The sequence below is a fragment of the Pedobacter sp. genome, assembly GCF_039594775.1.
Lineage (GTDB): Bacteria > Bacteroidota > Bacteroidia > Sphingobacteriales > Sphingobacteriaceae > Pedobacter.
This window is the reverse complement of the sequence record NZ_JBCNMT010000009.1, coordinates 1-115,343: the sequence shown is the minus strand read 5'-3', so window position 1 is coordinate 115,343 and position 115,343 is coordinate 1. Positions and strand designations below refer to the sequence as shown.

Annotated in this window: 99 protein-coding genes and 3 tRNA genes (1 of these 102 running past the window's edge); 68 read left to right on the top strand and 34 right to left on the bottom strand. The window is 39.0% G+C overall.

Annotated elements, in window-relative coordinates:
• The 3 genes in view from ABDV71_RS18000 to ABDV71_RS17990 are tightly spaced (at most 4 nt apart) and all read right to left on the bottom strand, a layout consistent with a single transcriptional unit that may run on beyond the window.
• Positions 1-383, bottom strand: partial view of an SRPBCC family protein gene (locus ABDV71_RS18000; protein ID WP_343535045.1) — the 5' portion only. 73 nt of this gene lie to the left of the window's left edge; the window shows 383 of its 456 coding nt (coding positions 1-383); the start codon lies at positions 381-383; the stop codon falls past the left edge of the window.
• A gap of 4 nt (positions 384-387) precedes the next feature.
• Positions 388-1,254, bottom strand: coding sequence for a patatin-like phospholipase family protein (locus ABDV71_RS17995; RefSeq protein WP_343535043.1), 867 nt, complete (start codon positions 1,252-1,254; stop codon positions 388-390).
• Position 1,255: 1 nt separating this feature from the next.
• Positions 1,256-2,233, bottom strand: coding sequence for an alpha/beta fold hydrolase (locus ABDV71_RS17990; protein ID WP_343535041.1), 978 nt, complete (start codon positions 2,231-2,233; stop codon positions 1,256-1,258).
• Between the two features lie 69 nt (positions 2,234-2,302).
• On the opposite strand from ABDV71_RS17990, the gene ABDV71_RS17985 reads away from it, so the two are divergent.
• Positions 2,303-3,274 carry a polyprenyl synthetase family protein gene (locus ABDV71_RS17985; RefSeq protein ID WP_343535039.1) on the top strand — a complete coding sequence of 324 codons (972 nt, stop codon included), beginning with the start codon at positions 2,303-2,305 and terminating at the stop codon, positions 3,272-3,274.
• Positions 3,274-4,329 (top strand): TerC family protein, encoded by a 1,056-nt coding sequence (locus ABDV71_RS17980; RefSeq protein ID WP_343535037.1) that lies wholly within the window; start codon positions 3,274-3,276, stop codon positions 4,327-4,329. The genes ABDV71_RS17985 and ABDV71_RS17980 overlap by 1 nt, the downstream gene beginning before the upstream one ends.
• 45 nt (positions 4,330-4,374) lie before the next feature.
• Here the strand turns inward: ABDV71_RS17980 and ruvC are convergent, their stop codons facing one another.
• Positions 4,375-4,938, bottom strand: coding sequence for a crossover junction endodeoxyribonuclease RuvC (gene ruvC / locus ABDV71_RS17975; RefSeq protein WP_343535035.1), 564 nt, complete (start codon positions 4,936-4,938; stop codon positions 4,375-4,377).
• 42 nt (positions 4,939-4,980) lie between these two features.
• Between ruvC and ABDV71_RS17970 the strand changes: the two genes are divergently transcribed.
• The 5 genes from ABDV71_RS17970 to ABDV71_RS17950 all read left to right on the top strand — a co-directional run bounded on the left by ABDV71_RS17970 (position 4,981) and on the right by ABDV71_RS17950 (position 10,448).
• The gene (locus ABDV71_RS17970) at positions 4,981-5,958 is read left to right on the top strand and encodes a hypothetical protein (RefSeq protein WP_343535033.1); all 978 of its coding nucleotides are present in this window, start codon (positions 4,981-4,983) and stop codon (positions 5,956-5,958) included.
• Complete coding sequence (locus ABDV71_RS17965; RefSeq protein ID WP_343535031.1) at positions 5,936-7,072, top strand: glycosyltransferase; 1,137 nt, start codon at positions 5,936-5,938, stop codon at positions 7,070-7,072. Before ABDV71_RS17970 ends, ABDV71_RS17965 begins: the two co-directional genes overlap by 23 nt.
• Position 7,073: 1 nt before the next feature.
• On the top strand, positions 7,074-8,162 hold the full coding sequence (locus ABDV71_RS17960) for an ABC transporter permease (protein WP_343535029.1): 1,089 nt from the start codon (positions 7,074-7,076) through the stop codon (positions 8,160-8,162).
• A 482-nt stretch (positions 8,163-8,644) separates the two neighbouring features.
• Positions 8,645-9,244 carry a ribonuclease HII gene (locus ABDV71_RS17955; RefSeq protein WP_343535027.1) on the top strand — a complete coding sequence of 200 codons (600 nt, stop codon included), beginning with the start codon at positions 8,645-8,647 and terminating at the stop codon, positions 9,242-9,244.
• Between the two features lies 1 nt (position 9,245).
• A complete protein-coding gene (locus tag ABDV71_RS17950) occupies positions 9,246-10,448 on the top strand; it encodes a glycosyltransferase family 4 protein (RefSeq protein ID WP_343535025.1) in 1,203 nt (400 codons plus the stop codon).
• Positions 10,449-10,798: 350 nt separating this feature from the next.
• On the opposite strand, the gene ABDV71_RS17945 is transcribed toward ABDV71_RS17950, so the two are convergent.
• Entirely contained in the window at positions 10,799-11,236 is a 438-nt protein-coding gene (locus ABDV71_RS17945; RefSeq protein WP_343535023.1) for a carboxymuconolactone decarboxylase family protein, read from the bottom strand.
• 132 nt (positions 11,237-11,368) lie between these two features.
• The gene (locus ABDV71_RS17940; protein WP_343535021.1) at positions 11,369-11,947 is read right to left on the bottom strand and encodes a Crp/Fnr family transcriptional regulator; all 579 of its coding nucleotides are present in this window, start codon (positions 11,945-11,947) and stop codon (positions 11,369-11,371) included.
• A gap of 215 nt (positions 11,948-12,162) precedes the next feature.
• Between ABDV71_RS17940 and ABDV71_RS17935 the strand changes: the two genes are divergently transcribed.
• From ABDV71_RS17935 to ABDV71_RS17920, 4 genes are all read left to right on the top strand, one after another.
• Positions 12,163-13,449 (top strand): DASH family cryptochrome, encoded by a 1,287-nt coding sequence (locus ABDV71_RS17935; protein ID WP_343535019.1) that lies wholly within the window; start codon positions 12,163-12,165, stop codon positions 13,447-13,449.
• Between the two features lie 115 nt (positions 13,450-13,564).
• Positions 13,565-16,360 carry a 2-oxoglutarate dehydrogenase E1 component gene (locus tag ABDV71_RS17930; RefSeq protein WP_343535017.1) on the top strand — a complete coding sequence of 932 codons (2,796 nt, stop codon included), beginning with the start codon at positions 13,565-13,567 and terminating at the stop codon, positions 16,358-16,360.
• Between the two features lie 94 nt (positions 16,361-16,454).
• On the top strand, positions 16,455-17,687 hold the full coding sequence (odhB, locus tag ABDV71_RS17925) for a 2-oxoglutarate dehydrogenase complex dihydrolipoyllysine-residue succinyltransferase (RefSeq protein ID WP_343535016.1): 1,233 nt from the start codon (positions 16,455-16,457) through the stop codon (positions 17,685-17,687).
• A gap of 518 nt (positions 17,688-18,205) precedes the next feature.
• Positions 18,206-18,940 carry a DUF2490 domain-containing protein gene (locus ABDV71_RS17920; protein WP_343535015.1) on the top strand — a complete coding sequence of 245 codons (735 nt, stop codon included), beginning with the start codon at positions 18,206-18,208 and terminating at the stop codon, positions 18,938-18,940.
• A gap of 62 nt (positions 18,941-19,002) precedes the next feature.
• Here ABDV71_RS17920 and ABDV71_RS17915 read toward each other — a convergent pair whose 3' ends face one another.
• The 8 genes from ABDV71_RS17915 to ABDV71_RS17880 all read right to left on the bottom strand — a co-directional run bounded on the left by ABDV71_RS17915 (position 19,003) and on the right by ABDV71_RS17880 (position 26,931).
• Positions 19,003-19,752 (bottom strand): head GIN domain-containing protein, encoded by a 750-nt coding sequence (locus ABDV71_RS17915; RefSeq protein WP_343535014.1) that lies wholly within the window; start codon positions 19,750-19,752, stop codon positions 19,003-19,005.
• A gap of 109 nt (positions 19,753-19,861) precedes the next feature.
• Positions 19,862-20,992 carry a transglutaminase-like domain-containing protein gene (locus ABDV71_RS17910; RefSeq protein WP_343535013.1) on the bottom strand — a complete coding sequence of 377 codons (1,131 nt, stop codon included), beginning with the start codon at positions 20,990-20,992 and terminating at the stop codon, positions 19,862-19,864.
• A 91-nt stretch (positions 20,993-21,083) separates the two neighbouring features.
• The gene (locus tag ABDV71_RS17905) at positions 21,084-22,739 is read right to left on the bottom strand and encodes a M1 family metallopeptidase (RefSeq protein WP_343535011.1); all 1,656 of its coding nucleotides are present in this window, start codon (positions 22,737-22,739) and stop codon (positions 21,084-21,086) included.
• A 66-nt stretch (positions 22,740-22,805) separates the two neighbouring features.
• Positions 22,806-24,683 (bottom strand): CocE/NonD family hydrolase, encoded by a 1,878-nt coding sequence (locus ABDV71_RS17900; protein ID WP_343535009.1) that lies wholly within the window; start codon positions 24,681-24,683, stop codon positions 22,806-22,808.
• Between the two features lie 30 nt (positions 24,684-24,713).
• A complete protein-coding gene (locus tag ABDV71_RS17895) occupies positions 24,714-25,205 on the bottom strand; it encodes a hypothetical protein (RefSeq protein ID WP_343535007.1) in 492 nt (163 codons plus the stop codon).
• 181 nt (positions 25,206-25,386) lie between these two features.
• Positions 25,387-25,560 carry a hypothetical protein gene (locus ABDV71_RS17890; RefSeq protein WP_343535005.1) on the bottom strand — a complete coding sequence of 58 codons (174 nt, stop codon included), beginning with the start codon at positions 25,558-25,560 and terminating at the stop codon, positions 25,387-25,389.
• A gap of 219 nt (positions 25,561-25,779) precedes the next feature.
• Entirely contained in the window at positions 25,780-26,280 is a 501-nt protein-coding gene (locus ABDV71_RS17885; RefSeq protein ID WP_343535003.1) for a hypothetical protein, read from the bottom strand.
• A gap of 201 nt (positions 26,281-26,481) precedes the next feature.
• Positions 26,482-26,931, bottom strand: coding sequence for a DUF4262 domain-containing protein (locus ABDV71_RS17880; protein ID WP_343535001.1), 450 nt, complete (start codon positions 26,929-26,931; stop codon positions 26,482-26,484).
• Positions 26,932-27,335: 404 nt separating this feature from the next.
• On the opposite strand from ABDV71_RS17880, the gene lpdA reads away from it, so the two are divergent.
• The 3 genes from lpdA to ABDV71_RS17865 all read left to right on the top strand — a co-directional run bounded on the left by lpdA (position 27,336) and on the right by ABDV71_RS17865 (position 32,740).
• A complete protein-coding gene (lpdA, locus tag ABDV71_RS17875; RefSeq protein ID WP_343534999.1) occupies positions 27,336-28,742 on the top strand; it encodes a dihydrolipoyl dehydrogenase in 1,407 nt (468 codons plus the stop codon).
• Positions 28,743-29,045: 303 nt separating this feature from the next.
• The gene (locus tag ABDV71_RS17870) at positions 29,046-31,433 is read left to right on the top strand and encodes a T9SS type A sorting domain-containing protein (RefSeq protein WP_343534997.1); all 2,388 of its coding nucleotides are present in this window, start codon (positions 29,046-29,048) and stop codon (positions 31,431-31,433) included.
• Positions 31,434-31,558: 125 nt separating this feature from the next.
• Positions 31,559-32,740, top strand: coding sequence for a serine hydrolase (locus ABDV71_RS17865; protein ID WP_343534995.1), 1,182 nt, complete (start codon positions 31,559-31,561; stop codon positions 32,738-32,740).
• A 148-nt stretch (positions 32,741-32,888) separates the two neighbouring features.
• On the opposite strand, the gene ABDV71_RS17860 is transcribed toward ABDV71_RS17865, so the two are convergent.
• Positions 32,889-33,956 (bottom strand): SGNH/GDSL hydrolase family protein, encoded by a 1,068-nt coding sequence (locus tag ABDV71_RS17860; RefSeq protein WP_343534993.1) that lies wholly within the window; start codon positions 33,954-33,956, stop codon positions 32,889-32,891.
• 5 nt (positions 33,957-33,961) lie between these two features.
• Entirely contained in the window at positions 33,962-34,825 is an 864-nt protein-coding gene (locus ABDV71_RS17855) for an AraC family transcriptional regulator (RefSeq protein ID WP_343534991.1), read from the bottom strand.
• Between the two features lie 229 nt (positions 34,826-35,054).
• Between ABDV71_RS17855 and ABDV71_RS17850 the strand changes: the two genes are divergently transcribed.
• Genes ABDV71_RS17850 through ABDV71_RS17820 form a run of 7 tightly spaced genes read left to right on the top strand, consistent with a single transcriptional unit; the run spans position 35,055 to position 46,349 of the window.
• The gene (locus tag ABDV71_RS17850) at positions 35,055-38,228 is read left to right on the top strand and encodes a TonB-dependent receptor (RefSeq protein ID WP_343534989.1); all 3,174 of its coding nucleotides are present in this window, start codon (positions 35,055-35,057) and stop codon (positions 38,226-38,228) included.
• 11 nt (positions 38,229-38,239) lie between these two features.
• Entirely contained in the window at positions 38,240-39,892 is a 1,653-nt protein-coding gene (locus tag ABDV71_RS17845; protein ID WP_343534987.1) for a RagB/SusD family nutrient uptake outer membrane protein, read from the top strand.
• Between the two features lie 28 nt (positions 39,893-39,920).
• The gene (locus ABDV71_RS17840) at positions 39,921-40,940 is read left to right on the top strand and encodes an IPT/TIG domain-containing protein (RefSeq protein ID WP_343534986.1); all 1,020 of its coding nucleotides are present in this window, start codon (positions 39,921-39,923) and stop codon (positions 40,938-40,940) included.
• A gap of 13 nt (positions 40,941-40,953) precedes the next feature.
• A complete protein-coding gene (locus ABDV71_RS17835) occupies positions 40,954-42,090 on the top strand; it encodes a glycosyl hydrolase (protein WP_343534985.1) in 1,137 nt (378 codons plus the stop codon).
• 8 nt (positions 42,091-42,098) lie between these two features.
• Positions 42,099-43,925, top strand: a complete 1,827-nt coding sequence (locus ABDV71_RS17830) for a sodium:solute symporter family protein (protein ID WP_343534984.1) — start codon at positions 42,099-42,101, stop codon at positions 43,923-43,925.
• Positions 43,926-43,929: 4 nt separating this feature from the next.
• Entirely contained in the window at positions 43,930-45,150 is a 1,221-nt protein-coding gene (locus tag ABDV71_RS17825) for a glycosidase (RefSeq protein ID WP_343534983.1), read from the top strand.
• Positions 45,151-45,152: 2 nt separating this feature from the next.
• On the top strand, positions 45,153-46,349 hold the full coding sequence (locus ABDV71_RS17820) for an AGE family epimerase/isomerase (RefSeq protein ID WP_343534981.1): 1,197 nt from the start codon (positions 45,153-45,155) through the stop codon (positions 46,347-46,349).
• A gap of 2 nt (positions 46,350-46,351) precedes the next feature.
• Here ABDV71_RS17820 and ABDV71_RS17815 read toward each other — a convergent pair whose 3' ends face one another.
• A complete protein-coding gene (locus ABDV71_RS17815) occupies positions 46,352-47,305 on the bottom strand; it encodes a helix-turn-helix domain-containing protein (protein ID WP_343534979.1) in 954 nt (317 codons plus the stop codon).
• A 211-nt stretch (positions 47,306-47,516) separates the two neighbouring features.
• On the opposite strand from ABDV71_RS17815, the gene ABDV71_RS17810 reads away from it, so the two are divergent.
• The 3 genes from ABDV71_RS17810 (at position 47,517) to ABDV71_RS17800 (ending at position 50,355) form a co-directional block, all read left to right on the top strand.
• On the top strand, positions 47,517-48,437 hold the full coding sequence (locus tag ABDV71_RS17810) for a hypothetical protein (protein ID WP_343534977.1): 921 nt from the start codon (positions 47,517-47,519) through the stop codon (positions 48,435-48,437).
• 45 nt (positions 48,438-48,482) lie between these two features.
• Positions 48,483-49,067, top strand: coding sequence for a hypothetical protein (locus tag ABDV71_RS17805; protein ID WP_343534975.1), 585 nt, complete (start codon positions 48,483-48,485; stop codon positions 49,065-49,067).
• A 103-nt stretch (positions 49,068-49,170) separates the two neighbouring features.
• Complete coding sequence (locus ABDV71_RS17800) at positions 49,171-50,355, top strand: MFS transporter (RefSeq protein ID WP_343534974.1); 1,185 nt, start codon at positions 49,171-49,173, stop codon at positions 50,353-50,355.
• An 84-nt stretch (positions 50,356-50,439) separates the two neighbouring features.
• Here the strand turns inward: ABDV71_RS17800 and ABDV71_RS17795 are convergent, their stop codons facing one another.
• On the bottom strand, positions 50,440-50,847 hold the full coding sequence (locus ABDV71_RS17795) for an MmpS family transport accessory protein (protein WP_343534973.1): 408 nt from the start codon (positions 50,845-50,847) through the stop codon (positions 50,440-50,442).
• 162 nt (positions 50,848-51,009) lie between these two features.
• Between ABDV71_RS17795 and ABDV71_RS17790 the strand changes: the two genes are divergently transcribed.
• Both ABDV71_RS17790 and ABDV71_RS17785 read left to right on the top strand, forming a co-directional pair.
• Positions 51,010-53,028, top strand: coding sequence for a sensor histidine kinase (locus ABDV71_RS17790; RefSeq protein ID WP_343534971.1), 2,019 nt, complete (start codon positions 51,010-51,012; stop codon positions 53,026-53,028).
• Positions 53,012-53,653, top strand: coding sequence for a response regulator transcription factor (locus tag ABDV71_RS17785; RefSeq protein WP_343534969.1), 642 nt, complete (start codon positions 53,012-53,014; stop codon positions 53,651-53,653). The genes ABDV71_RS17790 and ABDV71_RS17785 overlap by 17 nt, the downstream gene beginning before the upstream one ends.
• A 65-nt stretch (positions 53,654-53,718) precedes the next feature.
• Here the strand turns inward: ABDV71_RS17785 and ABDV71_RS17780 are convergent, their stop codons facing one another.
• From ABDV71_RS17780 to ABDV71_RS17765, 4 genes are all read right to left on the bottom strand, one after another.
• Positions 53,719-56,889 carry an efflux RND transporter permease subunit gene (locus ABDV71_RS17780; RefSeq protein WP_343534967.1) on the bottom strand — a complete coding sequence of 1,057 codons (3,171 nt, stop codon included), beginning with the start codon at positions 56,887-56,889 and terminating at the stop codon, positions 53,719-53,721.
• A gap of 150 nt (positions 56,890-57,039) precedes the next feature.
• The gene (locus ABDV71_RS17775; protein WP_343534965.1) at positions 57,040-58,104 is read right to left on the bottom strand and encodes an efflux RND transporter periplasmic adaptor subunit; all 1,065 of its coding nucleotides are present in this window, start codon (positions 58,102-58,104) and stop codon (positions 57,040-57,042) included.
• Positions 58,105-58,135: 31 nt separating this feature from the next.
• Complete coding sequence (locus tag ABDV71_RS17770) at positions 58,136-59,476, bottom strand: TolC family protein (RefSeq protein ID WP_343534963.1); 1,341 nt, start codon at positions 59,474-59,476, stop codon at positions 58,136-58,138.
• A 40-nt stretch (positions 59,477-59,516) separates the two neighbouring features.
• Complete coding sequence (locus tag ABDV71_RS17765) at positions 59,517-60,155, bottom strand: helix-turn-helix domain-containing protein (RefSeq protein ID WP_343534962.1); 639 nt, start codon at positions 60,153-60,155, stop codon at positions 59,517-59,519.
• Between the two features lie 198 nt (positions 60,156-60,353).
• Here ABDV71_RS17765 and murB point away from each other — a divergent pair, with 198 nt between their 5' ends.
• From murB to ABDV71_RS17745, 4 genes are all read left to right on the top strand, one after another.
• On the top strand, positions 60,354-61,367 hold the full coding sequence (murB, locus tag ABDV71_RS17760) for a UDP-N-acetylmuramate dehydrogenase (RefSeq protein WP_343534961.1): 1,014 nt from the start codon (positions 60,354-60,356) through the stop codon (positions 61,365-61,367).
• A 154-nt stretch (positions 61,368-61,521) separates the two neighbouring features.
• The gene (locus ABDV71_RS17755) at positions 61,522-62,037 is read left to right on the top strand and encodes an RNA polymerase sigma factor (RefSeq protein ID WP_343534960.1); all 516 of its coding nucleotides are present in this window, start codon (positions 61,522-61,524) and stop codon (positions 62,035-62,037) included.
• Positions 62,038-62,582: 545 nt separating this feature from the next.
• Positions 62,583-63,263 carry a lycopene cyclase domain-containing protein gene (locus ABDV71_RS17750; protein WP_343534959.1) on the top strand — a complete coding sequence of 227 codons (681 nt, stop codon included), beginning with the start codon at positions 62,583-62,585 and terminating at the stop codon, positions 63,261-63,263.
• Positions 63,263-63,496: a cytochrome b5 domain-containing protein gene (locus ABDV71_RS17745; protein WP_343534957.1), complete on the top strand. Its 234-nt coding sequence runs from the start codon at positions 63,263-63,265 to the stop codon at positions 63,494-63,496. Before ABDV71_RS17750 ends, ABDV71_RS17745 begins: the two co-directional genes overlap by 1 nt.
• Before the next feature lies 1 nt (position 63,497).
• On the opposite strand, the gene ABDV71_RS17740 is transcribed toward ABDV71_RS17745, so the two are convergent.
• Positions 63,498-64,244 carry an AAA family ATPase gene (locus tag ABDV71_RS17740; RefSeq protein WP_343534956.1) on the bottom strand — a complete coding sequence of 249 codons (747 nt, stop codon included), beginning with the start codon at positions 64,242-64,244 and terminating at the stop codon, positions 63,498-63,500.
• Between the two features lie 153 nt (positions 64,245-64,397).
• Entirely contained in the window at positions 64,398-65,321 is a 924-nt protein-coding gene (locus ABDV71_RS17735; RefSeq protein WP_343534955.1) for a PfkB family carbohydrate kinase, read from the bottom strand.
• A 142-nt stretch (positions 65,322-65,463) separates the two neighbouring features.
• Here ABDV71_RS17735 and ABDV71_RS17730 point away from each other — a divergent pair.
• The 3 genes from ABDV71_RS17730 to ABDV71_RS17720 all read left to right on the top strand — a co-directional run bounded on the left by ABDV71_RS17730 (position 65,464) and on the right by ABDV71_RS17720 (position 66,058).
• Positions 65,464-65,537, top strand: a tRNA-Asn gene (locus ABDV71_RS17730).
• Positions 65,538-65,612: 75 nt separating this feature from the next.
• Positions 65,613-65,686: transfer RNA gene (locus tag ABDV71_RS17725), tRNA-Asn, on the top strand.
• Positions 65,687-65,863: 177 nt separating this feature from the next.
• The gene (locus tag ABDV71_RS17720) at positions 65,864-66,058 is read left to right on the top strand and encodes a hypothetical protein (protein WP_343534953.1); all 195 of its coding nucleotides are present in this window, start codon (positions 65,864-65,866) and stop codon (positions 66,056-66,058) included.
• Positions 66,059-66,104: 46 nt separating this feature from the next.
• Here ABDV71_RS17720 and ABDV71_RS17715 read toward each other — a convergent pair whose 3' ends face one another.
• The 3 genes from ABDV71_RS17715 to ABDV71_RS17705 form a co-directional block, all read right to left on the bottom strand.
• A complete protein-coding gene (locus tag ABDV71_RS17715) occupies positions 66,105-66,482 on the bottom strand; it encodes a hypothetical protein (RefSeq protein WP_343534951.1) in 378 nt (125 codons plus the stop codon).
• Positions 66,483-66,630: 148 nt separating this feature from the next.
• On the bottom strand, positions 66,631-68,553 hold the full coding sequence (locus ABDV71_RS17710) for an LTA synthase family protein (RefSeq protein WP_343534949.1): 1,923 nt from the start codon (positions 68,551-68,553) through the stop codon (positions 66,631-66,633).
• 214 nt (positions 68,554-68,767) lie between these two features.
• On the bottom strand, positions 68,768-69,403 hold the full coding sequence (locus ABDV71_RS17705; RefSeq protein WP_343534947.1) for a LysE family translocator: 636 nt from the start codon (positions 69,401-69,403) through the stop codon (positions 68,768-68,770).
• A 198-nt stretch (positions 69,404-69,601) separates the two neighbouring features.
• On the opposite strand from ABDV71_RS17705, the gene ABDV71_RS17700 reads away from it, so the two are divergent.
• On the top strand, positions 69,602-70,159 hold the full coding sequence (locus ABDV71_RS17700; RefSeq protein ID WP_343534945.1) for a helix-turn-helix domain-containing protein: 558 nt from the start codon (positions 69,602-69,604) through the stop codon (positions 70,157-70,159).
• A gap of 105 nt (positions 70,160-70,264) precedes the next feature.
• The gene (locus tag ABDV71_RS17695; protein WP_343534943.1) at positions 70,265-71,419 is read left to right on the top strand and encodes a serine hydrolase domain-containing protein; all 1,155 of its coding nucleotides are present in this window, start codon (positions 70,265-70,267) and stop codon (positions 71,417-71,419) included.
• Positions 71,420-71,546: 127 nt separating this feature from the next.
• Here the strand turns inward: ABDV71_RS17695 and ABDV71_RS17690 are convergent, their stop codons facing one another.
• Positions 71,547-73,970, bottom strand: coding sequence for an outer membrane beta-barrel protein (locus tag ABDV71_RS17690; protein ID WP_343534941.1), 2,424 nt, complete (start codon positions 73,968-73,970; stop codon positions 71,547-71,549).
• Between the two features lie 194 nt (positions 73,971-74,164).
• Between ABDV71_RS17690 and ABDV71_RS17685 the strand changes: the two genes are divergently transcribed.
• From ABDV71_RS17685 to ABDV71_RS17660, 6 genes are all read left to right on the top strand, one after another.
• Positions 74,165-74,680: a hypothetical protein gene (locus tag ABDV71_RS17685; RefSeq protein WP_343534939.1), complete on the top strand. Its 516-nt coding sequence runs from the start codon at positions 74,165-74,167 to the stop codon at positions 74,678-74,680.
• Positions 74,681-74,829: 149 nt separating this feature from the next.
• On the top strand, positions 74,830-75,060 hold the full coding sequence (locus ABDV71_RS17680) for a hypothetical protein (protein WP_343534937.1): 231 nt from the start codon (positions 74,830-74,832) through the stop codon (positions 75,058-75,060).
• Positions 75,061-75,320: 260 nt separating this feature from the next.
• A complete protein-coding gene (locus tag ABDV71_RS17675) occupies positions 75,321-75,938 on the top strand; it encodes an RNA polymerase sigma-70 factor (RefSeq protein ID WP_343534935.1) in 618 nt (205 codons plus the stop codon).
• 55 nt (positions 75,939-75,993) lie between these two features.
• A complete protein-coding gene (locus ABDV71_RS17670) occupies positions 75,994-77,016 on the top strand; it encodes a FecR domain-containing protein (protein ID WP_343534933.1) in 1,023 nt (340 codons plus the stop codon).
• A 3-nt stretch (positions 77,017-77,019) separates the two neighbouring features.
• Positions 77,020-79,707: an outer membrane beta-barrel family protein gene (locus ABDV71_RS17665; protein ID WP_343534931.1), complete on the top strand. Its 2,688-nt coding sequence runs from the start codon at positions 77,020-77,022 to the stop codon at positions 79,705-79,707.
• 378 nt (positions 79,708-80,085) lie between these two features.
• Positions 80,086-81,321, top strand: coding sequence for a S41 family peptidase (locus ABDV71_RS17660; protein WP_343534929.1), 1,236 nt, complete (start codon positions 80,086-80,088; stop codon positions 81,319-81,321).
• Between the two features lie 68 nt (positions 81,322-81,389).
• Here ABDV71_RS17660 and ABDV71_RS17655 read toward each other — a convergent pair whose 3' ends face one another.
• Positions 81,390-82,832 (bottom strand): serine hydrolase, encoded by a 1,443-nt coding sequence (locus ABDV71_RS17655; RefSeq protein ID WP_343534927.1) that lies wholly within the window; start codon positions 82,830-82,832, stop codon positions 81,390-81,392.
• Between the two features lie 216 nt (positions 82,833-83,048).
• Between ABDV71_RS17655 and ABDV71_RS17650 the strand changes: the two genes are divergently transcribed.
• From ABDV71_RS17650 to ABDV71_RS17635, 4 genes are all read left to right on the top strand, one after another.
• The gene (locus ABDV71_RS17650) at positions 83,049-83,759 is read left to right on the top strand and encodes an RNA ligase family protein (RefSeq protein WP_343534925.1); all 711 of its coding nucleotides are present in this window, start codon (positions 83,049-83,051) and stop codon (positions 83,757-83,759) included.
• Complete coding sequence (locus ABDV71_RS17645; protein ID WP_343534924.1) at positions 83,743-84,849, top strand: AAA family ATPase; 1,107 nt, start codon at positions 83,743-83,745, stop codon at positions 84,847-84,849. The genes ABDV71_RS17650 and ABDV71_RS17645 overlap by 17 nt, the downstream gene beginning before the upstream one ends.
• Positions 84,850-85,134: 285 nt before the next feature.
• Positions 85,135-86,403 carry an Hsp70 family protein gene (locus ABDV71_RS17640; RefSeq protein WP_343534922.1) on the top strand — a complete coding sequence of 423 codons (1,269 nt, stop codon included), beginning with the start codon at positions 85,135-85,137 and terminating at the stop codon, positions 86,401-86,403.
• A gap of 124 nt (positions 86,404-86,527) precedes the next feature.
• Positions 86,528-87,646 carry a tetratricopeptide repeat protein gene (locus ABDV71_RS17635; protein ID WP_343534920.1) on the top strand — a complete coding sequence of 373 codons (1,119 nt, stop codon included), beginning with the start codon at positions 86,528-86,530 and terminating at the stop codon, positions 87,644-87,646.
• 91 nt (positions 87,647-87,737) lie between these two features.
• Here the strand turns inward: ABDV71_RS17635 and ABDV71_RS17630 are convergent, their stop codons facing one another.
• The 4 genes from ABDV71_RS17630 to ABDV71_RS17615 all read right to left on the bottom strand — a co-directional run bounded on the left by ABDV71_RS17630 (position 87,738) and on the right by ABDV71_RS17615 (position 92,566).
• Positions 87,738-90,890, bottom strand: a complete 3,153-nt coding sequence (locus ABDV71_RS17630; protein ID WP_343534918.1) for a M1 family aminopeptidase — start codon at positions 90,888-90,890, stop codon at positions 87,738-87,740.
• The gene (locus tag ABDV71_RS17625; protein ID WP_343534916.1) at positions 90,887-91,768 is read right to left on the bottom strand and encodes an ABC transporter ATP-binding protein; all 882 of its coding nucleotides are present in this window, start codon (positions 91,766-91,768) and stop codon (positions 90,887-90,889) included. Before ABDV71_RS17625 ends, ABDV71_RS17630 begins: the two co-directional genes overlap by 4 nt.
• 71 nt (positions 91,769-91,839) lie before the next feature.
• A complete protein-coding gene (locus ABDV71_RS17620) occupies positions 91,840-92,046 on the bottom strand; it encodes a helix-turn-helix transcriptional regulator (RefSeq protein WP_343534914.1) in 207 nt (68 codons plus the stop codon).
• Positions 92,047-92,050: 4 nt separating this feature from the next.
• Complete coding sequence (locus ABDV71_RS17615; RefSeq protein ID WP_343534912.1) at positions 92,051-92,566, bottom strand: hypothetical protein; 516 nt, start codon at positions 92,564-92,566, stop codon at positions 92,051-92,053.
• A gap of 194 nt (positions 92,567-92,760) precedes the next feature.
• Between ABDV71_RS17615 and ABDV71_RS17610 the strand changes: the two genes are divergently transcribed.
• The 20 genes from ABDV71_RS17610 (at position 92,761) to ABDV71_RS17515 (ending at position 110,896) form a co-directional block, all read left to right on the top strand.
• On the top strand, positions 92,761-93,345 hold the full coding sequence (locus ABDV71_RS17610) for a hypothetical protein (protein ID WP_343534910.1): 585 nt from the start codon (positions 92,761-92,763) through the stop codon (positions 93,343-93,345).
• Between the two features lie 43 nt (positions 93,346-93,388).
• The gene (locus ABDV71_RS17605) at positions 93,389-93,742 is read left to right on the top strand and encodes a DUF2200 domain-containing protein (RefSeq protein ID WP_343534908.1); all 354 of its coding nucleotides are present in this window, start codon (positions 93,389-93,391) and stop codon (positions 93,740-93,742) included.
• A gap of 32 nt (positions 93,743-93,774) precedes the next feature.
• The gene (locus tag ABDV71_RS17600; RefSeq protein WP_343534906.1) at positions 93,775-94,575 is read left to right on the top strand and encodes a helix-turn-helix domain-containing protein; all 801 of its coding nucleotides are present in this window, start codon (positions 93,775-93,777) and stop codon (positions 94,573-94,575) included.
• A 72-nt stretch (positions 94,576-94,647) separates the two neighbouring features.
• Positions 94,648-96,048, top strand: a complete 1,401-nt coding sequence (locus tag ABDV71_RS17595; RefSeq protein WP_343534904.1) for a S41 family peptidase — start codon at positions 94,648-94,650, stop codon at positions 96,046-96,048.
• A gap of 284 nt (positions 96,049-96,332) precedes the next feature.
• On the top strand, positions 96,333-98,063 hold the full coding sequence (locus ABDV71_RS17590) for an amidohydrolase (protein ID WP_343534902.1): 1,731 nt from the start codon (positions 96,333-96,335) through the stop codon (positions 98,061-98,063).
• 7 nt (positions 98,064-98,070) lie between these two features.
• Positions 98,071-99,024, top strand: coding sequence for a transporter (locus ABDV71_RS17585; RefSeq protein ID WP_343534900.1), 954 nt, complete (start codon positions 98,071-98,073; stop codon positions 99,022-99,024).
• 302 nt (positions 99,025-99,326) lie between these two features.
• Positions 99,327-100,121, top strand: a complete 795-nt coding sequence (locus ABDV71_RS17580) for an acyltransferase family protein (protein ID WP_343534898.1) — start codon at positions 99,327-99,329, stop codon at positions 100,119-100,121.
• Positions 100,122-100,801: 680 nt separating this feature from the next.
• Positions 100,802-101,617, top strand: coding sequence for an oxidoreductase (locus tag ABDV71_RS17575; RefSeq protein ID WP_343534896.1), 816 nt, complete (start codon positions 100,802-100,804; stop codon positions 101,615-101,617).
• A gap of 33 nt (positions 101,618-101,650) precedes the next feature.
• The gene (locus tag ABDV71_RS17570) at positions 101,651-102,088 is read left to right on the top strand and encodes a DUF2147 domain-containing protein (RefSeq protein ID WP_343534894.1); all 438 of its coding nucleotides are present in this window, start codon (positions 101,651-101,653) and stop codon (positions 102,086-102,088) included.
• 72 nt (positions 102,089-102,160) lie between these two features.
• On the top strand, positions 102,161-102,664 hold the full coding sequence (locus tag ABDV71_RS17565; RefSeq protein WP_343534892.1) for a hypothetical protein: 504 nt from the start codon (positions 102,161-102,163) through the stop codon (positions 102,662-102,664).
• A gap of 17 nt (positions 102,665-102,681) precedes the next feature.
• On the top strand, positions 102,682-103,590 hold the full coding sequence (locus ABDV71_RS17560; RefSeq protein WP_343534890.1) for a helix-turn-helix transcriptional regulator: 909 nt from the start codon (positions 102,682-102,684) through the stop codon (positions 103,588-103,590).
• 807 nt (positions 103,591-104,397) lie between these two features.
• The gene (locus ABDV71_RS17555; RefSeq protein WP_343534888.1) at positions 104,398-105,954 is read left to right on the top strand and encodes a type VI secretion system amidase effector protein Tae4; all 1,557 of its coding nucleotides are present in this window, start codon (positions 104,398-104,400) and stop codon (positions 105,952-105,954) included.
• Positions 105,939-106,370 carry a hypothetical protein gene (locus tag ABDV71_RS17550; RefSeq protein ID WP_343534886.1) on the top strand — a complete coding sequence of 144 codons (432 nt, stop codon included), beginning with the start codon at positions 105,939-105,941 and terminating at the stop codon, positions 106,368-106,370. The genes ABDV71_RS17555 and ABDV71_RS17550 overlap by 16 nt, the downstream gene beginning before the upstream one ends.
• A gap of 41 nt (positions 106,371-106,411) precedes the next feature.
• Entirely contained in the window at positions 106,412-107,086 is a 675-nt protein-coding gene (locus ABDV71_RS17545) for a hypothetical protein (protein ID WP_343534884.1), read from the top strand.
• A gap of 348 nt (positions 107,087-107,434) precedes the next feature.
• A complete protein-coding gene (locus ABDV71_RS17540) occupies positions 107,435-107,641 on the top strand; it encodes a hypothetical protein (protein WP_343534882.1) in 207 nt (68 codons plus the stop codon).
• Between the two features lie 4 nt (positions 107,642-107,645).
• A complete protein-coding gene (locus tag ABDV71_RS17535) occupies positions 107,646-108,233 on the top strand; it encodes a hypothetical protein (RefSeq protein WP_343534880.1) in 588 nt (195 codons plus the stop codon).
• Between the two features lie 263 nt (positions 108,234-108,496).
• On the top strand, positions 108,497-108,775 hold the full coding sequence (locus ABDV71_RS17530) for a hypothetical protein (protein WP_343534878.1): 279 nt from the start codon (positions 108,497-108,499) through the stop codon (positions 108,773-108,775).
• A gap of 120 nt (positions 108,776-108,895) precedes the next feature.
• Complete coding sequence (locus tag ABDV71_RS17525) at positions 108,896-109,657, top strand: hypothetical protein (protein ID WP_343534876.1); 762 nt, start codon at positions 108,896-108,898, stop codon at positions 109,655-109,657.
• 49 nt (positions 109,658-109,706) lie between these two features.
• Positions 109,707-110,423 (top strand): DUF1629 domain-containing protein, encoded by a 717-nt coding sequence (locus ABDV71_RS17520; RefSeq protein WP_343534873.1) that lies wholly within the window; start codon positions 109,707-109,709, stop codon positions 110,421-110,423.
• Positions 110,424-110,434: 11 nt separating this feature from the next.
• Positions 110,435-110,896, top strand: coding sequence for a hypothetical protein (locus tag ABDV71_RS17515; protein WP_343534871.1), 462 nt, complete (start codon positions 110,435-110,437; stop codon positions 110,894-110,896).
• A 510-nt stretch (positions 110,897-111,406) separates the two neighbouring features.
• Here ABDV71_RS17515 and ABDV71_RS17510 read toward each other — a convergent pair.
• Positions 111,407-111,480, bottom strand: a tRNA-Met gene (locus tag ABDV71_RS17510).
• Between the two features lie 240 nt (positions 111,481-111,720).
• Here ABDV71_RS17510 and ABDV71_RS17505 point away from each other — a divergent pair.
• The 3 genes from ABDV71_RS17505 to ABDV71_RS17495 all read left to right on the top strand — a co-directional run bounded on the left by ABDV71_RS17505 (position 111,721) and on the right by ABDV71_RS17495 (position 115,015).
• Entirely contained in the window at positions 111,721-112,101 is a 381-nt protein-coding gene (locus ABDV71_RS17505) for an START-like domain-containing protein (protein ID WP_113663903.1), read from the top strand.
• A 98-nt stretch (positions 112,102-112,199) separates the two neighbouring features.
• Positions 112,200-113,642, top strand: coding sequence for an LptF/LptG family permease (locus tag ABDV71_RS17500; RefSeq protein WP_343534868.1), 1,443 nt, complete (start codon positions 112,200-112,202; stop codon positions 113,640-113,642).
• A gap of 161 nt (positions 113,643-113,803) precedes the next feature.
• Entirely contained in the window at positions 113,804-115,015 is a 1,212-nt protein-coding gene (locus ABDV71_RS17495; RefSeq protein WP_343534866.1) for a bifunctional 3,4-dihydroxy-2-butanone-4-phosphate synthase/GTP cyclohydrolase II, read from the top strand.
• Positions 115,016-115,343: the final 328 nt, after the last annotated feature.

The following is a 115,343-nucleotide window of genomic DNA, read 5'->3' as shown; positions in this document are numbered from 1 at the left end:
AAAACAGTGGTAAATCCGCCAGTAGAGTCTTTGATTACTGCAATTAGGTCATCGCCGGTTTCGTGGAAGCCATAATTTTTAATGACTACATAGGTGTTCTGTTTGTCAATAGCTGTAAAGTTAAAATCGATGGTGGTGGCTGGATTGCCCCACTCGGCAACAATTCTTTCGTGAGGTATAATTTCCTTAACCAATACATCGGCAGATACACCATACATTTCCCAATGCCAAGTAATGGTTTTTCCTGTTTCAAGCTTTCCGCTAGATTTTGTAAACCAAAAATTGGTGGTTAGCGCTGGGTCAATAAAAGCATTGAACACTTCAACGGCAGGTTTTCTGATCAACATTTGAGTTTCTACACAAGGACTATTTTTTGTTTCCATCTTTTTAAGAAGCTTTTTGCAGGGAATTTTGTTTGAGTTGTTTGGCTTTTTCGTAAGCCTTTTCCCCAAGCTCGATCAACTGCGTAGATTTATGAAAATCAAAAGTCCCACAGGCATTTCTAGGGATTTCTATCACTAAATCGGGTTGATAATGCTCGATGGTTAGTTGCACCAAACGGTCTTGGGTAAAATCGTACGAGGTATTCATAAGGTCGAAGAAAGATATTTTAGGACTGTTGTTTTTGTTGCTGTTATTCCAATATCGCTGTAGCCAGTTTCTGCTTTTTTGTTTTGTCTCTTCCTGCTGTGCAAGAGGTTCGTTACGCCCATTAATGTTAACGGCAACCATGGCACAATCCTCTCTTCTTTTAACGGCGCTGATAGGAAGGGGGTTAAGCACGCCGCCATCTACCAACACTGTATTATGGTCAATTACGGGTGTAAATACACCAGGGATAGAAATCGTGGAACGTAGGGCGGTAAACAAATCGCCTGATTGATAATGCACTTCCTGCATGTTGAGCATATCTGTCGCCACTGCCGTAAAAGGGATTTTGAGGTTTTCAATCTGTTGGTTGCCTGTAATTTTAGAAATTTGCGTCCATATTTTTTCGCCACGTACAAAACCTCGGCTATTAAAAGTAAAATCCACCAAACTAAACACATTGCTTCTGCTCAAAGTAGACAACCAATTTTTGTATTCTCCTAAAAAGCCAGCACAATAAAGCCCACCAACTACAGCCCCCATAGAGCAGCCGACTACTTCGCAAATTTCATATCCATCGCGTTCTAGGCTTTCAATTACGCCTATATGGGCTAAGCCTCTAGCACCCCCGCTACCTAAAACCAATTGTATCTTTTTTTTGGACATGTTATTGAATGATGTGTTTTGATGCAAATTTTCCAATTGCTTTTTCTACTCCCGGGACATCTTTGGAGGTAATGGATGAGCCGATGACATGATTTCCCGCATTAGGCAAAGCTTGCTTCTCTTTTTTGGTACTGCCCAACTCATCAAACATTTTGAGCATGGCCGGTACGATTACTACAGGGTCCTGTTCCTTTTCATTCTTATAATAATAAAGTAGTAAGGTTGGCTGTTTCACTTTTTCAAAAATAGCTTTGGTCATACTCGTTTTAACTAACTCTTGTAATTGCATCACAGATTCTAAACGATAGTGAGTGTACCAATATTTCTTGTAAAGAGGATTTCTGTCATCTACCCTACGTTCTTTACCTCCAGTAAACAAACGGCCAATTTGTAATCCCCAAGGATGACTTAAAACCCATACTTTGTCGTCGTTAATAGCAATGTTTGGCGACATTAATATGATACTGTGGATTTCTGGATAGGTTGCCGCTAATTGCAAGGCCAGCGTACCACCAGTAGAAGTGCCCACCAATATTACCTTTTTACCTAAGGCTTTGCCAATAATTAAGGCTTGTTTAGCGCTTTCCCAAAGTCTGTCAGCGGTGAAATACTGCATTGGCGCAATAGTATCTATACCATGGTCGGCCAAGCGGCTTAAATAGAGATTGGCATGGATAGATTTGGCAAAATTACGATGTACCGGTTCACCTTCTTCTTTGGATGCCGAAAAACCGTGCAGGTAAACTACCGCGTATTCCGTTTGTTGCTGTGCGCTGTCTGCCCAAATAATTTCAGCTTGGTTATCAGGCTTCAATCGGTGTTGTTTCTCTAGACGATTAACGTAGCTGGATACCGAATCAATAGCAATAGGGTTTGGTAGGGCGATGTCATATACAGATTCAGGTACTTTTGGACCCAGCAAATAAACAATTCCAAGAGAGGCGATGATAATGAGGAAGGTTCTAAAAAAAGTCTTCATGCGAATAGTTTCATTAAAAATACGCTTTTAATAGAAATTCAACTAAGTTTGCAAACACATTTTTGCCAGATGCCCGGAATAGATCAAATTAAGCAGCCTATTGCAGCAGAAATTGATGCCTTTGAGGTAAAATTCAAGGAATCGATGCATAGTAATGCGCCGCTGCTCAATAGAATAACCCATTATATCGTTAAACGAAAAGGGAAGCAGATGCGCCCTATGTTTGTGTTTTTTGCAGCCAAACTTTGCGGTGGTATTGTTGAGTCTACCCATAGGGGAGCGGCTTTGGTAGAGCTGCTGCACACGGCTACTTTGGTACATGATGACGTGGTAGATAACGCTTACGAGCGTAGAGGTTTTTTTTCCATTAATGCACTCTGGAAAAATAAAATAGCGGTTTTGGTGGGTGATTATCTTTTGTCTAAAGGATTGCTGCTTTCTGTAAACAACAATGACTTTCATTTGTTGAAGATTGTATCTGAAGCGGTGGAACAGATGAGTGAGGGCGAATTGTTGCAGATTGAGAAAGTGCGCAGGATGGATATTAGCGAGGAACTATACTTTAACGTTATCCGTCAAAAAACAGCTTCTTTAATTGCTTCATGTTGTGCCTGTGGTGCCGCTTCAACCGGTGCCTCGGAGGAGCTAATTGAAAAAATGCGACTGTTTGGAGAGCTGGTGGGTATAGCTTTTCAAATTAAGGACGATACTTTTGATTTCGGTACGGATGATGTAGGCAAGCCCTTGGGCATTGATATCAAAGAAAAAAAAGTAACCTTGCCCTTGATTTATGCACTAAACAGGGTTGATAAAACAGAACGTAAGCGTATTATCAATTTAGTGAAAAGCCATAATGATGACCCGAAGAAAATTCAAGAAATTATTGATTTTGTGAATGCCAACGAGGGCGTACACTACGCCAACCAAAAAATGTTAGAATACCAAAATAAGGCTTTTGAAATTTTGCATACCTTCCCTGAAGGAGATGCTAGAACTGGCCTTGAGCAATTGGTTAGATATACCACTGAACGTAAAAAATAATGTCGCACGAGCTGTTATTTATTGGCGGATTTTTACTCTTTATCGTATTTATTCTTGCCCTTGATTTAGGCCTTTTCAGTAGAAGAGAGCATGTAGTAAGTTTAAAACAAGCTGGCATCATGAGCTTCGTGATGGTGATTTTAGCACTTAGTTTTTATCTGCTACTTATTTTAAAAGGTGATTATCTGCATGGCATTGACAGTATGGCCAAGTTGGAGCAGGTTATTAAAGCACATAAACATCCCATTAGCATTATTCCCGATAATTTTGAGGCGAGCTTACAGCTTTACAGACAGAATTTGGGGATTGAGTTTTTAACGGGCTATGTGGTTGAATACGCCTTGTCCGTAGATAATATCTTCGTAATCGTATTGATTTTTTCAGCTTTTGCAGTACCCGAAAAATATTACCACCGTGTGTTGTTCTGGGGTATTTTGGGGGCCATCATCATGAGGTTCATTTTCATTTTTGTTGGTGCTGCTTTAATCAATCAATTTGAATGGATTTTGTATGTGTTTGGGGCTTTCTTGGTATTTACCGGAATACGGATGTTCTTCTCTAAAGAAGAAGATGATAAAATCGACCCCGAAAATCACCCTGTAGTGAAGTTTGCCTCCCGTTTCTTTAAGATTCATCCTAAATACGAAGGCAAAAAATTCTTTCATAAAATCAATGGGAAGAGGTTTGTAACGCCTTTATTCTTGGTGTTATTGATTGTAGAATTCACCGATTTGATTTTTGCAGTGGATTCTATTCCAGCCATTTTTGCAGTGACCAAAGATGCTTATATCGTCTTTTTCTCTAACATTTTTGCCATTATGGGCTTACGTTCCATGTTCTTCCTTTTGGTGAACATTATTCATAAGTTCCACTATTTAAAAACGGGCTTGGCGGTATTGTTGACCTTTATTGGGGTAAAAATGCTAGGCCATGGCTACTTGAAAGCTTGGGGCTTTACCACCGAACATTCGTTGATTATTATTGTAGGTATTTTAGCTTTGAGTATCATTGCTTCGTTAGCATTTCCAAAGAAGAAAGAAGTGAATAAAGCATAACTAAATGTACTAAGGTGTCTTAGGTGATAATACTAATCGAGTAAATTACTTCACCCGTTTCTTATTATCACTTACAAAAGCCTCCCAGCCAGAATAAGTTTTACTTTTCCCAGAGGTTGATATCTTTTGAAAAGAATGGCAAACCGCTACGGCCAAACCATCGGTAGCATCTAAAAACTCGGGAGTTTCGTTAAAGTTGAGCAAACGCTGTAGCATGGCGGCTACTTGTTCCTTGCTTGCCGTACCTTTACCAGTGATAGATTGTTTGATTTTTCGCGGCGCATATTCTGTTACTGCAATATTTCTAGATAGAGCAGCGGCCATGGTTACACCTTGAGCTCTGCCCAGTTTCAACATTACCTGTACGTTTTTGCCATAAAAGGGAGCCTCTATGGCTAAGGCATCGGGTTTGTAATTGTCAATAAGACCAATGGTTTTTTCGAAAATGCGCTGAAGCTTTAGGAAATGGTCATCCAAATGGTCAAGACGGATGACTCCAAGGCTCAATAGTTCCATTTTACTCCCCTTTTCCAAAATTACCCCGTAGCCCATAATTGCAGTTCCTGGATCTACCCCTAAAATAACACGTTCCTTTTTTTCAACCAACATACGACAATATTAAGCATATTTGCACACACAAAAAGCATTAGTTTGACATCCAGTTATAAAAAAATACTATCCAACCTCATCAAAATAGCCGTAGTGGCTCTTGCTTTTTGGTTCATTTATAAAAAAATAGCCAATCATCACGACTTAAAGGAGTTTGTTGCTTTATTGCGCAATATTCCAACTTTGCAGATTTGCTTGGTGCTTGGTAGCGTGTTCGTATTAATGCTTTTTAACTGGGGGCTGGAAGCCATAAAATGGAAGCATTTAATTGAAAGAGTAGAACAAATTAGCTTATGGAGAGCCATAGAATCAGTGTTTTGTGGTTTAACCTGGGCTGTTTTTACACCCAATAGACTAGGCGAATACGGAGGTAGGGTTTTCTTTTTGTCGCCTAAGCGACGGATAGTTGGCGTAGTGGTCATGACCATTGGAAATATTGGCCAATTGGTGCTTACCAATGTTTTTGGAGCCATTGCCGCCTGTATTTTCGTCTATCGGTTTATTCCAATTGAACCTATTCTTTTTGCGGCCATATGTGGGCTTTCTTTCGTATTTGCCCTATTTTTTTTGGTTTTTTATTTCAATATCAAATGGCTTAACGGAATTTTGCTGTCGATAAAATTCACTCGTAAATACGCTAAATTCTATGCTGTTTTAGGACGTTATCAAAAAAAAGAACTACTTCAAATTTTGCTGTTCTGTTTGGCCAGATATGCCGTTTTTACCACGCAGTATTTAATCATGTTTCTTTGGCTCATTCCAGATTTGAGCCTGCTTGAGGTGTTGATGTTGATACCTATCCTGTTTTTTGTACAATCTACCTTACCATCGTTGGATTTGTTGGATATTGGTATTAGAAGTGTAACGGCTTTGTTCTTCTTTAAATATATTACCGATCAAAATATAGTGGTAGTCGCTTGTATTGCCAGTATTTGGCTCATCAATATTATAATTCCTGCTATCTTAGGTTCCTATTTCGTATTTAAACTCAACATCTTTGGAAATACTAGACGCGATTAACTACTTCTCGGCATTTTTAACACTTATTTATGTGTTTGTGGTGGCTACTTTCATTGTGGGGTGGAAAAGAATTAAATCCTATCAAAAAAACATGGCATTACCTCAAACTTTGGTGTCTATTATCATTGCAGCCCGTAACGAAGAAGATAAAATTGCCAAAACCATTGATGATGTGTTGGCACAACAATACCCTCGAGAACTGTTTGAATTGATTGTAATTGATGACCACTCTACCGACAGCACGGCGCAAATAGTAACCAGTTATGAAGCTGAGGGGGTGACGCTGATTCGTTTGAATGAAGATAAAGCTCTTAACTCTTATAAGAAAAAAGCGATACAAACCGCTATCGATGGCGCAAAAGGAACCTTGATTATTACCACCGATGCCGATTGTAGAATGGGCCCACAATGGTTGCCCACCATTGTAAGTTGCTATGAAACGATGGGTTATAAAATGATTTCATCACCCGTGGCCTATTTTGAGGAAAAAAGTATTTTCGAAGATTTACAATCGTTGGAGTTCAGTTATTTGATTGGTCTTGGCGCTTCAACCATAGGAAATAAAAATCCCAGCACCTGCAACGGTGCCAACTTGGCCTATGAGAAACAGGCATTTATTGAAGTGGGCGGTTTTAAAGGGATTGACGATTTGGCCTCGGGAGACGATGAGCTTTTGCTGCATAAAATTGCTGCTATTTACGGAGATAAAATAGGCTTTCTGAAAAATAGAGACGCTGTAGTTTATACCCATGCTAAACCAACCCTTGGTGAGTTTATCCAACAACGTAGGCGCTGGGCTTCGAAAAGTACCCGCTATAAAGATAAATCGGTAATTATTTTGGGCGTAAGCATTTGGCTGTTTAACGTGAGTATTGTGGTCAATGCTTTGTTGAGTATTTTCTTTGCGGCCTCACTTCCGTTCTTGATTTTTCAGTTAGCGGCAAAAATGTTGATAGAGCTCATTTTCCTAGCTCAAATGACAAATTTCTTTAAAAGAAGGGCACTGCTTTGGTGGTTGCCTGCACTCAATATTTTACATGTCATCTACTTTATTTATATTGGCATTGCCGGAAATTCAGGAAAATATAATTGGAAAGGCCGAATGGTAAAATAACATGGCAGATACTACTCAATCCACTAAGGTTTGGAAAAAATTCAGACGTAATACACTTGCATTAACCGGCCTTATTTTTATTTGCTTTATGGTGGTGGTTGGCATTTTGGGCTATTTAATTACGCCCGACCAAACACCCTACGCCAATACCATGCACCTGCAGCTCACTAATAAAAAGCCAGGGCGCACTTTTCAATTCCTTGTTGTTAGTAGAAACGAAAACATTAAGCAAGTAGGGCTTTTCGAAAAAATGCTTTTTGGACAGGAAGCCAATATCAAAAGTATTCCTATTACCTCTTACCGTGTAGCAGGCAACAAAGTTTATGCCCGCGAATATATTGGAGATGATGAACAAGCCGAAGAAGAGGCTTATCCACTTGTTTCTGGTCAAAACACCTATCAAAACACCTATTATCTGGGAACCGATATTTACGGTAGAGATTTGTTGAGCCGTTTGATTCTTGGCGTTCGCGTGTCGCTTTCGGTAGGTTTAATGGCTGTACTTATCTCCATGGTTATTGGCGTAGGTTTAGGCGCTATTGCAGGTTATTTTGGAGGGAAAGTAGATGCTGCTATTAGCTGGTTCATGAACGTCATTTGGTCGTTGCCGTCGTTGTTGTTGGTGATTGCTATTTCCTTTGCTTTAGGTAAAGGTTTTTGGCAAATTTTTATTGCCGTAGGACTTTCTACTTGGGTTGATGTGGCCCGTTTAGTGCGTGGACAGGTAATGGCTTTAAAGCAAGTGGAATTTGTTGAAGCGGCGAAAGCCTTAGGTTTCTCTAACGGCCGAATCATTGTTAAACACATATTGCCCAACATTGCTGGCCCTATTTTGGTGGTCGGCTCGGCCAATTTTGCCTCTGCTATTTTATTGGAAACAGGGTTGAGTTTTCTAGGTTTTGGTGCGCAGCCACCCATGCCAAGCTGGGGAACTATGATCAAGGAACATTACGGTTATATCATTATGGATGCTGCATATTTGGCGGTATTGCCAGGTTTGGCCATTATGCTCACCGTTTACGCTTTCAATTTAATTGCCATTGGCTTGCGTGATGCCTTTGATGTAAAAGGCCAAAATACCAGTGTTTAAATTTTTTCGAAAAGCAAGTTCAGTATATCTTTTTAAAAGATAGACCCGCACTTCGTTCCAAGTCCTCGTTCACTCTTGCCTGCGGCAAGGCTCACTGTGGGCTTTCCACTTCGGTCGGGTTTATTTGGCAATAGCAGCGGGTTTTGGGGAGTAGGTTTCTGCTTAACCAAATATTCATTGCCAGTAGGAGGGATAAAACTTTGTCAATCTTATTTTATGGTGCTTTGCAAGATTGACAAAGTTACTAGCGCCAATAGGCAGAATGGTTAACCCGCACAACCTTAACCTAGCTAAACCTGGGTGAAGTGGAAAGCCCGCAAGCGAGTGCTAGTGCGTAGCAGTTAGCGAGTGCGGACTTGAAACAGAACACAGGACTTGCTTTAATTGTGGCATTTAAGAGGCTTTTCAAAAAAAGAATCAATAAAATACAGCTCTGCGATTTAAATGCTAAAAACTCTCTTTTTAAGTGTTATTTTTGTGATATGCTGCTAAACTGTTATCAAATAGAATTAATTGAGGCTGGCTGCGATGAGGCTGGACGTGGTTGTTTGGCTGGCCCTGTGGTGGCGGCTGCGGTAATTTTGCCCAAAGATTTCTATTTAGAGGGTTTAACTGACTCGAAACAGCTGTCGCACAAACAGCGGGATGAGCTTCGCCCGATCATTGAAGAAAAGGCATTGGCATGGGCGGTAGCTATGGTTGACCATGAAGAAATTGACCGCATCAATATTTTAAATGCTTCTTTTTTGGCCATGCACCGTGCTTTGGACCAGCTGGTGTTAAGGCCCGAATATTTGGTGATTGACGGCAACCGCTTTAAGGCTTATCAGGAAATTAAACATTCGTGCATTGTAAAAGGCGATGGTAAGTACCTGAACATTGCGGCGGCTTCTATTTTAGCAAAAACGCATAGAGATGAGTATATGGCTGCCTTGGATGTAGATTATCCGCAGTATGATTGGAAAAAGAACAAAGGATATCCAACTATTGCCCATCGCAATGCGGTGATTAATATGGGCCCATCTCCCTACCACCGAAAAACTTTTAATGTTACCAGTCCACAACTTACAATAGAATTTTAACTTGAAAGTACTTCTGCTATGTCATAGAGTCCCTTTTCCGCCAAACAGCGGTTATCCTATTGTGGTTTACAACACCATAAAGGGGCTGCTTGAACTTGGGGTAGAACTGACCTTGTTTAGTCTCAACAACTCTAAGCAGTATGTGGATGTGGATGATATTTATGATCCCGTTTTTGAAAAAATCAACTTTCATTCGTTTACGGTAGATATCGAGGTGAACGTTTGGGATGCTTTTGTGAATATTTTCTCCAATCAATCCTACAACGTTTCCCGTTACCATGACCATGATGCAGAAAAGGTTTTGGAGAATGTTTTGCGTGAACAGGAGTTTGATGTGGTGCAATTTGAAGGACTTTTTGTGGTGCCTTATTTGGATGTAGTGAAGGCTCATAGCAAGGCTAAACTTGTTTATAGGGCGCACCATATTGAGCATGATGTGTGGGAGCGTTTGGCCTTAAGGGAGCGTTTTACTCCTCGAAGAACTTATTTAGAGTTTTTGTCGCGTCGGTTAAAGGCCTATGAAACGGAGCAGATAAACCGTTTTCATCAGGTATTTGCCATTAGTAATCCTGATAGGCAAAAGTTGTTGTTAATGGGTTGCCAAACCCGATTGGATGTTTTTCCAGTAGCTTTAGATTTCACGAAATATAAAATAGATACCAGTAAAACGAGTTTTCCGACCTTGTTCCATTTGGGAGCAATGGATTGGCGACCAAATAAAGAAGGTTTAGAGTGGTTTTTAGATGAGATTTGGCCTGACATTGAAGAGCTGAGTGGCGAGCTCCGTTTTTACATTGCAGGGAAAAATATGCAAAAGCAGTTTTTCGAATACGATTCGGATAATCTGATTGTGGAAGGGGAGGTGTTTGATGCGGTGGATTTTATCAACAGTAAAGCCATCATGATTGTGCCTTTGCTTTCGGGCAGCGGTATGCGGGTGAAGATTATTGAAGGAATGGCTATGCAGAAGTGTATTATTGCCACTACCATGGCGGCCGAAGGTATTGACTGTAAGCATGGAAAAGATATTTTGATTGCCGACACTGCCGACGAGTTTTATCGCTCGATCTTGAAGTGCATTACCCAGCCCAATAAGTGGCAGGAAATTGGTAAAAATGCTAGAAAGACTGCCGAAAAGCATCATGAAATTAATGCTAATGCTAAACGCATGTTCGATATTTATCAGGAGTTAATGGCGCTTTAAATGCTCACTGTTTTTCTTTTTCCGTCATTTCGAACGCAGAGGGAAATCTAGCAATTTGTTCTTAAGAGATTAGACCTGTATTTCATGTCATTAGATTTCTCCTCCTTCGGTCGTCGAAATGACGGGGGAGCCACTGAAAGACTTACGAAGTTTAACTTTGTTTGCCCGCAGTTTTACAGGTAAAGTTGAGGGCTTGGCCGTTTTAAAACTTCGTAAGTCTAATACATCTTCGCAATTACGAAAATAGGAGCGTCATTTCGAACGCAGAGAGAAATCTAGCAATTTTTCTCATAAAGCTAGATTTCTTCGTCGCTGCGCTTCCCTCAAAATGACGGATGGATTAGAAATTCTTACTTCGCAACATCCTTGTGCGTACTAATTGCAATCCTGTTCCAACCGTTAATTGCCACAATGGCCATGATAATTTGAGCTAGGTAGTTTTCTCCAAAAGTATTTACTGCTTTTTCATAAAGCTCATCGCTCACACCACCTTGGTGAATAAGGGTGATTTTTTCGGTTAGTTCTAAAAGCGTTTTTTCCTCGTCGGTAAATAAACTAGTTTCACGCCAAGCGTTCAATAAAAAGATACGCTGTTGCGTTTCGCCAATTTTCAGAGCATCTTTGGTGTGCATGTCCAAGCAAAAAGCACAACCGTTAATTTGGGAAGCTCTAATTTTAATCAGTTCGTAGTGAGATTTTTGTAATGAGGTGTTTTGTAGGTAGCTTTCTAGTCCAAACATTGCTTTGTAAGCATTAGGCTCCAGGCTTAATAAATCTATTCTTTTCATTGTATCAAGTGTTAAAAATTATTCGTGTTGATTAACGATACAAAGTTAAAGGGTGCTATTGGCAAGAAACTTAAACTGGTTTAAGAAAGCAAAATTGGCATACTATCAAATTATCTCATCATCACATTTTGTTTACTTCCCAAATTGCTTTTTCTTGATTTCGCTAAGATACTCGGGAGTAAAGCCAAGATAAGAGGCTAATAAGTATTGTGGGATACGCATCATAAACCCGGGTTGACTATTGGCAAAGTGAAAGTAAAGTTCTTCGCTAGAATAGTCATTGATATATTTGATTCTCAATTGCGCAGCTGCAAATGATTTTTCAAATACTCTCCTGAAATACCTTTCCATTTGGGGGAATTGGTCCAGCATTTTTTCCTGAGCTTCATAGCTAATAGTCAAAATTTCCGACTGTTCAATGGCCTGTATGCTAAACGCACTAGATTTTTGTTCTAAAAAGCTCAAGTTGTCGGTCATCCACCAACTTTCAATGGCAAATTGGGTAGTTTGTTCAACACCTGTTTCCTTCACATAAAAAAGCCTTAGGCAACCCTTGAGCACAAAAAAGTGTTTCCTGCAAATTTGGCCTTCGCTTAACAAAATTTCTTTCTTTTTGGCTGAAATAGGTTCAAAGAAAGTTAAAATGTTTGCAAAATCGCTTTCGCTTATCTCGGCAAATTTTTGGATATGTTTAAAAAGCAAATTGGACATTGGTGCTAAGATAGCTTTTTTGCCATATGGTTAGCGCTTTGTTAAAATGTTGGAACCAATTTGTAAGGGGAATGAACATTAGGCAGAAAGCTTTGCAACACAAACTTTACGTAAAACCGCCCTGTGTTATAAATATGTCAAATTGAAGCGGCTTTTAAGTCATTTGGGCTAAAATTTCGCAAATTGCAGACTCTTAAGTTTGAATGGCTAGGGATATGGGCAAAAAAATTTTAGTTTGGTTTAGAAATGACCTTCGCTTGCACGATAATGAAATGCTGGTTGAAGCTGTTTCCAAGGCTGATGAAATTTTACCGGTTTATATATTCGACCCCCGCCATTTTGAGCGAACTCACTATCATTCTTTTAAGACCGGTGCTACCAGGGCAAAATTCCTGATTGAAAGTGTATCGTCGCTGCAACAAGTCTTAGTACAAATGGGTGGGAACCTTTTGGTGTTACAGGGGCATCCTGAAGAAATACTGCCAGGGCTGGTTGAAAAGTATGAACTGACTGAAGTTTATCACCATAGGGAGGTAGCTAGCGAAGAAACTGCGGTAAGTGTAAAAGTTGAAGATGCCCTTTGGAAGCTGAAAGTGAACCTTAAGCATTTTATTGGCCATACACTTTACAACAAAGAAGATTTGCCTTTCCCTATTAAGGATATTCCTGATGTTTTTACCCAGTTTAAAAAGAAAACAGAGCGTGATGCGGTGGTAAAACCATGTTTCACTACACCTACAGCCATTACTTTTGTGGATTTGGAAAACTGGGGCGAAATTCCGGGACTTGCCGAGCTGCTGCAAAACCCAGCTGCTGCCATGTTGAAAATCAAAACTGATTTTAAAGGTGGAGAACAGGAGGCCTTGGCACATTTACATGATTATTTGCATGCTGGCGAAGGAATGATGCTGGCAAATGCTACGCTTAAAAAGCACGAGATTGTTTCTAAGCTTTCTGCTTGGTTGGCATTGGGCTGTCTCTCGCCACGAGAGGTATATTGGAAAATGAAAGAAGCCGAAACCAATTATGGCGTGAAGCCTTACTTCAATCAAATTGTGTTGGGCATACTTTGGAGAGATTACTATCGCTTTATGTTCAAAAAGTATGGTAATACTTTCTTTAAGCCTCAAGGCTTCAAAAAAGACGGTTTTTCATTGCGCTTAGAGAATACAGCAGCACTGCAAAATTGGAAAGATGGACAAACCGGTCAACCTTTGGTTGATGCGTGTATGCAAGAGTTAAATACCACTGGTTACATCAATCAAATAGCAAGGCAATTAGTAGCCACTTATCTCGTTAAAGAACTAGGCCTAAATTGGGTGTTGGGAGCTGCTTATTTTGAGGAGCAACTGATAGACTATTGTCCTGCAAGTAATTGGGGGAACTGGGCTGCGGTAGCGGGTGTTGGGAATGACCAAAAATTGTCAAATAGCTTTGATTTTGAGAAGCTGTTGAAATTTTTAGACCCAAAAGGTACGTTCGCACAGGTCGTTCGAGCCTAAAAAACCGTCTATATTTTAGTTACACTTTTTAAATTTATTTAAATGTGATTTTATTGCCTTTTCTAAAGGTAAAATCCTAATTTTGCAATACTTATCGTAATAGTTAAAAATACCAATGGATAATTTATCTTATCTCAACGGCACCAACGCCGAATATGTAGAATCCCTATACCAGAGTTATAAAGAAGACCCTAGTTCTGTAGAGTTTGGATGGCAGAAGTTTTTTGAAGGTTTTGATTTCGGAAGGGGCGCAGATGCTGCTAATGTAAGTGGAGAAGAAGCTCCGGAGCATTTTTTGAAAGAAATCAACGTTTTGAACTTGATCAACGGTTACCGTCAGCGAGGCCACTTGTTTACCAAAACCAATCCTGTTAGAGAACGTCGTAAACACCTACCAACCCTAAATATTGAAAATTTTGGCCTAAGCACTACTGATTTAGAAACGGTTTTTAATTCGAGTGTTGAGCTTGGCATTGGCCCAGCAAAGCTGAAAGATATTGTTGCCTTTTTAGAGCAAACCTACTGCGGTCCTATTGGTGTAGAGTACAAATATTTGCGTACTCCAGAAGTATTGCAATGGTTAGAAAGTAAAATGGAGGGTGAACGTAACACCCCAAAACTATCTAACGATGAGAAAATGAGGGTAGTTAAAAAGTTGAACGAAGCGGTTGTTTTCGAAAACTTTTTGGGTACTAAGTTCTTGGGTCAAAAGCGTTTCTCGCTTGAAGGTGCCGAAGCTTTGATTCCTGCATTAGATGCGGTAATTGAAAAAGGTGCTGATTTAGGTATTGAAGAATTTGTGCTGGGTATGGCTCATCGCGGTCGTTTGAACGTGTTGGCCAACATCATGCAAAAAAGCTATAAAGATATTTTTACCGAGTTTGAAGGAAGAAGCTATAACCCAGAAACTCCTTTCGGTGGCGACGTAAAATACCACTTAGGTTATTCAACCGATGTAACCACCAATAAAGGTAAAAACGTACACTTAAGCCTTTGTCCAAATCCATCGCACCTAGAAACGGTAGACGGTATTGTAGAAGGAATGAGCCGTTCGAAAATCGATTTCAAATACAACGGTGATAATGGTCGCTTAGCGCCAATATTGATCCATGGCGATGCTTCTGTAGCAGGTCAGGGCATTGTGTATGAGGTCATCCAAATGGCTGGCTTAGATGGTTACAAAACCGGGGGGACCATCCACTTAGTGATCAACAACCAAATTGGTTTTACAACCAACTACAAAGATGCCCGTTCTAGTACTTACTGTACAGATATTGCAAAAGTAACTTTGTCGCCAGTTTTCCACGTAAATGGTGATGATGCGGAAGCATTGGTTTACGCAATTAACTTAGCGATGGAATACCGTCAGAAATACAGAAATGACGTATTCATTGACATTCTTTGCTATCGCAGATTTGGCCACAACGAGTCGGATGAGCCTAAATTTACCCAGCCGTTATTGTATAAAGCCATCGAAAAGCATGATAATCCATTGAAAATCTATGTTGCTGAATTGATAAAAGAAGGCAAGCTAGATGCAGATGGGGCGAAGGAAATGGAGAAAGAGTTTAAAGCTCATTTACAAACTTCATTAAACGAAGCGAAAGAATATAACGCAGCGTTGGCTGAAGTTAAATTTGGAGGTGCTTGGGCAGATATGCGTCTAGCTACTGAAAAAGACTTTGAAACCTCTCCAGAAACTGGCGTTAAAAAGAATACATTATTGGAAGTAGCTAAGCGAATTAGCACTTTGCCAAAAGATAAAAAGTTCTTCAAAAAAATTGAGAAATTATTTGAAGAGCGCTTGAAAATGGCTACAGAAACCCACGTGTTCGATTGGGCAATGGGCGAGCAATTGGCTTATGGTACTTTATTGGCCGAAGGCAAAAGAGTTCGTTTGAGTGGTCAGGATGTAAAACGTGGTACTTTCTCTCATCGTCATGCGGTATTAACCCTTGAAGATTCAGAAGAGGAGTACACTCCGCTTTTAAACATTTCTGAGCAACAAGCCATGTTTGACATCTATAACTCGCACTTATCTGAGTATGGTGTTTTAGGTTTCGAATACGGTTATGCGATGGCAAACCCTAATGCATTAACTATTTGGGAAGCACAGTTTGGAGATTTCTTTAACGGAGCACAAATTGTAATTGACCAATACATTGCCAGTGCTGAAACAAAATGGCAAAGAGCAAATGGCTTGGTGATGTTGTTGCCTCATGGTTACGAAGGCCAAGGTCCTGAGCACTCTTCTGCACGTATTGAGCGTTTCTTAGAGTTGTGTGCTGAGTACAATATGCAAGTAACCAACTGTACTACGCCCGCAAACTTCTTCCACGCTTTGCGTCGTCAGTTCAAACGCGATTTCCGTAAGCCTTTGGTGAACTTTAGTCCAAAAAGTTTATTGCGTCATCCACTTTGTGTAAGCCCATTAGAAGATTTTACTTCTGGAGGCTTTAAAGAAGTAATAGATGATGTAAACGTAAAAGTGGCTGATGTAAAGAGAGTAGTGTTTTGCTCTGGTAAAGTTTACTACGATTTGTTAGACGCTCAGAAAAACAACGATGGTAAGGATGTGGCAATTGTTCGTGTAGAACAATTATATCCAACTCCTGTTGACCAAATGGAAGCTATTGTAGCGAAATATAAAAACGCCGAAGATGTACTTTGGGTACAAGAGGAGCCAGAAAATCAAGGTGCTTGGCCATACTTGCTACGTAGATTGAGAAAAACTAAATTGAGTAACATTGATGTGATCTCAAGAAAAGAAAGCAGCAGCCCTGCAACTGGTTATGCTAAACAGCACACTAATCAACAAGCTTATATTGTAGCCAAAACTTTTGAAATTTCAGTGGCAGCGGCAAAGGAACCCGTTAAAAAACAACAGAAACACGTTATTAAAGCAGATTAATTAGATTTGAGAACTGAGATGTGAGATTTGAGATTTTGTTCACTCGCAACATTTCAACTTTAGAACATTTCAACCTTACAACATACATAAAAATATGAGTTTAGAAATCAAAGTTCCGCCAGTAGGCGAATCGATTACCGAGGTAGTATTGTCTCGTTGGGTTAAAAACGATGGTGATTTTGTAGAAATGGACGAAATTATTGCTGAGTTAGAATCAGACAAAGCAACTTTTGAACTTACTGCAGAGCAATCAGGAACTTTAAAAGTAGTAGCTAGTGAAGGCGATACACTAGAAATTGGTGCCGTAGTTTGTACCATTGAAGAAGGTGGCGCGGCACCAGCGAAAGAGACAAAAGCAGAAGCCCCTAAAGCTGAAGCTCCAGCAGCAGATAAAGCTGCGGCTCCAGTGGCTGAAAAATCTTCTAGCGAAAGCTACGCAACAGGTACTCCTTCACCTGCAGCAGCTAAAATTTTAGCTGAAAAAGGTGTTGATGCTGCTAGCGTAAAAGGTAGTGGTGTTGATGGAAGAATTACCAAAGAAGATGCAAATAATGCACAAGCAGGTAAACCAGCTGCTAAGGCAGAAGCTCCAAAAGCTGCTCCTGTTGCTGCATCAGTTGCTGGCTCAAGAAATGAGCGTGCTGAAAAAATGTCGCCATTGCGTAAAACGGTAGCTAAACGCTTGGTTGCGGTTAAAAATGAAACGGCTATGTTGACTACTTTCAATGAAGTTAATATGAAGCCAATTATGGATTTACGTGCTAAATATAAAGACCAATTTAAAGAGAAACATGGTGTTGGCTTAGGCTTCATGAGTTTCTTCACTAAAGCGGTATGTGAGGCGGCTAAAGATTTTCCTGCGGTAAATGCTCGTATTGAAGGTGATCAAATCATCTACAATGATTTCGTGGATGTATCCATCGCGGTATCTGCACCTAAAGGTTTGGTAGTGCCAATCATTAGAAATGCGGAGAGCATGAGCTTGGCTCAAATTGAAAAAACAGTAATTGAGTTGGCTACTAAAGCTAGAGATAGCAAATTGACCATTGAAGAAATGACCGGTGGTACCTTTACCATTACCAATGGTGGTGTTTTTGGTTCAATGATGTCAACGCCAATCATCAATGCCCCTCAATCTGCAATTTTGGGAATGCACAACATTATTGAGCGTCCAATTGCTGAGAATAAAGAAGTGGTAATCCGCCCGATGATGTACATTGCATTATCTTACGATCACAGAATTATCGATGGACGTGAGTCGGTAGGTTTCTTGGTGCGTGTTAAGCAATTATTGGAAGACCCAGCTAGATTGTTGTTAGGCGTTTAATTAGAAGCTCCTTCACTCTGAACTTGTTTCAGAGTCTGTAAAAATAATAAAGAAAGATGCTGAAATAAATTTGCTTTGCAGCTACTTCGTGGTCAGCATAACGGCATCAGATAAAAGCCTTGTTCATGAAAATGGACAAGGCTTTTTTTATGTACTTTACCTAGCTACCTTGTCATCCCCGCATAGGCGGTAACCACGAAGTGCTCAGCGAAGCTAAGCTTAAAGCGATTCGTCATTGCGAGGCATAGCCAGTCCCGACTTTTCTGGAAAGCAATCTCGTAACCTGAAGTCGATAATTTTTTTGAAAATACTACCCTGGTTGCGTTTAGTTTAAGCTCGCGTCATGCTGAATTTATTTCAGCATCTTTTTAGCATGAAAGACCCTGAAATAAATTCAGGGTGACGACCTGCACAGCTCAAAGAATCATTCAGACCTATAACTTTGTCTACTTTCTGTTACGTTTTCCCCATTGTTCAGTTATTTTAATATTTTCGTTTATCACACAAATTAAGACCAAATGAGAAAAATTACACTCGTCGCTTTATTTAGCATTTTCAGCACAATGCTCTGTGCGCAAACCAATCAGCAAAATACCGGTTGGTTCTTGTTTTTAAATAGCACCAAGTTTAATGATAAATGGGGTATGCATTTTGATTTTCAGTTACGCTCTGCGGATAATTGGGATATGGTAAGAAATGTGCTGGTTAGACCGGGCGTTACCTATTATATCAATAAAAACTCGAACGCCACTGTAGGTTATTTATTTACGCAAACTTATTTCCCAAAAATGGATGCCGTAACTATAGGCGGATTTGATGCTGTTGTTCCAAAAAATACCTTTACAGAACATCGTATTTGGCAACAGTACATTTATAACCACCAACCTTGGAAAGGAGCGGCTTTAAGTCATAGATTCAGATTAGAGCAACGTTTTATCGAGCGTCAAACAGATGATTTATTTTCTCAACGATTCCGTTATTTTTTTAGGTTGGTGCAACCCTTACAAAAACAAGCCGGTGCTTTTGAAAAAGGAATGTTTGTGGCCTTACAAAATGAATTTTTCTTAAACCTGCAAAACAAGGACGAACTAAATGGAAGTACTTTCGACCAAAATAGAGCTTATTTAGCGGTAGGCTATCGTGTTTCAAAAGCATTTGATATTGAAGCTGGTTACTTAAACCAAGCGGTAAAAGGGGCTTCGGTAAATACCATGAATAATTCCGTTCAGTTGGCATTATATACGAGATTTTAAAATGTCTTTTCATAAAAAAAGCGTCCCGATTTTCGGGACGCTTTTTTTATTGATTTATAGTTTTAATTGGCCTTTCTTACTTTTCCAGAACCTAAACTTTTTTGGCTAACATCGGCGTTGCCCGTATAGTATACACTTCCCGATCCGCTAATTAGGGCACTGATTTCTCCGTCGGTATGAACATAAGCTGTTCCCGATCCACTAATGCGTGCCGAGAGATTAGCTACTTTCAAAGCACCTTTTTTGCTCAATAAACCAGAACCGCTAATGGTTACATTGGTGTCACCTGCTTCACCCGCAATGTTCAGTTTTCCTGAACCACTAACCACAGCATTATACTCTTGCACGGCTATAGTAGCATTGATTGTGCCAGAGCCACTTAGGGTTGTGGTTAAAGAATTTTGGTTAATGGTACCTTTTACCGTAAGAGAACCATCGCCGCTCATGGTTAGGGCTTTAATGGTTTTGGCGTTTACATGAGCCGTTATCTTCTTGTCTTTGTATTTGTGCGACCAGCTTGTCCAGCTCATTTGAGGACGAATAATCAGTGTGTTGCCTTTTACCTCAGCTATAAGTGAAGAAATGGCTTCTTCATCGCCTTCAAATCTAACACCTTCGGTAGAACCTAGTGTTACGATGACTTGTAAAGGGCCACCTGCGGCCACGGCATTAAAATTTTTAACTTCAACATCTCGGTTTTTCAGCTTTGATTTTGATACGCCGATGTTAATTGGCAATTCAGATTGTGCAGGATGTGCTGCAGCAATCACTGCAGCCAGCATAAAGCCAATGGAAATATATTTTTTGCTCATGGTTTTTTTCTTAAGAGACGCCGTTTGGTTTAAAAACGTTGCATCGATTAGAAACTCATTTTTAGCATTAATATGCTAACGTAAATTTACGGTAGTTTCTTTTAATTATTTAGGGTTTTGTCCAAAATAAATTTGGGTTATTGGTTTTGTAAAAGGTAATGGTTACCCCTGTCTTTTGATTAGTTGATTCGCTTTTTTGAGGTGTTTGCTCTAAACCGTCTAAAGGAAGAAGTTCTATATAAGTTATTTTTTTACCACTTATTGAAGTTTCAGTATTGTATTCACTTATTTGTTGGCTTTGAAGACGATAAAGATTTTTGGCCATATATTTTTCTAAATATTCTTCCTTAGTTTGCAAGTTGGACCTGTTCCAATTGGCATCTGCATTCAATACCAAAGGTAAACCATTAACAAGTCGCTCACGCACTTCTTGAATGCCCAGTAAATTTCCTTTTTCATCCATCACATAAGCATCAAAGGTAGGGTCCATCCAAATCCATTTGTTCAGGTCTTTTGAATAAACCATGTTGATGACATGACAATCATCGAATTTTGTTTCTTTAGGCATGCAGGTCACATATCTGGAAGTAATTCCCATGGCTAAATAACATTCGTTAAGAATAGTTGCCAGCATTCGGCAATTCACGCCACGATTTTCTTCTTTACATACCCTGATTAGATCAATTGCATTTTTTAAAGTAGGATTATTACTGCTGCCGTCATGTCTGATTAAGTTGTGCACCCAATGCATCAGATTGAAAATTTGTGATAACTCATTTCCTTTTCCGGCAATGGAATCAAGTTTCAAGTCTTTTCTTACGCGTTGTAAATTGGTATCTTCTTTGGGCTGATAACTAAATTTTGGGATAAAGCGGTTATCGGCATAATTATACTTTCCTGCTTTTTTTAGTTGCCCCAATCTACTTTCCTGATATTTGATTTGTGTCCTGGCGGTATCTTTGCCATTTAATAGAATGATAAAATCATACTGCCCAACTTTAGGGTCAATTTTGAAAGAGATAGAATCGATGTCCGTGTAAAAGGTAACCTTTTTCCCAGAAGTCACATAAACATCCAGTTTCTCTTCTGGAACAATACGCCAAGCATTTTTATTTAGTTTACGGTCATCTCTAATATCAACTTGTGTAGAGGTAGCCTTAATAATGGGCGTTCTTTTTTGTGCAAAAGCAATGTGTGCAGCAAATAAAATGAAAAGGGTAAAAATTGAGGTTGTCTTCATGTTTGGTATAAAATGATTAACGGGTGCAGGTACTTCCTGCACCCGTTAAAGAAGACGCTTTTATTACGAAAAGGTTGCATCAAATGACAACTTATTTTAAGTGTTTAAGATTTACATAAAAATTTGGTTCTACCTTAAAGTTTTCAGGAGTAATTGAAGGATTTATTTTTATAGATTGCCAATTGTTGCTTGGCTTGATCAAAGTGTATTCTCCTGCGTTTAGGCTTACTTTTACAGGCATATCAAAACCAGTTACATCACTTAGCCATTTGTATTGTAGTGTACCGTTTTCTATCTTATATTCCAATGTTGGGATGTTGGCATAACGCAGGTATTGGTCAAATACTTTGTCGAGTTTTAAACCGCTTTGTTTGATGATATAGGCTTCTACCGCGGCGGAAGTGGTGGTAGAATGATAAAAGGTTTTATTCAAGCCCCTTAATATTTGCCTGAATTTTTCATCGTTATTGATCAGCTGACGGATAGTATGGATAAGATTGGCTCCTTTGTAATACATGTCGCCACTACCTTCGGTGTTGGTATTATATTTGCCAATCATTGGGCTTTTGTTTTCGATGTTTTTACGCAATCCGATAAGGTAATCGCTCGCAGCGGTTTTTCCCTGTGTGCTTTCGGTAAATAACACTTCTGAATAAGTCGTGAAACCTTCATGTACCCACATGTCGGCAATATCTTTAGTCGTGATATTATTGCCGAACCATTCGTGTCCAGTTTCATGAATGGTAATGAAGTCCCATTTTAAACCAACTCCGGTGCCAGATAAATCACGGCCCAAATATCCTTTTTTGTATTGATTGCCGTATGCTACGGCACTTTGGTGCTCCATGCCCAAGTGAGGTGCTTGTACCAATTTATAGCCGTCTTTATACCATGGATAGGGGCCGAACCAGTATTCAAAAGATTTTAGCATCGGTTTTACATCAGCGTCCCAATGTGGACGAGCTTTGGCGCTGTCTTCTTTCAAGGGATAAAAGTCCAAGCTAAGTTTACCGTCTTCGCCATCGTATGAATCGCTCCAATGTGCATATTTGCCAATGTAGAAAGCAACGTTGTAATTGTTGATGGGATTGCCCACAAACCAGTTGTGCTTGGTATAGCCATCATTGCTTTGGGTTTTGCCTCTGTAACGACCGTTGGCAATGCAATCTAATTCTTTTGGGGCGCTTATGCTGATTAACATGCTGTCGACTTCATCACTCTGATGGTCTTTATTTGGCCACCAAACACTGGCACCCAAACCTTGGCAAGCTACGGATGCGAATGGATTACCAGATTTATCTTTCCTGAAAATAAAGCCTCCATCCCAGGGTGGCATTTTTGCTACTCTTGGATTGCCGCTATAATAAACGGTAAAGCGTTCTTTACTTCCTTTTTTTATCTTCGGGAATTTTACAAAGACAGCCGCAAACTCTCTGGTAAATGGAAGTTCTTTTCCTTTGAAAACAACCTTTTCTACTTTTAAATTTTCGAACAAATCAAATTGTAGGTTTTCAAAATCTTTGGTGGCGGTAAAAGCAAATTCGTTGCTACCGCTTACCGACTTGTTATCGATGTCGATTTTCACATCTAGGTGGTAGTAATTGATGTCGTAGCAGGTCCTTAAATCTGTTAAAGCGCCCCTCAAAAATTTTGCTCTTTCTTCTTTCTCGTTACTGCCAAGCATGTTTTGTGCAAAGGCAGCTGATGAAATGCTGGCGAAAGCTAAAGCAATTAGTGTTTTCTTCATTGGTTTATATTTTTGACCATATAGACACATAGGTCATTTAAAGCCTATGTGTCTATGTGGTTGATTTTATGGTTTAAGTACAGGTAAAGATAAAAAAGAGCTGTTGGTTTGCTCATGATAAATTCTGTGCGTAGCCTTTTGGAAGTCGCTAGGTTGTGCTTCGTAAATGTTCATGAATTTTTGAGGGTTCCTGTCGGCCAATGGAAACCAAGAGTGTTGTATTTGTACCATAATGCGGTGGCCTTTTTTGAAGGTGTGGCCCACATCAGGCAAAGCATATTTTACTTGGGTGGCTTGGTTAGGCACAAAGGCTTCGGGTTTTTCGAAACTGTTTCTGTATTTGCCCCTTAATATTTCGCCTCTTACCATCATCTGGTAGCCGGCCATCATTTTATCTTTATCGGCTGGCGAAACTTCTTTGGTGTCTTCTGGATATACATCGATTAATTTCACTACATAGTCGGCGTCAGTGCCTGTAGTGCTTACCATTAAATTGGCCAGTACGGGGCCAGTTAAGGTAATGTCTTCCGTTAACACATCTGTTTGGTAGGTTTTCACATCAGGTCGTCTAGAAGCAAAACGCTGGTCATCTATCATGTATTCTCTGGTTCGGTTGGCTTGTACGCCATCTTGGTAAGGCACGGGAGCATTAGGGTCGCTCACGTACTCGTCAAAGCTGTTGTTGCCGTTCGGTTTGGTAAATGATAACTTGCCATTTGGATGGAAATACAACGATTTCAGTTCTACATCTTGCGGTGGCCAAGTATTGAATTTTTTCCATTGATTGCTACCTGTTAAGAAGATATTTGCTTCGGCACCGTTAAAGCTGCCTTCTCCCTTGAGGTAATATTTGAAGAATGGTAACTCCAAGTTTTCTTGGTAGTAAGTACTTGTGGGGGTGCCAAAATTGATGTCGCCAAAACTATCGCCCTTACCACGTACCCAGCCGCCATGGAACCATGGGCCTGCTACCAAAATATTGTTGGCTTTGGGGTTCTGTGCTTCAATGGCTTTGTAGGTTTCAAAGGCGCCATAGGCATCTTCGGCATCAAAAAAACCACCTACCACCATTACTGCGGGTTTTACATCTTTTAAATGTCTTACAATCTGACGTGCTTGCCAAAAGGTATCCAGGTTAGGGTGTTTAAATAAGTTGTTCCAAAACTTGATGCTGTCGCCCATATATTTATCCTTTAGGTTTTTTACCGAGCCAGCTTCTAAATAAAAACGATAGTTATCTTTTATAGGAAATTGGAAAGGCTTAGGCCCTTTGTCAGGGGTAATTGGTTTTGGACGGGGAACCCCGAAAGAAGTCATGAATTTAAAGGCATCCATTAAGAACAATGCACCACCGTGGTGGAAATCATCGCCAATAAACCAATCAGTAACGGGTGCTTGCGGCGAAACTGCTTTTAATGCCGCATGCGATTTTACTAAAGAAACGGTAGAATAAAAGCCAGGATAGGAAATGCCATACATACCCGCTTTGCCATTGTTGTTTTGGATATTCTTCACTAACCAGTCGATGGTGTCGTAGGTATCGGTGCTTTCATCAATATCCTTTTTGCCTTTTTTAAGGTTGGTTGGCCTAATGTCTTCAAACTCCCCTTCGCTCATCCAACGGCCGCGTACATCTTGATAAACAAAAATAAAACCGTCACGCATTACCGCAGGGTAGCCGCCCAAGCTGGTTTTGTATTCGTTTTCGCCGTATGGTCTCACGGTGTATGGGGTACGGTTAATTAAAAACGGATATTTTTTGCTGGCAGAAATATCCTTAGGAATGTAAATAGCGGTAAATAGTTTTACGCCATCTCGCATGGGAATAAGACGTTCTATTTTGGTGTAATGGTTACGTACGTAGGCAGAATCTGTTTCTTGCGCCAAAGTGATTTGGGCGAAAAAGCAAGAAAGGAGAAGAAGGGTTAGGGTAATACGTTTCATTAAATTTGGTTTAGTTAAGTATGTGTTTGGCTAATTGACCTTTTCTAATAATCGATAGTAGACAACATTTCCAGAACCGTCATCTAAACTCATGATGAGGTTCCCTTTTTTTAAAAGCTCGTTGACATCTATGGCAAATAGGTTTACGCCCCATAGTTCCTGATAATCTTTAACTTCTTTATTATCGATGGTAAGGAATAGACCATTTAACTTAAAATCTGGTGTTTTATTGGCTGGTAAAAGGTCGAAGAGTTCTTTTAGTTCTTTGGAAGAGTAGTTGTAGTCTTTGTCCGACATCATGGAATACACTTTTCCATTTTCATAAAAGGCAAACCATTGATATTTTTGCGGCCAAGGGTTTACTTTGTTGATTTTTTCTTCGTCGGGAATATTTTTCTTTTTCCAGAAACCAATAAGCTCTGATAATTTAGGAGGCCCTCCAGCTTCAGGTCCTTTTTCTTGGGCATAAGTAGTGGTTGTAAAAAAACTTAAGATTAGTAAAAGAATGTTGATGGGCTTCACTTGGTTTGGTTTAGGGTGCTGAAAAGCAGAAAGCTTAAGGCTGAAAGCTCTTGATAGAAAAGAATAAATAATACCGTCATTTCGAACGGAGTAAAACGAAGCAGAGAAATCTTTGGACAGTTTTGGTCAATTCAAAGATTTCTCCGTTACGCCATGCTTCAGTCGAAATGACGGCAAAATGCTAGTGGCCGCCGTCGGCCGTATCAACAGGTTTGCGAAAGGCAAAGCCCAAAATAAAATAGATTAGGGCAATGACGTACCATGGAGTAGGGCAATCATTTCTAAATGCCAATACACCTAAAAGCAAAGCAGATAGGCCTACCACAAAAAATGGGATGTTTCTTAAGTTTATCATACTCAAATATAAGGGGTATATTTTTTTAGCGGAAAATTAAATGAAAGTTTTGGATGAGGTTTTAAACCAACCATAGGTTGAAATACTTTTTGTTTGTCACGCTGAGCCTGTCGAAGCGTTTTGCTAAGATAATCCATCAGCTAAGGATGTAAGGACAAACTTTATTAGGTCCTGAGCGGTGTGGTGATAATACCAACCACAGGTTGAACAGTATTTTTATTACATGAATTCGATTTCTTTTGTTCTCATGTTAAATTGATATTTTCTTGTATTTCTTTCGTAAAAGGTTCCAAATCCTATAATATAATTCTTTTTCCAGTCATGAAAGTAATTCTTTATCTGACTTTTCGTACGCTTACTAAAATCTAAAAGATTAATCAATATAATAGAGTCTCCAGCATGATTAATGTAACCAACAAATTGTCTATTGACCTTCGACGAAGCAATGGATTCCCTTCTTGATGGGCTCTTTTTTCCAAAAAACTTCTCATTTGTTTCCTCATATTTAAAAAGTAAGGTTGAGTCGGCAAGTTTGGCTTGGGAGATTGTAGGAGTAAACCTATTAGTCAGTTTTTCTTCGCCTAAGAAAAAACCAAGTTGATATGACTTTGGAAATATTACAGACTCATAAAATTTATTGCTGTAAATAATGTTCTCTTGCGCAAGGAGATTCCCAAAGGCCAATAGTAAAAGGAAAGTGAGAGTTGGCTGAGCTTTCATAGTGATTACCGCTGACTATCAAATATAGATAATCATTTTGTGAATAAACGCATAGCCTTTTGTAAGCTAAACGGGACTTCAGCGGCAATACTTTTTTTCTTGTCATTCTGAGCGTTAGCGAAGAATCTGTATGTGTTTTGCTAAGATAATCCTTCGACAGGCTCAAGATGACAGGTATGGACTATAGTGGCATTCCCTCATTTATAATAAAGAGCCAAAGATTTCTTGGTCATAGTCGTAGCCAGACTCTTCAGGGAATTTTCCTGCTAGGTCAGGGAAAATTATTTGAACAGATTCGAATTCTTTATCTTCATAGAACCTGAACGAGGTTAATATTTTTTTGCTAAGAACATCGTTTTTTACAGCAATAATATATGTTGGGAAACGGTCGATTAGGTCGCTTAGTTTTTCATTTAATGGTACTTTTTTGTTTTTGAAGATTTGAGCATAATTGTTTATCAAAGTATTGGTGAGCCCATTAGGTAAGCCCGAAACAAAAGCCTCTGGAATTCCGAAATTTTTATACAGTCCAGTTGAATATCCAAATGGAGTACAGTCTTTTTCTTCGAGAACATATGTTATATGAAATCCATATTCCTTAATATTATTTTCGACCATTTCAAAGTATGCTCTTCTTTTTTCTTCGTTCATAGTGTTTTTGTTTTTTATTGTTTTTCAAGGTTTTTTAATGTAACATTTATTAGGTTTTTACAGATGACTATAAATATACGGATTTGACTAAATGCGCCCATCTTTTGTTCCATAAACGGGATTGCAGTGGAAATACTTTTTGTTGCATTTCCTGATAGCAGACCCCATAGGTTTTTAAAACCTATGGGGTTTAAGCACTAACGTTCGCAAAAAGATTGTAGCGTAAAGCCCGGCTAACGGAAGCGATGAAATACAGGTACAGCTTTTCAAAAAAAATAACCTTTAAACTCCTTTTGCCTCCAAAACGGGGAACATGAGCAAGTTTTTACAACATTAAAACATTGTAACTTTTGGGGTTTAGGTGGTAAAGTGTACATTTGCCTAACAAAAATTCTTAAAAGATTATGCAATACGACGTAGTTGTTATAGGCTCGGGTCCGGGCGGTTATGTAGGTGCCATCCGTTGTGCACAATTAGGTTTAAAAACAGCGGTAGTAGAAAAATATAAAACTTATGGCGGTACTTGCTTAAATGTTGGCTGTATCCCGTCTAAGGCCTTGTTAGATTCTTCGGAGCACTACCATAACGCGGCTCATACTTTTACTACTCACGGTATTAACCTAAAAGATTTGAAGGTTGATATGAAGCAAATGATTGCCCGTAAGGACGATGTAGTTGCTCAAAACACTGCTGGTATTACTTATCTGTTTAAGAAAAATAAAATCGATGCTTTTGAAGGTGTAGCTTCTTTTGAAGATAAAAACACCATTGTGGTGACCAAAGCGGATGGCAGTACCGAAAAATTAACCACTAAAAATGTGATTATTGCTACAGGTTCTAAACCTACGGCTTTGCCATTTTTGCCAGTTGATAAAAAACGTATCATTACTTCTACCGAGGCTTTAACTTTGAAAGAAGTGCCCAAAACCATGGTAGTAATTGGTGGTGGTGTAATTGGTTTGGAGTTAGGTTCGGTTTATGCTCGTTTGGGTACTAAAGTTACGGTTGTAGAATTTGCACCATCAATTATCAGCACCATGGATGCTGGTTTGGGCAAAGAGTTGCAACGTGTATTGAAAAAATCGTTGGGCATGGAGTTTTTAACCAGCCACAAAGTAACTGGTGCATCGGTTAAAGGCAAAGTGGTAACGGTAACCGCTGACAATGCTAAAGGTGAGGCGGTGAAATTGGAAGCTGACTACTGTATTGTAGCGGTTGGTAGAACGGCTTATACCCAAGGTTTAGGGTTAGAAAAAATTGGCATCACGCCTGAAGAGAGAGGTAATAAAATTCCTGTTAACGACCATTTAGAAACTGCTGTTAAAGGTGTTTATGCGATTGGTGACGTGATTAAGGGAGCCATGTTGGCGCACAAAGCGGAAGATGAAGGGATTTATGTAGCAGAAACTATTGCTGGACAAAAACCTCATATCAACTATAACTTAATTCCTGGGGTAGTTTACACTTGGCCAGAGGTGGCTTCTGTAGGTCAAACTGAGGAGCAATTGAAAGCCGCTGGTGTAAAATATAAAGCGGGTTCTTTCCCTTTCAAAGCGAGTGGACGTGCTAAAGCGAGTATGGATACCGATGGTTTTGTAAAGGTGTTGGCTGATGAAAAAACAGACGAAATTTTAGGTGTTCATATGATTGGCCCTCGTGCTGCGGATATGATTGCTGAGGCGGTTGTTGCGATGGAATTCCGTGCTTCGGCAGAGGATGTAGCTAGAATTTGCCATGCACACCCAACTTATACTGAAGCTTTAAAAGAGGCTGCTTTGGCTGCTACTGAAAATAGAGCAATACATATTTAGTGGCTAGGGATCAGTTAACAGTGGTTAGTTGAATCCTGCTAAACATGATATAAATCCTGCGGCTGTTGCCGTGGGATTTTTTATATCTATGAAAAGATAGAACATGGTTTCTATCCTAATATACTAATCAAAACAATTTAAAGCCTATCAGTTAAGTAATTGTCAATATAAAAGCATACTTGCATTTATCATTTTTAGTAGCGAGTTTAGCGAACAAAAAATGGCTCAATAACGGAATGTTGATATTCTATTAGAAGGCATACCCCGTCTTTGGTGATGCATTAACTAAATTAATCTCTTTAAATGAAAAAACTTATACTTTCTTTTTTACTTACGTTTTTATTTTTTTACGGTTTTGCACAAACTACTAGGTATGTAGTAGAAGGTGGCTCGAATACTAAAAGTGGCACCAGTTGGGCTAATGCAAGTGACGATATTCAAGCAATGATTAATGCTTCTTCTGCTGGAGATCAGATTTTTGTTGCTATTGGAACTTATAAGCCCAATCGTAGGGCTGATGCTGTAAATACAATTACGGTTGGAGATAGAGCTAACGCATTCGTAGTGAAAAATGGTGTAAGGCTTTATGGGGGATTTGATCCCGCTAACGGCATAGATGATTTATTGGACGTTAGGATTGTGCCTTCTAAAAGTGGTGTGCCAGAAAGTGGAGGTTCAATTCTTAGTGGAGATTTTAATGGTGATGATATAATTATTGGAAGCGGGCCTACATTGTCTATTACTGGTAATAGCGAAAATGCGCATCATATAATTATTGCCGTTAATACTACTGTAAGTTCAAATTTAGATGGTTTTATTATTACGGGAGGCAATGCTGACAACAATAATGAGAATATTAGTCTAAATGGACATTCTTTTTTGGGGGGCTCTGGAGGTGGAATATACAGTTGGGCATCTACGACTTCTTCATCAGTAACGTTAACAAATTGCGAGGTTTTTGGAAATTCAGCTAACATAGGAGGAGGAATTTTCTGTTGGGCTTCTTATTATCCAAACACTGCGACGGTTAATGTAACTAATAGTAGCTTTAATAGAAATAAGTCTGTAACAGGTGCTAGTATCTACGTAAGTAGTGCTTATGCAGTAGCTAATGTTTTAAATTGTAATATTTTTGGAGGTTCAGCAACAAATGGCGGAGGTATTTATATTAGTTCTATTTTATCTTCAAATATAACTATCAACAATAGTAGTGTTAGGGGCAACTTCGCTGCTTCTACTAGCGGAGGTGTTGGTTCTTATGTTTCTAATTCTACCTCGACACCGTTGTCTAATGCAATAACAATAAGCGGGAGTGATGTTAGTGAAAATTCTGCCAATATTGGTGCTGGCGTCTATTCTTATTGCTCTAATTATTCCAATTCTTCTTCAACTGTTAATTTAAGAAATAGCACTATTAGTGGAAATTCTGCATCTTTCAATGGAGGTGGGATATATTCTTGGGCTTCATCCTCGACTGTTAATTCTTCTATTTCTAATGTTTCGGTAGCTGGAAGCAAGATTGTTGGGAATGTTGCTGCTCAATTTGGGGGTGGAATTTATTCTGCAGCTTCTACCTCAACTCCTGCCGCTGTTACAACTAATTCTTTTGTTTATGTATTGGGTAGTAGTATAAGCTCAAACTCTAGTAATAATGGTAGTGGGATTTTTTCTTCAACTACTAATTCTTCAAATGATATCTCATTGTACAATGTTACATTTTTGGAAAATACTGGCCTAAACCATATTCATTTTTTAGGTAATGGAACTAAAAAAATCACCAGCAGAAATAGTATTGTTTTTGGTAATAAGACCGAGAGTGGCACGCCTAGTAATATAGTTAATGGTAGTATTAATAAAGATATTCAATATAGCTTAATACAGGGCGATGCTGGTGGTGAAGGTAATTTAGATGGAAACTCTAGTATTTATACTATGGCTAGTTTATTCGCCAATGCTACTAGTAATGATTATAGACTTGGCTCGGGTAGTCCATTAATTAATCTGGGAAAAAATAGTTTTTATGAAGCAGCTGATGGAGATATAAACAATAATAGCTTGGGCACAGATAAAGATTTATCGGGAAACCCAAGAGTGTACAACTATTTGAATGGTGGTATTGTTGATATCGGTGCGTACGAGTTCCAAGGGGAAGTAACACTTCCTGTTAAACTTACTGGCTTTACCGCGAGTTTAGAGGGGCATAGGGTAAGATTGCAGTGGAATACTTCGTCTGAGAATAATAATAAAGAGTTTATTATTAGTTCATCAACAGATGGGGATAATTTTAAAGAATTGGTAAAGGTGCGTGGCGCATTGTCTGCTCAAACACCGAATAGCTATATTCAATATGATAGCCAGCCAAAAATTGGCAATAATTATTATAAGCTTGAGCAGGTAGACCAAGACGGGAAAACTGTGAAAATTGGTGAGGTGGTTATTAAAGTGTTTCTTAATCGAGATGCCCTGACCGTATACCCAAACCCCACAAAAGATTTAGTGGTGCTGAGCTTAGGAAATAGTATTTATTCGCATGCTTCGCTTTTAGATTTATCGGGTCGAGAAATTTATAAAAAGAAAATTCGGCAAGAGCAAAATCAAGTGTCTTTTGATTTTTCTAGTTTGGCCGCTGGAACTTATGTTGTGAGGTTGATTGGTGAGATTCCAATGAGTGTTAAGGTGGTAAAACAATAACTGCTTTTTAGTATTTAGGTTTAGATTTGTGCGCTCTATTGGTAACTAATGTACACTGCTTGCATTTTACGTAAATATTTTAATGCACAATGTATGCTTAACAACACTTTCGTATTTTAGCAACAATGAGAATTACCTTTTCCTTAGCTGCAATTTTACTTTTTCTTGCTGCCTGTGTGCCTTTAAGGTCTATTAAATATTTAATTCCCGATACGGGCGATAGTGCCAAGTTTGAAAATGTGACCATCCAAAAATCGGCTACGCCGTTTTATTTTAAAAATAATTACCCAAATAAGGCTTATGAAAAGCTAAAACTGCATCTGGATACTTCCTTGAAAAATACCAAGACCAATGTCTTTTTGGTGATAAAAAACGACAGTATCATTTATCAATACCTTTCTGAAGATAAAGCGCTGACTACTAAACAGCCTAGTTTTTCGGTCGCTAAATCATTTGTGAGCACTTTGGTGGGTATTGCCATTGACAAAGGTGAGATTAAATCGATCAGTGAATTGGTGATTAAATATTTGCCAGAACTGGCTAAAAACGATGAACGCTTTAGCCGTTTGACCATACAGCATGTGCTGGATATGCGTAGCGGATTTAATTTTTCGGAAAGGTCGTTCAATCCATTTTCGAAAATTGTGCGCAGCTATTATGGTGCCGATTTAAAAAAAATGGTAGGTAAATTGAAGATGAAGAACGAGCCTGGTAAAGTATTCGAATATCAAAGTATCAATACACAGGTACTGGCCTTTATTTTAGAGCGGGCGGTAGGAAAAAGTATACAAGTGCAAATGCAGGAGCGTTTATGGCAACCCATTGGCGCGGAAAGCAATGCGCTTTGGAGTATGGATGATGACGGGAATATTAAAGCTTTTTGTTGCTTAAATGCCACAGCGCTCGATTTTGCTAAAATTGGTAGACTTTATTTGAATGGTGGTAATTGGGAAGGGAAACAGGTTGTTTCCAAAAAATGGGTAGACATTACCACTAATCCAGATTCGTTGACCAAGCTGCGCTATAAGAACCAGTTTTGGGCCACTAGGGATTTCAAATTTTTCAAAGATTCTGTAAGTGCGGTAAATTCCTTAGGTAAGGAAGGGTTGGATTATCCGATAGAGAGAAATCCCGATGGAAGGTATTTTTATGCCAAAAAAGTTTACGACTACAAAGCACAGGGCATGTTCCACCAGTCGGTTTATGTTAACCCACAAAATAAAGTCATCATTGTACGTTTGGGCGATAGGCAAAAGAAACTGAACTTCCATAGTTTTGTGCAGCAGGTAGGAAGGTCCATTCGTTGATTAAGGTGAGTTTGGGCTAAGGAAATATTTTTTAACCTAAGTTCGATTATTGAATTTGTCAAAATAGTCTGTAAAGCTGATGCTGAAATAACAGTCGAACTCTCAGGTTTTTTAAACGCCTATCTTGGATCCACGTTAATATCTAACTTTACCAGTTCATTTCTTTTTTGAGGAAGGCGCTGAGTTCGTTGGCAATTTGCTGATGTTCTGCTAGTGATGGATGTTTTCCGCAGCCGCCATTGGCCCTAATCTCGAAAAAGTAACTGGAAATATTGTTCTCTCCACCTTGGTTAAGCATTGTTTTTACAGCACTGATATATTTTACCAAAGCTGTTTTAAGTTGTGGACTGGCCATTGGGCTGGTTAACATCACCAACTTTGCTTTGGGGTAATAGCCTCGTAACTGTTTCATGAAATTGATATAGGCAGTAGTAAACTTTACTGAATCTTGTATACCGTCGTTTTGCCCTAAGCAGATGGTTACCACATCAGGTTGGTATTTGGAAAAGTCCCAAGCGAGGGTGTCTCGGGCAGGATTGATTTTGTCGTACACTGGAGGCATGATGATTTTTTTGCCACAACAACTGTGCATGAGCCCAATGCCCGATACGGAAGTAAGATGCCATTGAGCATTCAGGTTTCTGGCAGTGCTGGGGCCGTAGGCAAAGTAGGCGTTGTGTTGGTCGTGCCATGAGGAACCTTTGGTTTCGCATTTAATTTCGCTTTCATCGCTTCCTGCTCCGCAGGTAATAGAGTCACCAATAAACTCCATTTTCCTTTTTTGAGGGGCTGTTGGAGGGAGTAGCTTTTCGCAATCAAAACCTGTGAATGAAATGTAACCATTTTCAGATTCCGAGTTTTTACAGATTAATATCGTATGATTTCCTTTGGGAAGATTTTTGACCAATTCCAATTTGTTTTCCTTGGCAGTTAACCGTAGGCGATAAGCGGGTTGGTTATCGATTTTTACTTCCAAGTAGTTCAATATATTTCCCCATAGCATTTCATCGTTTAGGTGTGCCGTGAATGAACTTCCGCTAAAACGGATAACGACATAAGCTCCCGATGCCCAAAATTTTGGTTGTAACGGATTAGAAAAATCGCCGCGACCTATGTATTGGATACTTTGATGGTTGGCTGGGTAGAAGGTTGTTTTAGCTGCCCAGACTTGTAAATGGATAAGTGCTACGAAAAGCAATACAATTCTATATTTCATATGATTTAAACAAAAATACGATGGCCAGAAAGGTTGTCCCTAAATTCGGTAGGCGTACAGCCTTTCTTCTTTTTAAAAATCCGATTAAAGTTAGAAATGTTGTTGAAGCCACAGTTGTAGGCAACTTCCGAAATAGTTTCGGAGGTGTCAATCAATTTGCGGGAGGCATGGCCCAAGCGTATTTCAATCAAGCTGTCGATAAAGCTTGCCCCAGTTCTGTTCTTAAAAAAGCGGCTAAAAGAAACCTCTGTCATGTTGGCTATTTTGGCCACCTCCGAAAGCGATATCTGTTTGTCGAAATTATGGTTAATATACTCCATGACCTTTTCTACCCTACGACTGGTATAGGAAAACTCGGCCTGGCTAAAGGTCGAATCGGAAAGGGTACGCATATTTCGGGAGGTAGACAGGTCGTGCAAAATAGACATCAGTTCAAGCACCGAATCAAAGCCGTGTTGTTTGTTGAGCTTGATCAGGCGAGGACCGATGGCTTTTGCTGTGTCGCTAGAAAATAAAATACCACATTTCGCCTTTTCAAACATATCCCTGATTACCCGTAATTGGTTTCTGCGCAAAAATTTTTCATCAAATAAGTCTTTGTGAAATTGGATGGTTACCTCGTGTATTTCCTGTCCATGTAATTTATGTGTTTCCCACACATGTGGCAGGTTAGAGCCGACCAATACCAATTCGATATCGCCAATTTCCTCAATATGGTCACCAACTACTCGACGGGCACCGTTGGCATTCGAAATAAAATTAAGCTCCATTTCCTCGTGGTAATGTAGTGGGAAGTCGAAATCCTTTTTCCTTCTCTCAAAAATGGTGAAGCAATCGCCGGTGGTGAGGGGGGTAATTTCTTTTATCATATGGCTAAAAGATAAATAAAGACAAATCAAATGGATAAAATAATATCATGTTTGATGGCAATAGATATAATAATATATTTATGATTAATGATTTGTATTGCAGTGCAATAAACCATATTTTTTTGCTTTAAAACAATCTTTAGAGATAAAAATACTATAAATGGATAATAAAGTATTATTAATAGGCTATGAAGGGTGCTACTTTTGAAATAACCAAATATGACTATTTATGCGTAATCAACTAACCACCTATTTATTAGCAGTACTTATATGTGTGTTGTTTGTTGCCGAAGCGTTTGCGCAGGACAAGAAATTGTCCGGAAAGGTAATGGATGAAAATGGGCTTCCACTTGCGGGAGTTTCAGTAGCCATAAAAGGTGCTAAAATTTCAACCACCACTAATGAGAATGGTAGTTTCGTTATTAATGCCCCCTCAACTGCACAAACTATTACCTTTTCTTATTTAGGGATGGTGCAGCAAGAAATTCCCATTGGAAGCATTACCAATTTTAACGTTAGGCTCCAAGTAGCCAGTACCACCCTTTCAGATGTGGTGATTATTGGCTATGGCACCGTCAAAAAATCGGATCTGACAGGTTCGGTAGCCAGAATTGATCGAGAAGACTTGACCCGAGATGTACCTACCAACGTACTACAGGCCATGCAAGGCAAAGTTGCTGGTGTGAATGTGACGCAAAACGATGGTGCTCCCGGTGCAGGGCTAAGTATTAGAGTGCGTGGCTCCAATTCTTTTTTGGGAGGTACAGAGCCTTTATATGTGATAGATGGCGTACCCTTTAACAACTCCAGCAGTGGGGCAACCCCCATGTCGTTAGGAGAAGATGAAAAGCAAACGCTTAACGCGATGTCCTTCCTTAATCCGGATGATGTTGAGAGCATCGATATTTTGAAAGATGCTTCGGCTACAGCTATTTATGGTTCAAGGGGAGCCAATGGGGTAGTGCTCATTACCACCAGAAAAGGTAAAAGCGGTAAAGACAAGTTGGAGGCCAATTTCAATACGGGTATCGCATCGGTATCGAAAAAACTTGATGTGCTTAACGCCTCGGAATATGCCGCTTATCAAAATTTAGCTTATTTAAACTCTAACAAATACACAGGCACCAATTATGCCATTCCGTTTCCAGGAGCTAATGTGCCCGATCCTGCAAATCCGGGGAATACCTATTATTCAAAAGGTCCGCAGGATTATGTAGGCGATACCAATAATTGGCAAGACCGCATCTTTAGAAATGGCCTGTACCAAAAATATTCGTTGAACCTTTCTGGGGGTACCGAAGCCGGAACACATAGTGTTACCTTTAATTATTTAGACCAGGAGGGAACGGTGCTCAATTCTAAATACAACCGATTGGGCCTAGGTCTAAATTTGAACAGGAATATTAGTAAAACCTTTAAAATAGGTACCAGTACTTCCATTGCGAGCACTCGAACCAATGGGGTAAAAACAGGAACAGATAAATCGGACGCGGCAAGTGCTGGGGTGATTAGGTCGGCCTTAACCTTCCCTTCTACCATTTCTGACCCTATTGCATACGACGGTGTGGGCGATGCTTTCATCACCAATCCATATATCTACGTAAACGATATTTTGAATACCGTAAAAGGCTTGAATATCTTTTCGTCTAACTACGTAGAGGCTACATTTTTGAAAGATTTTAAATTTAGACAGAATGTAGGTTTCAACTATTCGAGTAGCAACAGAGATCAATATTATCCTCGTACGGTTTACGAAGGCTTTTCAATGAAAGGCTGGGGCTTAAAGGCCGACAACATTTGGAACAGCGGCGTGGCCGAAAGTATTTTGACCTATAACAAGACCATCAATAAGCATAGCTTAAATGTAATGGCTGCGGGAACTTATGAGCGCACCAACGGACAAAGCAAAAGAGCTGAAGCCAAAACTTTTCCTAATGATGCTTTGCAAAACGAAAACTTAGCCGCAGGTGAGGTGGTGATGCCAGTGGTAACTTCGAGATACCAATCGACCCTGATTTCATTTTTGGGAAGAGCCAATTATAGTTATGATGATCGCTATCTATTGACAGTCTCTTATCGTCAAGACGGTTCCAGTAAATTTGGTAAGGACAATAAATGGGCTGGTTTCCCGTCGGCAGCACTGGCTTGGAAAGTATCGAGCGAAGAATTTATGAAAAACCTGAAGTTTGTGAATGACCTGAAGCTGCGCTTTAGCTACGGACAAACAGGTAACCAGGGGATTGGTTCCTACGCCTCTCTTTCAAAGCTAAGTGTATATAACTACGTTTTTGGTGGCGCTATTCAAACAGGCTTGGCCAATGATCTGTTCTCTGGTCCGGCCAATGAGAAACTGAAATGGGAAACCACTAGCGCCTATAACTTGGGGCTTGATGTTGCCATGTTCAATAACCGTTTGAACTTTCAGGTAGAGGTGTATAAGAAAATTACCGATGATCTGTTGCAGAACTTGGTGATTCCATCGTCAACAGGCTTTGAAACCAAATTGGTGAACTCGGGCTCTATACAAAATAAAGGTTTAGAGGTTACGCTCGGTGGAACAGTACTAAAAAACAAAGATTTTGAATGGAAGTCGAACTTTAACATCGCCTTTAACCGAAACAAGATTTTAAGCCTAAGTGCCGACGTTACTGAGCAATATGCTCGTAACATTTCTACTGGCGATGCGCCATTTATCCAAACGGTGGGTAAGCCCATTGGTGCTTTGTATGGTTTTGTAGAAGATGGTTACTATGATAATGAAGCTGAAGTAAGGAATGATCCTGTTTATACCAATCAAGGCTCTTCCATTATTTTAAGGACCATTGGCGAAATCAAGTATAAAAATTTGGATAATGATCCAACCGCCATTACGCAAAGCGATAGAACTTTTATTGGCGATGTAAATCCTGATTATACTTTCGGTTTTACCAATAATTTTAAATACAAACGTTTTGATCTGAGTGTGTTCATTAACGGGTCGCAAGGAAACGATATTATTAATATGAACACCCGCTTTAATGCCAATTTGGGTAGCAATAAAAATATCACCCGAGAAATGGCTGATGGGGCTTGGGCCGCCGGACAAGACAATAGCAATGCAACGGGGCCAAAAATAATGCGCCAATTTTTTAGGACCATTTTGTTCTCTAGAAGATTTATTGAGGATGGAAGTTTTGTGAGGGTGAAAAATGTCACCTTGGGATATAATGTGCCTTTAAAGTCTAAAACCATATCGGGCATGAGGGTGTCTGTAGGCGTCAACAATCTGTTTACGTTCACTAATTACTCAGGGTATGATCCAGAGATCAATAGTTATGGCGATAACCCAGCGTTGTTTGGGGTAGACTTGGGTGGTTATCCCAACTCCAGAACTTACAATCTATCATTACGTTGCAACTTTTAAACCTTAACCACATGAAAACGATTTCAAAATATTTAACGGTATCGGTAATTGGTTTGGCTTTGTTAAGCACCATTTCATGCAAAAAGGCATTGGAAGAAAAACCATACTCATTTTATTCGCCAGAAAACTTTTATAAAAACGAAAGCGATGCAAAAGCGGCCATTAATGGTGTGTATGCGGCTTTATATACTTGGGAAATGTACTTGCAGCCATTTTGGAACATGACCATTTTGGATGATGACCACGTTTCGGGAGCCGATTGGTACTTGGGTACTACAGGAGCAGGTAACCCGCAATCATACTGGGGTGTTGATGGGCCTTGGGTAGGTTGCTATACCATTATTTCGAGAGCAAATTCGGTATTGGAAAATGTGGTGAACATTACCGATATAGATCCTGATGTTAAGAAAAGAATTTTAGGTGAAGCCTATTTTTTAAGAGGCTGGGCATATTTCCAACTGGTACAACTATACGGTGGAGTTCCCATTCACTTGAAAACCATTTCTGCCGAAAACCCAGAAACAAATGTGCCTAGAGCTACGGTAAAAGCTACTTATGATGTAGTCATTGCAGACTTTAAATCAGCAGAGGCCAATTTGTTTCCTTTAGGACATGCCAAAGCAGGAGAAGTAGGTCGTGTAAACCAAGGGGTAGCTAAAGCATTTTTGGCAAAAACCTATTTGACCATTGGTTCTGGAGCTGCAACTGGAAATGTAACCGTAAGGGGAGGAACTGATAATGGCTATTACACTTATGCCAAAACGGTAGTGGCGGGACTGGAAGGTGTTGATTCGAAAGCTTACTTCCTACTTGCTAGAGATAAAGCTGCTGAATTGTTGCCCGGCGGTGGGCAATATGCACTTACACCTAACTGGAAAGATTTATGGAGCATTGCTGGAAGAAACAACAAAGAGCACATGTGGGAACTGCAATCGCTATCAGGTACCAGCTTTATCAACGAAATTGGCAACTACTTTTCTGCACGCTCGACCTTTGGACAGGGAGCCGTTTTTACCACCAATAACCATTATAAGGATTACGATGAAGCTGATACGAGAGTGTTGGATGGCATTACCCATAACTATACCACCTTGCAAGGAACAAATATCTTTTATCCTTCATGGCAGTCGGCAAAGTACAAAGTGGTTAACGGCGTAACCTATAATAATACAGGCTCTACCACGGCAGAGCGTGCTTATACCATTAAATACAGCGTAACGGAGCCAACGGTGGTAAAAAGTGACGCTTTTGTCCCCTTATTGCGCTATGCAGAAGTTTATTTGATGTATGCCGAGGCCGAAAATGAAGTAAATGGCGCAACTACCTTAGCTTATAATGCCTTGAATGAAGTAAGATTAAGAGCGTATCTGAAAACAGGTACACCTGCTACCCCAGTACCAGAAGCCTATGCGCCTGCTGGCATGACACCTGAGCAATTTAGAAGCTTTGTATTGGCCGAAAGAGCTAGAGAATTTAACCTAGAAGGCATTAGGCGTTTTGATTTGATGCGTTGGGGTATTTATTTGCAGGTGATGAATAAAATTGGGACGGGACAAAACAATATCTCTAAGCTAAGGGCAAATAAAAACCTATTGTATCCTATTCCATTAGGCGAACTAAATTCAAATACAGCCCTTAAACGAATCAACAATCCGGGCTGGTAAATTAATACATGACTAAATAGTTGAACATATGAAGACTATAGCAAAATATTTTGGAGCTTCCCTCATCGCCGTAGCCATGTTGGTGCTACTTGGCTGCAAAAAAGATAAGGAAGAAAACACTGCACCACCAACCCTTACGGCAGTCACCAATTTAACCAATAGAAGTACTGAGCTACAAGCGGTTGATTATGGGGATTGGATCATGATCAAGGGAGCTAACCTGAAAACCACTCAAAAGGTTGATTTTAATGGTACGCTTGCCGCTGATTCACTTACCTATGCCGAGGATAATAGCATTACGGTAAAAATTCCGGCAAACTTAACCGATCCTATCAATAACCCAATTACTGTGACTACTAAATATGGTACGGCAACACTTAATTTTAAAATTAGACAGCCCTCTCCATTGGTTGAAGATTTTTCGCCAGGCGCAGGAGTGCCCGATGATGAAATCACCATTGCCGGAAATTATTTCAAAGGTGTAAGCGCAGTAACTATTAATGGTATAAATGCTACCATTGTTTCCAGTACCCAAACGCAAATTAAAGTGAAAGTGCCAACAGGTGTAACTTATGGTCCAGTAGTAGTCACTACTCCTGTAGGTTCGATAACGGCTACCAAAACCTTTGGTTTAAAGCATGTTATTTTTGATGATGCGCTAAGAAATTCGTGGACCAATACTTCTTATTCGAGCACGCTCAATTTGGCCAGTACCGAAAATAATAGACGGGGTACAGCAGCGATTAAGGCAACTTATGTAGGATTTGGTGCGGTAAGATTTAGGTTGGTGTCTAAATTCAATACCACAGGTTATAGCATGGTGAAAATATCCATTTTTGGTGGCGCAGGAACACAGGGTAAGAAAATAAGGATTTCGGTAACGCCTGCTGCAAGTACCTATGAGTTGATTTTAAATGAAGGAAAATGGACAGATTATCAAGTGCCTTTAATTAATATCGGTAACCCTGCAACCATTGAATATATCACCTTCCAAGAATTCAGCAATTTAGCTTCGCAGGTATACATTGATGACATTGGCTTCTATTAATCCCTAATTATTTATGCTCAAAAAAATAACCCTGCTCCACTTGCTGCTTGCTTTAATAGGCTTGCAAAAGGCGGCAGCCCAAAAGCTAAGTCATCCCAATCCTACCAAGGAAACCAAGGCTTTATACCAAAACTTATATGCTTTAAGCAAAAAGTATATTTTGTTTGGGCATCAGGATGATTTGGCTTACGGTGTAGATTGGAAATACCAAGAGGGAAGAAGTGATGTAAAAGAAACGGCGGGAGATTATCCAGCCGTGTATGGATGGGATATTGGGAGGATTGAGCATGGCTCTGCAAATAACATTGATGGCGTGCCTTTTGAAAAAATGAAGGCCTACATCAAAGCAGGTTACGAACGAGGAGCAGTCATTACCATCAGCTGGCATTTCGATAATCCGTTAACAGGAGGTTCGTCATGGGACACCACTCGTAACACCGTAAAGGCAATTTTGCCCGGAGGCGATAAACATCAACTGTACAAACAATGGTTGGATAGGGCCGCAGATTTTCTGCTCAGCTTAAAAGGAAACAAGGGCGAATATATTCCGGTATTGTTCAGACCCTTTCATGAACTTACGGGACATTGGTTCTGGTGGGGCAGTAATACCACTACGCCAGCAGAAATGAAGGAGATATGGCGATTTACTGCTGATTATTTGAGGAAGACCAAAAAAATCGACCACCTCATTATGGTTTACAATACCAACGATTTTAAAACCAAGGAAGACTTTTTACGCAGTTATCCGGGCGATGAATATGTGGATGTGTTAAGCTTTGATACCTATCAGTTTGACCTTAACAAGAAAGAGAACTTTATCAGGGAAATTAAAAGGCAATCTGAAATAGTCACCAAGCTCGCAGCCGAAAAAAATAAGTTGGCGGCCTTTGCCGAAACAGGCTTCGAAAACGTACCCGATCCAAATTGGTGGACAGGTACATTGTGGCCGGCCATTAAAGATTATCCGCTTTCATATGTGCTTGTATGGCGCAATGCAGGTTACATGCCCTCTTCCAAAAAAATGCATTACTATGCGCCATACAAAGGGGGCAACTCTGCCGAAGATTTTAAACGCTTCTCCCAAAAACCAAAAGTGTTGTTAGAGAAAAAACTGCGTAGCAAAAAGATATACCAAAACCAAACAAACTAACCAAACTAATGAAGTTACAATTCATCGACATCGCTATCCTCATCATTTATCTCGCCACCATGGTGCTGATTGGTTTTTATATGAAGAATAAAGCCAAGCAGGACAAAGAAAGCTATCTCATGGGAGGTAAAAAGCTGCCTTGGTACATGTTGGGGCTTAGCGATGCCAGTGATATGTTCGACATCAGCGGCACCATGTGGATGGTGGCATTATGTTTTGTTTACGGTTTCAAAAGCATCTGGATTCCTTGGTTGTGGCCAGTGTTCAATCAAGTGTTTATGATGATGTTTTTGTCCAAATGGTTGCGACGTTCCAATGCAACTACTGGCGCTGAATGGTTGAAAACACGATTTGGCTTGGCTGGAAAAGGAGTAAACGGTTCGCATGCCATTGTTATTGCCTTTGCACTTATTAGCTGCCTCGGTTTTTTGGCCTATGGTTTTGTAGGCTTGGGCAAGTTTATTCAGGTTTTTGTGCCGTGGGACTATATTAAGGATTATGTGCCTTTTCATGTTGCCGACAAGTATGTGCCGCATTTTTACGGCATCGTATTTACCCTTTTTGCCATGTTCTATTCCATTTTGGGAGGGATGCACAGCATTGTTTTGGGCGATGCCATTAAATACATCATCATGACCATGGCCTGTTTGGCTATTGGTGTCATTGCCGTGCAGCATTTAGCTACTCAAAGCTTAAATGTGCCGCATGGTTGGAACGACCCTTTCTTTGGCTGGAAACTCGATCTCGACTGGAGCAAGATTGCGGCCGAAGCCAATCAGAAAATTGCGGATGACGGTTTTAGCCTGTTTGGTCTTTTCTTTATGATGATGCTCTTGAAAGGTGTTTTTGCGTCCTTGGCGGGGCCAGCACCTAATTACGATATGCAAAAAATACTGAGTACTCGAAGTCCGAAGGAAGCTAGTAAAATGACGGGCTTTGTGAGCATTATTTTGCTACCTATCCGATACACCATGGTAACGGGCTTAACCGTGTTAGCACTTCTCTATTACAACCAAATCTATCTTAAGGATGCCAATGGTATTACCGATTTTGAAAAGATCTTACCTGCAACCATTAATAATTTTTTGCCAGTTGGTGTGCTTGGTTTAGTGTTAACAGGTTTGCTGGGCGCTTTTATGGGAACCTTTAGTGGAACCTTAAATGCTGCACAGGCCTATATTGTGAATGATATTTACTTGAAATACATTAACCCAGCGGCCCCTACCAAAAAAATCATTTCTATGAACTACATCGTAGGTGTGTTGGTGGTAGTGGCGGGCGTGTTTTTTGGTTTCTTGGCCAAAGATGTAAATGATATTCTGCAATGGATAGTAGGTGGTTTGTACGGCGGTTACGTAGCGGCCAACTGTTTAAAGTGGTACTGGTGGCGCTTTAATGCCAATGGTTTTTTCTGGGGAATGGCGGTAGGTATTGGTGCAGCTTTGTTAATGCCCTACGTAACCACTGGATTGCCTTTGTTTTGGTGGCCAGCACTTTTCGTGCTTTCGCTCATTGGTTGTGTAATCGGTACTTATGCCGCTCCACCTACAGATATGGCGGTTTTAAAATCATTTTATAAAAATGTAAAACCTTGGGGGTTTTGGCAGCCCATCCATGAACTGGTGGTAGCCGAAGAACCTGCCTTCAAAGCCAACAAAAATTTTAAGCTAGACATGTTCAACGTGGCTTTGGGAATTGTAGCCCAGCTCTGCCTCACCATATTTCCTATGTATCTCATTACGGGAATGTATCCTCAGCTGGCAGTGAATTTGGCTGTTTTAGCCGTTATCGTAGTTATTTTAAAAAGAACCTGGTGGAATAGATTAGAAGATTAAAAAGATGAAGACAAATTTCGAAGAGCGTATTTTACAGATGACAAAAGCTCATCAACAATTGATACAAAAGCCAAATGAAAAGCTAGCCACGGAGAATGGTATTTACCATAGGTATCAAAATCCGGTATTAACAGCTCAACATATTCCACTAAATTGGAGATTCGATCTGAATCCATCAACCAATCCGTTTTTGATTGAACGGTTTGGAGTGAATGCCGTACTGAATGCGGGAGCAATTAAATTCGAAGGAAAATATATCCTCATGGCAAGGGTAGAAGGTAATGACCGTAAATCTTTTTTTGCCATTGCCGAAAGCCCTAATGGCATAGATCGCTTTAAATTTTGGGATAAGCCTGTGGTGATGCCCGAAACAGAAAATCCTGATACGAATGTTTACGACATCAGGTTGGTGGCTCACGAAGACGGTTGGATCTATGGTTTGTTTTGTACAGAGAGGAGAGACCCCAAGGCCAGTAAAGGCGACCAATCGGCGGCAATAGCACAATGTGGCATTGCCCGTACCAAGGACCTTGAAAATTGGGAACGTTTAGCTGATTTAAAAACCAATTCGGCACAACAGCGAAATGTGGTGTTACACCCCGAGTTTGTAAATGGGAAATACGCATTTTACACCCGTCCACAAGATAGTTTCATTGAAGCTGGAAATGGTGGTGGCATTGGTTTTGGCCTATCTGACACCATTGAAAATGCCGAAGTAAAGGAAGAAAAAGTAATTGACCAAAAGCAGTATCACACCGTTTACGAAGCTAAAAATGGTCAAGGTCCGGCACCAATAAAAACTGAGAAAGGCTGGTTGCATTTGGCACATGGCGTACGAAATACCGCTGCGGGATTGAGATATGTGCTGTATATGTTCATGACCGATTTAAATGACCTAACTAAAGTAACACATAAGCCAGCGGGTTACTTTATTGCACCAGAAGGTGAGGAAAGGGTGGGCGACGTGTCCAATGTGGTTTTTTCAAATGGTTGGATATTGGATAATGATGGAACGGTGTACATTTATTACGCCTCTTCAGATACCAGAATGCATGTGGCCACTACAAGTATAGCACAGTTGTTGGATTATGTAACTCACAATCCCGAGGATGGTTTAAGGTCTGCCACTTCCGTTCAAACTATCATCAATATCATCGACAACAATAAAAAAATCGACGAAGAAAAAAATATGCTGGTAAATTTGAATGGAAAGGTAAGTTTGTAGGCATGGGGTCCCTCACCATTGAACAATATCAACAAGAATTAACCACAGAATTAAATCACTTATTGCAATGGTGGTCTGCTTATACCGTCGATGAACAGCAGGGTGGTTTTTATGGGCAGGTCAACTATTTGAACCAAGCTGAATCTGCTGCTAAAGGTTTGGTATTAAATGCCCGCATCCTTTATACTTTTTCGTCAGCCTATCTGCTAACCCAACAAAAGCAATATTTGGCGATGGCGCAACGAGCCTATCGTTACCTGCTCGATTTTTTTCATGATGAACCCAATGGAGGTTTTTATTGGTCGTTAAACCCTGATGGCACTTTGTTGGATGGTAAAAAACAGGTTTATGGACAAGCTTTTGCGATTTATGCTTTAAGTGAATATTATAAAGCTACTCAAAATCAACAGGCCCTTGAGTTAGCAAAAGTTACTTATCAATTGCTTGAAAAATATAGCTATGATGAAGTGTATACGGGCTACATTGAGGCGCATGACCAAGCTTGGGGACTTATTGCCGATTTGCGTTTGAGCGAGAAGGACCAAAACGAGAAAAAATCGATGAACACGCATTTGCATGTGATAGAAGCTTATGCCAATTTGTATAGTGTTTGGCCTAATGGAGCGTTGAAAAATGCCATTGTCCAACTTTTGAACAATTTCCGTGAGCATATTGTAGATTCTAAAACCTCCCATTTGCAACTATTTTTTACGGAGAACTGGCAAGTTAAATCATCCTTGGTTTCTTTCGGACACGATATTGAGGCCGCTTGGTTGTTATGTGAGGCTGCGGAAATTATCAACGACCAAACGCGAATGGCCTATTTTAAACAATTGGCTTTAAAAATGGCTGATGTCGCTGCTAAAGGTTTGGCCGAAAACGGTGGGTTGTTGTATGAATATGATGCCACAACAAATCATTGGATAAAAGAATATCATTGGTGGCCGCAAGCTGAAGCCATGGTGGGTTTTTTCAACGCTTGGCAATTATCTGCAAAGGAGCAATACCTTCAGCAATCTCTAAATACTTGGAGTTTTGTAAAGAGCTGCCTCAAGGATAAAGTAAATGGTGAATGGTTTTGGGGTGTTGACGAAAATCTTAACCCCATGGACGAAGTGAAAGCAGGTTTCTGGAAATGCCCTTACCATAACGGCAGGGCCTGTATTGAACTGATTAAACGAATTTCACGAATCAACTAAACTCAAGCCCTGTTAATTTCATCTATCAGTTTGTCGCATTCGGCAAAAGCCTGATAAAGGTATTTGTTCCGATGTTTTTCGCCCTGTCCGCTAAAAGCAACCGATTTGTTGATGAGTCCTTTGATCCAATCTTTGGTTTGCAGGCAAAAGGTTTGGTCTTCCGTTTTTAGGTAATTGTAAGTGTTAAATCTATTATAGCAAAGCATCGATTGTTCAAGGTCGACCAAGTAGGTAATGCCGCCCAATACATCACAGTGGTACCAGTTAAAAGAGTGCGTAGTGTCAATGGTTTTTTTACTGCCAATGGCGTACATGCTAATATCGGTAAGGCAGTATCGTAACTGTTCCACAATGGCCACAGCATCGGCTTTATTGGCAATGTGGCCTGCTTCAAAACTATATCTTATTTGTTCAATGGTGCCATGTATGGTGTCTTTTGCCCAAATTTCAGTGCTCGGAATCTCTAGGTAAACTTGATGAAGTTCCAAGGCAATGTCTAAAATGCTGCTGGGTAATTTCTCTAGGTCAAATTGCTGCATGCTAGGGTTGTTTGCCCAGTAAAACAATTTGAAAGCCGTTAGTGTAGGATATTTGAAGAAGTGAAAAATAGGCACGTCATCACTGGTTACCGTGATGTGTTTTTGCTTACTTTTTTGAATCTGTTTCATGGTGGCCAGCATTTCCTTTAGGTATTCCGTCATGTGCTCGGCTTGGTCGCTGTGGCTTACATAATTAAAGGTAACCGTAGGTAATTGGCTGGGCTGGTATTGGAAAGGTACGCCAAAACCATCAGACAGTTTGGTGATTTGGCTGATGTTCAAAAGACTGGTGCCCCGTATCTTTTTATATGCTTCGTTAGTGCTGATTCCTAAAATATCGGCTACGCTTTGTGCCAAATTTTGATAGCTAGGTAAGGTTTGCTTTATACGTTCGAAGAAATTAGCTTGCTCGTTCATCGTTAAAAGATTATTCTATAAGTAAATATAGTGGTAAAAGAATAATTTTTGGCTATAAAAACAAATTGTATGTATCTTTTAGGTTTGCTGTTTAGTTGAAATGACTTGATGATTATCTTAAAAGATTTATTTGAGTGATATATTGTGTCTTTTTAAGATTATTTAACGGATTTGTGTCTTATAATTTTGAGGTACACTAATCATCCATAAAATGAAAAAAGTCATATTAATTGTCGTGAGTGTGATGTTAATTGCATTTGCGGCCTTTGCTCAAAATGAAAATCAATTGTTCAGTAGGCTTCAGGGAATTTATAGCAGTGGAACTGATTTTTTTAATGTAGACGGGATAGAAATCAACAGTCAAACCAAAGCCGAGGAATTCAGTAAGAAAAACATCTTAAAACATTTTTCTAAGTTAAAAATTAAGGAGAAGGATTTAATGCAAGGTGACAGTACTCTAGGGTTTCGCAATTTTTATGTAGTTAAAAAATACGAAGAACCAAAAGGTGTGCTTAATAGTGTGTCCTTCTATTTTGTTGAAAACAAGAACAATCAAATATTGGCGGTCACTTTTGCTTCTTTGATGGCCACTAACCAAGCTTTGGAAAGGCAACTTGTTCCTCTCCTTAGAGATGGAGCAATACCACCTCGTGTTTTCAATTCCTTTGGTGCCGATAGCATTAATTTCGCAGGAAGAAGGATTAAGATAGGACGGAACTGTGCTTGGCGAGGAGTGAATAATATGCAATGTCCATCCTATGGGCAAATGAGTTGGAGTGTTCATGCAACTTCGGAAAGTGCTCAGCAGGATATTGACACTCAGGTGGCCAGAATTTTTAACCAGAAAAAAGGTAAGACGGTTTTAGATACCACTGCTACGGTGATTTTTGAAGGGGTGGAAGTTCCCGCTCGAAAAATTGTTTATGATTTTACTGGAATCACTTCTCTATTGCTGACCATGGAAGGTGGAAAAAGGCTCAATATTTATTTTGTGGTGGCGCCAGTTCGTAATAATTATGTCAGCTGCGTAATGAGTTTTTGGGATACCGACCAAATCAACAAAAGCGGACTGCCTCCTTTAATAGAACGGGTGATGAGCTTGAAAAGTAATTCATCAAACCCTACTCATTAAGGCAGAAATCACTGCTATCATTTTAATCAATTAAAAACTAAACAGATGAAGACAATAATCATTTCATTAGGAGTGCTAATGTGCTCTTTTTTTAACGTTTTTGCACAAAAAAATAAGGACTTGAGCTTTGATAATCTATACTTTTTTGTGCAGGCGGGTCATATTGACGATTATAGAACATTTATTTTAGGGGGTGCCTATTTGCAAATGGAACATCATTATTTCCGGCTTAGCGCAGGCGGTGGGTATGACCCAAAAAGTGAAGAGCAAAAGCAGCGACATAAATCTTGTAGTAGCGAATGTAAATGTAATGTTGATGTAAGAGGCATAAGTACCGTCAATGTGGAGTATGGGAAGATTTATAAGTTCTTCAGAAGGCAGCAAATCAGCTTCTCTTCTGGTTTTTCAATAGTAACCAAAACAGACCCCGATGTCATTTTTAATCAGAATAAAGAACCCTGGGAGGATGAAAAGTTTAAAAAGAGAACCACCGTTGGGCTACCTTATGAATTAAGATATAGCTTGATGATCAATAGAGGCATAGGCATAGGTTGTTCTTATTATGGAAATATGAACGCGAGGAAAAGCTTTAATGCGTTATCTGTTGGGTTAGCACTGGGATTGTTTTAGACAAAGTAATTTCAATGTTAAAAAGCAAAAGAATGGGGTATTCATAGGGCTGTTGTCTGTGCTTTTGCAGACCTTTGCGGAAAATAATATCCCCCCTTCTTCCATGTCAACAATTGCCGATAATTCTGATTTGTCCGTTAAAGAAACTAGTAGGTATAGTAAAAAGACCATTCGTTTAGCCGTATCGCTATTCTACTTTGGCCAGGGGCTGGTATTTGCCAGTTGGGCCAGTCGTATCCCCGATTTAAAAACCGCTTTAAATCTTTCAGATGCTGCTTTGGGCAGTATCTTATTGGCACTTCCCATTGGTCAGTTAATTACTATGCCGCTTTCGGGGCGATTGGTTGCAATTTTTGGGAGTAAGAAAATTTTAACCATGGCTACGCCACTTTATGCGCTTTGTTTGACCAATTTGGCACTGGCTACGCATGGTTGGCAGTTGGCGTTGTTTTTATTGTTGTTTGGCATTTCTGGTAATCTATGTAACATTGCGTTAAACACGCAAGCGGTTACTGCCGAGGGGCATTATGGTAAACCAATCATGTCTTCTTTTCATGGCTCTTGGAGTTTGGGGCTTTTTACGGGTGCCTTGGTTGGTTTGTTGATGATGAACCTGCATTTAACGACTGCAGTTCATTTTTGGATCATAGCTGGCATAGGCTGGACACATATTTTTATCAACCATCGGTTTTTGTTGATTGGTAAAGCAGTACAAAAGGAAAAACCGAAGTTTTTAATGAAGCCACAAGGTGTTTTGGTACAGTTGGGCATTATAGCTTTTTGTAGTATGGCTACCGAAGGGGCAATGATGGACTGGAGTGGTGTTTATTTTAAGGAAATTGTGCACGCACCAGTAAAGTGGATCATATTAGGATATGCTTCTTATTCCGCCATGATGACCATCGGTCGTTTTATTGGTGATAAATTTATTGCTTCTTATGGCAGAAAGACCATGTTGCAGATTTGTGGAGTGGTGATTTCTACCGGAATGTTTTTGTCGGTAGCTTTCCCGAATTTGATTGTGGCAACTATTGGTTTTATGATGGTGGGGATAGGCGTTTCGGTGATTATTCCAATGACTTATACTATTGCCGGTAACAACGATAAAATTCCATCCAGTTTGGCCATTGCCATGGTGTCAAGTATCGGTTACTTTGGTTTTTTAATGGGGCCACCGCTAATTGGTTACATTTCAGAACTGTTCAGCTTGCGCTATTCTTTCGCGGTGGTAGGCTGTTTTGGTATTTTAATTAGCTTGCTGGTAAGGAAAATTACGGCCATTAGATAAATGTAGTTCCCAATGATTTGGTGAAAAAGGGTCCTGCCTACTTTGTGTTCGATGCAGACAGGCCCTAATATATTTGTTAACCAATTATTGATTCCAAACATAAATGGTCGATTCTGTAAAAGCATTGGCAGTGTTTACAGAAGCTGTTTTGCTATCAACAACTTTGCCGTCTATCAATAGTTCTACTTTGATCGAGCCTGGACCAGTTGCAAGAAATCCAGCAAGAACAGCATCATTGGCGTTTACTTTACGGGTTATTTTTTTGCTATAAGGTAATGTGCTATTTCTTATATCCTCTGTTCCGCCATTTTCGTTGGTATAGCTAAGCTCAATACCTGTTGGATTACCAGAAAGAAGTGTATAGCGATATTCTATCGAGGCGTTTTTAGGGTAGCTGTTGTTGTCTGGACCTTTCTTATCTTTTTTACAGGCAGATAATAACAAAATTGTAGAGCAGATTAAAAATGATAGCAGAAGTGTGGTCTTTTTCATGATATGACATTAAAGGGTTAATAAATATTCAATTGACTTCTACAAATGTAGAACCGTATAATTCACCTATCAATCACATTAAAACAGTATTTTAATCTACTGGTATTCCAGTATTTTTATGCTTGTATTTGTTTCAAACTCACCTTAGTTGCATCTTTAATTATGATAAAATTTCTTTTGGGTAGATATGTATGGTTAGGGATTGTTGTATTTGTTTGCTTATGTATCTGCCAACTTAAAATACAGGCACAAGGACCAATTGATATTAAGCATGATTTAGATAGTCTCTTGTCGGTAATAAAAACGGCAAAAAATGATAGCTTAAGAACAGAACTGAAATTTAAGGCTTTTACATTGTTAATGAGGAGCAATGATACGACAAAGGCAAAATCTTATCTGAATGATTCAAAGTCCCTAGCCAAAAGCCCTTATGAAAAAGCCCTATCTCAGTATATGCAAGCTATCTATTATCATCATACCAATCATGAGCCACTGGCTAAAGAAGCCTATTTGAAGGCCGAAAAAATGTACAGCTCATTTAAGCATAAAAGAGCTTATCAAATGCGGGCAACCATTTGGCAGAACTATGGGCTCATTGCTCAAGAGGAAGATAATGAAGCCGGTTATCTTAAGGTTTTATTAGAAAAAGCAGTGCCAATGGCCCAGTTGTCCGGTGATAAAGGATTGCTGGGCAGTTTTTATCGGAGTATAGGCTTGGTATTCAGGAATAGTAAAGAACTTCCAAAGGCCGAGACATACTTTTTGAAGGCGATTCATACTCTCGAAAAATCAGATGATATTCCCGAACTGGTATCTGCCTATCTTCAAGCAGCAGATGTTTATATTTTGACGGAAAAACCTGTAAAGGCGAAAGCCCTGTTGGATAAGGCATATAAATTTCTAAAAGCAAGTCCATCATCTTCTTACATGATCAGTTATTATCATAGTTTAGGTAATTACTATAAAATTACAAAGAATTACAGCCAGGCCGTTGTTGAGCTGGATCACGGGATAGTACTGGCGAAAAAATTGGGAAAAAGGTATGAAGAGTATTGGCTCATGTATAAAAAGTATCTTGCACTTAAAGCCGGCAAAGCTTATGCTTTGGCTAAAAAAATACTATTGAAGGTTAAAGAAAGTGAAGAATTCAACCAGTTTGCGAAAAATAGGTTGTTGGTCATCTTTGAAATGGGCGAGATCAATAATCTGTTAAATAATTTAAGGGAAGCCTATAAATGGAAAGATTTATATGCTGATATGAATGATAGCTTAAATACAAGTCGTTTAAAGAAAGAACTTCATGTACTAGAAATCAAATACCAACGAGCAGAGCAACAACGTCAAATTGTACACTTAGAAGCTCAAAAACAAAAAGCATTGCTAACAGCCAAAACAGCCAAAATCAATGCTTGGCTTTTTGCCAGTTTATCCTTGTTGTTAGCGTTGTCCATTATATTTTCTATCAGTTATTATCGCAACCGCAAAAACCTTGCAGAGCAAAAGCAATTGGTTTATATGGAAAAACTCAATGTGCTAGAACAACAGCAGAAACTGGATTTGGCACAGGCGATGTTAGTGGGCGAGGAAAGAGAACGTAAACGAGTGGCTGCAGATCTTCATGATGGATTGGGGGGGATGCTTTCCGGGATAAAAATGCGTTTTTCCAATTGGATGGAAGAACATCATAAAAGCGACGATGGTTTTTTGAGCACATTGGTTAGGCAATTAGATACAGCTTTGACCGATTTACGCCAAATTGCACGAAATTTAATGCCCGAAACTTTACTTAAGTTGGGGATATCGGAAGCGCTAGCTGACCTTTGTGATTCCCTGAATACGGAGAAAACAGCCATAGAATTTCAGGCTATTGGACTAGATAAAAACTTGCCTATGGCATTTCAACTGGGCATCTATAGAATTGTGCAGGAAGCAATCGCCAATGCCCTAAAGCATGCAGATGCTAAGCATATATTGGTACAGTGTAGCCAAAACCAAAATATCTTTTTGGTTACGGTAGAAGATGATGGTAGGGGCTTTGATGTGAATGTGCAAAAAGGAAAAGGATTGGGCTTAACCAATTTGAAAAATAGGGTAGAAGCGTTGAAAGGAGCATTGGATATTCAGCCATCTCCAAATAAAGGGACTACTATAAACATAGAATTTAATGTCGAAGGAAAATAAAATATCAGTAGTATTGGTAGACGATCATCCAGTGGTGATCGAAGGACTACAAATGTTGCTAGCTAAACATGAAGACATTGAGGTTATTGCTAGCTTAACAGATGGTACATCGTTAATTGATTATTTGCAAACCAATAGACCAGATGTTGTTTTGTTGGACCTAACGCTTCCAGATATTGATGGGATTGAATTAAGTGCCATCATTACCCAAAAATTCCCACCGTGTAGGGTTCTGATATTGAGTAACCATAATGAACGTGGTTTGATCATGCAGGCTCTAAAAAACGGTGCCAGTGGTTATCTTTTAAAAAATGTTTCCGCTACAGAGCTTGCACAGGCCATAGAAGAAGTTATGGCAGGCGATATTGTTTTAAGTAGAGAAATCAGGACTATGGTTATTCGTGCAATGGCCACACCTGTTGATACGCCTTCTCTAACAAAACGAGAAAAGGAGGTGTTACAGCTCATCGCCAATGGGCAAACCACCGTAATGATTGCCGACCAGTTAAATGTTAGTCCATTAACCATTGAAACACACCGACGTAATCTGTTGCAGAAACTAGGCGCAAAAAATGCTCCCGAGCTTTTAATGCAGGCGGTAAAATTGGGATTTTTATCCTCATAAAAAAGCCCCTTTAATCCTAAGACTAAAGGGGCTGGTTTTATTGCGTGTTGGGAAAAATTTTAAATCTAGTGGTGTTGCTCCCACTCATTAACATCCTTGTGTTCATAAGGTTCAACCATCATTTCGTCAATGGTTTTTCCTTTCTTATCGAAACCGAATTTATGAAGTATGTTATCAAAAATCTGATACATTACGGGTACAACTACCAAGGTTAAGAAGAGCGAACTCGTTAAACCTCCAATAATTACCCAGGCCAAACCATTTTTCCAGTCGGCACCTGCACCACTTGCTAGGGCAATAGGCAACATACCAATTACCATCGCAATCGTTGTCATCAAAATTGGACGTAAACGAGCATGATTCGCTAAAATTAACGCTTCGTGGGTAGATTTGCCTTGCGCTTTCATTTGGTTGGTAAAGTCAACCAGGATAATCGCATTCTTAGCTACCAGACCCATTAGCATAATGAAACCAAGGATGGTGAAAATACCCAAAGCGTTGTTGGTTAATGCTAATGCTAGTAAGGCTCCAATTAACGCTAATGGTAGCGAAAACATTACCACAAAAGGATAAACGAAACTATCATAAAGGGCTACCATAATCAAGTAAACCAAAATAATCGCTGCTAATAAGGCAATACCTAAGGTACCAAAACCTTCGCTCTGATTTTCTTGGTCACCAGCCCAGTAGAAGCTAATGCCAGCAGGTTTTTGCATTTTGTCTAAAGCAGCTTGGAAATCTGCCACTACAGAGCCTGTCGGCCTACCTACGGTTTGCGCTTTGACAGTTACCGAGGTCGATTTGTTCAAGCGCTCTAGCAAACTTGGTCCAGAACCTTCTTTGATGTCTGCAAATTGCGAAAGCTTGATCTGTTGGCCAGCTGGATTTACGAAGATCAAATTACGTACATCGTCGATATCCTTACGGTCAAAATCTTGGTATTGGATATTGATGTCGTACTCGTATTCCCCTTGACGGAATTTACCATCAGTGTTACCGGCAAAAGCAGTTTGCATGGTGGTACCTACGGTTGATAGATTTAAACCAAGCGCCGACATTTTATCACGGTCTACTTTTACGTTGATTTCAGGCGTTCCTTTTTCTACCGAAAGTTTAATTTGCGTAGCACCAGGGATTTTTGCCATTACTTTTTCGGCTTTCTGGGCAAAGGCCAAAACGCTATCTAGTTCAGAACCCATCACCACAAATTGGATTGGAGCTTCATCAGCTGTACCCAAAATACCAATAGGAACTGTTTTAATTTTGGCACCTACCAATATTTTCTCTAATTCACGGGTATAAGTGGTCGAAATAATATCAGAAGCCACGTTGTTACGCTCTGGTTTTTCTACCAACTTCACGTTGATTTCAGATTTGTAAGCTGTAGCTGTAGTACCGCCCATACCTTCGCTCGATTGTCCAACAGTGGTGATCATTTGAACCACCTCTTTTTGTTTGCTCAAATAGTTTTCAGCTTTTTGGGTATAGAAGTTGGTTTGTTCTAATGATACGTCTTTAGGCATTTCTATTTGTAATAAGAACTCACCTTTATCAGATTTAGGGAAGAACTCACCGCCTATAAAACCTCCTATTACTAAATATAATGAACTGCAAAACATTAAGAACACTATCAAGATCGTCCATCTTTTGTGACTTAATGACCACTCTAATAATTTAGTTATCCACTGTGTAAATCTATGTAGCTGTTTTTCAAACCAAAGAATGAATTTACCGAAGATGTTTTTACCTTCAATACGTTCCAATTTACCAAAACGAGAGAAGATTAAAGGTACGATGGTAAACGACGCTACTAGGGATAATAAGGTAGAGATAATTACTACCACACAGAACTGACGTAAAATGTTGGCTACCATACCCGTACTTACGGCGATAGGGAAGAACACTACCACGATTACGAATGTAATGGAAACTACAGTAAAACCGATTTCGCGGGTTGCATCAGCGGCGGCACGTACTTTGTTTTTGCCCATCTCCATATGGCGCTGGATATTTTCCAAAACCACAATCGCGTCATCCACCAAGATACCTACTACTAGGGATAGACCCAATAATGACATCAAGTTTAAGGTATAGCCAAAAAGAGAGATACCAATAAACGTGGCAATTAACGATGCAGGAATGGAAATCATTACAATTACTGCGTTACGCAAGCTATGTAAGAAGAAAAGCATTACTACGGCTACCAATACCACCGCCAACATTAAATCGTGGATCACGGCATCTGCAGATTGCAAGGTATAAACTGAACTGTCGTTTACAATTTTGATATCAAGGTTGATGTTTTTGTAATCTTCTTTAAGCTTTGCAATGATGGCTTTAGTGCCTTCACTTACCGTTACCGCATTCGCATCACTTTGTTTGATGATCTGCAAAGCGATAGAGTTAGCTCTGTTGATACGGGCAATCTTCTCCGTTTCCTTTTGCGTATCCTGAACGTCAGCAATATCGCCTAAACGAACTTGTGCGCCATCTTTGCTGGTGCTTACTACCAAGTTGCGCATTTCCTCTACGCTGGCATATTTACCTGATAAACGCACTAAAATGTCTTGCGCTTTGGTTTTTACGCTACCAGTAGGGAAGTCTAGGTTAGAAGCGAGGATGGCCTGTTGTACTGCAGGTACAGATAAGCCGTAACCTTGCATGGCTTTAGCATCTAAAGCTACTTTAATTTCACGCTCAGAACCACCAATTAGGTTTACTTGGGCTACACCGGATACACGAGAGATGATTGGTGCAATACGTTTGTCCATCAAATCGTAGAACGAAATGTCGTCCATTTTAGCGGATGCCGACATGGTGATTACTGGGAAATCATCCAAAGAGAATTTACTCAACGATGGTTGCTTCACATCATCAGGTAAGTCAGCTAAAATGGCATTTACTTTTCTTTGTGCATCATTTAGGGCAATATCAATCACCGCTTTATCGGTAAGGGTAATAATTACCACCGATAAGCCTTCGTAGGAGTTGGCATTAATTTTCTTGATGTTTTCCATCGAAGAAACAGCATCCTCAATTTTTTTGGTTACGGTACTTTCTACCTCGTTTGGCGAAGCACCAGGGTAGATGGTAGAGATAGATACTACATTGGGAGAGAACTTCGGTAAAAGCTCATACCCCAAAGAGAAATAACTCAAGAGTCCCATCAGGGTAAGTGCGGTAAACACCACAATTACCAGCGAGGGCCTTTTTATGGATATGTCAGTAATTTTCATCGTATTACTTTGTTTTTTAGTGGTGACGAAGCTCATTCCGTTTTTATCGGATTGGTTTCGTCTTTTTAGTGTTGCGTTTTAGTATTCAGACTAGGTTTAGCCAGTTCTACTCCTGTATCCTAAACTTTATACTTCTTTACTTTTAACTGGTTACTTGATTACCGTAACTGGAGCACCTTCGGTAAGGTTAATTTGTCCACTTGTAATCACTGTTTCTCCTTCTTTGAGGCCATCTAAAATTTCTACAGACTCTCCTAAAATACGACCAGAAACTACCTTGCGTAGTTCAGCTATGTTCTTAGAAGTGTTTAAAACATATACTTCGTTACTGCTAACACTGCCCACAAAAGAAGTACGTGGAACCAAAATTGCTGGTGCTTGCTTAGGGAATTTGAACAAAGCAGTGCCATACATACCGGCTCTTAAGCTGTTTTTAACATTGTTGGTTACCTCAACCTCAATAGGGAAGTTTAAAGTTTGATCTGCTTTTGCAGCAATAAATGTTACTTTGCCCGAAAAACTTTCATTAGGGAAAACTGAAGATTGAATTTGAACAGCATCACCAATTTTTAGATTGGCTACTTGACTTTCGTTTACATTCACTTTCAATTTTAACTTAGAAACATCAACCAATTCAAATAATTGCGTACCGGGAGATACTACCGCACCTACCTCAATCATTTTCTTGTTTACCACACCGTTGATCGATGAACGGATATTGGCATCGCTAAGTTTACGTTGTTGCTGTTGCAGATGCAATTTGGCATTTTCTGCCGCAAGTCTCGCTTGGTCCAGCTGTTGTTGGGTTACACCGCCTGTTTTGAAAGAACTTTCATAGCGAGCTAGATCTTTCACTGCATTTTGATAAGTTGCTTCTGCAGTTTCTCTATCTGTATTTAAAATTTCAGCATCAATTCTAGCCAAAACGGTTCCTTTGCTTACGCGGCTACCCTCCTGAACATAAATTTTGCTTACGCGACCGGAGTTCTCTGCGCTAAAATTCAACTCTTGATTTGGAGCAAAAGTTCCATTTGCAGTAAAGTCTAAATTAATTTCTTTACGCTCAACATTAGCCACTTTTACAGCAACGGCACCACTGCCTTTGGCAATAAAATCGGTAGTTTCCTGTGCTTTCTTTTTGTTGTTGTTTAATACATAGGCTATAGCACCCAGTACCACAACTAATATGACAATAATGGTTATTACTCTTTTCATTTTATCTGATATTATTTCTTCTGTATTTGGTTTATTGTGCTAAAGTTTTAATATCTCCTTTAGCTTTAATTAATTGTATCTCGGCAATTTTATAATTCAATAACGCCTGTGTATAGCTGTTTTGGGCTTGCGTTAGTGCGTTTTCAGTATCCAAAAGATCCGTTAACGATGCAAGACCATTATTATAGTTGTTTTGCGTGCTTACATAAATCTCCCTTGCCAATTCAGCATTTTTCTTTTGCGCATTAATCGTGTTAATACTGTTTCTTATCTGAATCTTGGCATTGTCATAAGCTAAGTTTAATGAATTGGTAGTTTGTCTACGGTCTTCCTCAAACTGCTTGATTTCCACATCGGCTTGACGTACTTTCGAACGGGTTAAGAAACCATTGAAAATAGGGATACGTAATGTTAAGCCAATTGCCGAAGCATCAAAACCGATAGCATTACGGTTTGATTTCAAGAAATCGAAACTGTTCGACTGACTATTGTAATTATAGTTGGCATTTAGTGAAAGATTCGGGTAGTACTCGGAAACATAAGCTTTGCGTTGCAAGTTTAAAAGATTTCTTTGCACATCCATTAATTTCATCTCTGTTCTGCCTCCTAGGTTAATGGTATCAGCTAAGGCTGGGTTTTGGTTAACTTCTGTAAGCTCAGACGATGGAAGCGTAATAGGTGTATTTACCGGCATCCCCATCGAAAACTTTAATTGGTTTTCCAACATGGTAATGGCATTGGCAACTTCAGCTCGTTGAGTGTTCAAATTGGTAAGGTTAACATTGATACGGTCAACATCGATTTTTTTAGCCAAACCATTTTGATATTGGTTAGAAATGATCTTCTCAACCACCTTTACATTTTTTATATTGGTGTCAATTACATTCAACTGCTGTCTGTTTACCAAAACTTGGTAGTAATTATTTGCCACTTGTTCTATAACCTGTTCTTGGGTAAGCTGCGCATTTAATCTGTAATAAGCTTCACTAGCTTTTGCGGCTTGTAGACCAGTAAAAACCTGTTGGTTAAACAGTTGTTGCGATAACTGAACGCCGGCAACCGAATTCCAAGCTTGGCCCATTTTAAATGACTGTGTTTGGCCACCAATATCTGCCACCAATTGACCAATAATAGCGTTGTAAGTAAGTCCAGCGTTTCCGGTAATTTGTGGTAAAGCTTGTGCTCTTACTTCTTGAGTCTTGAATTTGCCTTTGTCAATATCAAGGACTGCTTTTTTAGCCGCTGTGTTATTTTCCAAGGCATATTTTAAAGCCTCTTTCAATGTTATTGGCTGTTGTGCAACAGTTAATGCTGGCAAACCGAAACTGGCTGCGAGCAGCAACATCAGTTTTACCGTTTTTATTCTTAACATAGTTGATTATTTATTAATTTTTGGGTGAATTCTGTATTAATTAAATGGTTCTTTCTATTTCTTTCTTGTCCATTTGTTCTTTGTCGTATTTATGGATGAGTTTAAGCCCCTCATTGTTACAAATTCCGTATAAAAAATGACGGGTTATTTCAACCATGATGTTGGCAAGGCTGTGTTTTTTGGTGTCGTAGTGTCCGTTTTGCGTAAAAACTACATCTACTTGGTCCAATCTCATTCTGGTAATAATTTCCAGATTAAGGTCTTTGCGGTATAAACCTTCGGCAATACCACGTTCCAGATTTTCCATTACCTTTTTGCCAATTTCTTTTTCCTTAAAGGCCATAAAGTTCAACCAAGCTTCCTGATGATATTTTTGCAGATCATAAAAAAGCATGGGATTCATTGTCTCCAAGAAAAAATCCATATCCTGCATGGCAAAGAAAACCTCTTCAACTGCATTCTCCGATTCTTGAGAACACTTGTTCATTTGCAGGTCTTGATTAACTATTCTATCATGGATAAGAATATTGATCAATTCGTTTTTGTCTTTAAAGTTCTGATAAATGGTTTTTTTTGAGATGGCCAAATGTTTGGCAATATCGTCCATGGTTACACTTTTGAAACCATATTGACAAAAAAGTTTATCAGCCCCGTTAATAATATAATCTTTTACTTCCAATTTAAACTCCCTTTCAAAATCCGCTGCAAAACTATGGAAACTTTTTTTAATCTTAAAGTTTCCTGTAGGATTTTTTTTACAATTGTCCGAAGTTACATTTGCGAGACAAATGATCTCGTTCAGTGTGAGTTATGGCCAAATCGCAAATCACAAATCTTAAATTGTAAATCATTGCTACATTTGCAATAAAAATACTTTATGCCTTTTATCAGCAACTACTCCCTTAAAAACCTCAACACTTTTGGAATTGATGTAAATGCGAAGCTGTACGTAGATGTTTCAACGGAAGCAGATTTAAAAGACGTTTTTGCCAGTCCATTAGTAAAGGAAAACAAACTGTTGGTTTTGGGAGGTGGTAGCAACATGCTTTTTACCAAGGACTATGATGGACTTGTGCTTAAGGTAAATATTAAAGGCATTAATGTTATCCAGCAAGGTGATGATGTTCTGGTAACCGCTGGAGCAGGAGAGGTTTGGGATATCTTGGTGAAATATTGTGTGGCACATGGATATGCCGGATTGGAAAACCTAACCTTGATTCCAGGGACGGTAGGAGCATCGCCCATACAAAACATAGGTGCTTATGGCGTAGAAATTAAAGATGTTTTGGAAAGTTGCACTGCATTTGAAATCGCTACAGGCGAAATTAAAACGTTTAGCAAAGCCGACTGTGAATTTGGCTATCGCGAAAGTATTTTCAAAGGAAAGTTAAAAGGAAAATACATCATTACTTCGGTAACTTATCGTTTATCAAAAATACCTAATCTGCAAACTCATTATGGGGCAATCAACACAGAGCTCGAAAGGAGAGGCATTGCTAATCCTACCATTGCCGATGTTTCAAATGTTGTGGCTGCCATTAGGGTAAGTAAATTGCCCGATCCTTCAACCATTGGTAATGCGGGAAGTTTTTTTAAAAACCCGGTAATAGATCAACAATCGTTTGATAAACTACTGTCGAATTTTCCAGACATACCTCACTATCCAGCTCCAAATGGACGTGTAAAGTTGGCCGCGGGCTGGTTGATTGAACAATGTGGTTTTAAGGGAATGATTGACGGCCACACCGGAACCTGGAAAAATCAAGCGCTCGTACTTGTTAATCATGGAGGGGCAACTGGACAGGAGGTGTACAGATTTTCGGAAAAAATAATTGAAACTGTACGGCAAAAATTTGGTGTTCTGTTAGAAAGAGAAGTAAATATTTTTTAATCTAGTGCTTTTGGGAGTACATTTTTCATTTTTTTAAATTTTAGTCGATAGTTTTTGTTGTTTTTGGTATCATAGTTGTAAGGTGTTACACAACTATGACAGTTGCAACCCCATCTCGCATCTGTTCTTTTTTATTAACTAAAAACTAAAGAATATGACACAGCTGCAATTTAACGAACAACTAAACGACTACTCTACCTCATTGAAATCATTTGCCTTGAATTTTACCAAAGACCTGGAAGACGCGAATGATTTGGTGCAGGATACGATGCTCAAAGCTGTAACATATTATAGTAAATTTAAAGAAGGTACCAATTTAAAAGGTTGGCTTTTCACCATCATGCGCAATACTTTCATTAACAATTATAGACGCTTGGTAAAAACTAACGCCTTGATTACGCAAAGCGATGACATTACTTATGCCAACTTGCATTACAGCGCAACCAACAATGCGGTTGAAAGCAAATTTGTACTGAAAGACATCAACAAAGCTTTAGAGTCATTGGCTCCTGAGTATTATATTCCTTTCATTAAATATTTTGAAGGATTTAAATACCATGAAATAGCCGAAGAACTTAACATTCCAATTGGTACGGTAAAAACCAGAATACACGTAGCTAGAGGACAGCTAAAAAAATACCTTAAAAACTACTCTGTTGACAGAGGATAATCATACAGGAGCCCCGATAAACTCGGGGCTTTTTTTATTGTATTGATTGTTGTTTGAAAAGATATTTCATTGCTATTCATGTGCTGTAGCCCCGCCTGCCTACCGCAGGCAGGCTTTTCATTCCAAGTCCGCACTCGCAGCTCGTTTACGGGCTTTCCATTTCAATCGGGTTTAGGTGGCAATTTTAGTGCTTTGCACTACGTCAAAATTGGTAGACTATTAACCTCAGTTCGATTGTTAAAATTTGAGAAATAGCCCTTAAAACTGATGCTTACCTGTAGCGAAGCGGAAAGCTACGTAGTAAAATGAATCAGCATGACGAACCGCTCAATCTGACGTCATCCTGACCTGTAGCGGAGTGGAAAGCTATGCAATAAATTTATTTCAGGGTCAGCAAAAAAAAGTGGTATCATTTCATTAAAAATCAACTAATAATGATCGAAATCAGGTTATTAAATCCAGTTTAAATATCCAAAAATCCAAACAACTAAACAACCACTTCTCAACCAATATAAAATCATACTTTTGGGGAATAATACCACAATATGATGAAGTTTGTTTTTCTAATTTTAGCGCTGGCTCCCCTTTTACTTCCATTGATCTTTCAAATCGATAAGCAAATCTTTAAAGATGGCTTTCTAAAGGCATCGTTTGGTGCCAGTTTGGTGGCCACTATTCTGTTCTCGGCCATTAACGTAGTGCTATACCTACTCGGTTTGGTTAGTTATGATACTAAAAATACGCTGTCAATCAGTTTTAAGGAGATTCCTTTGGAGCAGTATCTGCTTCATTTTAGTTTGAGCTTTGCCGCAATCTCTGTTTATCAATACCTCACTTTACGTTTCCCTAAAAACGATTTGCAGAAATACAGCTTGGCCTTTAGCAATTTGTTACTGGGGCTTTGTGTGGCTTTTTTGTTCTTCGGTTATACCAAGTGGTATACGATGTTGACTTTTGCTACACTTCTATTAACGTTATTGCTGATTGAGTACGTAGGTAAATTACGATTTATGTATAGGGCCTATCGTGCTTTTGCAGGTATGTTGCTGCCATTGCTTATCGTTTATGCTATTTTGGCTTGGAACGGTATTGTTATGGTTGCCGAAAATGGCGTTTCGGGATTGCATATTGCAAAAGTTCCGGTAGAAACCATATTTATGTTTCTTTCCGCTTTGCTGGTGAGCATTTACATGTTCGAATTTTTTAAAAGCAAGAGAGCCGCTTAATGGAATTGCTATCTTATACTAAACAGCAACTGGCTTTACGCAACGGGCAAGATAAGCCGCAAATATGGGTAGCCTACAAAGGCATTATCTACGATGTTACCGAAAGCCGTTTATGGAGAAACGGTAAACATTATGAACATTGGGCAGGGCAGGATCTTACCGATGAATTGGCCGATGCGCCGCATACTGAAGCGGTTTTTGAGAAGCTGGAAAAGGTAGGGGTGTTGACTTAATTTAATCTTCGCTGAACAGATGCCGTAAATAGACCTCGGGGTTTTCTAAGAAATTTTTTGTTAATTGATAGTGTTCTGTTTGGGCATAATTCACTTCCTGTATTCCTTCATTGTCAAAGTTATAAATAGTTGCTTCTGGATAGCAAAGTAAGATGGGAGAATGTGTGGCAATGATGAATTGGGCTCGCCTACTCTGTTCAAGTTTGTGTATAATGCTCATGAAACTTAAAATTCTGGCAGGAGATAGGGCAGCCTCTGGCTCATCTAGGAGGTAAATTCCGGCCTCAAATTGGTTGTTGAATAAGGCAAGGAAAGATTCTCCATGCGATTGGTGATGTAAGGATTTGCCCCCATAGGCTTGGTAAAATTTACTTGGATCTCGTTCTTCTTTCGCAATTTCATCGATAAGGTTTGCGAAATTGAAAAAACTTTCTGCTCGCATAAAAAAGCCATTGTTTATTCTACGAGGTGTCCAAGTTAATTGAATGGGTTGTGTTAATGGACTTTCATATCCGTCGAAATTTACACCTGTATTTAGGTTATGGTTTCGATTGCCCCCTCTTAAATTAAAACCTATTTTCTCCGCTATGGCTTCCAGCAAGGTTGATTTACCTGAGCCATTCTCTCCAACAAAAAAAGTAACATTGTTTTTTAAGGGCAGATGGATACCGTATTTAAAAGAAGGTATATTAAATGGGAATGAATGTCCATTAGGTATATGGCAGTCGATATTACTTAGATAAGGCATGCTTAAAAATAGCGATACCTTTTATATAGAGGAAGGGAAAAGGTTATTTTTTGTAGGTTACTAACAAAAATAGCCCCGCTTGTACGGTACCTTAGGTACAGCGTAAAACGGGACTATTTTTATATCGTAGCAGGACTATTGCACTGCTAAAAACTAATTTTGAGTAATTTCGAAGCTGCTCAAGTTCACAAATTGTTGCAAACGGTTGGCAATTTCTTCTTGGCTTAGCGATAATAATTTCTCGGTACCAAATTTCTCTACGCAGAAGGAAGCCAATGCTGATCCGTATATCAAGGCATTTTTCATGTTGTTGAAGTTGATGGTTCCTACTTTGGCCAAGTAACCAATAAAGCCACCTGCAAAAGTATCGCCAGCACCAGTTGGGTCAAACACATCGGCCAAAGGTAATGCTGGTGCAGAGAAGATTTTGTCTTCGTGGAATAGCAAGGCACCGTGCTCGCCTTTTTTGATGATTAAATATTTAGGTCCCATGGTTAAAATTTTGTTGGCCGCTTTTACCAATGAGTATTCGCCGGATAATTGACGGGCTTCCGAATCGTTAATGGTCAATACGTCCACCATTTTAATGGTTTCTAGCAGGTCGTCCATCATAATGTCCATCCAAAAGTTCATGGTATCAAGTACAATTAGTTTCGGACGGTTTTTTAGCCTTTTAATTACAGTTTGTTGTATTTGAGGGGTAAGGTTGCCCAGCATCAGGTACTCGCAATCTTGGTAGCTTTCAGGAATAATGGGGTCAAAGTTTTCTAATACGTTTAATTCTGTAATTAAAGTATCGCGGCTGTTCATATCGTTATGGTATTTTCCGCTCCAGAAAAAAGATTTTTCTCCTTCTTTGATCTGCAAACCTTCGGTATCAATACCATGTTGGTTTAACTTGTTAATGTCTTCTTTTTTGAAATCATCGCCAACAACAGCAACAATTTTTGTACGATTATAGAAGTAAGAAGCAGCCAAACTAGCGAAAGTAGCAGCTCCGCCTACAATTTTATCTGTTTTTCCGAAGGGAGTTTCAATGGCATCGAAGGCCACAGTACCTATGATTATCAGGCTCATACGTTGTAACTTGTAATTTTTGTCTTTTTTTTCGCTACAAATATTGCATAAATAATTTAAAAGCCCTAATATTGCATTCCCAAAACGAACGAGGGTGTTCAAATTAAAAAGAGCATTTGAAAGCGTTTTGAGCAACCAGCACTCCTTCTTAGCTCAGCTGGTTAGAGCATCTGACTGTTAATCAGAGGGTCGCTGGTTCGAGCCCAGCAGAGGGAGCAAATGCCTTACTTATGTAGGGCTTTTTAATTGAAAAGTTGAATAACCAGATATTTTCCCTTGAGGAAAAAATATTCCTTCTTAGCTCAGCTGGTTAGAGCATCTGACTGTTAATCAGAGGGTCGCTGGTTCGAGCCCAGCAGAGGGAGCTTAAAAGCCGTAACATATGTTGCGGCTTTTTTTGTTTGTAATCGCATAAAGTTGACCTTGCTAATGCTATTATTCATTAGCCATTTTTCTTTTGGACAAGGTGCCTTCAAAAAGATCGATTCGATTATAAAAGATAGTTATCAGAAAAAATCTTCTATAAAGATGCAAAAAGAGAGATGGGATTAGGTACAAATATTATAACCGATGACCAAAATACCCTTTATGTAAAAACAGGAGATTCCATGGGGCAATCTTCAATCATTTGCTACAATAGGGCTAAAAATTGGGGAATCATTATTTTGCTAGACCAAAGAAATTCCAAAATGAGGCAAAACTTGTTGAATGAAATTACAACAACTGTTTTGAAGTAAATAAGAAAGCCGCAACATTTGTTGCGGCTTTTTATGACTGTGAAAACTACGGTTGTTTAGGCGGCTTAGGCGGCTTTGGTTGGTCCAAGGCCTCTTGTAATTTAGCTGTAAGCTCCTTAAATAAGGCAATTTGATGGCTTGTGGCTTTCTTCTTATCAAGGTTAGCTTCAAAACGGTTGGACGAAAGCTTGCTGCTATAGGCAGTGGTATTCCATTCACTTTCGCTTGCTGATGATTTGCTACTTTCTCCCAACATACCTTCTAAAATAGAGCGCAGACGCTCAACCCGTTCGGCAGGAAACGAAGATCTCACGCTGTAATCCGTATCACTATCACGAACACTGAATTTGATTTTCTCGGTTGTTTGGGCAAAGGCTGCCGAGCCGTACCAAATCGTAAAAAGGATTAAAATGTATCTTTTCATATATTTTTTTGATCAAAGATAGCTTGATGAGTTGTGTACAGCGGTTAATGAAGTGTTAATGGAAGGTTAATGCCAATAACTAGCCACAAGTTGAACCTGCTATTGTCATTGCGAAGAATCTCTTTATGCGGTTCCTACTTCTGAAACACTAAAACTGATAACCTCTACTGGTATATAAATAAGAAGCCAATTGATAATAAGCAATGGCTTCATTGCTTAACCATTCTTCCGAACCGATCGGTTTGGAAGCCCCTGTTTTAAAATCGGGTATAAATGTACCGAGCTTTTTATTAGGATCAAGGATCACAAGCTTATTGTTTTTAATATAACCCAAGCTCTGATAAGTACTGATAAATACCCTTTGTTGTTCCTCCTTCATCATGAAAATATTTCGCCCAAAAAACTTACTTTGATAGCTGAAGTTTAGCAAACCCAGTATAGAAGGACCCACATCAATTTGTGCGGTGAGCTTTTCAAATTTACCAGGTTTAATAAGTGTTGGTGCATACATGATCATCGGTATATGATATTTGTCTACGGGTAATTCCACCTTTCCAGCACTCGATGCGCAATGATCCGCTACGATTACAAATAAGGTGTTATTGAACCAAGGCTTAAGTTTTGCTTCCCTTATAAACTTTCCAATGGCATAATCCGTGTATTTAACAGCACCCTCTCTTCCAGTATGCGATGGGATGTCAATGCGCCCCTCAGGGTAAGTATAAGGTCTGTGATTAGATACGGTCATGATATGGGCAAAAAATGGCTTTTTGTTTTCATAATCCTCGTCTAATTCCCGAAGCGAAAGCGTAAAAAGATCTTCATCAGCCACGCCCCAGGTATTTTCGTAATGGATTTCCTTGGCACTCAAAGCATTTCGGTCGGTCACCTCGTATCCATTTTGGGAGAAAAACTCGGTCATGTTATCGAAATAACCATAGCCTCCGTAAATAAACCTGCTATGATAGCCTTTGGATTGAAATACGTTACCCAATGTAAAGAGGTTGCTATTGTTTTGGCGTTTCACAATAGACTGTCCCGGTGTTGGAGGGATGCAGAGCGATAAAGCTTCCAGTCCGCGAACCGTTCTGGTACCCGAAGCATATAAGTTGGTGAACAGTAAACCCTGTTTGGCAAGCGTATCCAAGTTGGGGGTAATGCCATGGGTATTGCCATAACTGCCCAAAAAATTGGCACTTAAACTCTCTACACTGATCAGTACCACATTCATCTTTTTCTCTGGAGAATCTGCTTTGACCCATCTACTGGTATTTTGGTCTTTTGGGTTATGAGGTATAAAATCAAGGTCTTTTCTGATGATGTTCAATGCTTTTTCCATGGGAATGGTTTTGTAAAAAGTATTGTAGTCTAATTGGTTATGCCAAAAGGCAAAGCCAAAATCGTACATGCCATTTCCAGAAAGTTCATTGGCGTATTGGTTGCTGCTATGGCTCTTCCATTGATGGCTCACCAAAAAGTAAGTGGTTAAGGGCATTAGTAACCAAATGAACATCCATTTGCTACGCTTGCCAAACCGCATGGGAATGGTGGCCGATTGCCAAATTTTATTCCTTAAAGCATAAGTGATTACTGCCGAAACACCCAAAAGAATGGTTAATAGGGTATTTACGGGGTACGACTGGCGGATATTGCCAATCACTTCGGTAGTGTAAACCAAATAATCTACCGCAATAAAATTGTAGCGTACCGAAAACTCCTCCCAAAAGATATATTCCGACACCGCATTAAAAATGAGTGTAAACACCACCACAAAAAAATAAACGATCAGCAATATCCTGTTCAGTTTTTTGCCATACCATTTGCTTGGAAAAAGCCATAGGTAAATTATCAATGGTATAATGGCGTAAGATGCCGCTGCCAGATCATATATTGATCCAATGAAAAAAACTTTAATAAGATTGAAAAAGCTCCAGTCAAATGCTCTGAAAGCATAAATAAGCAATATGATCCGAGTGAGCAGCGAAGCTGCACAAAGGAGTAATATGGCAATGAGTATAGGTCCAAACCTATATTGGAAGCTATTGTTTAATTTCTTGAAACTATTGTTCATTATTCTTTTTTGGTCGAAGGACCAAAACTACTTTCCAATTCTGAAGAAAGTCTGAATTTTTGAAGCTTGGTAGGGGATGGGACTGGCCAATTTTAGCAAATCTAGTCCATTTGCTATAGTTACTATCCGTTCGGTTTTGTCATCCAGAGCACCAGCGAAGAATCTTTTTGGTGCAGTTCCTATCTTTGGTTGGGGTGGTCTATTGGAACAGAGCTTACTTTGCTTTTGACAGCGCCATTTTAACTGCCAAAAAAGCAAGCACACTGGCCATAAACCATTTCTGTACTTTAACCCAAAGCGGATTATTGGCAAAGAAGGTGGCGGCTTTGGCAGCACTTAATACAATGAGGAAATTAATGCTAAAACTTACCACAACCTGGGTAAGTCCAAGCGTTAAGCTTTGGGTAAAGATGGAACCGTAGGCAGGCTTAATAAACTGCGGGAAAAAGGATAAATAAAATACGGCAACTTTGGGGTTCAGTACATTGGTGAGAAAGCCAACGGTGAATAATTTACGGGGCTGATCAATCTTAATGTTTTGGTCTACCTCGAAAATGTTTTTGCTATTAGGTTTAATGGCTTGGTAGGCTAAATACAGAAGGTAGATAACACCCAACGTTTTTAAAACAGTGTAAGCAAAAGGTACCGCAAATAAAATGGCGGTAAGTCCAAACGATACCATGAGGATATGGAATAGAAATCCACAAATAACACCTGCAAGAGAGGTTAGTCCCGCTTTTCTGCCTTGGGTTATGGTTCTGGATATTAAATAGATCATGTTTGGCCCTGGACTAATGACCAATACCAAAGCAGCTAATGCAAAAAATAGGAGTTCGTGAATGGGAATCATGGCTTGAGGAATATGTACTCAAAGCTACCAAATAATTTGTTGTAATTTTACTGTTAAGGCAGTTTAATGGTACGGTGATAACATCAACTACAGGCTAATCTCTAATGAAAAGCAGAGATTCTTCGCTAACGCTCAGAATGAAAAAGCCAAACCCCGTGACATATTTGGGCTGATAAATCGCAATATCTATATTTGTGTATGTCCACATCCAAGTTAGCCATCTATCGTCGTAAAAGAGGATTAAGTCAAGAGCAGCTATCTGCCCTTTCTGGGGTAAGTGCCAGAACCATCCAACGAATTGAAAAAGGTACTGTAGAGGCCCACTTGGCTACCCTTAAACTATTGGCCGACTGCCTAGATGTAGACACAGAACTACTTTTGGAAAAAGAGCCCATAATTGCTCCGGCAGCAACTGCCGAAAAAGCCCACAAACTAACACCGCTGTTTCATGCCTCCGCTTTAGTAGGCATGTTTTTCCCTATTTTCAATATCATTATACCAGGCTTTTTGTGGTTTTTGAAAAAAGACGAATCACCCGAGTATGATCGTCAAGGTAAGCAGGTCATCAACTTTCAGCTCACCATGTCCTTTGCCTTTGTGCCGGCCATTTTCCTATTGGTATTCTATTTTCCGGTAGGGTTTCCCTTGGCCATATTGGTTTACTTTTACACCATGGCCATGTGTTTGGTCAACCTGTTTAGAGCCATCAATCACAAGCCCGTTCATTACCCATTGTCCTACGCTTTTTTAAAATAAGTGTCATGTAGGCTCCAAAAAGGGCAAAGTGACGTAAAGGTGTCGGGCATTTGTCGTTAAAACAAACAAGCTACTGCCCTAAATTTGTCTTAAACAATTTGAAAGATGAAAAACCTATTTACGCTAGTCTTTGCACTTTACTTTTTTCCAGCATTTGCACAAAATGTTACCAAGATAAAACAGCTTAACGGTCAATCGATAAGTGCCGAGGTCCTGCAAAAAAGGATAACACATTTGGTAGACAGTGCTAAAATTGCCGGACTGCAGGTTGCCATTGTCAACCACAATAAAACTGTATGGACTTCGAGCTTTGGATGTAAGGATATGGAGAACCAAATGCCCTTAAATGATAGTACGGTCATGTACGCCGCCTCCCTTACCAAACCAGTAAGCGCCTACCTATTCCTGCGTTTGGTTGATCGTGGAATATTCAAGCTAGACCAGCCCATACGTTCGTATTTGAAAAAGCCCATTGGCCAATACCCCAAATGGAAAGACTTGGCAGAGGATACCATATCATTCAATCGCATTACTCCTCGAATGTTGTTGGCCCATAGTTCTGGTTTGCCCGTATTGCGCCAGTTATACGGTAATAAGACCAATCTAATTGCCAAGCCGGGCGAAAAATTCTATTATTCTAACGAAGGCATCAACCTATTGGGCTTTATGGTTGAAGAATACACCGGAAAAACACTCGAAGTAATTGCCAAAGAAGAAGTTTTTGGTTCATTACAAATGCAACGGACCAGCATGGTTTGGGAAAAATCTTTCGAAAATAACTTCTCCTATGCCTATTTTAAAGATGGTAAGAAATACGGCTCCGAAAGAAGGCAAAGCAGTCGGGCCGCAGGCTCTATGACCACCACCGCTACCGATTATGCCCGTTTCTACATCCAATTAATGACGGGTAAAGGTTTGCGTAAAGCTAGCCTGCAACAAATGTTGGCCCCGCAAATAGCCGTAACCAGTAAACGTGGCTTTGGTAGTTTAAAAGACAGTTTAACACATGAAAATGATGCCATGCAATTAGCTTGGGGCCTAGGTATAGGTCTGTTCCAATCGCCTTATGGAAAAGGTTTTTTCCATACCGGACATGGCGAAGCTAACCAGAATTATGCGGTAGCCTTTCCAGAAAAAGGAATAGCGGTGGTGTTACTGAGCAATAGCGAAAACTTTGAACGTGTGAGCGCACAAATTGTAAAAGCATGTATTGGCGACACCTATTCGCCATTTAAATGGTTGGGCCATTTGGATGATTAATTAAACTTGCCTAATAAAAACCTCGCAGGCTTTAAAAACTTGTGAGGTTAGGTCTATACTATCCGTAGTCTATTCTCGTCCAGTACATTTAAAAGTCAAGAATGAAATTGGCAATTCCGTTAAACCTTTAATTAACCAAATCATCATTTTTTACCCCTCTTTTTTTCGAAAGATTTTCCTTCAACTTACCAAAGTTATAGGTAAAACCTATATAGGTTACCCTAAAAGGAGTTTGTGTGTGGACGCGGGTACTAAAGTTGCTATCTTCGGTAAAAGAGTAGTTGTTTCGCCATTTGTTAAAGAAATTATTAAAATTGACCGTAGCATTCAGTTTGTCTTTAAAAAATTTACCGCCAAAGTTAATTTGATAATAATGGATAGCTTTTTGACTATTCACCAAGGTGTAAGGAGGTCGGTTAATACCGCCACTACCGCTAATGGAGAAACTTTTGTAGAGCATTAAATAGAAGAACGTACCCAAATTTCCGCTAATGCCTTCTTGGTGCTGACTGGATATTAAGGTATTCTCTATTTTATTGTAGCGAAGGGTGAGATTAAAACCGCCTCTCAGTTTTTTAATGGAAGAAGAGAAAGAGATTAAAGAGGCGAATTCCCTGTTTCGTCCTACATTGTCATATTGCGTGGTGCTCACACCCGAAGTTTCATTAAATGTAGTGTATTGAGTGATCATGTTTCCTGAATAGGAAGCATTAAGTGCAAAAGAGAAAAAGTTTACACCTTTTAAGATCCTGTTTTGCCAAGATAGGGTGTGGATTGTTTGTGCACCCAATTCTGGATTACCAAAAGAGAGGTTCAGTGGGTCGTTATTGTTAACGAAAGGATTAAGCGTGTTGATATAAGGACGTTGTAGGCGTTTGGTATAACCAAATACCATGGTGTAACTTTTGCTAAGCTGGGTATTCATCGAAAAATCGGGGATCAATGTAGTATAGCTTTGCTTAACTTTGGTATTGGTATTAAAAAATTCACCATCCACTTCGGTATGCTCCGCACGAAGTCCAGTCCTAAAGTTTAGCTTATTTAAAGAAAAAGCTAATGAGCCATAGCCGCTATAAACCTGCTGTTTGTAGGCAAAACTATCTGAGTTGGATTCATCAGGTTCAAAAGGCTGGTCTTCGGCAGTGCGGCTCAAACTGAGGTAATCAGAATTTGCATCCCTGAAGATAAATTTGGTGCCTGTTTCAAGTTTCAGATCGGGATTAAAAGGCTGTACAAAATCTGTTTGAAAAGTATACTCCTTATTTTTTGAATAACTGTCGTTTTGCCTAAAAAGATCATCATTTGCCCTGTCCATTAAACTGCCGTAGAGCCCATCATTTTTACTGAAAAGGCCATTAAACCTAAAGCTTAACTCCTTATCGGGATTGCTTTTAAATTTCTTGATAAAATCGCTACCAATACCGTAGGTAGGAAAACTATTGCGGATGTTTTGCGTAAAAAAGTCAAGTTGTGGATCTGCATTGGTCAGATCGGTGGTAATATGTTGGGCCAACCTGCTTTTGTTATGGCCTCCACTCACGTTTCCATAAAGTACAATGGTCTGCAGTGTGTCAATATTATAGCTCATTTCAAGATTGCCATTGTTTAAAAAACGATTGGCTACTTGATTGCCTTCCAAAAATCGTCTTTGGTAGAACGAAGGCTGTAGAGGTAGGGTTTCGCTGGATACCTTTGATTTATTGTTGTGGTTACCGCTTAAAAAATAGGTTCCTGTGACGGCGAATTTACCAGAGCGGACACTGAAATTGGTGCTTGTTTGATAATTGATGTTCGAATAATAGGCGTTTACAAAACCATTATAGCCAAAAATGGCTTTTTTGGTAATGATGTTGATCAGGCCGCCAATGCCCTCTGCATCATATTTTGCCGAAGGAGAAGTGATGACTTCAATTTTAGCTACTACTGCTCCGGGGAAGCCTCTCAATGCATCCTTGGTGTTTTGGGCAAACATGGCGGTTTCGCGTCCGTTTAGTAGTACTTTATAGTTGGTTTGTCCATTCAGTTGTACATTTCCTTCGCCATCTACGCTTAACATGGGTATGCGTCGCATTACATCGCTAATGTTCTCACCTTTGGCCGCTTCGTCCTGTTCCACATCATAAACCAATTTATCTTTTTGTTGGCTAATTAATGGCTTTTTGCCAATAACATTAACCTGTTTGAGCTGATTGGCAGCAGGTTGAAGCCAAAAGTTTTGAATGCCTATTGTTGTCGCTGAAATTTTGAGCTTTTTGATCAATTGGTTATAGCCAACAAGTTGTATAGAAATCTGGTAAATTCCAGTATCTAAACTTAGGGTAAACAATCCCGTAGTATCAGAAGCGGTATGGATAGCGGGTTTGTTGAGCTGGTCGGTTTTTTGAAAGCTTGCCCTGGCATAGGGAAGTAGTTGGTGGTTGATGCTGTCTTTAACCAATCCCTGGAACCTGATTTTTTCTTGGGCGTGTGCCGCTTGAGCAGCAAAACATATTAAAAACAATGCGGTGGTTTGGATGATAAGTGAAATACGTTGTAGAAAATTTTGATCCATAAAGGTTGGTTTCTACAAAAGACACGACGGTTTTTATTTTCGTTGCACCAATGGGGCAACTATGTACGAGTTTTTTCGTACATGTGTGTTTTTTGTTCAATTATCATCATTTCTATTTGTTAAATTTTATTTTTAGTTTGCTTGTGTTTGGATCAGTACTGATATAGTTTAGACCTAACTACAGATTAAATAGTATGACTAACAAATTATACGGCGCTAAGTCGATCATAAAAGGTAGCGGTTTTATCAACCTTGATGCTGATTTTATTGCAAGTGGGGGCGAATTATTGTTTATAGACAAAGATTGCTTTCTGACAGGTTTAAATGGCTCGCCTTCGACGTTGTTTATCGTGCCAGATTTTAATTTTGAAAGACTGCCAGCCAAACTATCTCAGGAAATTTATAAGGTCAAAAAAATAATTTTACAAGAAAGCTTTTCAGTTAGCCTTAAACAAGATCATTTTTATGCTGTCCCAGATTGGTTGCCGAATTTTAAAGAAATTGAATATGTTGATTTGCGTGGGGCATGTTTGGATAATCTTGACATTCTAGCAATGTTACCGATAAAACATTTCGCTTTTAGCAATACCGCACACACTAATATTGAAAAGTTAGTTGAAGTATTCGTGGCTTTTAAGAACTTGGTAGATGTTAATTGTGATGAATTGCTTTACAAGGACCTGATGGATGGGTTTGAAAAAAATCTTTGAAAATAGAGATTAGAATGATACAAGAACAAGAGTAATTATTCTAGCTTGTCCTTTATTTATAACAAACCACAGGTTAAGTGATACTGGTCTGGGTAGTGAATATAATAAATTAAAGAAGCGAGGCGATAGAGGTCAATAAGGAAATAATTATGGTAATAGAATTTGTTTATTTGTTATGGCATGTTCATGAAGATAAAGATTTAGAACATGGACAAGATATTAAATTAATTGGAGTTTACACATCCAATGAAAAAGCAGAAAAGGCCCTTTTTAGAGCAAAAAGATTAGATGGCTTTAAAGATCATCAAGATGGTTTTGAGATCTCAGAATATAAATTAGATAGAGATGAATGGACTTCTGGATTTGTTACCGAAAAATAATACCCCAGCTTTGGTGCAAGTTTTGTGTGTGGTTTATTGTGGGAAGACTTGTGACTATTTATTGGCAATTGCTTAATATTGTCTATGGTGTATTAGACATTTGATAGGCAGATGAGATGTTACTTCCTTTCTTCAGTATTATCATCACATCCCCTAACTACAAGCCAACCCATTAAATTTTATCTTTGGATAAGTATATCTTCCTATTTTGGTGTCATTAACCATAATACCGAATGTTTTAAGCCCGAAATTTGAATTTAATGCCAGACACAGAGATCGTACAGTTGTTCAAGGAAATCCAACGTGGAGACAAAGCGGCATTTGATGAACTTTTCAAACACTACTATCACAAACTGGTAGCCTTTGCAAGGCAATACACCAAACAACAGGAAAGTGCTGAGGAAATTACTTCCGAGCTTTTTGTAAAGCTCTGGCTAAAACGCAATGCACTTTCCAAAGTACTCAACCCCGAAGTTTACCTTTATATCTCTGTAAAAAACGCTTGTCTTAACTTAATTAGGTCTGATAAAAGACGGACAACGCTATTTGTCCAAAATGAAGAAGATGAGGGTTTCGAAGTGCTTTCAAATGGACACACCACACTATTGGAAGATAAGGAACTACGTAAACTGCTCGACTCGGCAGTAGCATCCCTACCCGAGCAGCGTAAAATGGTATTTAAGCTCATCAAAGAAGATGGACTTAAAACCGCTGCGGTGGCGCAAATATTGGGCATATCCAAACGCACTGTTGAAAACCAGCTATACAAAGCCATTAAAACATTGGCCGAAGCCCTGAGCGTTTATCTGGGCTACCATCCACAATCAAAAGCAGCTAAAAAACAACAGTTGCGCGATCTATCTTTATTATTTTTTTAAGGGGCAGTAAGTAAATCCCTCAAAACAGTTGTCCTTAAGGTATAAGCACCAAATCATGGAAAGAGATACCTTCATCGCACTGCTCAGTAAAAAGCTCTCTCAGGAAATTGCTGAGGCCGACCAAGCACTTTTGAATGATGCGCTTCAGAACAACGAAGAATATCAACAACTGGCCACTCAGCTAGAACACTACTTTAACCAGCGAACGAAAAGAAATACACCCGCTAAATCACTTGAGCAAGTTTGGGCCGCCATTGGCGAAGCAGAGAAGGGAACGCCTATCGATCAGTTTAACTACAGTGCAACAAAGCAATCGGTACTTTCCGTTACATGGTTAAAAATAGCGGCCATGTTGGTCCTCGTTTTAGGGCTGGGCTTTTTAAGCTACTATTGGTTAAACCGCAGCAATAAAAACTTTGAAGCCCTAGCCGCAACCAACCAAAAGGTTTTTAAGGTACTGGCCGACGGTACCCGTGTTTGGTTGAACAAGCAAACCACCATTACCTATAACCATGATTTTGGTAAACGCCAACGGGAGATATTTCTTGATGGAGAAGCCTATTTTGATGTGGTTAAAAATTCAGAAGTTCCGCTGTTTATTCATGCGGGCGATATAGACATTGAGGTAAAAGGAACAGCGTTTAATGTGAATGCCTACCATGGAACCCATCAGGTACAGGTAGCCTTGGTTAGAGGGGCAATAGCCGTAACCGATAGACAAAATGCTGGCCATAGCGTACTGCTTAAACCCAATGAAAAGCTCGTATTCGTTCCTAAAACCATTACACAAAGCGAAAGTAATTTTAAGGTGATGGCCATTAAGCCCAACCTATTGAACCGGGAAATTAGCTGGACTACAGACACCATTACCTTTAATAAGGAAAAACTGAAAGATTTGGCCCTGCGTTTGGAAAAGAAATACGACGTGAAAATTGACATCAAAAGCGAAGTGCTAAAAGAAAAACGTTTTAGCGGAACATTTACCAACCAAACCCTGCAGCAAGCTTTAGATGCCCTTAAACTTTCCTATCCGTTCACCTACACCATCAACAACCGATGGGTAACGATCAAGGATTAAGGAATGAAGAAAGCCACACTATTTGCATTTACGTGTTTTATTGGCCTTTCTGTATTTGGGCAAGACCGAAAATTGAATTTACGTCAGCAAAATATTCCCCTGCCTTTGCTGTTCAAAAAAATTCAGGAACAGTGCGCCTATACCTTCGTTTATAGCGACGAAGTGGTTTCCGATACCATAACCGTTTCTGTAAATGCAGAACGTACACCCGTTTCCAAGGTGCTGGAAAATATTCTTCCGGCCAAAAAGCTCTTTTATCAGATGCTTTCTGAAAATATGATCGTGATCGGGAGCGAAAATCTGCTGAATAAACAGGGAGATGTCAGCAAAGCTTCCATGCTAACCGGCGAGGTAATAGATCAGGAAGGCCAAGTGATGCCTTTTGCTACCGTCATGCTTTTTGAGGGTACCAAACAAGTAAACGGCGTCATAGCCAATGATCACGGAGCATTCCAGTTTCATCACCTTTTAAAAACAGGAAATCTGTATGTGCTCAAAGTATCTTCCATGGGCTACGAAACCACCCAGCTTAGTTTTTCGGTTGCAGAAAATTTGCCCAAAGCCTTTGGAAAGATCAAGCTCAAGCAAAGTGCCAAAATGCTTAAAGAAGTAAATGTAAGTGGGAGCCAAAAAATTATAGAAATGGACGGCAGTAACCTTATTTTTAATGTGTCCAAAAGTATTAGTGCACAAGGCACCAACGCACTCGAGCTACTGGGTAGGGCACCGGGGGTAAGCGTGGGCACCGACAACAGTATTTCGCTGAATGGAAAAGCAGGGGCAGCGGTGCTTATTGATGGCAAGCAAACTTATCTCTCCAACAGGGAAGTGGCAGAATTGTTGAAATCCATGTCGGCCTCAGAAATCAAATCTATAGAAATCATCAGCAGCCCAAGCGCAAAGTACGATGCTTCGGGCACTGCGGGCATTATTAACGTACGAACCCAAAAATCCAACGTGCAAGGTTTTAATGCCGCATTAACAACAGGATTGAGTTATGGCGTGTATCTCAGAAATAATCAGGATCTGGCCCTAAGTTTCAGAAAAAACAAACTGAGCATCTTTGGAAATTATAGCCACTTTCTGGGTTATTATTCCTATTTGTATGGTGGCGATCGAATCCAGGAAGGTAAATTTTATAACAGCTTTACCGACGATATTGACAAGCGCAAGAAAATGGGTTCGAGGTTGGGTGCCGATTATGCCATTGATAAAAACCATACCGTAGGCATACTGCTGAACGGAAACTTTTTGTTTGGTGGCGGCATTACCGATACCAGAACAGATATTGGGCAGGCGCAAAGTACCATCATTGACCAAACACTAACCGCCATTAACGATTATTACCATCAACAAACCCAACGTTACAACGTTAATTTGAACTACAAGTACGAAGATACTTTGGGGACCATTGTAAACTTTGATGCCGACTATGGCGATTTTACCAAAGGTGCGGGCAACTTGCAGTCCAATAAGTACACGGCTAGCGACCAAACGGTCATTAGCGATAACCTGTACCGTTCATTAAATGCGATAGATATTGGTTTAAGGGCCGTAAAAGCCGATTATACCACCAAGCTTTGGAAAGGGAAATTGGAAACCGGATTGAAATACTCTTCCGTATCGGCCGATAATGATTCAAAGTTTCTGGAAATTAAGCCGGATGGCGAGTTCATTGACCCCAACAGGTCAAACAGGTTTGTTTATCGCGAAGAAATTGCGAACGCCTATGTCAACTATCAGAAAACCTTTGGCAAATGGCAGCTGCAGGGAGGTTTAAGGGTAGAGCGTACCGCCTCCAAGGGCAAGTTGGATGAAGCCTCTTCGGTGTTCGGCAATATTAAGGTAACCGAGCGGAACTATACCAATTGGTTTCCCTTCTTTTCCGCTGCGGTAAAACCTAGTGCTTCCCATAACTTTTCGTTGAGCTATTCCCGCCGAATTGATCGACCGGCCTATCAAAACCTTAATCCATTTATTTACCTGCTGGATGAACTTTCTTTTTGGCAGGGAAATCCCTTTTTGGAACCGCAGCTCAGTCATCGGGTACTATTACAATATGCCTATAAAAACGCTACCATATTAGGGCTTAGCTATACTTATACCGATAAGTTTAGCGTAGAGGTAACCGATGCTGTAGACGATACCAAAATAGTAATGGTTCCCCGTAACCTGGGCATACAGCAACATTTGGCACTAACCTTAACCCAAACCCTACAACCCTACAAGTGGTGGAACATTACCTTTAACGGAACGCTTTTCGGACTTCATAATGATATTGACTTTGGCGGTGGACGAAAACTCAATTTAAAGCAATTAGCAGGTAGGCTAAACTTGCAGCAAAACTTTAAACTGCCTTACCAGTTAACGGCAGAGGTTATGGGTATCTATAATTCGAAAAAGTTAGCGGGAGCCAACCAGTTCCCCAATGCCACCAGTCAAATTGATTTGGGTTTGCAACGTAATTTTATGGATAACAAAGCTACCCTACGACTCATTTTCAGCGATATCTACAAAGGAACCAAGGCCAGCTCCACTCAACAGGTGCAGGGGCTTTACATCCATAATTACAGCTATTTCGAAACCAGACAGGTGAGACTTAATTTCAGCTACAGATTCAGTAGTGGAAACTCCAAAGGTCCGCGGAACAGAAGTTCGGCCTTAGAGAACGAGCAGGGTAGGATTAAATAGCAAAGTAAGACTTACGAAGTTTTCAAACGGCGAAGCCCTCAACTTTGCCTTTGAAAACCATAAGCAATTAAAATTAAACTTTGTAAGTCTCCTCTAAGATTAAAGTACAAACTTCTCTAGCAGTTCTCTCTCCCTTTGAGGGAGAGCCGAAGCATAGCGAGCTCATTGATACCAAAACATAATAAACTAACTATTAATAGATGCCGAAGGACAGAGAGAGTTTATTCCGGCAGCTTTTCTATCCTTTCGTACCGATTATTTGTCATTTCGTCCGGATTTCTTTTCCTATTGACTAATAAAAAGGGAGCTTTATCACATGATAGGTGACTATTAAGAAGTTAATTGGTCTGTTTTGACATAAAATTAAACAAGGGAATCATGAAAAATGAAACTGTAAAAAAAGCAAGTATCCTGTTGCTCGCTTTTCTGATCCATGCCGTTGGCTGTGCACAGAATATCAGCGATGTCTATATTAAAGATATTCCCACAGCAGCAGATTATACTGCTGATTTTGAAAAAGTGTCCAAGGTGGTAGATGAAAAATATACGCATCTTAAAGCTAAAGGATTAGATGGTACCTCGTTTCGGGAAAAGTATATGGTATTGGTGAAAGATGCTAAAACCAATCTAGAATATGGAGATATTCTGCTTCGTTATTTTGCAGAATTAAAAAACAGCCACTCCAATGCAATCTTTAAGAAGTATTATAAAAACTGTATGGCATCGCTAATAGAGGGCCGAATATTCCTTTCCTATTTAGGTGATAGTCTTTTCATTAAGCAAGGAATTAAAGAAAAGGATGAGATTCTAAAAATCAATCATATTCCTGTATTGACTTATATTCAGAACCAAGCCGAATACACCTCGGCATCAACCGATTTACATAGAGAATATTTAACAGTGAGCGGTCTTTTTTCTAGCTATTATGAAGGGAATAGGACCTATACCTTTAGCACATCCTCAGGTGAAAAAGAGGTAACAGTTCACTTTGATGAGGCCCCTATAAAGGAAATGAGTAAATCGGTAAAACCGCCACTTAAAGTAGAACACAAAATATTAAATGATAGTGTTGCCTATATTGCGATATTAAGTATGACCGGAAATGTAGTGGAAGAGTTTGCTGCTGCATTTGATACTTTGTCGAAAAAGCAGTTTCTCATCATTGATTTGAGAAGGAACCAAGGCGGAAATTCTGGTTACTCAGAAAAAATTGCTGAATATCTGATCAAAAAGGGACAAAAGGCTTGTGTAAGCAATCGTTGGTTAAGTCCGAAAGGCAATTCCTATAAGGGGAAACTCTTTTTGCTTACAAGCCCATATACCGTTTCCGCCGGTGAAAGCTTTGCACTCGACTTGTTGGAAAGTGGAAATGCTACCATAGTGGGTATGCCAACAGCTGGCGATACTGGTAATCAACCTCAATTTTATCATAGCAAATTAGGTTATAGCTATTGGTTCCCTTCCCGAAATAAAGCTCAGGTATCACCAAAAGGTTTTCCGATGGAAGGAACAAGTATTCAACCGCATTATACAGTATTTAAAACAATCACTGATTTTTTAGCAAATAAGGATACCGTATTGAACTATGTTTTAAACATCATTAGTAAAAAATGAAATTCGAGTAATTTTCTTCGAGTCTGTATGATACTTAAAACCTGCAAGGTTTAGTTTCTATAAACGGACTACGGCTTCAACAAACCCTCCAATACCTTTTTGCCATGTTCATTATCAGGACTTAAGGCAATGGATTTTTGATACATGGCAATAGCTTCCGTTTTCTTGCCCAATTTCAATAGCGCTTCACCATAGCTATCAAAAGCATTTCCACTTTGAGGAAAAAGATGGGTGTTTAGCTTAAGGATTTCCAAAGCATCTTTTAAGTTGCCGTTAGCCATCATTCGATAACCCCATTCGTTGATTTCAAACTCATTAGGGATAAACAATGGATTGGTCTTTTTCTGTTCTTCAGCAAAAGGAATGGCTTTGTCAAACCCAATTTTTCTTAAGGAAATCTTCATTAAAGTAATTGGCGAGGCTTTGGGAATATCTGTATTATAACATCCCGCCAGTTCTTCCAAGAAATCTTCTGGATAGCTTCCGCCCAGATTAGTGAGTACAATTACAGCTAAATCATCGTCTGGATAAACCAAAAAGGCAGCTCTTCCACCACCAGACATGCCTACAGCTTTGTGTTTTGCCCTAAATCTGTTTAGGCCCCAGCCCAAGGTCCAAGGTGTGCCTGTGCCATTGTTAAATTGCCCTTGCGACCACATGGTGTCTATACTGGATTTGGATTTTAGGAGTTTTCCATCCTGCAAAGCGATGATCCATTTGGCCATATCTTCAGCGGTACTGTTAAGCCCCGAAGCCGTTCTCCTGAAGTAGGGAAATTCGTAGTAGTTGTTAATGAGTTTAGGTGTGGCCAATTGTTGCCCGTCAATATTGCTTCTGTAAAAATAGGTGGGTGCAAAATGTGGGATCACATCACGGGAATCTCCAAATACAGTGTTCTTCAAAGCTGCGGGTTGAAATTGTTGCTGTTCAAATACTTCTTGGAAAGTCTTTGAAGAAAATTTATCAATCAGTTTTGCTAATAAATAAGCATTGGTTTGGTTATAGTTAAATCTTTCGCCAGGAATAGAAAGCATGGGCATCGTTTTCAACTTCTCCCAAAAAGCAGCCTCGGTGCTATTGGTCAAACCTCCTGTCCTTGAGTCCAATAAACCTAATCCATCAGGCAAACCAGAGGTGTGGGTAAGTAATTGTTTAATGGTTACCACAGGCCATATAGTAGGTAAATCGTTCAGATAAGTGGAAACAGGTTTCGAAAGATTGATTTTTCCCCGTTCAACCAATTGCATAATCGCCACGGCAGTAAAAACCTTAGTACAGGAGTTGATGGCAAAAATAGATTGGTCGGTTACAGGAACATTGTCTTGAACATTGGCAATCCCATAAGATTTACTCAGCACTATTTTTCCTTTGCTCACAATGGCCACCTGTAATCCTGGGATTTTTCTTTCCATCATTTCTCTTTTGATGATGGTATCAACGGCAGTATTAGTTTGGGCAAATAAGTTTGAAGTCGTAATTAATAGGACTAGAAACAGGAAGGTTTTTCTCATTGTTTACGTTTTTCATTAGACACCAAAAAGGAGTAAATGTTGCATAGGACCTATCATCTTTCCTCCTCATCAAGAAGAATCGAAAACTATTTTTTACCTTTGCCAATCAATCGCAAAGAAATTGAGTCATGTAATTGCTAACACATAACCTATTAATGGTCTTTCCCGCTCGGGAAGGAGGCAATTTTCTATTTTTTTAATTTAAAATATTGATACATGGCTATATCACAAAAATATGGTCGTACCTATCACTATCCTTTTTCGCCAGGGACCACTAGCGATGATAGAATAGCGCACGACTATTGGGAAAAAATTCAACGCATTCCCAATTTAATTCATACCGAGAAATTGGATGGCGAAAATAATTGCTTATCCAAATATGGAGTGTTTGCACGTTCGCATGCAGCACCAACAACTTCTCCATGGACAGCAAGCATTAGACGTTACTGGCAAAGCATCAAAAATGATTTGGGTAATTTGGAGATTTTTGGAGAGAACTTATATGCGATTCATTCCATCGAATATCGTCAACTAGAACATCATTTCTATGTTTTTGCTATTCGAGAATTTGACCATTGGTTAAGTTGGGAAGAAACACAATTTTATGCTGGACTGCTCGATTTACCTACTGTTCCGGTACTCAAGAGGGAAAAAACTCCTCAAGATCAACCGCTGTTTCAGCAGGAAATATTATCGCTGGTAGAAGGGCGTGGCAGCTTTGAACCTTATGATGTAATGGATGAGCAACCAGCAACCATCGAAGGAATTGTTAGTAGAAATGAAGAGGCTTACTTGGTAGATGATTTTACTGACAACCTATTTAAATATGTTCGTAAGGGACATGTAAAAACAAATGAACATTGGACACGACAATGGAAAAGAGCACCATTGTTAAATGAAGGAGGTAGGTATGTGGACCATTTATAATAGCAAAAATTGGAGCGATTTAGCGCAGCGGTTTGATTGGGTAAAACGCATGAACGAGGTTCCTCAGGATTCTCGTTATCATGCAGAGGGAAATGTAGCTGTACATACGCAAATGGTATTAGATGCATTACAGGTACAAGACGATTTCCTTCAACTAGAAGAACAAGAACAAGAATTGTTGTGGGCGGCAGCTTTATTGCACGATGTAGAGAAATATAGCACTACGGTTGAAGAGGCTGATGGAAGCATCACTTCTCATGGACATGCCCGTAAAGGAGCGCAGTTTGCAAGGAAATTGCTATACAAAGAACTGCCAACGCCGTTTGAATTTCGAGAACAGATAGTGGGTTTGGTACGTTATCACGGTTTGCCAATTTGGTTGTTTGAAAAGCCAGACCCTTTGAAAACTTTGATAAGGGTGAGTATGGAAGTAAATACTAAATGGCTTGCTTTGTTGGCTAGAGCTGATATGTTAGGTCGAATTTGTGAAGATCAAGAAGAGATGTTGTATAGGGTAGCATGTTTTGAAGAATTTTGCAAGGAGAATAATTGTTGGGGACAAGCACGGAACTTTGTATCGGCTGATGCAAAAATGTATTACCTCCAAAATGAAGAAGCTTATGTAGATTACGTTCCTTTTGAGCCCGCTAAATTTGAAGTGATAATGTTAAGTGGTTTACCTGGTGCAGGAAAAGATACATTTATTAAAAAGAACTATGCTGATTGGCCTGTTATTTCATTAGATGAACTGCGGACAGAGAAAGGTATTGCTCCTGATGATAAAAAAGGCAATGGCCAAATTATTCAGGAAGCAAAGGCAAGAGCAAGGGTGTTTTTACGTGACCAAATTTCTTTCATTTGGAATGCGACCAATACCACAAATCAAATGAGAATGCAATTGATAGACTTGTTTTTAACTTATGATGCTAATGTAAAAATAATTTACCTCGAAGTTCCATACGAAAATTTGCACATACAGAATAAAAATCGTGAGGCTATAGTGCCTAAAGCAGTTTTGGATAAACTTGCAAATAAGCTGGAAGTACCTGTAGGATGGGAAGCACATCAGGTGGTTTATCACATTGGGTAGTTTACTTCACTAAAATAGGGTTGCCATATTTCTACAATAGAATGTGGCAACCTTTTAGATGATTGCTTTTCCTTGATCTTATTGTTATAGCCCATTGCGGTATGGTCACAAGCCAATCATAGGCTAATCTAGTGGGAAGTATGTACAAACTTTCCCAAAAGCTTCTTTCTCCTTTTGAGGGAGAGATGTTTGAAGAACAGAGAGGGTATTTGGAATGATAGTAACATTGAAAATTTTTCATAACTTCGTCGCCCCTAAAATTTTATTGGTTTAGCTTCCCTTCTCATGAAACGATTTTTATATGGTATCGACTTCGGTACCACCAATTCTGCTTTGGCTATTTACGACGAAGATTCGAAAGAAATACACAGTACCATTATTATCCCTTCGTTGATTTATTTTTATCACCAGCTAAACACCGGAGCCGAGAAAAATTACGTAGTGGGAGAGGATGCCATTAATGCTTATCTGAATGATGGCATGAAGGGACGTTTCATAAAATCCATTAAGCAGATATTATCACGAAGCAGCTTCACCGAAACCCGTATCCACAATAGGCGATACAATGCCTCAGATCTAGTGGCAATCATTTTAAAAGAACTGAAAAGTAGGGCCGATCAAATAGTCGGGCAAAATGTGCAGAAAGCAATTATTGGAAGACCAGTGTTTTTTGACGACGATAATGTACAGAAAGATACTTTGGCGCAAAATAGATTAAACAAAGCGGCTGAAATTGCAGGTTTTACACAAGTGCGTTTTCAATTTGAGCCCATCGGTGCGGCCTTTGCCTACGAGAAAACCTTAAGCAAAAAGGAACATGTTTTAGTGGGTGATTTGGGCGGAGGTACCACCGATTTTACTTATTTAATACTTGATCCAGCTAAAGTTGGAAGTAAAGACCGGAAGAAAGACATGATGGCTACAGGCGGAATCTATATTGGCGGCGATAGTTTTGATTCGGCTTTTATGTGGGAACGCGGAACACCTTATTTTGGTAAACATACTACCTACGAGGCTACGCCCGGAAAAGTGCTTACGGTACCCAAATCTTTATTTGCCAATATTTGCTCCTGGGACCAAATGAACTTCTTTAATGGGCAGCGTATTAAAAAAGATATCGACGACTATTATTATTTCTCAGGCAAAGACCGAAAGTTTAAAAACCTGATTACCCTTATCGAAAACAACTTGGGCTATTCGGTATTTCAAGCCATCGAGAAAACAAAGATCACCTTATCAAGCGAAGCGCAAACCCGCTTTACCTACCATCAAATGGAAATCGATATTGAGGAGGAAGTTCTATTGACCGATTATCAACAGATCATTAAAAAGGATGTGGACCGTATTGCCGCCTACCTTGACGAGTTTATGTTGGCAAACCATATCGAAGTGTCAAAAATTGATAGTTTGTTTTTAACAGGAGGTACCTCAATGGTGGCAAGCATTCAGGAATTGTTTAAAAGCAAATTCCCGCACTTGGCCCTCAATTCTGGAGACAACTTTAAAAGTGTGGCCAAAGGTTTGGCCTATAGTGGCTATCTATTCGAAGACTAATACGTACAAAGTAATTCGTATATCTGGAAAAACTTCATATTCAGGTAAACTTTGATTACTTTGTAATCTCATTTACATTTAATTATAAACGTTCGTGCTTAAATAGCTAGCTCCAATTTAAACCATGGGATTATTTGATTTCTTAAAACCAAAGAAAAAGCGAATTGATGATGAAACATTCAATTCAGAACAGTATCGCAGAGAAATTTTGGCATTTGCAAAAACCATCTATTTTGAACAAAAACTGCAGTACGAAAATGTAGAGGTTGCCTTACAGAAACAAGGGTTAGATGGACCTCAAACTGCTCAAGTAATCGAAAGTTTGAAACGTTTGAACGAACATGCAGTAACAGATTTTAATCAGGCACTAGATTCTGGAGAAATTGTAGATATTAAAATTACACCAAATCCAGAGCATGTCAAAGGGAACGTAGAACCGGATCAAGTAGACAAATATATAGGGTACGGAGCTTTTCAAATGGAAAGAGGCGATTTGGAAAATGCACTCGAATTGTTTGATAAAGCTTTGGAATTGGATGAACATGCAACGTTGGCCTATGCCAATAAAGGCTCACTTTATGTTCAGAAAGGAGATAAAGCGCAAGCTTTGGATTATTTTAATAAGGCATTGGCGATAGAGCCAAATCATGTTGGAGTATTGGAAAATAAAATGGATTTGCTTTATGATATGATGACTGAAGAAAATGAAGGCGAGTTTATCAATACTGTAGAAAAGATTCTTGAGAACGATCCGGAGCATCCAAATGCCCTCATTTACATCATTCAATTTAATCTTAAAAATGGTAAGGTACAGGCCGCACTGTCATCGGTAAAAAAGCTTTTTGCCAATTATCATAGCGAGCATATGGCTATTCAATTACTGTTAGCAACCTTTTCCATGCTGCCTGAAGCCGAGTCAATCAAAGAGTTTGATCATTACCACCAAACCTTAATGCCTGATGCACAATATCAATTAGGTTACTGTAAAGGTTTGCACTTACAAAGCCTAAACAAATTTGAAGAGGCAATTGCCGTTTTCGATAGTTTAAATAAACTTCAACCTTTCTCTTGGAGTTACTATCAAATGGCAATTATTAAGAATCTGCAATCTGAAACCGAAGAATGTTTGGCTCTATTAGAACAGACATTTAATTTAGAACCTGAATTGAAGGAAGATGCTAGGCAGTTCCCACATCTCCAAAACTTATGGAATGATCCAAGGTTTATCGCAATTACACGATAAATATTCATTTCGAACTATTGATCTTAGAACCTCGCAGATTTTAGGAAGTCTGCGAGGGATGTTATTCAAGAAGTTTGAAATTTAAATGTAACTACTTGAACAACTTATCAATCTCATTCCTCCTTTCAGGACTAACCCCATAAAACTCCGCCAGCAAATCTAAAGAACTAGGTTTTTTAGGATAAGCATTATGGTTAAGGAAATTCCGCAGCGCAAGATTCACTTTGTCCTCGCCAATCAATTCACTGAGTTTTACCATGGCTACCGCTCCTTTAGAATAGGAGATATGGCTGTTGTTGGCGGTTACTTTGTAAAGAGGTTGATTTTCCGAAAAGCCCTTTTCCGCATCGTAAATCTGTCGGTGCATTTTCACCCTTTCCTGCATTTTGGCTTTACCGTGCATTTTTTGGTATAGCATCATCTCGGTGTACATGGCCAAGGTCTCAGTAAGCATCACAGCTCCCTCTCTGTCATCAGGGTTAATCCCACTATTGCCCCACCACAAATGGGAAAGCTCGTGTCCGGCAAGCTCATTGATCACGTCCTGTTTCTTATCCGCATGAATGTTGGAGTGAAAGATCATGTCTTCGGGCATAAAAATGGCAGATGGATAGGCTGTTGCGGCAAAGCCTCGGGTAAATGAAGAAACTTCTGCAAAATTAATGCTATTGAAAGGATATTTCCCAAAATTACGGGTACAGTAATCTAGCGTAAGCTGAGCGTTTTTAAGTAAGTGTGTAACGTTTTCGTAATGCTTGGGGTGATAAAAAACGTTAATGGCAATGCCTTGGTAACTGGCCGACTGTTTTTGATAAACAGCCGAAGAAAGTCCAAAACGAAAAGGAATGCTATTGGCCACGTACTGAAAATAATTTCGCCCTCCACTTTGCCATTGCTTTTGCAGGTCGCCTGTACCTACGGCTGTTTGTGCAGCTTCGGTAGAAATGGTCATGTCCAAATTGATGAAATCCTTTTGGTAAACCGCAGCTTCTGTTACTTTTTTAATGGGTTTAAGTTTTGCCAGACCAAATGCCGATCGTTCCTTTTCATCCTGTAGTTGATAACCTGTCTGATAGCCAATGCCCGGAAAGTATCTGCTTACCCTCAAGAAAGTACCATTTTCAATAATGCTGTTAAAAGGCTGATGCCCGTTTGAAGGAAACCACTGATAGGCAATTTTAAAAGTCAAAACGGCACTTTCATTGGGTTGCAAAGCCTGGGGTAATTGAACTTCCGAAATGCGTTGGTCAATATTTAAAGACCTATCGCCAACTTTTAATTGCGCCGATTGTAGGTTTAGATCGGGATGAAAATGGAATAGGATGCTTTTAATGGCTTTATCGCTAAGATTTTCCAGTTGGTAAGTCCCTTCAATACGATACGAATGTTGGGAAGGAAACAAATGAATATTGGTTTTTACCGAAGTAATGGTAGGTTGGGGCAGCTTTTCAAATTTTTGGTACTGCTTTTCATATTGAGCCGCAAATTGTTGCGCTGCCCATTTCTGCTTAGGTTCATAACCGGTTAGAAAGGCTTTTCCAGAGAAAAGGCCGACAGCTGATAACGCTATTCCATAGCAAAGGCTAGCTAGCCGAAACTTCCTGTTTTTGAATAAGCTAACAAACAAAACGATGAACAACATAATGCAGACACCAAAAATTAGCCTTAAGGCAAAAGAGCTGGCATAAGGACCGAAACCATTAAAGTCGCTAAACTCTCCTTTGAAATCGGAGAATATCCGAAGCAAAGGATTAGCAAATATTTTTTTTGCAATGGGGGGAAAAACTAACAGCAAGGCCAAAATAGAAATCCCTAAAGCCAAAAACTTATTCCTACTCACCTGATTAAGCCATATCAATAAGCCAGCAAATAACATTAATGGAAAGGTGCAAAATAGGAACACGCCCAAGTAGGCTTCCCAATCGATATGGAAATAATGGTACATCCATTGAAATATCAGCCCTTCTATGATCAATAGTATGGAGAAGAATAAAAGTAAGATGGAAATAGAAATGAAATGTCCCTTTGCTTTGGTATTGGAAAAATAAGTGCTGTTTTCGATGAGCGAAAACCTCGAAGCATGGCTTCTCCAAAACACATCGTTTACAAAATACACCAAAATAAGCATACCTATTAAATGGAAATTCTGCATAATGGTGGTGGCCATTAATCCCGCACTAGCATATTTCTGTGGAATGCGAATACCCTTTTCAATTTCGGCATACATTTCCATCCCACAATTAAAAAGTAATAACAATGAAATGGCAACGATGCTAATGCTCTTAAACAAATAGGTACAGTCTTTTTTGGCAAATGATAAGATGGACTTTAGGCTTTGAGGAAAATCAAAATAGGTGTTTGTTGTAAACAGCTTGGCCGTATTGCTGGGTAAGGCTGTAGTTTTTGATTTGTTGTTTTTTCTTTTGCCAGATGCCGGAGAAAAGGAGAAGGAAAAATAACCAAGGATTAAAAATAGTGCAGAAAGCAGGGTGAAAATGAAATGGTTGAGCATTACATAACCGCCAAAAGGCACCGATATCGTATTCCTCTGCGCCGGACTAAAATCTCGGCTTTCAAAAAAATAAGCTGAAAGCCCAAAAGGGTCTAAAATGGCCGATATTTTTTGCGCAGTAATAGATTGAGGAAGTGCCCCAGCCATAAAAGGCGAGTTGGAAAAGAGCAACGACACCATGTAAACTACATAAAGCAACAAACCACCCACAATAACCAATAGTTTTTTACGGGTAGAAAAAGCCATTAGAAACAATACACTACAAACCAAAAACGAATTAAAAATACCGAAGGTTAACAGGGGCAACAGGTAGTGCATCAAATGAAAACCTGCTTTAATTTCTGTTCCTGTCCGCATTTGCTGACCAATGGTAAAGCCAATCATCATCATCGTAAAACAGCAGAAGGTAATGACAAAGAATGCCAGAAATCTACCTTTTAAATAAGCCAGTTTTGAAACTGGAAGCGAGAAAATAATGGCATCCGAACCGGAATCAAATTCTTTAAATAACAGTTGGTTAGCAATTACAGTAGCCATAAAGATAATGGAAAGGCTTAGCAATCCTGTCATAAAACCAATGGTGTAGGGCGAATTGAGGTAAACCCCTTCACCAACGGTAAGATTAAACTGTGAGCCTGTAAACACACCGAAAGCCAGCAAAGCCAAAATAATCAGCACATTGGCAAGTCTTTTTCTGATTTGCCTGAAATCAAAGTTGAAAAATGGGTTCATGGTACCAATGTTTTAGTGTGCAGACAATGAAAATAAACATGCTCAAGGCTAGGATTGATAGCTTCGAAACCACTGATGGATATATCGGAAAACACGGTGATATGCATTTCTTTTTCGATCAGCTGGTGACTGATAACTTCATGCTCCGATTGATAGCTTGCCAACTCATGCTTGTCAATTTTCTTGCTCCAAATTTTTCCTTCAATTTGTGCCAGCATTTCTTTTGGCCTGCCTTTTTGTAAAATCTCTCCTTGATTCATCACGGCCATTTCACTGCAGAGGTTCCTTACATCTTCAACCAAATGGGTCGATAGTATAACAATTACTTCCTCGCTAATTTCACTTAATAAAGTATTGAAACGGTTACGTTCCTCGGGGTCCAAACCGGCAGTAGGCTCATCAACAATAATAATTTTAGGATTGCCCAAAAGTGCCTGTGCTACACCAAAACGCTGTTTCATGCCGCCCGAAAAGGTATGAACTTCCTTTTTGTTGAACTCTTGGAGGTTTACTTTCTCCAATAAATTAAGGATTTGGTTTTTGCGTTGCGAAGCATCTTTAATGCCTTTCAATATGGCAATGTGATTCAGTAAATCATAAGCATTAACCTTAGGATATACCCCAAAATCTTGGGGCAAAAAGCCAAGATGCTTTTTGATTTCCAGTGGATTTTTAACCACATCCACTCCGTTGAAGAAAATGCTTCCCGAAGTAGGTTTTTGTAGGGTGGTAATGGTTTTCATTAAAGATGACTTTCCTGCGCCATTGCGGCCCAGCAGTCCAAACATGCCGTTGCCAATTTCAAGGTTGACATTGCGGAGGGCCTGATGTTGATTGGCATACACCAGGTTTAAATTTTGAATAACAAGGGTGTTCATTTTTAAAAAGTTTAGGCAATAAAAGGTCAGGCAACGCTTTTCGTTGCTTTAAAAATTGATATGTTTTTTGTTTATCTCTCGGTGTATTCCAGTATATCGCCAGGTTGGCAATCCAATATTTTACAAATGGCTTCCAGCGTATCAAAGCGGATGCCCTTAGCTTTTCCCGTTTTTAAAATAGAAAGGTTAACAGGTGTAATTCCCAGTTTTTCTGCCAATTCCTTGCTCTGCATTTTTCGCTTGGCCAACATCACATCTAAATTTACTACTATCGGCATATCGTTAAATAAATAAATCCTGTTCCTTTTGTAAGCTAACGCCCTGGGCAAAAATCCCCGCAAGGAAAAACGCGAAAATACCCAAAAAGAAATGGACAAGCCCCAAACCCCAAATGATAGTTTCTACAGGAATAAATAACGAGGCAAGTATGGAAACGGGCAGGGGCACAAAAATGTTGAGCACATAAAATCTTTTAAGTTCTACAATGTTTTCCCTAGTGAACAATTTAGGTTGCAAAAACACCTTGAAAACCCTTGCGGCCATCCAAAAGAAAATACCGTAAAGCGATAGAGGTAGTGCAAAGGCAACAATAATATAAGCGGCATTATTGTCTACAATCATAAAAGGTTGTTCGGTAAAGGGAAAAAAGATACGCAGAAACTGTCCGTTACTATAAGCCTGGCTGCCCAAGCCGGTCACGATACAAAATATTGAATAAAGGACAGAACCTAGATAGCCTGTAGCAAGTACTAAGCTGATATAATATAAAATCTTGGCGATGAATTTGGTTTGTTGCATAAAATCGCTATTTAAATAATCAATGCAAAAATATAATTAATTATCGTAAAACAATAATTAATTGTTGTATTTTTTTATTTTGTGTTTGGTAGGCTATTCTTTGAGATTGGATTATTATCCTTAAATTGTAACTTGATGAGCGATGTAGCTTTCAGGTGTATGAACATTTTAGCACCTCATTTGTAATCTTAGAAATGAAGAAAATTCAAAATATCATAGGCAGTTTAATTAAAATGCTGTTTTTTTTGTTGATGATAGGTAGCCAGCCTGCCATAGCACAAATTGTTCATACCGATTCCATCGAAATTCATAAAGTGTGGAAGGACAAGAATGGGGAAAATAAGCTTACGGTAAATGTAAATGCATTATGTAATCCAGATAAGCCACCTTTTGATGGGCATAAAACCAAGCTTCGAGCCCTGCTTAAGAATAAAAACTTCGCCCAAGAAATCATTTTTGATGATAAAAACTATCAAATGGAAATGATTTTGTTTAGGGAAAAGGATATTTGGCTTACTGAATATAAGGGTAATAAAGCGGTTTTCATTCCTTTCTTTTATTGTGGTAATGCAGATAATGACGTCAAAGTATCGTTCATCATTTTTTACAACCGCAAAAAATACCTTTACCATATCAAATTCTATTGTAATGAGGAAGGAAAGTGCAATCTAAACGAACCCAATATCAACTTAAAATTAAAGGGACTGCCTAAGGAAGTAAGGGATGAATTTGCCAAAAAGCTAAAAGCTTTTACAAAGGCAAGTCAATTTGGAGCTTAGATATTTCCTTAAATTGTAGTTTTGAAAATCAAAAGCAATCCATATGAATCCGAATAATACCAGAGTTTACCGAATGTCGTTTGCTAGTGTTTATCCGCATTATCTTGCCAAAGCCGAGAAAAAAGGACGTACCAAGGCAGAAGTAGATGAGATTATATTTTGGCTAACGGGTTACAATGCCGAAACCTTGCAACAGCATATCGACAATAAAACAGATTTTGAGAATTTCTTTGCGCAGGCCCAACTTAATCCCAATGCTTCAAAAATTACGGGCGTCATTTGTGGGTACCGTGTAGAGGACATCGAAGAAAAATTAATGCAGCAAATACGTTATTTGGATAAACTAATTGATGAATTGGCCAAAGGAAAAGCCATGGAGAAAATTTTAAGGAAGTAAATTTGTAATAACGAGTAGCAGAAAAGATGGAGATGGAATTTTATAGGCCCAAGCATGAGGGTTTAAGTAAATTTATAGAAGGGTATTACTTTATTTCGCCAAGCAAAATACCCAAGCCACTACATTACTGGACATTTCCTAATAATTTTTTTATCGTATCTGTAAGTAAGGATATTGAGATTGAAATGCAGGAAACTAAGTTTGTCATTAAACCTTCCTCACAACAAAATATTGTGGCCAATTATGTGGCTCGTTATACGGCTCCAATCGAAGTGCTTTTTGAGGGAGCGGCGATTGAAATCACCATTTATTTTAAACCCTTGGGAATTAATCGTTTTGTTAACGATGTACAATCTCTTTTTAAACAGCAAAATGCCAAGGACTTCAATCCGTTTCCAGATTTCATTACTTCTATGAAAGAAATATTGGAAGAGCAGGATAGGGAACTTCAGCGAGAGCACTTAGAACAATATTGGCTTTCAAAATTAAACAGCGACGACCTCAGTTTGATGGAAAGCATTTTAACTGATGTAGAGACCGATTTGAAGATTGACGATATTGCTCAAAAGCGAGGTTTTTCCAGACAGTACCTCAATAAGATTTTCACTAAAAATATCGGTAAACCAGCCGCCGAATACCGAAAAATACATCGCTTCAGAAAAACGGTGATTAAGCAGCGGGAAGCCAAAAATTTAACAGAATTGTCTTACGATAGTTTGTTTTACGACCAATCGCATTTGGTTAAGGATTTTAAACAACTTACTCATGTTAATCCCCATCATTTTTTCAAAAAGGTAGATACGCAACAGGGCAACCTTTGGCTATTTATTTAGTGGTTTACATTTTTACTATTTTGATGAGAGGCCACAAATTACCTTTGTGGCCACACAAATAGCTCATTAAATATGAAGAAACTGCTTTATCTACTTACCTTACTATTTCCATTATCCATAGCTGCACAGCAAACTAACTGTCCTTGTGAACAAGTGTTAAGTCAACTCATTAAAAAGGTTGAAACTGAATATCCAGGATTTTCAGCAAAAACTAAAGAAGCTTTTCTATATAATGGCTTTAAGGAAAATTTAACCAAGCAAGCTAAACAGACAGATAGTTTAGGATGTCAGAAACTGCTGAAACAATATACCGATTTCTTTAAAGACCCACATTTATGGGTGGGCGCTAATGGTGCACCTTTTTCTAATAGTATAACGGGGTCGGTGGAAAGTGTGAACATTGATATCCAAGATTTTCAAAAACAGGTTAACAAAACAAAAGACAGCTTAGAGGGAATTTGGTCAACAGATGGTTACCGTATTGGTGTTAAAAAGTTGGGTAAAGGCGAATATGATGGTTTTATTATAGAAGCAGAATCAACCCAATGGAAACCCAAAGAAATTAAGTTTAAATTGTTCTCCAATGGTACATTTGAGTATGCCTTGCGAGACAAATCCTTAAAAACAGGGAATTATATTTTTTACAAAGAGGGTGTTTTGTTTTTGAATGAAGTAAGTGTTGCCTTGGTAAAACAAAGTCCAGAGCCTGCAAATAAGGAGGCGGTTGCTAGTCGATTAAATGAGCTAGAAGGTTTTTACTTTAAAAAACTAACAGCTAAAACAGCCGTGCTAAAATTGCCGAGCTTCGAATATCAATATTTGAAACAAATCACTCAGTTAATTGATGACAATAAAGCAGGGCTTGAGAACAGTGAAAATTTGATTATCGATCTTCGGGGTAATCCAGGAGGTACTACAGATGCCTATCAGAAGCTGTTACCCTATATCATGGGGAAATCTATCAGAAATACTGGAGCCGAGTTTTTGGCTACGCAAACCTATATCAATAATTTGGAGGCCTATAAAAAAACGCTGGATAAAAATACGCCTACTACTAATACAGATAAGAACATTGCAACCCTGAAAGCCAATTTGGGACAGTTTGTTAATTTTAACAATACAGGTCTGCCCATTTATATAGAGAATGTGGAAGTTGCTCCAAAAAGCCCCAAACATATCGTAATTCTTGCTAATAAAGGTTCGGGAAGTTCTGCAGAGTACTTTTTATTTGTGGCCAAACAAAGCAAAAAAGTTAAAATACTAGGTATTCCAAGCTATGGCGCTTTAGACTATGGAAATGCTTATTTGGTAGATTTTGGCTGTCCTGGTTATCAAGTATTCATGCCAACCTACAGGGCACTGCGTTTACCAGATTATCCGATAGATAATATTGGCATACAGCCCGATGTTTATATGGATAAATCCGTAAAAGATTGGGTGGCTTTTGCCGTAAAATATTTGGAAGAAGAATAGTACCCCTCAGTAACTATTAAAAAGAAAGTATATAATAAACTAGTCATATTCACCTAAAATGAGTATCTTGTTATAAGAAAAGAGCTTTTCTGTGTTAATTGCTTCGTTTTGCATAGAATGATATCTAGCCTTGATCACAAATTTGCGTCCATAAGAAGTCGGCGAAAAATCCTTACTACCGTTCGGTTAAAATATTTAAGTACTACCTATTTAAGAAGTCTTTGTTCTGAAATTCAGTTTTAAAACAAATAAAATTAGGAATAATTACAAAATCAAATTGACGTATGGAAAATATTTCAAAGTATCTTCTTTTTCTGTGCTGTATCGTTTTATTCAGTTGCAGGAATAAAGATCAAGGCGATGCCGTGTATTTTGGTGGTACCATCATCACTATGGAAGAGGATTTGCCCGAGGCGGAAGCTTTAGTAGTGAAAAATGGCAAAATCATCTTTGTAGGCACCAAAAACAAGGCTCAGGCATTTGTTGGGGAAAGTACTAAGCAAATAGATTTAAAAGGAAAAACATTACTGCCCGGTTTTATCGATGCGCATGGTCATATTACCTCCAGAGCTGGTATGGAACAGGCTATTGACCTTTCGCCAAGTCCTTACGGAACGGTAAATGCTATTCCTGATCTACAAAGAACCTTAAAAGAAGTTATCCATAAAAACAAGTTGTCGCCCACTACACCGCTCTTGGGAAATGGTTACGATGATGCAATCATGATTGAACATCGACATCCCACTAGGCAGGAGCTAGATGCGGTTAGCGCTACAAATCCTATTATTGTTATTCATGCTTCTGGTCATGCCAGTGTGGTCAACACAGCTATGCTAAAATTATTGAATATTTCTGAAGACGTAAAAGATCCCGAAGGGGGGCACTATGGAAGAGATGCCAAAACCCATCGATTGAATGGTAAGCTAGAAGAAAATGCCAGTTTTGCGGCTTTGATCAAGCTCACTGAAATGATGCCCAAACCCAAAGCCCCAGCTGATGGACTGCCTCAATCGTTAAAAGATTTTGTAAAGGCTCAGGATGAATGGTTAAGCTATGGACAAACCACTATTTGTGATGGACGATCGATGGGAGTGAGCATAGGTTTGTTGAAAGAGGCTGCGGAAAAAAACTTGCTAAAAGCAGATATCATTTATTTTCCAGATTTTGACGCCAATAGAAAAGAGTGGGAGTCCTTTCAGCCCCATTACATGAAATATGAAAAAAGGCTGAAGTTTGGAGGATTTAAATTTTCTGATGATGGTTCTCCCCAAGGCAAAACAGCTTGGTTGACCGAGCCCTACCTGATTCCGCCAGAAGGACAATCTGCAAGCTATAAAGGCTTTCCCATTTTTACGGATGAAACCCTCTATGCAGATTTGAAAACCATTTTTACCCATCATATTACTGCTCAGCTTCATGTGAATGGCGATGCTGCAATTGATCAAGCGCTTCGCGTAATAGGCAAACTGAAAGAGGAGGGCATCTATAAACCAGAAATGAGGGCTACGTTAATCCACGTTCAAAATAGTAGGCCCGATCATATTGCTAAAATAAAAGAAGTTGGAGTTATTCCTTCCTATTTCTCTTCCCATGTTTATTTATGGGGCGATTGGCATTACCAAAGTGTTTTTGGACCTAAAAGGGCGGCATTTATTAGCCCTGCAAAATCGGCAAAAGATGCCGGAATTATTTTTACCATTCATCACGACTCGCCAGTTACCCCTCCCGATCTGTTGACAGGTGTTTATGCTGCCACTAATCGCATTACACGTTCTGGAATGGTATTAGGTCCCAATGAACGCATCGATGTTTTGGATGCTCTGAAAGCAATTACCATCAATGCCGCTTATCAATATCAAGAAGAAAAACAAAAAGGCTCTTTAAAAGAAGGGAAGCTGGCTGATCTGGTAATTTTAGACCAAAACCCCTTGACCATTAATCCAACAAAGCTTAGAGAGATACGCGTGTTGGAGACAATTAAAGAAGGAAAAACAGTGTTCAAAAAAACTAAATAAATCAGGTATGAAAAAGCTTATTTATTCGCTCGTTTTTTTCCTGTCGGGATTAAACGTTTACGGACAAGGCCACTACAACGGTTCATCATTTAACCCTAACGATTATTTTGCGCCACATGAGGGGTTTATCATACCGGTTTGGTACGGCTATGCCAATATGAATTATTTTAATACCCAGGGTAAAAAGTCGGATCAATTGATTAATCCAGTTCCCGGAAACCCAACCTCTTTACAAATCGAGCAGAAAGTAATTACCCATTCCTTTATCCTAATGGCAATTTATGGAGGTAAAGGGAAAATCTTAAATGCCAATTGGGGGATGATGATCATCCCGACACTAAATAGCCCTACTGCCAATATTGCATTAGATTACTATTCTTTGCAAACTGGCCCCGGAAGATATGTGTTCACTAATAAAAGCTTAGGTTTTGGAGATATGTATATCCAGCCCATTTGGCTATCATGGAAACAAGGAAAGTTTCAATACGCCCTAAACTATGGTGTTTGGGCCCCCACTGGGAAATATGAACATGGTAGTTTGGATAATGGTGGACATGGTTATTGGTCGCAGAATATACGTGGGGCTGTGAAATTTAAACCAAATTCAAAAGTTAATTTAAGTTTTGCCCCAACACTGGAAGTTAACCATTGGCAAAAAAATACCGATTTTAAGGAAGGTAGTCATCTTACTTTTGATATAGGAGGTTCGTATCTTCTAAATTCGAGGGGAGACGAAGTAGGATTGTTTGCGCATTATTCCAAACAAATATCAGATGACAAGGGGACAGAAGGTAGTTTTTTGTCGGACCAAAACGCAGGAGTTGGTGGATTTGTTTCCTATTGGATTGTGCCTCATAAAATAGGGTTAATGGCTCGTTTGACACAGAATTTCGCTACAGAAAATAGATTTGGCGGGATAGCTTTTCAAACTGGTGTTAACTTTTTGATTCCCACAAAGTAGTTCCAATTTCATCAAATCCTTTGAGTTCCTTTGGTTAATATTGGGATTAGCTTGTTATGCCCATGATTTTATGCCAAACAAGATGTATAATTCAATTGTTTGTTTTTTATCAGTGATAAACTTGAGGGTGGGCAGCTCACTTTCAAGAAGATAAATGCCAATTTTTTACGAATAAAGAGCCCTTAACGCTTAAATCTAAATTGCTCATCAACCCCTAACCACTACTGCCTTTCATCAACATTGATTAAGCTAGATTTACGCCATTACCATAGGGCCTAATGTTATAATTAGATGCCTGCTTCATGGATACGATACGTTCACTCGAGAGAAAAGACTTTAAGGGAATTGACATCACCAAGTTCTTCTTGGCCATTTTGGTGGTTGCGGGACATACACATCCTTTTAAGGATATTACTAATCCTGTTTTTGTTCAAGTATGGGAAAGATTATTGCTATTGGTGGTGCCCTATTTTTTCATAGCAGCGGGCTTTTTTCTTTTTCCAAAAGTGTATAAAAGCCCCGATAAAACAAACCAGTTACATGCCCTTTGGCTTTATTTGAAAAGAATTATCACTTTGTACATCTACTGGACCATCATTTTTTTGCTCGTTACCCTTTGGCATTATGCTCACGACGATTTGATTATTGAAAAAGACATCGTGCTTTTCATTAGAGGAACTTTTTTCTTTGGCGAAAACTTTTATTCATGGCCCCTTTGGTTTTTGCTATCAATGATCTATTCTTTAACATTTACCAGTCTTTTGATCTTTGTAAAACTGGAACTTAAAACCATATTTTATATCTCTATATTGGTTTTTGCCATGGCCATGGTCTTTAATTATTTAGTGACGGGGGAAAACCACAATAAGTTTTTACTGATGGTAGGTAAAATTATTAAATACTTGTTTTTAACGGGGAGACTGTTTACAGGAATGTTTTACCTGATGATTGGCGGACTGATTGCCATGAATAAAAACAGATATCCAAGTTCGCAATGGTGTTCATGGTGGTATTGGCAATCGCTTTTCAGTTTATTGAAATTGAAATCGTCTCCCCGTTTTTATTTTCACTACTACCCATTACACTGTTCTGTTTAACGGTAAATTTAAAATTGGAAGGAATAAGGAATGGTTTGTTTTTGAGGAAATGCAGTACCGTGATGTATTTCACACATATGATTATCTTCTTTCTGTACACCTTGATATTTGAAACATTTCCTTATTTCGGTTGGGATGCATTTCTGGTGTCCGTAGCAGTTCCGATGGTGCTTACACCCATTATTATTCGTAATGAAGAAAGATTTCCGTTTTTGAAACAGTTGTTTGGATAAAAAAAGCCCACATTGCTGTGAGCTTTTACCAAGTAGCGGGAACGAGAGTTCTTTGTAACAAATAATTCAGTTCTTGCGTGTTTTTAGGCATATTTTAAATGAATGATGGTAATAATTTGATTGTATTTGCAATTTAGGAAGGGGAGGATGAGTTAAAAGTATACTTCAAGAAGGCTTTCAGAAAAAAATAAGTTTTGATAGGTTACCGATATACAATTTATCGAAAGTAGTTCGACGTTTGGACTGAAGTAAGTTCATTTTTGTGCTTTACTTCATCGATATGCTTCGGACAATTGCCTTACTTTTTGTAGCACATAAGGAAGCAAGTCTATAAGCTATCAAATCCAAAATGGTCAAATCAGTAAAAAGTATACAACTATCGTGGATTTGTGTTGATAACGTAAGGCTTGAACATCAGAACTTTGTAGTGTTAAAAAAAACACTAAAATGGGAAAAGTAATATTGATTACAGGCGCAAGTTCTGGAATGGGAAAAGAAAGTGCAAAGCAACTGATTGCTAAAGGACATACGGTATATGCCGTTGCCCGTAGGATTGAACAGATGCAGGACCTAGCAAAACTTGGAGGACATCCGATAAAAATGGATGTAACCAACGAGGAAGAAATAGATATGGTCATTAGGACCATTGTCGATAAAGAAGGTAAAATTGATGTCCTCTGGAATAATGCTGGCTATGGACTGTACGGTTCGGTTGAAGATGTACCTTTGGGGGAAGCCAGAAGACAGTTTGAGGTCAATGTTTTTGGCATGGCAGCAATGGCGCAAAAGGTGGCTCCGTATATGCGCAAAGCTGGACAAGGTACAATCATCAATACCTCATCTATGGGTGGTAAAATGTACTTTCCTATGGGTGCTTGGTACCATGCCAGCAAACATGCTGTAGAGGGGTTGAGCGATTGTTTAAGACTGGAACTGAAGCCATTCAACATCAACGTAGTTATTCTTGAACCAGGTTTCATCGCTACCGAGTTTGGCTCAGTACTGTTAGATGGGTTCGCAAAAATCAACAAAGATAGTGCTTACAGGGAAATGATGGGGAAAATTGAAGAGGGCACACGTAAAGCTACAGTAGGGAATGGTTCTTCCAAACCGTCCGTAATTTCAAACACCATACTTAAAATAGTAAATAGCAAAAGGCCAAAAACCCGATATAGGGTGGGCAAATTTGCAAAGCCAATGGTATGGATGAGAACTTATTTGGGCGATCGCCTCTTTGATAAAATTGTGATGAGCCAAATGTAAAACGAAAAATATTGAACGTATAAAATTTTTAGCATGAAAAAAGTAAAATTATTATGGGTACTGATGGTGGTAGCCGTAGTGGACACCTTTGCTCAATCCGGACAAGAAACGATTATAGGTAAATGGGAAGCAGACAAAAAGGATGTAAAACTGGAGATTTATAAGCAGGGCGATAAGTACTATGGAAAGTACCTTTGGGGCGATCAAATTGTGGAGAGCGATGGGGTCACGTCAAAAAAAGATGTGAAGAATCCCGATGCAAAATTAAGGACAAGGGAGCTGATTGGCATCACCAGCCTAACGGGACTGCGATGGGATGGAGAAGAATACGTTGATGGGAAAATTTATAATGCTCCCAGTGGCGACACCTACAGTTGCAAAATTTGGATCAAGAACGATAAGATGTACCTGAGGGGCTATATGGGCGTATCGCTATTGGGCAAAACAGCAGTTTTCCATAGAATAAAATAATTCGTAGTGCATAAATGTCTTATTTTGTAATACAGTAATCAAAAAAACTAGGTCTAATTCAATATTTATATCATGGAATTTATACAACATACCATAAATTGGGTAAAAGACGAGCTATTTGAAGCTTGGTTGATCGTTGCCTTTGGCGTTTTTACCATTTTAGTAGGTTTTTTGTTTTGGAAAATAGGCGCTACGCCCAATGCCAAAGCACTATTGTGGCCACTCGCCATCAGCGGTTTTATATATCTTGGGATTGGCAGTGGGATGTTGTTTTCAAATTATAAACGCCTAGAAGAACTACCGAGAAGTTATCAGTTGGACCACTCGGCATTTATCAGGGCGGAAAAACAACGTGTAGAAGCTTTTCAGTATGGCTATAAAATATCCAAGATGGTAGCAAGCCTGTTTTTTGCCATCACCTTATTGATTTTTTGGTCGACTAAAAACGCAACCTGGATGGGCATAGGAATTGGCTTGGCCTATTTTGCCATTGCTGGGCTTGTGGTAGATTATTTTTCACAAGAGCGGGCAGATATTTATGATAAAGCTATTCTTATGGCAATACAGCATTCATAAAAAGTAAATTAGAAGCTATGAAACCAATCATACATTTAGAAACCATCTCAGAGATCAATAGATTTGTTCAGCAGGGAGGGGTAAAGCACCCCATGGTTGCCATTATAGATTTTAGTAAGGTTGATGAATATTTGGAAGTAGGCACGCGTATATCCTGTGGTTTCTACTCCATTATGTTCAAGAACTATTGTATTAATCATATGAAGTATGGAAGGCAGCAATACGACTTTCAGGAGGGAAGCCTTATTTGCATAGCGCCAAGGCAGGTGGTAGAACTTGATAGCGAAATTGAGAAACGTGACGACATGATGGGCTGGGGACTGTTCTTTCATCCAGACTTGGTAAGGGGCACCTCTTTGGGGGCCAAGATGAAAGATTATAGTTTTTTCTCTTATGAAACATCAGAAGCCCTACACCTTTCTGAAAAGGAGAAACAGGTCCTTTATGACTGTATCATCAAGATAGGTGAAGAGTTGAATGAGAATATTGACCACCATAGCCAAAATCTTATCGTCTCAAACATTGAACTATTGCTGAATTATTGTTCCAGGTATTATGGCAGGCAGTTTATTACACGGAAAAACCTAAATAGAGATGTTGTGGTTCAGGTAGAAAAGGCATTGAAGGAATATTTCGACGCTAATGATAGGTTAAAGGAAGGTTTGCCAACCGTAGGCTATTTGGCGGATTGTGTAAATCTATCTCCCAATTACCTGAGCGATCTGTTGAAGAAGGAAACAGGGATGAACGCTAAAGAGCATATTCATCATTTTGTGATAGAAGAAGCAAAAAATATCCTATTGGGAAGCAATAAAACCATAGGGGAAATCGCTTATCAATTAGGCTTCGAGTATCCCCAGTATTTTAGTAAGCTATTCAAGCAGAAAACAGGTACGACGCCACAAGAATTTAGGTATTTAAACTAAGATTAGTTAGAAAGATTTCCCATGATTACAGTAAATGGTTTATTTAGATGGAAATTAGCTGGATGCTATTATTTGAAGTGCTTGAAGACAATAGCCCTTAAAGATATTTTGAGAGAGAATAATTATGAAACTTGTTTAGCAATCAAATAATAATTGAAAAAGATAGCCATGTTATCTTTTTTCTTTTATGACAGATTATTAAAAGACTGCCTAAACTCTAATGGAGAAACCGACAAATGGCCTGAGCCATATTTCTACTTAATTTGGAGCAAATCATGAAGGGCAAATAATGACAATCTTATCAATTATTTTCTATAATTGCTTTTAGAGCCAATAATCTGTCCCTGTGCGTATGTGTTGTCGGAGCGTTAGGAACAAGTTTGAGCGGAGTTAAATGACTATCCACAAACTTTCGAACATCTGTGACAATTGTTCCCGGATACAGTAGGATAGGCCCCTTCGGAAGGTCCACGTTATTAAACCAATGTTCTAGTTCGGCAACTGTCATTCTTCTTTTTTTGTAAAGGTACCAAAATATTCTAGTTTGAATTTCCCTTGGGCAACATATGGCATATTTCTTCCCTACATTTTGCTTAGCGCAAGCATGTGTTTTCACTTTTATTTTGAAAGTTCATATATACTTATGTATTTTCCACAAACTAAATTATATAAGCCTTTATGAAAAAAATGTTCTCAAAGAAAGCTACATGTCCCGTAGCGTATCAAAAATTAATCGGTCTGTTCCTTTTACTTTCCTGTTTTTTTTATTCCTGCAAAAAAGAAGTCATACCTGGAGATGACCTTAAAGTGGGAGCCACCACAGATTCGAAGGCTAAAATACAGTCCATTTCCTATGAAAAATTTGCAAGCAGCGTAAATGCAAAGCAATTGGGAACTTTGAAGCAGCTTGTGGCGCCGTCATCTTCCAATCTGAATATACAGGTCGCAGGCAGTGGCACACTCTCCGAGGTCACCATCAGCACCGATCAGGTAAAGAGACTTGAGGTCAGTGATACGGTTAGCTATGTGCTTTCCATGGAGCTGGAAAGTTCCAATTCCCCTACATTCAGAAACCTGACTATACAACAGGCTAAGGGAAAGACGACTGCCTTTATAAGTACCTATACCCCCACAAAGGAATGGATACTCAAACGTCGCGCTACCGGCCATAACCCGAAATTTGAAGGCACGGTAACTTATCAAATGGTACCGCTGTCAGAACAAGGTAATCAAGTGCAGGCACAAATGACCTGTGGTTACTTTGTAAAGTTCGAGCTTGTTGACATGCCGTGTGTAGGTACAGGTGCCCAGCAACATTATAACCCGGAGGATTGTCAATATGGTAGTGGTGAGGGCGGACCGTGGCAGGACCTTGTTGCGACCGTACAATGGGGCTGTGAAGGCTCTAGCGGCGGCGGTCCTTCGGGAAATCCGGGAGATGGGGGAACGGGCAATACTGGCGGCGGTGGAAATACCACACCAAATTATCCTGAAGGGTATGATCCCTGTGCCAGTGGAGAGATCAAGTGTAACGTGCCGGGACCAAATCAGGCTCAGCAGTTGGCTACATTGTTAGGAATTTCGGAACAGAGCCAGATTGATTTCCTCGATGCCAATCCGACGGCAGTTGCACAGTTACAAAACTATCTTAATTCAAATGGTAATTCATTGCATAGTAAAGAATTTGCATTATGGTCGATCTCATATCTAACAACCAACACAAATGAAAATATTGAAGTTTTTGCAAACAATTTTTTAGGAGTAGCAGAAGGTAAGGATGGAGAGATCGATGATTTAGGGTACTATACCAATTCGATAATACAACAGCAGCAGATGCCTTCTTTACAGACATATTATGCTAACTACCCAAAAAAAGTAGTTGAAGGCGTAATAAGGGGGTTGACTGCCGGAGAAGTCTATACAATGGTTGGTGGTACATTAAACACAAAGAACAAAAATCATAATCCTGATTATCAAAATGCATGCGCAATAAGAGGTTCAAGGGCATTAAACTATTCTGGTTTGGAAATTCCAGAACTAGTTTATGATAATCGCAAGAAGACCGAGAAAGGTGCAGACGGTAAAAATTACATCCTTTCTGCTGAAGCATTCAACAGGTATATGAAGGATACTTTCGGACCACCAACTTACGCTTTAACAAGCCAAGAAATTGGAGGTGACAGGAAAAAGATAGTTGATTTCCTTAAAGGGAAAACAGGGATTTACACTACTGTTAACAAATCTCCGGGAATAGCTGGATTTTCAGGGCATATTGATTTTATAATCAATGGAAATTGTGTTAACGGGTCAAATGCTTATCCAGGTGGTGGCGTTGAAAAAATTGAAATATGGGTATTAAATTAGGTATTATGAAAATCAATTATTTATTAGCTGCTTGTGTGTTCCTTACATCATGTAGCGTTCAGAAAAATCGTGTTAAAAATGACTGGATTAACTTATTTAAGGATTATGCAATGTACAAATGTGCATGTGAGGTAACAGGTGACAAGCTAGAACCGTTGCTCTGGACTACAAAAGATATTTCCTTCACCGTCAATAAAGAAGTGTTGGGGAACTATGGAGATAAAGCAGATTCTGTAGGGAGATTCTATGCAAAAGGTATACAACCGATAGCTGTTGATCCCGAGCACGATTTGTATGGGATGAAGAGGATGTTTGTTGGCTGCCTTGATTTTTATAAAAGCGATAGTTTGGATAAAATAGCTAAAGCTGCATACCGACAATACAGGGCAGAAAAAAAGACTAAGTCTTCTAAATAGTGAGATATTATTCAATACAACATTCGCTAGATGTTAAAGTAATGGGCCATTACCCTCAGGTCAAAGATATAAGGCAGAATTGCGATGTTTGGGATGAGCCAAGATTTATAGAACATGTACATTTTAAAAAGGTAGATTTTGAACCAATCACTGCCAATGCCATATTGTATCCATCTTCCAAGTTGACCGATTTAATCAGTGTTACAGGAATGGGCTTTACAAGAAAACTACTGGTAAGCGATAAACTGAAGAAAATAATTCAGGAATGGAGGAGTGGAGGAATCGATTTTTATCCTTCTCCGGTCATCCACAAAAATGAATTGATAAATGGCTATTGGGTTTTAAATTCGTTTGAGATTGATATGGAGTTTGTCGACATAAAGGAATCAAAAGTGGTATGGAAGAAAAGAAAAGAGGAGGGAGGAACCTTTTTGATGGACATCAGTTTCGCCTCTATAGATGAGTTTACCAAGAAAATTGATAAAGAGGGTCTGGAAGGAGCACTTTATCTGGACAGAATTGAGATTAAAAAGAATGTTAATACAGATTTTTTTACATTGCTGAATGTAGCGGGTGGAGTAAAATATGTTGTGTCTGAAAAACTTAAAAAAGAAATTGAAGATGCCAACTGTACAGGAATCGAGTTTATGCCAGTCGGACTTACACTCAATGAATGGCTGCACAATGAACGGGAAAAAATTTATGGTAAAAGCTAATCTAAATCAACCTTGGCCAACAGTTAATAGAGTAATTGATTTTGAGAAATTTGTATCCATAAGGAAAAGAGCTGATAATCCTAATAAATATGAGAATTGCCTAATTTTGGCGAAGGAACAACTTGGTAAGGTAGGTTTACCTGTTCTGGTTATTTACCAGGTGAGTAAACATTTTTAATATTTACATCTCAAAATGGAGTTAATTTAATTGAGACCAAGAAAGCAATAAGTTATATCATTAGTTCATTAAATCAGAAAATACCAGTATTAATAGGTGTTGATAATAGGCCAGGAGCTCCTTTAATAAATGCGGATAAATCTACTGATCATTTCGTGGTGATAGTGGGTATGGGAATTGATGAAAAAGGGAAATATTTTCAATTTATGGATAATGCGACTAATAATCGTTCTACAGGTGCAAGTTATAGCAATCGACTTTATTATAATTCTATTACTGGTAAAATTACAGAGAGAACTGCCATTGTCGATTATAGGAATGCTGCAGGTATGCATGATTATATAGTAACACAAGTACGTAAAAGCATAAAAAATTAGACTTATGAAACAAATATTATTGCTATTAATAGTTTTATTATTTTCTGATTGTACTTCAAAACAATCAGAGAAAGCACCGAAAGATAAAGAACCTATTGTGAATACGATAACTAGTTTTTTAAAATGGCACAAGAAAGGCGGTCAATATAAAACTGGAGAGTATTATTTTATCATTAGACATGATGGAAAAGGAAAGTTGAAAAATTACTTTGATAAAGATAGTATATCACTGTATTATAAGAATTTTCTGGAAAGTGGCTTTGTTTCTGAAACATACATAGAAGGACTTAAGGGATATTACAATTATTACGAACAGTTTCTGCCAAATAAGCTAAAAAAAGGAGAATTAATTAAGATTGATGGGTTGGATCAAGATGATGTATTGGGTACATTCGAGCCAGAAATGATACTGGATAATCTAGATAAATTAAAGGTAACGCAAATGCTGGTGATTTATAATAAAGCTCTAGTCGGAATAAATTTCGATAAAAACGTTGATATGATTTTTCAATTGACCAAGACAAAAGATAAGTGGTTAATTGACTATGTAGGTCCGAATAATAGTAATGAACATAGTTTTTTTAGACAATGATATAGTTATGCAAGTACAGCAGGCTATTCTGGCCATGTAGACTTAATTATTAATGGTTTGGTGATGGTTACGTACTTGAACCAAAAGGTGGTTTAAGCTATATAGAAATATGGTAAAGGAGGTATGATGAGACGATTAATTTCAACAATTTTTATCATGTTTTTAAGCCTCCTGTGTTATGCTCAGAAAACAGAAAAATTATTTGGTAAAACCTATCAAATTAAGACGGGTCTGGAGTAGGTGATTATGAAATAAGATATTACATGAAAAGTTACTACCTAGATGGCCAATTACGATTTGGAATAACCTTAAAAGGCTTACATTACAATTCTGATGCTTTGGTGATGGTCGCAAAAAGGAGGATTTTAAAAGATAGAATTATCGTAACAGAAGTTTATAAAAATGTTGAAAACATTGATTCAATAGTACGTACGATGTATTTTAAAAATGGAGTTTATCAAAAATCTACTTATAAGGAGTATATTAATAATAAGCAGTTGCCTAATCGACCGAACATAAATGATCTTAAAAAGAAAAACTAAAGAAAATGGTAAATGGATGTGAGTAACAATCCAGCCCTTACCATTGCAGACAAGGACTATCCTTCACGCATATACTTTAGAAAAAAATAAATGAATCTGATAAAAAAGGTATTAATTCTAATGGTACTATTAATTGCCAATATAAATTTAAGTTATTCGCAAGATAGTAATCGCAAGCTTTACTCAAAATTTCAAGATCTAGTACTTCTAAAGAGAGATTACGAGAAATATCTGTATTACTCTATAAATTATCCATCAGATAGTATCACGCTGAAGAAGAATTCGATTTTTGAATTATATAAAACTCAAACAGAAGAAATTAAGAAATCACCTGACATATACCTAAAATATATAAAAAGCGAACTCAAAAAAAAGGACACCTCCAATTTGAAGCTAACAGTTCTTTATAAATTTTTGAACCTTAACGACCCCTTAGTGATAAATTACAGAACACCTTATCACTATATCAAAAGGAATGACTTTTTAAAAGTAATCAAATATAGTTTATTTGATAGGAATGATGATTTTTTACCAACCGAATTCCGAGGACTGCCGGTAATTAATATAGACGACTATAATGGCTATAATAAACTGAAGCCAAATGAATTTAAAGATGCAGTTAAATTCATATTAAATAAAATTTCATGTAGTAAAGAAGAGGTTGCTTATATTCAAAGTAAGCAAAATCCAGAAGCAATAGTAGATATCAAGAAATATCTGGACAAGAATGGCTTGAATCAAGAAAGTGAAAAGTTTATCAAGTGGGCCATAAAAATCCTTAAGACCGATAAAGAGGGTAGATATTCATTAGGAATATTAGAAACTATTTATCAACTAAATCAGATGATAGAAAGTTATGAACCGAGAGATAGAGAACCATAAAGAATAAATAATAATCCCGGTGTACATCTTAACAATCTGAATTTTTGATATGCAATATTTTTCGATAAATGAAGGTCTGAACACGAAAGAAGTGGGGACCTATCCTCAAGTTGAGGAAGCTGAATACATTTGCGATGTTTGGGACGAACCAAGATTTATTGATCGCATAGCATTCAGCAGGGTTGATTTTGAACCGATTGTAGCCAAGGCGATATTAAGAAAATGGGCTAAGCCTACGGATTTAATTAGTGCTGGGATTATCGGATTCCATTTAAAACTATTGATAAGCGAAAAACTTAAAAATATACTTGAAGCATACAGGGTTTCTGGAATGCAGTTTTTCCGGTCACCCATCATCGCGAATGGTGCAGAACTGGAAAATTATTGGGTCTTGAATTTTCATAAAGTGGACATGCAGTTTCTTGACTATCAAAATTCAGAGATCTATGTGACCGAGCACGTGTTCAATAACCTGGAAAAATTGGACATTGCTACTTATGAAGATTTTGTTAAAGAGAAGCAAAAGATTGAGGACAAAAGGTATCCTTATGGCATCAGGATTGAAAGAATAAAATTAACGGATAGCATTTCCGAAGATTTTTTTGTGCTACTAGATGTGGAGGGAGGCGTAAGATACGTAGTGTCAGAGGTATTAAAAGGGGAGATAGAAAAAAATAATTGTACTGGCATCGAGTTTATGCCTATCGAATACAAACTCAATGAATGGCTGCACAATGAACGAGAAAAAATATATGGTAAAAGCTAATCTAAGTCAGTATGAAAAACAATGAAAATCCAATACAAGCCTGGGCAGAAAGCGATCCGAAGCTATTATCGCTAATCAACGAGATAAACCAAACGCAACTGCCCGTTGAGGAGCAGGCGGAAATGGCTTTCCATAAAGTTTCAGCGCTTTATGGCCTTCCCAAACTACCCGAGGACGCGGAAGAACTTGAGGAAGAAACCGGACAGGAAGTGGTTTCGGTGTATCAGGAACTCGGGTTGGTCAAATTTCTGGAACCCGATGAGGACATACGGGGACTGGTACTTTTGGCGCTGTACAACGTAAATAACAAACTTACACTGGGGTTGGAAGAAATCTATAAAAAGAGCGGTATGAAAAAGGAAAGGGGAATATGTTTCAAGGGAGAAAACTCAAAGGTTGCAATCTCATTCCTTCAAGAAGATGAAAGCTGGTTCGACAGTGGATGTACGCTCTACCTTAGAAGTGAGGGTTGATGGGGCTTGGCTCGTTTTTTTGATAGCGATTTGTATAATGTCTAAACGGTCCAGCCAGATTAGCGCCAATCTTAAAAAATGGAACCGCCGATTTTCGATCAGAAAATCGGCGGTTTTTTTTTGCCGCTCATAGCAATCTTCAGCCAATGGGTATCGGCTGAAGCCTAAATTCTTTAAGGTTGAAAAAGAAGCCCCTATACCGTGTGCTGCCTTCCCTAAACAGGTTCCAAAGTATTGAGCATCCCATCTGTGCGAGCGAACCATTGATGTATAAATCCTGCTTGGTCAGAGCCTCGGCAAGGGAACAGCTTGGCGTGTCGTCAGTTTTCTCTGCTTGTTTTAGCATTTATTTTAATAAGAGAGGTGTTCAAAGGTAATATCATGTATTTTGAAGGGGTATAGAATACCGTAGCTACATCCTTTATTTGCGAGTAAGTCTTTGATTAGTAATAAGAAAGGGCTTCTCTAAATTGAGAAACCCTTATCTTTTTCGGAGAAAATCTCCTTCCGTAGCGGGAACGAGAGTTGAACTCGTGACCTCAGGGTTATGAATCCTGCGCTCTAACCAACTGAGCTACCCCGCCGAAAAATTTCGAGCTGCAAATATAGGATTAAATCCAAAAAACAAAGAAAATTATTTAAAAAGGTTTGAATATTTATTTCAGTGTGCTGTTTTTTAAGGGGTTTCGATTCGAATATAGAATGACAGAGGATATAAAATTTAAGCTCAAGAATAAAAAAATACTTATTTCCCAAAACTTTGCATTTATAAAAGAAAATACTTTTCTTTAGAAAAAATAGGAAAGCAAAAAATAGAAGTAAGGATGTCAGAAAAGAAAAAATTTACATTAGAGTATGCTATCAGGTCATCTCCCCGCATACTATACAGCTTTATAAGTGAGCCGAATGGTCTAGCGCAGTGGTTTGCTGACGATGTAGTTTTTAGAGATCAAACCTATACTTTCACTTGGGATGGAGAAGTGCAGAAAGCCAAACTCATTAGCGCCAAAGAAAACAAGTTGGTAAAATTTAAATGGGTTGACGATGAACCTTATTGCTATTTCGAAATGGAGATTATACAAGATGAGCTTACTAACGATGTGGCACTGGCCATCACTGATTTTGCTACCGAGGAAACTCTGCAAGAAAGAAAGCAGATTTGGGATAATCAAATTACCTATTTGTTGAGTGTATTGGGCGCTTAGTTTAACGCTTATGGGAACTTTAGGCCAAACCTAATTTTAAACCATTAACGCACGCTAACTTTATTGCTTTCTCATTGGCATTGCCTATCTTTGCATCATTGAAAAAGATCCATTTACTGCTGATCAAGGCATTTATTAGGCCTTTTGCCGTCACATTTTTTATTGTGATGTTTATCCTGTTGATGTTCTTTTTGTTTAAGTACGTCGACGATTTAATTGGCAAGGGTTTTGAATGGTACGTCATTGCTGAGCTAATGATGTATGCCTCGGCGTCAAACGTGGCCATGGCCTTGCCTTTGGCTATTTTGCTTTCATCCATCATGACTTTCGGTAACCTAGGTGAAAACTACGAGCTGGTAGCGATAAAATCGGCTGGTGTTTCCCTCCGAAAAGCAATGCAGCCCCTTTTGGTGCTCATTGTGGGGCTTGCAGTTGCGTCGTTTTTCTTTTCAGACTACATGCTTCCCAAGGCAAATCTTAAATATGGTTCTCTCCTTTGGGATGTACGTAATAAAAAACTTTCTTTTTTGATTAAGCCGGGAGTATTTAACAATAGTATTCCAAATTATTCTATGCGTGTAGAACGTAAGGGAGAAGGGGCCATCGATTCGCTTTATGGAATCATGATTTACGACCATAGCAGTAGCAATGGCGTTCCTCAGATCATCATGGCCGAAAAGGGAAAAATGTCCAAAACATCCGATGGTAATTATATGGTGCTAAATTTGGTCAATGGCGTTCGCTATCAAGAGGCAGCCTCTAACAATGGCTCCTATAATCCCCGACAAACACTTACCCGTATGCGCTTTAAGCAAACAGAAGTGAAGTTTGATTTCAGTAGCTTTAAAGATATGACTCGCACGCAAGAGGAGAACTTTAAAAACAATGCCCCTATGCTAAACCGTAAGGAATTGTTGCACCGTAAAGATTCCCTGAGCAAAGGCTTGGATAGTGTTAATAAAGCATTACAAAAAAGTGCGCAATACTATTTTAAACAAAGTAGCTACGTAAAGGGGTATACCAAAGTAAAAACACAGCCTACGGTTATCAAAGGTAGCGTGTTGAACGTTATTCCAAAAAATCAACAATCGCAAGCCGTACAAAACGCTTATGACCAAGTGGATGCATTAAGGCAAACAATTGGCGGGCAATTACCCGAATACGAGTTTAGAACAAAAGAAATCCAAAGAGCACAGATTGAATACCAGCGTAAATATACCTTAGCTGTTTCCTGTTTGCTGCTGTTCTTTATTGGTGCGCCATTGGGAGCTATTATCCGTAAAGGAGGTTTAGGCTTACCGGTAGTAATTGCGGTGATTTTCTTCCTGTTCTATCACATTATTTCTACCGTTGCCGAAAAATCTGCTAAAGAAGGTTCGCTAGATCCAATATTTGGAATGTGGATGGCTGTCATTATCCTTACGCCAATAGGGGTGTTTTTGACCTACAAAGCAACGGTCGATTCAGCATTGTTTGATATTGATTATTACAAACAGTTGGTACTGGGACTATTTAAAAAGAAAAAAAAGGACTTGGGCTAAAAGAAGCATTTGAAGATTGTACATGGTGGTGGTAAGCATCGTTCATGAGCAGTCATTTCTTACTTCATAATGATAATTACCTACAATAATTGCTTTTAAAGGTTGTACCTTTGTACAAATTAGAAAATGGGGAAATCCCATTCATTTTGTTATTTACCAAAATGGAGATTAAATTAAATACCATAGAAGAAGCACTGGCCGATATTAGGGCAGGCAAAATTATCATAGTAGTTGATGATGAAGATCGTGAGAACGAAGGTGACTTTGTAACCGCAGCGAGAAACGTAACCCCAGAAGTGATTAATTTCATGTCTAAATATGGACGTGGATTGATTTGCGCTCCGCTCATTGAGGAACTTTGCGATAAATTGGAGTTAAACCTGATGGTACAGAATAATACCGTTTTGCACCAAACCCCATTTACCGTTTCGGTTGATTTGATTGGACATGGTTGTACTACGGGTATCTCTGCACACGATAGGGCTAAAACAGTGCAAGCTTTGATTGATCCCGCTACAAAGCCTGAAGATTTAGGCAGACCGGGACATATATTCCCTTTGAGAGCTAGAAAAGAAGGGGTGTTGCGTAGAACTGGACATACTGAAGCAACCATTGACATTGCTCGTTTAGCAGGTTTTGAACCTGCAGGTGTATTGGTCGAAATCATGAATGAAGATGGTACCATGGCTCGTTTGCCAGATTTGATGATTACCGCTAAGCAGCATGATCTGAAAATCATTTCCATTAAGGACTTGATCAGTTATCGCTTGGCTGCTGAAAGCTTGATCAAAGAAGAAGTAACTGTAAACCTGCCAACACAGTGGGGCGATTTTAAAATGACCGCCTATACACAGTTAAGTAATGGTGCTACCCATATGGCTATTTCAAAAGGTGAGTGGAAAGAAGACGAACCGGTGTTAACCCGTATTCATAGCTCATGTGTAACTGGCGATATTTTTGGTTCATGTCGTTGCGACTGTGGGCCGCAATTGCATAAGGCCATGGAAATGATTGAACAAGAAGGTAAAGGACTTATTGTATATATGAACCAGGAAGGAAGAGGCATTGGTTTGGTAAACAAACTTCATGCTTATAACCTTCAAGATGCAGGGTTGGATACGGTAGAAGCTAATATCCAATTGGGCTTTAAAGGTGATGAGCGTGATTATGGCGTGGGTGCGCAAATTTTGAGGGCCCAAGGCATTACCAAAATGAAGCTGATGTCTAATAATCCAACCAAAAGAGCTGGTTTAATAGGCTATGGGCTAGAGATTGTAGAAAATATCCCAATTGAGATTGAAAGCAATAAACATAATGAATCTTATTTGATGACCAAAAGAGACAAAATGGGACATCATATCTTAAAGGGATAGAAATGATATAGACTTGATAAAAGCCAGAAGCATTCACTTCTGGCTTTTTTATTTTTCAGATATTCGATGAGGCAATAAACATTAAGGAATTAAAAAAAATAAGACATGAAACTATAAGGAAAAGCCAATGCCCTTTAATTCCTCAGTGGTTCAAAAGCCAAAATATTCTCAAATGTATAAGGTGGTTAAAAAAATTAGCGGGGGTAATAAAAAACTAAAATGCTCTTAGATGTCTAAGGTGGTTAAAAACATTAAATAACTAAGGAATTAAATCATGTGGCTATCAATAAAACTTAATGTCTCTTAAGTTCTTAATGGTTCAAAAGCC

What these genes read in the sequence shown, in the direction of transcription:
- ABDV71_RS17625 (WP_343534916.1), bottom strand. Translation starts at nt 91,768, where the DNA reads ATGAACACCCTTGTTATTCAAAATTTAAACCTGGTGTATGCCAATCAA.
- ABDV71_RS17830 (WP_343534984.1), top strand. Translation starts at nt 42,099, where the DNA reads ATGAAGTTACAATTCATCGACATCGCTATCCTCATCATTTATCTCGCC.
- ABDV71_RS17935 (WP_343535019.1), top strand. Translation starts at nt 12,163, where the DNA reads ATGGGCAAAAAAATTTTAGTTTGGTTTAGAAATGACCTTCGCTTGCAC.
- murB (WP_343534961.1), top strand. Translation starts at nt 60,354, where the DNA reads ATGCCTTTTATCAGCAACTACTCCCTTAAAAACCTCAACACTTTTGGA.
- ABDV71_RS17770 (WP_343534963.1), bottom strand. Translation starts at nt 59,476, where the DNA reads ATGTTAAGAATAAAAACGGTAAAACTGATGTTGCTGCTCGCAGCCAGT.
- ABDV71_RS17920 (WP_343535015.1), top strand. Translation starts at nt 18,206, where the DNA reads ATGAGAAAAATTACACTCGTCGCTTTATTTAGCATTTTCAGCACAATG.
- ABDV71_RS17585 (WP_343534900.1), top strand. Translation starts at nt 98,071, where the DNA reads ATGAAAAAGCTTATTTATTCGCTCGTTTTTTTCCTGTCGGGATTAAAC.
- ABDV71_RS17545 (WP_343534884.1), top strand. Translation starts at nt 106,412, where the DNA reads ATGGGCCATTACCCTCAGGTCAAAGATATAAGGCAGAATTGCGATGTT.
- ABDV71_RS17990 (WP_343535041.1), bottom strand. Translation starts at nt 2,233, where the DNA reads ATGAAGACTTTTTTTAGAACCTTCCTCATTATCATCGCCTCTCTTGGA.
- ABDV71_RS17615 (WP_343534912.1), bottom strand. Translation starts at nt 92,566, where the DNA reads ATGCAACAAACCAAATTCATCGCCAAGATTTTATATTATATCAGCTTA.
- ABDV71_RS17505 (WP_113663903.1), top strand. Translation starts at nt 111,721, where the DNA reads ATGTCAGAAAAGAAAAAATTTACATTAGAGTATGCTATCAGGTCATCT.
- ABDV71_RS17705 (WP_343534947.1), bottom strand. Translation starts at nt 69,403, where the DNA reads ATGATTCCCATTCACGAACTCCTATTTTTTGCATTAGCTGCTTTGGTA.
- ABDV71_RS17780 (WP_343534967.1), bottom strand. Translation starts at nt 56,889, where the DNA reads ATGAAAATTACTGACATATCCATAAAAAGGCCCTCGCTGGTAATTGTG.
- ABDV71_RS17955 (WP_343535027.1), top strand. Translation starts at nt 8,645, where the DNA reads ATGCTGCTAAACTGTTATCAAATAGAATTAATTGAGGCTGGCTGCGAT.
- ABDV71_RS17670 (WP_343534933.1), top strand. Translation starts at nt 75,994, where the DNA reads ATGGAAAGAGATACCTTCATCGCACTGCTCAGTAAAAAGCTCTCTCAG.
- ABDV71_RS17945 (WP_343535023.1), bottom strand. Translation starts at nt 11,236, where the DNA reads ATGAAAAGAATAGATTTATTAAGCCTGGAGCCTAATGCTTACAAAGCA.
- ABDV71_RS17685 (WP_343534939.1), top strand. Translation starts at nt 74,165, where the DNA reads ATGACTAACAAATTATACGGCGCTAAGTCGATCATAAAAGGTAGCGGT.
- ABDV71_RS17650 (WP_343534925.1), top strand. Translation starts at nt 83,049, where the DNA reads ATGGCTATATCACAAAAATATGGTCGTACCTATCACTATCCTTTTTCG.
- ABDV71_RS17595 (WP_343534904.1), top strand. Translation starts at nt 94,648, where the DNA reads ATGAAGAAACTGCTTTATCTACTTACCTTACTATTTCCATTATCCATA.
- ABDV71_RS17690 (WP_343534941.1), bottom strand. Translation starts at nt 73,970, where the DNA reads ATGGATCAAAATTTTCTACAACGTATTTCACTTATCATCCAAACCACC.
- ruvC (WP_343535035.1), bottom strand. Translation starts at nt 4,938, where the DNA reads ATGTTGGTTGAAAAAAAGGAACGTGTTATTTTAGGGGTAGATCCAGGA.
- ABDV71_RS17775 (WP_343534965.1), bottom strand. Translation starts at nt 58,104, where the DNA reads ATGAAAAGAGTAATAACCATTATTGTCATATTAGTTGTGGTACTGGGT.
- ABDV71_RS17930 (WP_343535017.1), top strand. Translation starts at nt 13,565, where the DNA reads ATGGATAATTTATCTTATCTCAACGGCACCAACGCCGAATATGTAGAA.
- ABDV71_RS17700 (WP_343534945.1), top strand. Translation starts at nt 69,602, where the DNA reads ATGTCCACATCCAAGTTAGCCATCTATCGTCGTAAAAGAGGATTAAGT.
- ABDV71_RS17845 (WP_343534987.1), top strand. Translation starts at nt 38,240, where the DNA reads ATGAAAACGATTTCAAAATATTTAACGGTATCGGTAATTGGTTTGGCT.
- ABDV71_RS17960 (WP_343535029.1), top strand. Translation starts at nt 7,074, where the DNA reads ATGGCAGATACTACTCAATCCACTAAGGTTTGGAAAAAATTCAGACGT.
- ABDV71_RS17680 (WP_343534937.1), top strand. Translation starts at nt 74,830, where the DNA reads ATGGTAATAGAATTTGTTTATTTGTTATGGCATGTTCATGAAGATAAA.
- ABDV71_RS17610 (WP_343534910.1), top strand. Translation starts at nt 92,761, where the DNA reads ATGAAGAAAATTCAAAATATCATAGGCAGTTTAATTAAAATGCTGTTT.
- ABDV71_RS17810 (WP_343534977.1), top strand. Translation starts at nt 47,517, where the DNA reads ATGAAAAAAGTCATATTAATTGTCGTGAGTGTGATGTTAATTGCATTT.
- ABDV71_RS17570 (WP_343534894.1), top strand. Translation starts at nt 101,651, where the DNA reads ATGAAAAAAGTAAAATTATTATGGGTACTGATGGTGGTAGCCGTAGTG.
- ABDV71_RS17855 (WP_343534991.1), bottom strand. Translation starts at nt 34,825, where the DNA reads ATGATAAAAGAAATTACCCCCCTCACCACCGGCGATTGCTTCACCATT.
- ABDV71_RS17645 (WP_343534924.1), top strand. Translation starts at nt 83,743, where the DNA reads ATGTGGACCATTTATAATAGCAAAAATTGGAGCGATTTAGCGCAGCGG.
- ABDV71_RS17815 (WP_343534979.1), bottom strand. Translation starts at nt 47,305, where the DNA reads ATGAACGAGCAAGCTAATTTCTTCGAACGTATAAAGCAAACCTTACCT.
- ABDV71_RS17865 (WP_343534995.1), top strand. Translation starts at nt 31,559, where the DNA reads ATGAGAATTACCTTTTCCTTAGCTGCAATTTTACTTTTTCTTGCTGCC.
- ABDV71_RS17870 (WP_343534997.1), top strand. Translation starts at nt 29,046, where the DNA reads ATGAAAAAACTTATACTTTCTTTTTTACTTACGTTTTTATTTTTTTAC.
- ABDV71_RS17655 (WP_343534927.1), bottom strand. Translation starts at nt 82,832, where the DNA reads ATGAGAAAAACCTTCCTGTTTCTAGTCCTATTAATTACGACTTCAAAC.
- ABDV71_RS17790 (WP_343534971.1), top strand. Translation starts at nt 51,010, where the DNA reads ATGATAAAATTTCTTTTGGGTAGATATGTATGGTTAGGGATTGTTGTA.
- ABDV71_RS17530 (WP_343534878.1), top strand. Translation starts at nt 108,497, where the DNA reads ATGAAAAGTTACTACCTAGATGGCCAATTACGATTTGGAATAACCTTA.
- ABDV71_RS17840 (WP_343534986.1), top strand. Translation starts at nt 39,921, where the DNA reads ATGAAGACTATAGCAAAATATTTTGGAGCTTCCCTCATCGCCGTAGCC.
- ABDV71_RS17980 (WP_343535037.1), top strand. Translation starts at nt 3,274, where the DNA reads ATGTCGCACGAGCTGTTATTTATTGGCGGATTTTTACTCTTTATCGTA.
- ABDV71_RS17825 (WP_343534983.1), top strand. Translation starts at nt 43,930, where the DNA reads ATGAAGACAAATTTCGAAGAGCGTATTTTACAGATGACAAAAGCTCAT.
- ABDV71_RS17495 (WP_343534866.1), top strand. Translation starts at nt 113,804, where the DNA reads ATGGAGATTAAATTAAATACCATAGAAGAAGCACTGGCCGATATTAGG.
- ABDV71_RS17860 (WP_343534993.1), bottom strand. Translation starts at nt 33,956, where the DNA reads ATGAAATATAGAATTGTATTGCTTTTCGTAGCACTTATCCATTTACAA.
- ABDV71_RS17560 (WP_343534890.1), top strand. Translation starts at nt 102,682, where the DNA reads ATGAAACCAATCATACATTTAGAAACCATCTCAGAGATCAATAGATTT.
- ABDV71_RS17905 (WP_343535011.1), bottom strand. Translation starts at nt 22,739, where the DNA reads ATGAAGAAAACACTAATTGCTTTAGCTTTCGCCAGCATTTCATCAGCT.
- ABDV71_RS17885 (WP_343535003.1), bottom strand. Translation starts at nt 26,280, where the DNA reads ATGAAAGCTCAGCCAACTCTCACTTTCCTTTTACTATTGGCCTTTGGG.
- ABDV71_RS17800 (WP_343534974.1), top strand. Translation starts at nt 49,171, where the DNA reads ATGTCAACAATTGCCGATAATTCTGATTTGTCCGTTAAAGAAACTAGT.
- ABDV71_RS17720 (WP_343534953.1), top strand. Translation starts at nt 65,864, where the DNA reads ATGGGATTAGGTACAAATATTATAACCGATGACCAAAATACCCTTTAT.
- ABDV71_RS17805 (WP_343534975.1), top strand. Translation starts at nt 48,483, where the DNA reads ATGAAGACAATAATCATTTCATTAGGAGTGCTAATGTGCTCTTTTTTT.
- ABDV71_RS17665 (WP_343534931.1), top strand. Translation starts at nt 77,020, where the DNA reads ATGAAGAAAGCCACACTATTTGCATTTACGTGTTTTATTGGCCTTTCT.
- ABDV71_RS17565 (WP_343534892.1), top strand. Translation starts at nt 102,161, where the DNA reads ATGGAATTTATACAACATACCATAAATTGGGTAAAAGACGAGCTATTT.
- ABDV71_RS17525 (WP_343534876.1), top strand. Translation starts at nt 108,896, where the DNA reads ATGGTACTATTAATTGCCAATATAAATTTAAGTTATTCGCAAGATAGT.
- ABDV71_RS17785 (WP_343534969.1), top strand. Translation starts at nt 53,012, where the DNA reads ATGTCGAAGGAAAATAAAATATCAGTAGTATTGGTAGACGATCATCCA.
- ABDV71_RS17835 (WP_343534985.1), top strand. Translation starts at nt 40,954, where the DNA reads ATGCTCAAAAAAATAACCCTGCTCCACTTGCTGCTTGCTTTAATAGGC.
- ABDV71_RS17630 (WP_343534918.1), bottom strand. Translation starts at nt 90,890, where the DNA reads ATGAACCCATTTTTCAACTTTGATTTCAGGCAAATCAGAAAAAGACTT.
- ABDV71_RS17900 (WP_343535009.1), bottom strand. Translation starts at nt 24,683, where the DNA reads ATGAAACGTATTACCCTAACCCTTCTTCTCCTTTCTTGCTTTTTCGCC.
- ABDV71_RS17635 (WP_343534920.1), top strand. Translation starts at nt 86,528, where the DNA reads ATGGGATTATTTGATTTCTTAAAACCAAAGAAAAAGCGAATTGATGAT.
- ABDV71_RS17750 (WP_343534959.1), top strand. Translation starts at nt 62,583, where the DNA reads ATGATGAAGTTTGTTTTTCTAATTTTAGCGCTGGCTCCCCTTTTACTT.
- ABDV71_RS17620 (WP_343534914.1), bottom strand. Translation starts at nt 92,046, where the DNA reads ATGCCGATAGTAGTAAATTTAGATGTGATGTTGGCCAAGCGAAAAATG.
- ABDV71_RS17910 (WP_343535013.1), bottom strand. Translation starts at nt 20,992, where the DNA reads ATGAAGACAACCTCAATTTTTACCCTTTTCATTTTATTTGCTGCACAC.
- ABDV71_RS17745 (WP_343534957.1), top strand. Translation starts at nt 63,263, where the DNA reads ATGGAATTGCTATCTTATACTAAACAGCAACTGGCTTTACGCAACGGG.
- ABDV71_RS17880 (WP_343535001.1), bottom strand. Translation starts at nt 26,931, where the DNA reads ATGAACGAAGAAAAAAGAAGAGCATACTTTGAAATGGTCGAAAATAAT.
- ABDV71_RS17850 (WP_343534989.1), top strand. Translation starts at nt 35,055, where the DNA reads ATGCGTAATCAACTAACCACCTATTTATTAGCAGTACTTATATGTGTG.
- ABDV71_RS17640 (WP_343534922.1), top strand. Translation starts at nt 85,135, where the DNA reads ATGAAACGATTTTTATATGGTATCGACTTCGGTACCACCAATTCTGCT.
- ABDV71_RS17575 (WP_343534896.1), top strand. Translation starts at nt 100,802, where the DNA reads ATGGGAAAAGTAATATTGATTACAGGCGCAAGTTCTGGAATGGGAAAA.
- ABDV71_RS17695 (WP_343534943.1), top strand. Translation starts at nt 70,265, where the DNA reads ATGAAAAACCTATTTACGCTAGTCTTTGCACTTTACTTTTTTCCAGCA.
- ABDV71_RS17985 (WP_343535039.1), top strand. Translation starts at nt 2,303, where the DNA reads ATGCCCGGAATAGATCAAATTAAGCAGCCTATTGCAGCAGAAATTGAT.
- ABDV71_RS17600 (WP_343534906.1), top strand. Translation starts at nt 93,775, where the DNA reads ATGGAATTTTATAGGCCCAAGCATGAGGGTTTAAGTAAATTTATAGAA.
- ABDV71_RS17940 (WP_343535021.1), bottom strand. Translation starts at nt 11,947, where the DNA reads ATGTCCAATTTGCTTTTTAAACATATCCAAAAATTTGCCGAGATAAGC.
- odhB (WP_343535016.1), top strand. Translation starts at nt 16,455, where the DNA reads ATGAGTTTAGAAATCAAAGTTCCGCCAGTAGGCGAATCGATTACCGAG.
- ABDV71_RS17995 (WP_343535043.1), bottom strand. Translation starts at nt 1,254, where the DNA reads ATGTCCAAAAAAAAGATACAATTGGTTTTAGGTAGCGGGGGTGCTAGA.
- ABDV71_RS17535 (WP_343534880.1), top strand. Translation starts at nt 107,646, where the DNA reads ATGAAACAAATATTATTGCTATTAATAGTTTTATTATTTTCTGATTGT.
- ABDV71_RS17820 (WP_343534981.1), top strand. Translation starts at nt 45,153, where the DNA reads ATGGGGTCCCTCACCATTGAACAATATCAACAAGAATTAACCACAGAA.
- ABDV71_RS17715 (WP_343534951.1), bottom strand. Translation starts at nt 66,482, where the DNA reads ATGAAAAGATACATTTTAATCCTTTTTACGATTTGGTACGGCTCGGCA.
- ABDV71_RS17675 (WP_343534935.1), top strand. Translation starts at nt 75,321, where the DNA reads ATGCCAGACACAGAGATCGTACAGTTGTTCAAGGAAATCCAACGTGGA.
- ABDV71_RS17515 (WP_343534871.1), top strand. Translation starts at nt 110,435, where the DNA reads ATGAAAAACAATGAAAATCCAATACAAGCCTGGGCAGAAAGCGATCCG.
- ABDV71_RS17890 (WP_343535005.1), bottom strand. Translation starts at nt 25,560, where the DNA reads ATGATAAACTTAAGAAACATCCCATTTTTTGTGGTAGGCCTATCTGCT.
- ABDV71_RS17660 (WP_343534929.1), top strand. Translation starts at nt 80,086, where the DNA reads ATGAAAAATGAAACTGTAAAAAAAGCAAGTATCCTGTTGCTCGCTTTT.
- ABDV71_RS17550 (WP_343534886.1), top strand. Translation starts at nt 105,939, where the DNA reads ATGGGTATTAAATTAGGTATTATGAAAATCAATTATTTATTAGCTGCT.
- ABDV71_RS17915 (WP_343535014.1), bottom strand. Translation starts at nt 19,752, where the DNA reads ATGAGCAAAAAATATATTTCCATTGGCTTTATGCTGGCTGCAGTGATT.
- ABDV71_RS17520 (WP_343534873.1), top strand. Translation starts at nt 109,707, where the DNA reads ATGCAATATTTTTCGATAAATGAAGGTCTGAACACGAAAGAAGTGGGG.
- lpdA (WP_343534999.1), top strand. Translation starts at nt 27,336, where the DNA reads ATGCAATACGACGTAGTTGTTATAGGCTCGGGTCCGGGCGGTTATGTA.
- ABDV71_RS17590 (WP_343534902.1), top strand. Translation starts at nt 96,333, where the DNA reads ATGGAAAATATTTCAAAGTATCTTCTTTTTCTGTGCTGTATCGTTTTA.
- ABDV71_RS17540 (WP_343534882.1), top strand. Translation starts at nt 107,435, where the DNA reads ATGGGAATTGATGAAAAAGGGAAATATTTTCAATTTATGGATAATGCG.
- ABDV71_RS17580 (WP_343534898.1), top strand. Translation starts at nt 99,327, where the DNA reads ATGGATACGATACGTTCACTCGAGAGAAAAGACTTTAAGGGAATTGAC.
- ABDV71_RS17735 (WP_343534955.1), bottom strand. Translation starts at nt 65,321, where the DNA reads ATGAGCCTGATAATCATAGGTACTGTGGCCTTCGATGCCATTGAAACT.
- ABDV71_RS17605 (WP_343534908.1), top strand. Translation starts at nt 93,389, where the DNA reads ATGAATCCGAATAATACCAGAGTTTACCGAATGTCGTTTGCTAGTGTT.
- ABDV71_RS17795 (WP_343534973.1), bottom strand. Translation starts at nt 50,847, where the DNA reads ATGAAAAAGACCACACTTCTGCTATCATTTTTAATCTGCTCTACAATT.
- ABDV71_RS17710 (WP_343534949.1), bottom strand. Translation starts at nt 68,553, where the DNA reads ATGAACAATAGTTTCAAGAAATTAAACAATAGCTTCCAATATAGGTTT.
- ABDV71_RS17755 (WP_343534960.1), top strand. Translation starts at nt 61,522, where the DNA reads ATGACACAGCTGCAATTTAACGAACAACTAAACGACTACTCTACCTCA.
- ABDV71_RS17740 (WP_343534956.1), bottom strand. Translation starts at nt 64,244, where the DNA reads ATGCCTTATCTAAGTAATATCGACTGCCATATACCTAATGGACATTCA.